Genomic DNA, 115,343 nt, shown 5'->3' with positions numbered 1-115,343 from the left:
ATGCTAATACAACTGAAGGGCGTAAAGTTCAGGATAATCTTTCCAGACTCAGCAAAGATGTCTCCGTGTATTTGAAGAACCTTAATTACAATGAGATCATGTCTGTCAACAACTCAGGAGCAAAGATAAAATTTCTTTCTTCTGACGCAAAGGACGGAATGCTGGATGATCTCCTGCTAAGCATTGATGGAGGAAAAGGAGAAAATATCCTGGTCATGCTGGACGGAAAACTTTCTATGGATGATGTGAATAAGATCATTAATTCCAGCGAGACCAAAACCAACCCTGTAACCAATACAAGAAACAGCCTTACCTCTGAAAATAATTCCTCTTATCTTAACGGGGAAGCTAGAAATGTTGGCGAGTTTTCAGGAATTCAGGTAAGCACCGGCGTGAATGTGGTTTTCAAACAGGAAAGCCCAACTAATGTAAAAGTAATCGCTGATTCTGATAAACTTCAGTATGTCATCACAAAAGTGGAAAATGGGGTTTTGAAAGTCTACGTAGATAATAAAGGAACAAAGAATTTAAAGTTTAGAAATCTCAGCGTTAACGTCTCTTCTCCGAGAATGGAGAATATCAAGGCCTCATCAGGAGCTAATTTCAATGTAGTGAATTCTATAAATGAAAATGATCTGGTTATTGATGTGTCATCCGGTGCTAACGTGAAAGGAGATTTTAAAGTTTCAAATAAAGTAGATATAGGTACTTCATCAGGAGCCAGTATCAGAGCCGGAATAACAGCGGGAACCATTATGGTAAAGGCTTCCAGCGGATCCAATACAGCTATTGAAGGGAGAGCAGATTCGGGAATAATAGATATCAGCAGCGGGGCACTTTTTAAAGCAGACGGACTGAAGCTGAATAACCTTGAGGCAGAGGCCACATCCGGAGGAAATCTTTCCGTGAATGTTTCTACCAGACTGAAAGTAAAGGCTTCATCAGGAGGTTTGGTAAAATATAAAGGAAGACCTGAAATAGAATCCAATATCAGCAAAACATCCGGAGGTAATCTGAAACCTATCGATTAAAAAAAACTGATCACCATGAAAACTTTAAAAAACATTTTTTTAGGAACCTTTATATTGCTTATGCTCCAGTCGTGCATTGTTTCGGGAAGCCCCAATATAGCTTTCTTTAAGGAGTCCGGATATGATTTTAAGGGGGCAACATTTGCAAGCTTCAATGTCCCTGTGTTTATGGCAAAACCATTTATTAAAAAAGCTTTAAGGGAAGACGGCGAAAGTGAGGAAGTTATTGCTTTGGTTAAAAAAGTGTCAAAAATAAAAGTCATGACCGTGGATAACGGGAGCAAAGATATGCTGAATGAGTATTCCAGATACTTAAATGACAATAACTTTGAAGAATGGGCCACCATAAAACATAACGGTGAAAATGTCAACGTAAGGGTAAAGCAGAATGGAGAAACCATTAAAAATATGATGATCACTGTCAACTCAGATAAAGAACTGGTCTTTGTGGATGTAAAGGGAAACTTTACGGCAGATGATATTTCAAAAGTGATTAATGCCGCCACAGATAAGTAAACTTATTTATTTTACGCATTCATAAAGGAAAAACAAGTTAGTTTCATACTATATCAATTATTTTGTACAGAAAGACCGTTCTTAATAAGAGCGGTTTTTTCATTTAAGTTATTGATTATTAAATTTTATTTAAACTATTGAAAAGGATTTTCATATCTCGTTAAAATAGCCTAATTTTGCAAAGAAAGTAAAGATGTCTATTCATAACAAAATTGTAGAGACAGCCATCACTTTCGATGACGTTCTTCTAGTCCCTTCTTATTCAGAAGTTTTACCTAATCAGGTATCATTAAAATCAAGACTTACCGACAAAATAACGCTGAATGTTCCGATAGTTTCTGCTGCGATGGACACCGTTACTGAAGGAGATCTGGCTATTGCTTTGGCAAGAGTCGGAGGTTTGGGTTTTATCCACAAAAACATGACGATCGCTGAGCAGGCTGCACAGGTAAACCGTGTAAAACGTTCAGAAAACGGAATGATCTCTGATCCTGTTACCCTTTCAAAAGATCATACATTGGCTGAAGCTAAGGAAACTATGGCCAAATATAAAATTTCCGGCCTTCCTGTAGTAGATGCAGATAATGTACTGATTGGGATCATTACCAACAGAGACGTAAAATATCAGGAAAACCTTGACATGAAGGTTGAAGAGATCATGACCAAAGAAAATCTGATCACTTCTGATAAAAATACCAACCTTGAGAAAGCTAAAGAAATTCTTCTTAAAAGCAGGGTAGAAAAGCTTCCGATCGTAGATAAAGATAACAAGCTGGTAGGATTAATTACGATTAAAGATATTGACAACCAGCTGGAATATCCGAATTCCAATAAAGATCACAAAGGACGTCTTATCGTAGGAGCGGGTGTTGGTGTTGGAGAAGATACGATGGACAGAATTGCAGCACTGGTAAGCGCTGGTGTTGATATCGTAGCTATTGATTCTGCTCACGGACATTCAAAAGGAGTTCTGGATAAAATTTCAGAAATCAGAAAAACATATCCGGATTTAGATATCGTAGGAGGAAACATTGTAACTGCTGAAGCTGCAAAAGACCTTATTGAAGCGGGAGCTAACGTTCTTAAAGTAGGAGTAGGCCCTGGTTCTATCTGTACAACGAGAGTGGTTGCAGGTGTTGGGGTTCCTCAATTATCTGCGATTTATAATGTTTACGAATATGCAGCTTCTAAAAACGTAGCGGTAATCGCCGATGGAGGGATCAAGCTTTCCGGGGATATTGTAAAAGCAATTGCAAGTGGAGCAGGAGCCGTCATGTTGGGTTCCCTTTTAGCAGGAACTGATGAAGCTCCGGGAGAGGAAATTATTTTCCAGGGAAGAAAATTCAAGTCTTACCAGGGAATGGGAAGTCTTTCCGCCATGAAGAGAGGAGGAAAAGAAAGATATTTCCAGAGTGAAGCTAAAAAATTCGTTCCGGAAGGAATTGAAGGAAGAGTGCCACACAAAGGAAAGTTAGAAGATGTGATTTTCCAGCTGACCGGAGGTTTAAGAGCAGGTATGGGATACTGTGGGGCTAAAGATATTGAAGCTTTGCAGAAAGACACGAAAATGGTTATGATCACCGGAAGCGGTTTGAAAGAATCTCATCCGCATGATGTGATTATCACTCAGGAAGCTCCAAACTATTCTTTTTAGAATATCTAAAAATATATTATACAATTGGCTGTACATAGCTTGTACGGCCAATTTTATTTAAAGTCTGCGATTAACCAACAGCTCGAAAAAGGAGTTTATATGGTTCAGATTTCCAACGGAAAAGATACTAAGACCTCTAAACTGATCATTAAATAAATTTTGATTATACAAATATAAATGTCTCCAGCAATGGAGGCATTTTTTATTATGATTCGTTCAGTTGATCTTGACATATTTAAACCTGGGCTTGATAACACTGTTCAGAAATCTGCCTTTTGATTTGGCTTCCCTGAATTTTTCAGATATGGAGATCGGAACCTTAAGATAATCATAAACAGCCCCGGACTGATACACAATTCTTAATATCTCAGTCTCAGGAAAATAAATATAACTGTTGACAACACTTGAAGGCATGGAAAATACCCTGCAAAAAATATTCCCAAAATAGCCCTCAGAAATTCCGAAGGCTATATCAATAATCAAGTAATGCTATAAGACATTATACTTTCTATTTTTTCACGAATTTAAATTCATGAGATTCAAAATTTTTGGTCGTAATTTTTAAAATATATACTCCTGCGGAAAGATGAGAGACCTCTATTTTCCGGTCAAATGGCTCAGATCTTAACAGCTGTCCATCTAGGTTATAGATTTGTGTGGTCTGCCCGGTATCAATTCCCGAAATACGAATAACATCTGAAACTGGGTTCGGGAAAATCTGAATTTTAGATTTTGTGACTTCCGATGTTCCCAGTGAAGAGCTGTGTACATCCCCTGTCATGGTGGAATTGGTGCCGGTAAGGTTTCCTCCGCACTGTCCAGCTGTTGCCGTTTGATTTTCCACCCATGTTCCAAACGTATTGCTTGGTGGTTTCATACTGGCATTATTACCTGTTGAATTGTAATAAATAAGTGAAGGAGCAGTAAAGGTTCCGTTTCCTTCATCAGCGAGAAATTCCCATCTGGTAAGGGTATTATTCCATTGAATTTTAAATTCGCACGTTCCCAGCCCGCCACAAGGCTGACCGTCAACCGGTGTTGTAATATAAATGTTTTTATTGAATGCATCAACTCCGGTTTTCGTAAATATAAAATTCTGGTTGTCAAACAGGTTATGACATCCATTGAAAGTAATGGTCTGTGCGGCCATTATACTTCCAAGAGCTATAGCTAATAAGTATAAAATTTTCATAACTTATTAATTAAAAGTTGGATAAATTCCCTGTAAAGCTATGATACATCTCATCGTAACAAAGGGCGGCCTGTTTTCATGAGGCTGAGATCCTCCGGCTGGATTTACCATCGTAGCTTTCATTGTTGTATTTGCATTGACATCAGAATATTCTTTGTCTAAAAGTTTAGTATCTGCAGGAAGATTTCCTGCAGGAGTGTTTTGGTTTCCTTCAGCTGTTACGGCATTCACGGTGTGGCTATGAACGGGCATCTGTTGCTGTGTCAGCGTAACGGTTTCACTGCCTCCTGTTTCACCTACCATATAATTATGAGAACTGTAAGGTCCCTGCCCTTGAGAAATAAGAACTCTCCCCCTCATGTCGGGGAGTGCGAAATTCGTTGTTCCGTTTCCTCCGTAAATAGTTCCTATTAATGAGAAAAGAGCCTGGTTTTGTGCTATTGGCAATAACTGTCCGTTACAGTCTGCCCATCCGTTTGGTGTTCTGTTGTAGGGTACGAAAGCGATCTGTCCAAGGAGTGGTTCATACTGCGCTTTTAAAGTAGAGATGAATGCACTGCTTATGAAAAGCGTGAATGCTAAAATTGAGTTTTTCATGATGGATTAGTTTAGTAGAGTAAAATTATAAAATATTCGGATAGAATAATCATATATAGAAAAAACCTCTCAGAACTGACTGAAAGGTAAGGTTTTATTAATTTTAATTTCTATTATAATGGATTTTTTCTCTACTGGCCAAGCATTTTATGATACCCTGCAATATGAAGATGCCCTTCTTCTTTGATGCTGACCTCAAGTTGGTGTTTTTTTGCTGTCAGATAGATTTCTTTAGGCAGCATACTTCCTTTTTTGCTGAGTTCAATGCTCATATCTTTCAGAAGGCCTAAATGAAAGAGCAGATCTTCCCTGGTCTTTGCGGCGAGATCCTGCATTAGTTTTTCAATCTTTTTATCCGTAATATCATGCTGCATACGGTGCGGATACTCCTCGAGGTTATATGCTGCCTGATATTCTTCATCAAAACCGTATTTTCTGATGTAATCGGTAGCAAGCATGGTTGCCTGCTCTCTGTCATGGCTTCTTCCTATGCTTGCATTATGTTCTCCAAATATAATTTCTTCGGCAATACCGCCAGCCAGGTAGATTTTAATTCTGCCAAGAAGACTTTCCTTAGTATCGTGGATCTGGTGCGGAAAGGTAAATCCTGCAGCATAGCTGCTGGCTACTTTACTTTTCAGCTGCAACGGGGCAAAACCTGTATAAAGCATATAGGAAACGGCGTGGCCACATTCATGAACACTGATGTTGGCAACTGCATCCTGTTGGTTGGATTGCCGTATACTGTCGATTCTTCCGGTGTAAGGAATTTCAACAATACGTTTTCCTACTTTCCCGGTGATTGTTTTTTGCTTTACCAGATAATCAATTTCAATGGTTTTGTCATCTTTGGTGATGGCTTCAAATAGAAATTTGCTGAGGTTGGTATCCAGGATATCAACTACACTGCTGAAGACCGGACGAACGCCCTGTACCGGGAAGACCCCGTTTCTATAAATCAGCTCATTGATGCTTTTGCTGATTTTTAAGCTGATGCCAAATTTTGATTTCGTTTTGGTTTTAAGATTATTTATTTCCCTTTGAATAAGTTGTTGAAAATCTTCTGTCTTTAATGAAAAATAAATCAAGTGGATATTTCCAAATCTGGCTACCTGCTCCGGACGGAATTTCCTTGACAGGGCATTTTTGATATCAACAACGGTTATTTTCTTTGTGAATGCATGGTATATATTCGCATCTATATCTGCTTCGCTGGTTTCACGGGACATCTGAAAAGCTTCATCCAGATTTCCGCTGATGATGATCAGCATTTTGCTGTAATCTACCGGCTCATAGATCTTTTTCTCTTTCTGCTTCTTCAGAATCAGCTTGATCATATCTTCTTCTTTCATATCGATGATGCTCATCACATCATCTTCCATGCTGAGGTACTTTTTCAGTTCCTTGGCGTCCCAAAGATTCAGATAAGGATTTTCATCCATTTCCGTTTCACCGTTCATCTTTCGCCGGTCATTTTCTTTTTTACGTAAAAGGTAGGAAAACAGATAATGTTCAAGATCGTCCCGTTCTCTTTTGCTTAGCCTTCCGTCACTTAAAAGCTCCCAAAAATCGGTGAATTTTGTCTGTGGTACCGGTGTGCCGTCGGGATCGATTGTGTTAAAGCGCTGGATCTCATCAAAAAGAACGATGCTCGGCTTTTCATCACTGAGGCGGTTACTCTGGAAAATATCCGATACACTTTTGCTCCATGAAGTTTCATCGCTGTTGCTGAGTTCTATCTCTACGAAACGGTTTTGAAACTCCAGGAACCGGACTGTTTTTCGTACAAGATCCGTCTTTCCTACACCGGTCATTCCCCAGAGATTAATCACTACGGGACGGGTTAAGATTTCAGGCATCAGATACCAAATCTGGATGTATTCCATTAAATCATCAATAATCTTATCAATTCCGATGAATTCTTTTTTCAAGAATGCTTTACAGTTGTCCAGCTTTTTCTTTTTCTTCTGGATCTCTTCTTTATCAATAATCATGCGTGAAAAATACGCTATTTTTTTAAATTATCCTTAAAATCATCAATTCTGTAATCAGTCAGAGCATTTCCTTTCTCAATTTTTTCCTTAGAATAAAGCCTGAAATCATTCTCTGTCTTTTCTAACAGATAATCATAGGGGCCGACATGGGAAATCAATTTTACAAGGACCGGAGAAATCTCAAGGCAGATAAAAAGCCCCATGATAAAAGCTGCTGCCAGTCCAATAATTGCCGAGTTTTTGCCTAATTCATCCAAAGCCTGCAGTCTTGCGGCAAAACCATTAAACTTATCCTCAAAGGTTTCCGAGGATTTTCTTTCTGTTTCCAGGTTTGTATAAACTTTGGAGATTTCTTTATCTAAATATTCAACTCTGGGTGCGTTTTGCTTCTGGAAATTTTCAAGATCCAGGCGACGCTGTTCTTTCAGTTCCTGCTTACGTTTTGCGTTGGGGCCATAGCCTTCTTTTCCACTTGTAAGTCCGGACTGTTTTCCAAGAATTTCCTTTTCAAGCTCTACAGCTGCTGAATCGTAAGCTTTCTGATACTGGATAGTTTTCTCAGCGATCTGTTTTTTTTCAGTTTCAAAAGGCCCGCTCTGCTTCAGGATTCTGCCGCTCATTTCGCCCTCAAGCTGTTTTTTATTTCGCTGAATAATAGTGTTGAGTTGCTTGTTGACTTCTTTTTCAAAAATTTTAAGCTCCAGAGGTTTGGAAATGATAATCCCTAAAAAGGTTGCTAAAACCAGACGCGGAATAGCCATTAAAATCTGATTACCCCATGTTCCTGTTTTTTTGATTGATGAAACAATATAACGGTCCAGATTAAAGATCATGAGCCCCCACAGAATTCCGAAACCTACTGAAGTCCATACATTATCAAATACAGTATACATGGCATAGCCTGCCGATAGAGTGGCAAACACTGCGGTGAATAATACAATTCCTCCAATTCCCGAAAACTTATTCCATTCACTCGGAGTCTTTCTTAAAATATGAATATTTCCTCCGGAGCACACCATCAGAAACTTCTGGAACCAGTTTATTTTATGATTCGCTTGATTTATAGTTTGTTGGTTTGTTTTCATTAGTGAAAATTTATACAAATGTAGCACTAAAAATCATACCAATGTAAAAGATAGTATTATGTTTTGCCAAGTAATTGAATGTTTTGATTTAATTGATTGATTTACTTTAAGTTATTGTTCGCATAAGATAATTGTTTTTTGATAAATAAAAACACGACATGTTCTGTCGCTTTACAGGAGTAAATTTGTATTAATCAAAGTAAAATAGATAATAAAACAGTTTCCAGTAAAAAAAAACTCTTATTAAATCACATTAACATGACTTGAGTGTGTTAAAAAAAAGTTAATTTTACATTTTGAATTATAAAAACTAAATACACAAGCAGATGAAGAAATTCTACTCTGGTGCATGTATTCTATGCACGGTTCTAGGGCTTTCTGCCCAGGAAGTATTATGGCAGAAAGATATCAAATCCTCTACACAGGATTTCTTAAGCCAAGTGACCACAACAATAGATCAGTAGTATCTGATTACAGTAAAAACTCTGCTAAAAGATGCCGCAAATGTTTTAAGTCATAATGGTTTAACTGCAGATATTTACTGTATCAGTGATGGGCAGTTGGCTTCGTAAAAATGTTAAATATTCCCTTCAATTCAATTAAAAAAAATATAAAACCGAAAATAAGTTTAATTATATGTTTAGTAATTGTGCTGATTTTTTTTTCTTTTCACAAACCGCATAGACCATCAAAGTAATGCAAAGAGACTTGCAGAGGAAGAATGTATTTTAGTTGTAGAAATTCCTCCTTCGTCATATACTTCTAATACATTTAAAACGAAAGGTTTTGACCCTCTAACTAAGAAGTCTTGTGAGTGTAATCACTATAATAGGTGGTGGAGTTCATATAAAGATGAAATAGAAGCTGGTGATACTATTATGAAGAAGAAAGGTGAACTAATATTCAGTATCCACAAAAAAGATAGTATTATTAATCATAGATATAGATCATAATCTTATACTTGTAAAAGCTCATATTTATAAGTAACTCATATTTTACTTCACCCTCCCCGGATTCTGCTTCAAAAAGCTATCCCATCCGCTGTAAGATTTTGTATCTGCAATAGTCCCGGAATTGAAATGATGGCATACTGCAACGGCCAAGCCATCTGAGGCATCCAAATATTTGGTGGGAAATTCTTTCAATTTTAAAAGGTTCTGAAGCATTCCGGCTACCTGCTCCTTGCTGGCATTTCCGTTTCCGGTGATGGCCATTTTGATCTTTTTAGGGGAATATTCCGTGATGGGAATATTTCGGTACAGGCTTGCGGCCATGGCAACGCCTTGTGCACGGCCCAGTTTAAGCATACTCTGCACGTTTTTTCCGTAAAACGGAGCTTCCAGGGCTACTTCATCAGGGTGATATTCGTCGATCAGAGCTAATGTTTTATCAAAGATGTATTTCAGTTTGGTTTCGTGGTTCGGATATTTTTTCAGGATTAGTTCGTGGATGGAGATCATTTCCATTTTACTTTTCGTCACGGAAATAATGCCGAAACCCATAATCGCTGTTCCGGGGTCAATCCCTAAAATTATCTTCTCTGAAATCATGGCTCAAAGATAGCGTTTATAAATCTTTTTTGTCGAATTGTAATAAAGTTTGATTGAGCCTTATTTTAATTGTTTTTCAGCAATAGGAATCCATCTTCCGTCATGGCGGAGGAGGAGAATTTTATCGACTAAAAATTTAGTTTTGTATTCTTTGTCCTTGTAAATCTTCCAAGCTTTCAGATAGTTATCAAAACTAAGGTTTCTGTAGCCAACGGTCATGTGAGGCGTGAAATATTTCTTACCGAAACTAAACTGCTGTATTACCCTTTGATGAAGTAAATTTAAATTTTCATTGGCTTCAGGATGGACAAAAATGACCGGATTTTTTGGATTGGGAAAGCTTCCGAAGCCATTCAGTAGTATTTCAAAAGGGGGAATATCCGTATCTATTTTCTGGAAAGCAGTGTGAATATCGCTTTCCAGCTCCAGTTCTCTTTCAAAAGGTGATAATAAAGTAATGTGGGCATCATTTGTTAATGCTTTTGAATTATCATAATTCACAGCAAGATCCTGTTTAAACACCTTTACTTCATCAATGATGTCCTGTGGAGGGTAAATGGCGATGAAATACATTTTTTTCATACTGTAAAAATTAGTGTTTTACTTTAAGCTGCAACAAAGTACTCTCAAGATTATCTGTAATCTTTTTAACCTCCACATGAGGCCTGAATGTTGAACTTTTTCCTTTTTCTTCATCCGCAATATTGGATAAAATAATAACAGATGTTTTGGTTTGTGGATAATAGATATTCAGAGAAGGGGAGCCCTTTACGTAACCGCTGTGAAAATAACTTTCAGGGCTTCCGATATTGACCATAATACCATAGCCATAGCCCATTTTCCCTAAAATGGCATGATGCCTTTCCGAGCTTTTAGAAACCAACTGCTTTAAAGTTTCAGCTTTGAGGATTTTTCCGCTATACATAACATTATTCCAGATGTGGAGATCCTCTACAGTTGAAAGAATGCCGCCTGCCGGAGTTCCTATATCTTTTCCTCCCAGTCTTTTAGGCATATTCGGGACGGCTGTAAACTTGGCAGCATTTCCCAAATAGGCACTTGCAAAATCCTTATCTTCAAAGATATTTCCTGTGGAAGAATTTTTCATTCCCGCTTTTTTGAACAGCTCCATGACATTTTCATCGTAGGATTTTGCTGAAACAGCTTCTATAATTTGGCCCAGAGCATTAAAACCGTCATTGGAATAGAAAAAGTCCGAACCGCTTTTGAACATCAGCTTTCCCCCAAAAGTATTTAATCCTGAAGTATGATTTAAAAGCTGATGAATAGTGATGTTTTCATAGTCTTTGGTCTGAAATGTTTTCAGGTATCTGGATGCTTTGTCACTAACATTCAGCTTTCCCTGTTCCATCTGAAGAAGGATAAGAGCCGCAGTAAACTGTTTGCTTACAGATCCAATGGCAAAAACCGTATTGCTGTCGATTTTTACTTTATTCTTGAAATCGGAATAGCCGTTTTCTTTCCTGTACAGTTGCAGTGAATCTTTAAAGACGGCAATACTTCCGTTTAATTTATATTTTTTAAATACAGAATCAATCTGCTGCTCCAAAAGAGTTTTTTGAAAGGCAGTGATGGTGGAATCAATAATTACATTTTTGTCAACCGGTTTTTGGGGAGTTTCTGTTTTGCAAGAAAACAAGAAGCAGAAAAGTAAAAGGAGAATGAAATTTTTTATCACAGGTGTTTTTAATTTAGAAGTTACTGATGTGGGATAATACCTATTAAATATAAGGAAATCCTTTGAAGTCTCAAAGAGAAGCAAAATTTGTGCTAAGTCAAGGTAGAATCTTACAAGTATTTAATATTTTTGAATAAATTATTTTACAATACCATCTACCATAATGAAAGAATATTTGAAAAAGGATTCAGAGCAAATAGATCATATACTTGAAATCATAAAGCAGCAAGGAACTGAATACCTGAATACCCTGGCAGAAAGGCCTACTTCAATAAATAATAATCGGGTACCCGAAAACCTAAGCTTGCCGGAGTCCGGTTTTGGAACCGAAGAGACTTTAAAAATATTCAATGAAAGATTTGAACCTATCATAGTAGGAGCATCAGGGCCGCGATACCTTGGATTTGTAACCGGAGGCACTACGCCGGCTTCCATTGCGGGAGACTGGCTGGCAACAGTCTACGATCAGAATACGCAATCTACAACAGGTCAGGGAGACATCTCGGGCAATGTAGAGATGGAAACCATAAAGATGCTGCTGGATCTACTTAGCCTGCCGAAAAATTTTCTGGGAGGTTTTGTCACCGGAGCCACGATGTCTAATTTCACATGTCTGGCGGTTGCAAGGCAATGGCTGGGAAAAGAGCAGGGAAGAGATATTGCTAAAGAAGGAATTTCAGGAACTGTTAAAATACTGACGGCTATGCCCCATTCATCATCCATAAAATCACTGTCACTTTTAGGGATAGGAAGCAATAATATGATAAAGATAAAAACTGTTGCAGAAGATCGTGAAGCGATGAATATACAGGATCTTGAAGATCATATCATACAGCTTAATGGAGAGCCGTTCATCTTAATTTCCAGCGGAGGAACTGTCAATACGGTTGATTTTGATGATTTTACAGAGATCAGAAAGCTGAAAGAAAAGTATAAATTCTGGTGGCATATAGATGCGGCATTCGGAGGTTTTGCAGCCTGTTCAGATACTGATAAGCATCTTGTGAACGGCTGGGAACACGCAGACAGCATTACAGTAGACTGTCATAAATGGTTAAATGTTCCCTATGAAAGTGCGGTATTTTTTGTGAAGGAACAATACAAAATTTTACAGATGGAAACCTTTCAGAATTCCAATGCTCCTTATCTGGGAGATCCGCTGGAGAATTTTAACTATTTAAATTTTCTTCCTGAGAATTCAAGAAGATTAAAGGCACTTCCTGCATGGTTTTCTGTCATGGCATATGGCAGAGAAGGATATCAGGATATTATAGAAAGCAATATAAAACTATCTAAACAGCTTGCACAGCTGATTGAAGACAGTAAGGATTTCAAATTACTGGCTCCCGTAAGGTTAAATACAGTATGTTTTACTTTAAAAGAGGAAGCAAAACAGGATCAGGTGAACAGATTTCTGGAAGCACTGAATGACACAGGAAAAGTCTTCATGACTCCAACTTTTTATAATAGGCATAAAGGAATCAGAGCTGCTTTTGTTAACTGGCAAACCACCGAAAAGGATGTCGAGCTGATATTTAATGTGATGAAAAAAATAATAACAACGCTGGACTAATCTATTCATTCAGTAATGTAATATTCTTTCCTGTGTATTGCTTACAATAAGTGAAACGGCTTTGTTTATCTTAAAAATCAATTAAATACTTTTGTAAATTCTTGTTTATCATTACATTAATTTTAATCTCGAATTCAAATTACGGGATAAAGAAATATTTGAAAATAATTGTATTCTTATCACAAAGACAAACAAAGCTGATTCTCTGATAGGTTAATAAGGAAAACATGGACATTTATTCAGTAAAGTAATTCAATAATATACTTCCCTGCGTATTGCTTACCAATAAGTGAAGCGGCTTTGTTTATCTTAAAATCAATTAAATGCTTTTGTAAAGCCTTGTTTATCATTGTGTTTAATTTTAATCCCGAATTCAGATTAAATTAAAAGTACTAATAACTAATAGAATCTTATTTCAAAATAAGGTCGCAAAACCAGAAAACATACTCACCGTCTTCATCTTCAGAATTTACTTTCGGTTTTGGATAGGTCTTTTTTACCGTTTCTCCTATTCCAAAATGAACAGGATTTCTAAAGATAGGCCCATCAAAAGTAAATGTGTGGAATTCCCCGTTTTCTCCACATGGATCAACATTGTCAGGAAGATCCTTGATAAAATCCGGGTCAATAATTCTTCCTGCAAAACTTTTGTCCAGATAAGTTTCATTCACACACGTCACAATAGTTTTGAAGCCAAGATCCAGAAATTCGTGGATGAGGTCGGTTGTGTTTTGCTTCCAAAGTGGAAATACGGCTTCCATTCCTATTGAATTCAGCTGGTCCTCACGGTATTTCCGGAGGTCTTCAAGAAAAATATCTCCAAAAACGGATTGCGTAATGCCCATAGCCTGAATATCCGACATCGTTTTACCCATAATATCATGGTATTCTTCCATAGACGGCTCTTTGGGAAGCTCCATTTTAATCAAAGGTAATCCTATGCTTTCGGCTTGTTTTTCCAAAAGCGAGACATGAACACCATGCATCGAGATCCTCTGAAACTCTTTATTGATGCTGGTCAGTAAAGCTGTAACTTCCGTCTGATTTTTCTGCTGGATTTTATAAAAGGCAAGTGCGGAATCTTTTCCGCTGCTCCAGTTGAATACGGCTTTAGGTTTCATTAATTCATTCTGCATTTTATTTTGCTGCATCATTCATTTCTGCTTCAAATTGTGCTAATCCGGCTTTGGTGCTTCCTCTATCAGTTGCTGTTTGCCATTCTTTTGTAGCTTTGGTTTTATCACCCAGGCTATAATAATAGCTTCCCAAAACGGTATGGCCTTCGACCTCGCCCATGCTGATGATTTTTTGCCCTAACCTGATGATTTCAGGGTTCTGTTTAGGCTTTTTCAGTTTATTTTTTAAGACAGCTTCCATTCCGCCCACATCGTTCATGACCATTAAGCCAAATTTCTCCATGCATGCCTTTGCAAGACCTCTGGTACACAAATCATCAATGTTTTTTGTGTAATTTGCCATTGCATTTTTATCAAATAATTTGTTGAGATCATTGGATTTAGCTCTTGTTTTACGGTAATATTCATAAAGAAGCTGTGCGTTTTTCTTAGCCAGCGCATCATCTTTTCTGTTGTTTGTGGCAATGCTGTCTTTGTTTAGGTCCCACTTGGTGTTCTTAACCCACGTTGAATTACCGGCCAAACGGTTTTTAGACATTTTAAAAATAAAAATATCCTTATCCGGAAAAACTACCACAGAATCATTTTTTACAAAATAATCCCCTTTTCCATATCCTGCAATATCAACCTTTCCATTGCCGTCAAAGGCAAAATAGGGGTATAGCGTTTCTTTAGAACTGGTCATAAAATAACCCTGGAGATTGTTGTCGGCTTCCTGAGCGTTGAAGTAGCCACTGAAAATAATTCCTGTCAGGAATAAAATATATTTCATTAATTAAATATTTTATGTAGGGTAAAAGTACAAAAAACCTCAAAGAAATTTCCTTGAGGTTTGTATCTGTAAAAGTTTTACAATTACTATTTAATAATTGTCTGTCCGACACGGACTACATATTTCTTCTGTACTTACCGCCCACTTCAAATAAAGCATTGGTAATCTGCCCAAGAGAACAGTATTTTACAGCATCCATCATCACTGCAAATAAATTCTGCTGGTTGATGGCTGCATACTGCAACTGCTTTAAAGCTTCTGCAGACCTGTCTTCATTAGATTTCTGGAAATTATGTAAAGTTTCAATCTGAACCTGCTTTTCCTCCTCAGTGGAACGGATAACCTCTCCCGGACGAACCGTTGGAGAACCGTCTTTTCCAAGGAATGTATTGACCCCGATAATTGGGTATTCCCCGGTATGCTTCAACCACTCGTAATGCATAGATTCTTCCTGGATCTTAGAACGCTGATACATGGTTTCCATAGCACCAAGAACACCGCCTCTTTCCGTAATTCTGTCGAATTCCGCATAAACTGCTTCTTCCACAAGATCCGTCAGTTCTTCAATTATAAATGAGCCTTGAAGCGGATTTTCATTTTTAGCTAATCCTAATTCTTTATTAATGATCAGCTGAATCGCCATTGCTCTTCTTACAGACTGCTCAGTCGGTGTTGTAATGGCCTCGTCGTAAGCATTGGTGTGAAGAGAATTACAGTTATCATAGATCGCATAAAGAGCCTGAAGGGTTGTTCTGATATCATTGAAATCAATTTCCTGAGCGTGAAGCGAACGGCCTGAAGTCTGGATGTGGTATTTCAGCATCTGGCTTCTTTCGTCTGCCCCGTACTTCAGCTTCATTGCTTTTGCCCAGATTCTTCTTGCTACACGGCCGATCACTGAATATTCAGGATCAATACCGTTAGAGAAGAAGAATGATAAATTCGGTGCAAAATCATTGATATCCATTCCTCTTGACAAATAATATTCCACATACGTGAAACCGTTTGCCAGTGTAAATGCCAGCTGAGAAACAGGATTCGCACCCGCTTCTGCAATGTGATATCCTGAAATAGAAACGGAGTAGAAGTTCCTTACTTTTTCTGTGATAAAATATTCCTGCACGTCACCCATCAAACGGAGGGCGAATTCAGTGGAGAAAATACAGGTGTTCTGAGCTTGGTCTTCTTTTAAAATATCTGCCTGAACCGTTCCGCGAACTGTCGCGATCGTTTTAGCCTTAATTTCAGCATAGGCATCTGCCGGAATCACTTCATCTCCTGTAATTCCCAATAATTTTAAACCTAAACCATTGTTGGAAGGAGGAAGTTCTCCGTTATATTTTGGTCTTTCTAAACCTCTGTCATCAAACTTTGCTTTTAAAGCCTTTTCAACATTTGCTTGCAGATTATGCTCTGCGATATATTTTTCAACATTCTGATCAATGGCTGCATTCATAAAGAAAGCCAGCAGCATTGGGGCAGGACCGTTAATTGTCATTGAAACGGAGGTCATTGCATTCACCAGATCAAATCCGGAATACAATTTTTTTGCATCATCCAATGTTGCGATAGAAACTCCGGCATTTCCAATTTTACCGTAAATATCTGGTGGTAAAGCTGGGTCTTGTCCATATAAAGTCACAGAGTCAAACGCTGTTGAAAGGCGTTTTGCATCCATTTCTGCAGAAACATAATGGAACCTTCTGTTCGTCCTTTCGGGACCTCCTTCTCCTGCAAACATCCTTGTAGGGTCTTCTCCTGTTCTTTTAAAAGGATAGATTCCTGCGGTGTAAGGGAATCCTCCTGGAAGATTTTCCTGTCCTTTCCACTTGATCAGGTCACCCCAGTCCGTATATTTTGGTAAAGCAATTTTTGGAATTCTTAAGTGGGATAAAGATTCCGTTGAGGTTTCCACTTTAATTTCCTTTCCTCTTACGAAATAAGAATAAAACTCTTCGTGGAATGCCTTTTTTGTATCATCCCAGGTTCTTAAGAAGTCGATATTTTCCTGTTGAAGATCTTTTTCCGCTTTTTGATATTCAGTGTCTAAAGTTTCATTAGAAAGGAAATTTTTTACCCCTTCAATATGATACATTTTTCTGGCAAGCTCAGCCTGTTTTTCAACGTTGGCATCATATTGTCTGTTGTTTTCAACGATTTCAGAAAGGTAACGGACTCTTTTTGGAGGAATAATGGTTACTTCGTCTGTAATTTCCTGTTCAGCAAAAGTTTTTAAATCTAAACCTGAAAACTTATCGTTTACTTTTGAAATTAATCTGTTGTATAGTTCTGTAGTTCCGTGGTCGTTGAACTGAGATGCTTTTGTTGCATATACCGGCATTTCATCCAGCTGCTGTTCCCATAACAGATGGTTTCTCTGAAACTGCTTTCTGACGGCCTGAAGTGCATCAAGAGCGCCACGTTTGTCAGATTTATTTAAAGCCACTAAATCTGCATAATCTAACATGTCAATCTTCTCCAGCTGAGTGGAAGCTCCATATTCAGGAGTCATCACATACATGGAAACATCTGCAAAATCAGATACTTCCGAGCCGGACTGCCCGATACCCGAGGTTTCCAGAATGATAACGTCAGGATGAGCCAGTTTCAGAACATTCAAGGCTGAATGAATGAATGGGGAAACGGAAACATTGTTTTCTCTTGTCGCCATTGAACGCATATAAACTCTCGGATCATTGATAGCGTTCATACGGATTCTGTCTCCCAACAATGCGCCTCCTGTTTTCTTTTTAGAAGGGTCTATGGAAATAATAGCAATTTTTTTATCAGGATTTGCACGGATAAAACGTCTTACCAGTTCATCCGTTAAAGAAGATTTTCCTGCTCCACCGGTTCCTGTGATACCGATGATCGGAATATTTAAGTCTTTTGATTTTTCGTCAATAGCTTGTACCAGGTCCGGTTTTTCTTCTGAGAAGTTTTCAACAGCAGAAATAACTTTAGCAATGCTCGTGGAATTTTCAAAACTAATTGAATCCAGATCAGCAGCAGTTATATCTTTGCCTGTTGCGAAATCTGATCTTTTAACCAAATCATCTATCATTCCCTGTAAACCCAGTTCGCGGCCGTCATCAGGAGAATAAATTCTATCGATTCCGTAAGACATGATATCCTCAATTTCTTCCGGCAGGATTACCCCGCCTCCGCCTCCGAAAATCTTGATCTGCGGGGAGTTTTTTTCTCTTAAAAGGTCGTAGATATATTTAAAATATTCATTGTGGCCGCCTTGATATGAGGTTAGTGCAATGGCATTGGCATCTTCCTGGATAGCTGTGTTAACAACTTCCTCAGCTGATTTGTCGTGGCCAAGGTGGATCACTTCACATCCTGTTCCCTGGATCACGCGGCGCATGATATTGATCGCAGCATCGTGGCCGTCAAATAATGACGCCGCTGTTACGATTCTCACTTTGTTGGTTGGAGTATATTTTTGGGTTTCCATAAAAAATCTAGAAAATTTCTGAATTTCCAAATATAATAATAAAAAAAGAACCGGCTGTTTTTGTTTAATTAATTGATTTTGATATTGTTAGGCATTGTTTGGAAGTTGGTTTTTCCCCGCCTTAGCAAGTATTCATTTAAAAATGACAAGTAAATTATCTATTTTTGCAGGATAATATATATAGTATGAAAAAGGCTTGGATGTATTTTGCTTTAGGAACCGTTCTTAGTTTCCTTATCAATTATTTTTTTTACAGTTCTGATAATATCGGTCTTGATATATATTATGCCCTGTCTTTTGGGATAGCATGGGGAATAGCTTATTATCTGGATACGCCCAATTTTACGTTGCCGCAAAAATTAGGTATTTCATTTGTTGCAATGGGTATTTTAGTCCTAATTGGAACGTTTATATTCAATCTTGAACTTGCCATTCCGTCTATCCTGAAGTTTTCTACAGTTTTTGTAGCCTACTACTTAATTGCCAGTTTCAGGGCAAACAAATCTCTTCGCAGTTAATGCATCAGTAAAAAACTAACGATTCCCAAGCCCATTAATAAGAAGGTAAATAAAACGGTGTTGATAAAGAATAAAACAGCACCTACTAAAATTGTCAGGGCGGGATGCGTGCGGTAGGTCCTGTAATGGGCAACAAAAAAATAGCATCCTGCATAAACAGTAGCCCCTGTAGTCACCAGTCCTTTCATAATAATGGCAAAGCTGCTTGTTTCACCAAAATAGCTAAACACCTTATTCAGTACAAAAAGAAGAAGGGTAAGCAGTAATAGGAAAGAAAAGTAATGGAGGGTAAAAACACCATGATCAAAATACCACCACTTTTTTTTACTGTGAAATATCCATAGCAGAAAAGCAAACAAAGGAAGGTATATGAACAGAGCTTTCGGTAGATTGTGAACAGAACTTTTAATAAACATATTGATAATCTCACTTGGAGAATGGCCTTTTTCTTCCAGTTCAAAGATCTTGGCCACAAAAGGGCGGAAAATCTGATACTTGTTCCCGTTCTTTTGATTTTTCTTGTCAAAATCCTCCATAGACTGGAGTCCTAAGGATTTTGTAATGCTCTTATCTTCTTTAAAAATGTTTTCAACATCAACACTGTCTTGAGCTGTATTTTTAACCTGGCTTGAATCTATTGCACGGGCCAGCATTCCACCGGTAAGAGAATCTGCCTTTAGTACTTCCGGAGATTGTAAGGCTTCATTTACTGCTTTATTTTTCGCAGCTTCTCTTTGAATCTCTTTATTGATATCTTCTGCCTGGCGGAAATTTTCCTTTCCGAAATTTAAATCTGTTATTTGGAATGAAATAAACAGAAAAGTGACAAAACTTATAAAAATGTAAAGCTTTACCGGAGGAACAAACTGCTGCCTTTTCCCTTCCAGATAAACCTTTGTAAGTCTTCCCGGATTAAAAAGCAGATTTTTCATAGTTCCCCAGAACTGACCGTCATAATGAGTGAAATCCTCAAAAAAATGAGTGAACAGATAGTAAAAAGGATGGCGGCTTTCTATATTTTGCTGTCCGCAGTGCGGGCAGAATCTTTCTTCAACCTGGCGCCCGCAGTTCAGGCAGGTTTTATCTTCTCTTATTTTTCCGTGGCTCATGGATAGTTAGAACTATGATTTGGACACAAATATAAATATTTCGCGAAATAAATAATCATATTAATAAGTTTTAAGGAAAATCTTTAAAGTAAAGTTAATAAAGAACGAATAAATGTCAGACTCTTTGCGTTTTTAGAATTTTTTGAGACATTGTTTCATTAGCCATTATTTACAAATCATAGGTTAATGTGAATTGTTGATAATCAGTTAAAAGGAATTAAAACCCGGAAGTAGGTCAGATTAAATAAAATATGTTTTTGGGTTACGAAAATAATTTGTACCTTTGCACACCCTTTTAGGGGAAAATTATGTTTAATCTTTAACTAAAACGTGTGAATACATTAAGTTACAAAACTGTTTCAGCGAACAAAGCTACTGCTAATAAAGAATGGGTTGTGGTAGACGCTGAAGGACAGCCGTTAGGAAGACTAGCTTCTACGGTTGCAAAGATTTTGAGAGGTAAGCACAAAACGAACTTTACACCTCACGTAGATTGTGGTGATAACGTGATCGTTTTGAATGCTGGGAAAATTACGCTTTCCGGAAATAAGTGGGCTGATAAGACTTACATCTGGCATACAGGTTACCCTGGTGGACAGAAGTCTATGACTGCGGCTGAACTTCAGAAGAAAGATTCTTTAAAAGTATTGGAGAAATCTGTAAAAGGTATGTTACCAAAGAACAGATTAGGATCTGCTTTATTGAAGAACCTTTATCTATATGAAGGAACTGAGCACAAACATGAAGCTCAACAGCCTAAAACAATTAATGTTAACGAATTTAAATAATTAATTATGTCTATAGTTCACAAAATCGGAAGAAGAAAAACTTCTGTAGCGAGAGTTTATGTAAGACCAGGTTCTGGTGTTATTACAGTAAACGGTAAAGATGCTGCAACTTATTTCTCTACAGACGTGATGGTTTACAAGCTGAACCAACCGTTTATCCTTTCTGAAACTGTTGGTCAGTATGACGTTACCGTAAATGTTTTCGGTGGTGGTAATACAGGTCAGGCAGAAGCTATCAGATTAGGTATTTCAAGAGCTTTATGTGAAATCAATGCTGAATTCAGATTAGCTTTGAAGCCAGCTGGTTTACTTACAAGAGACGCAAGAATGGTGGAAAGAAAGAAGCCAGGTCAGAAAAAAGCAAGAAAGAGATTCCAATTCTCAAAACGTTAATTTTCAGACTTCAGATGCAGGATTTCAGATTTCAGAATTTATTCGGTTTGTGGTCTTGTATCTAATATCTATTTATCAAAACAAAAAAATTGCCCGTTACGTTTAGCATCCAAACACTTCTCCCATCTAAAGAAGTTGTTGATTGTTTAAAAGACGGAAAGTAAACTAACAAAAACAGAAAACATGGCAAAAGCAAATGTAAAAGACCTTTTAGAGGCTGGCGTACACTTCGGTCACATGACCAGAAAGTGGAATCCAAATATGGCTCCATACATTTTTATGGAGAAAAACGGTATTCACATTGTAGACTTACATAAAACAGCAGTTAAATTGGACGAAGCTTGTAGTGCTTTAGAAAAATTAACTTCTGCAGGTAAAAAAGTTCTTTTCGTAGCTACTAAGAAGCAAGCGAAAGAAGTGGTTGCAAAACATGCTTCTGAACTTAATATGCCTTATATTACAGAAAGATGGCCTGGTGGTATGCTAACGAACTTCGTTACAATCAGAAAGGCTGTAAAGAAAATGAACCATATCGACAAAATGAAAAAAGACGGTACGTTCGAAACTTTATCTAAAAAAGAAAGATTACAGGTAGACAGACAAAGAGCTAACCTAGAGAAAAACTTAGGTTCTATCTCTGACATGGTTCGTCTTCCTTCTGCAATCTTCGTTGTAGATATCATGAGAGAACATATCGCTGTAACTGAAGCTAAGAAATTAGGTATTCCAGTTTTCGGTATTGTTGATACAAACTCTGATCCTAGAAAAGTAGACTTCGTTATCCCAGGAAACGATGATGCTTCTAAATCTATCGATATGATCTTAAACATTGTTTCTGATTCTATCAAAGAAGGACAGTCTCAAAGAAAAGCTGATAAAGAAAAATCTAAAGAAGAAGGAGAAAAAGTGTCTGCTGAAACGGATACTGATTTCGATGCTGAATAATTAAAGATTTTCTTTAATATAGAAAAAACGCTGGATTTTGTCCGGCGTTTTTTTTGTTTCATATCCTGGTATGGCTTGAATCTTGGAGAAGACTAAAAATAAGAGCAATAATAAGTATTTTAAGCAACATGAATATTTTGTATCCCATTGCTGAATGAAATACTTTTGTCTTTCTTATTTATTCATCCCGGAAAATATACTTTGTTTGCCTTTGCGATAAAAGATAAAACCCACTCAATGAGAGGGTTTTTTATTTTAATTACTGATCTTTATAGCGTAAGATGTTGTAATGTACTTTGTAGAGTCATAAGAGGAGTTACAGAGCATTCCGGAGAGTCTGTAATTCCGGTTTTTGGGGACCATTGTATAGCCAACCTTTCCGGAACCTATCGGGATCTTTTTAAAGAAGCCCGTGCTGCTCACAGTAAGCACCATATTGCAGGGAGATTTATTTTCCACCGAAATAGAAGTTCTGGGATTGCCGGGAGAATCCTCATTAAGAAGATCATTTAATACATCTGCTGTTTCAGGCTTATAAGTCTTGATCAGCTCTGCATATTCCCTCTCCGCGCTCATGACAGTACTCCCCGGATACGAACCTGATGTTGAAGGAATTCTTGTAGGGTAGCTGTTATAGTTGGCATTACAGCTCATAAGGATAAGTGAAATTCCGGAGAAAGCGAATAGCTTTTTCATACAGTTATTTTTTTGATCTTTTCTTTTTTGAAGGTTTTACCGGTGTTGCTTCCTTTTGATCTTTTGCTGCATCTTTATGTACATCAGATCTGGGTGTGCCGGGATTTTCAATGACTACAAATATACTTTTTTTTATGTCTTTCTGAGAGGCATATTTTACATCACAGACATTACTGTTCAGGGTATAAGAACCTTTATTGAGAATGATGAAATTCTCACCATGTGCAGGAACGGCCAGGTTGTAAAAGTCTTTTCCTTCAATCCTGAGGATGATATTGCAGTCCGAATTATTTCTAAACAGTAGCACTGCCTCTTTACTGGTAATATCCTCATCAAACATAGCATTCAGGAGCTTTACTGTTTTTTCCTTGTGCTGATCTGAGGTTTCGGCGATGAGTCTTTTAAACTCTTCCGCGTCATTAGAGTTTGAATTTCTCAAAAACCTGTTCGGGATTTCAGTCATTATTGGTCTGGCTTCCATTGGCTTTGCGGTTTTGGCACCTTTTGTCCAGTTGGAATTCTTTAAAGCAATGAGCTTGGGTTTTAGCACAGCTCTTTTAGGGTCATCAGGGTGTGCATTCTTAAGGTAGTCCTCAATTTCCTTTGTATTGGTGCTTTTCAGGATATCCTTGTGTTTTTTCTGCGCCGAAGCAGAACCCGAAATCAGGAAAAAGAAGAGGAGGGTCGTTAAAATTTTTTTCATCAATTTGTTGTGTTATTCCATTAGCTTATCCGGAATTTTATGTAGGTTATTGTTTTTCCTTTGGCTGAGAAAAGCTCTTCATAATAGGTTTTTATATCTCTGAGATGTTCCGTATTAGGATCATACTCAGGGGCCCCGTAAATATCATGATGGGCTGTAATGATTTCATAGCCGGCACCCTGCAAATAGCCCAGTGTGTAGCCATGCAGAAATTCCGAATCCGTTTTCAGATGGATGATTCCACCAGGTTTCAGGAATTTTTTGTACCGTTCTAAAAAGTCAGGATGAGTAAGTCTGTGCTTGGTACGTTTGTATTTGATCTGAGGATCAGGGAACGTGATCCATATTTCGTCCACTTCATTTTCTGCAAAAAAATGATCTACAAGCTCGATCTGTGTTCTGAGAAATGCCACATTAGTCATTCCGCTATCCACGGCTTCCTTGGCTCCGAACCAGAATCTGGCTCCTTTAATATCTATTCCAATGAAGTTTTTTTCAGGGAAAGTTTTAGCGAGTCCTACAGAATATTCTCCTTTTCCACAACCCAGCTCAAGTACAATTGGATTTTCGTTCTTAAAGAAATCCTTTCTCCAGTTTCCCTTAAGCGGAAAACCGTTTAATGCATCCTCTCTTGTGGGTTGGATAACATTTGGTAAAATCTTGTTTTCAGCGAATCTTGCTAATTTATTTTTGCCCATCGAGTCATTTATAAAATCCTGCAAAAATAGCAATTTTTACATAGATTACCTTGCCTTTTAAGTATAAAAGACAAGATCTGAGTGTATTTGCAGAGGGCTTACTATGTTCCGGAAGTTCCCAGTGCTACCATGATGGCTTTTTCGATGGTTTTTTGGGATGCATACTGTGCGCCGCAAACAAGACTTGTGAAAAGATACTGTCCTTTGGTGATAACAATTGTACTCTCATCATGGGCAGGAACAGCAAGTCTGTATTTGGTGTTTCCCACTCCTTCCATTCTTACAATGATATTACAGTCCGAGTTATTCTTGATAAGAACAATGCTTTCCTTGCTGTTCGGGTCATTGTCGAATAGGGAGTTTAGTATTTTTACCGTTTTATTTTTGTGCTCCACAGGATTTACAGCCATCAGCATATTAAACTCTTCAGCTTCAGCGTTCGGAACAGCGGCATTGGCGGTTGTATTGACAACAAAAGCATTTTGAGTGGTACTTGGCGTATAGACTACTGTAGACTGTTTGGCGGCAAGCTCTGCCTTATATTTGGCGATCTGTTTCTGCTTGATAATGGCATTCATTTCATCAAAACTGATCTTTGTAGACGGTCTTCTTTTCAGCAGGGCAAGCATTTCCTGCATGTCTTTCACTTTCTGGTCTGCAGGATGAGCGTCTTTAATGTATTGCGTCATCATTTCCATCACCCTGGGTTTCAGTACAGATCTCCGGGGATCATCAGGATGTGCATCTCTGAGAAAAGCATTGATCTCATAGATATTTTTACTTTTTAAAATATTGCTGTAGTCTTTCCCTCTTTTCTGGGCAGACAGATTAAAAAATAGAACAGAAACAAATAGTAAAAGTAATTTTTTCATTAACAAATATTAAGTTAAAAGCTGGTGTTCTTTCTTAATTTGTGTTTTTGGTCCATTAGTTTTTATTACAATAACGAAATACTTTTGTTTTTATTTTAGCCCCGAAATTGTGAGATAAAATTAAACATATTTTTAAATAAAAAAGAAATGTATACTATAAATTATTAATTTGTATACATTCCTTAAGATGTCAATAGCCTATTTAATTACTTCCTGAAGATTAGAAGTTTTAAGTCTTTTCTGATAAATCGGCAGATACTTTTCAATAGGGATCTTTATCGCCTCAAAATTACCGGACAGGACATAAGCTTCAATATTTTCTGAAGTATAAACAAACTGAAGGAAATTATCAATAAGATTGTCAGGGATTTTGAACTTGGCAAAATAGTCTTTCCCAAGATAATTTTTAATCTGGGCCACAGAATTATTCATCCTTTCATAAGCCATATAACGCTGTTTTTTCTTTCTGTCACCTGAAAGAATGTCGTAGATGCTTTCCAGGCTGAAAGTGAGTCCACCGTCCCTTAATCCGGCAACCGGAAGTTCAGGAGATGTTCCGTCACCCTTAGGCTCAGGGAGTCCGATTACCTTTTTGATCGCCAGTCCTTTATCTTCTTTTCTGATAGAATTTACATCATATCTAAGATTTCCGGTAGGTTTGAATCTGCTTAACACAATTTCCTGAATCTCGTAATACGCGATCTTTAATTCTATGATGTTTTTCTGCTGTATCATCTGTGGAGTAAGCTTTACATCCTTTCGTTCTGTGACGATAGAGGTAAAACGGATCACATCTCCGGGAACAGCAGGGATATTATAAGTACCATTGTAATCGGTAAGTACCGTTTTCTGAGTATTCAGATTGGTTACGTAAACCTGGTTGAGATACAAAATCGAATTGTCTCTTAAAAATACCTCTCCGGAATAGGTCTGTGCATTGATTTTTGCCAGAAAAATCAGCAGCAAAAGGGTAATTAGCTTCTTCATATAATTGGGGCAAAATTACGTAGAAATACAGCAATTTATACCTATTAAGATAGTGATTACAGGTTAAAGTTATATTAAACTTTAATACTTAACTGTTAATGAATGTTATAAATGTTGATGAATAGAATGATGTCATGAAATTTAAACCAAAATTATTTCATTATTTACGTTTTACCAGCAGCCAGCTCGTGTATTTTACAGGAATAGAAGTACCGAATTCCGTCCAGGTGATAAAATACCAGTAAGTAGCTGTGGGTACAGGTCTTCCACCCATTCTTCCGTCCCAGGTATATCGGTTGCTTGGGCTTCCTCTGAAGACTTCGGCTCCATAACGGTCGAATATCCTGAATTCCAGATTCGTGTTACTCATCAAAGCGGAATAGTTTATTTCATCATTGTGGCCGTCATCGTTAGGAGTGATGGTATTGATGAGATTGATGATGGCAAATGCTTTTTCTACCTCACCACACAGCTTAGAGTCTCTTACAAAGACCTTATGGGCTCCTCTCGGTACATTGTTGAAAACATTTGAGTTCTGCCAGCTTATCCCGTCCAGTGAATATTGATACGGAGGTACTCCGCCGCTTACACCAACGGTTACTGTAGATCCGTTGATCTCAATGGAGGTGATCACCGGAAGAGGTGATTCTGTAACGTTAACATATTGCTTGTAAACACAACCATTGAATGTAAGCTCTACCCAGTAGCTTCCCACAGAAACATTGGAAATAGAAGGAGAAGTAGCTCCCGTACTCCAAAGGTATTTTTCAAAACCGGGACCTGCATCTAATGTAGTAGTCGCTTTCAGACAGATAATCTTGTCTTTTAAGAGATCAGATTTCTTAGGGGCTTTAACGGTGATTTTGACGGATCCAACCTCAGGACAGACACCATTTTTCTCAAATCTGATGTAAAAGTTCTGAGTGCCTGTGATATTAACGGTTGCTGATATAGGATTACTATCATTCTGAGCATCAGCTAAACTCCCATGGAAAGTATAGGTCACACTGGGGTCTGCTGTAAACTGAGGGATAAACTGCGCAAGATCAACCGCTTTTATCCCATCAAGATCATCATCACAAATACTCGTTACGGCTGAAGGTGTTAATAAAGGAATACGGGCTCCGATGCTGAACTGTAAAGGTTTTACAACAACAGCACAGCCGTCCGGAGATTCAACTCTGATATAAATGGTTGTTGCAGCTGTATAGCTCCAGTTGTTGGGAAGAGTATTGTTGTTCCCTGCATTAGCATCAGCAAGGGATGCGTAATATCTTACGTTGGTAAAGTAACCTGGATTATTCAGCACAATACCTGTTATACTGGATAACGCGACGGTGACTGTTCCGTCCATATTGTCATCACAGAAAATACCGTTATAATTGTTCGTTACAATAGCCAGATTATATAAAGAAAGGGTAATCTGGGCAATACTTTTACAGCCCAGGTTATTTTTTACTACAGCATATACAATGGTGCCGTCCGGGGCGGTATAGGCATTCGCGGAGGTGATAAGTGCTCCGGGGTTTTCCGTCTGGGCATCTGCTAAGGTAGGGTAGTAAGTAATGGTTACCGGTGAGTTATTGGTTACATTGGCGGAAGTAAGATTAAAAGTTCCCTGTCCGTTAATATTACAGGCATATAACGTAACATTTGTTACGATGAGAGAAAGAACATTAACGGTGACGGTTACTGTTTCACAGTCAGTAAAAATAGGATCATCCCCACAGAAAGTATAGGTAAAAGTATCTGTCCCGACTGTTCCGGGAGTATTGACAGTATACGTAATAATACCGGTAACAGGATCAATCACAGCCGTTCCCAATGTAGGAGCATTAATAATAGCTACGGTAGAAGGTACAGGAGTCTGTGCAGAACTGGTGAATGCCGGTGTGATGGTTTTTGTGCTGCAGACATTATAGGTTGATGTACTCAGCTTTGTACAATTCAGGACTTTAAACTGTTCTGTCACCAAAGGTGCACATTTTCCCATTGTCACAGAACAGGTATAAAATCCAGACTGTGTAGGGCTAATGGATGATCCCGTAGCTCCGGGAATAAGAGTTCCGTTTAGATACCACTGATAGGTATCATAAATTATAGGATCCACTGTAAGCACAATGCCGGGAGCACAGGTTCCTCCTGAGCTTAAAATAACAGGCTGTGTAGGAAAACCGGCGAAAAAACCTCCATATCCTACAGCATTACTTCCTGCATTAATTCCCGCAGTAATCGCTTTGTTGGAAACTATAGTGATCGTTCCGGTAACATTGGGAATACCGTAGGTTACCCAGTTGGCTGTACCTGTCATATCGAACGGACCTGTTGTTGCCGGCGGAACCACCCCGTTTACCGTGACGTTGGCTCCTTTTTCTGTAATAAGATTCAGCTTGGTCGGAATAGTAAGGATTCCAGAAGGGTTGGCAGTGGAATGAACGAAGTTCTCATCAATAAATCCCAATTCATTAATCTGCTTGGGAAGATAGCAGTTCAGTGCCGGAATAAAATTGAACCCTCCGGTTGCTACCTCACTTCCTGAAACGGAATCTCCGGCAAGAATCTGATAGACATAGGCATTCTTGGATGTTTTAAGGTAGAGGTTATAATGAACTCCTGCCTGTAGTTTATATTTTGAATCAGGAATAACAAAATACTGTCCTGCATTCAGAGTGGTAAGGGGAGGAATTTCATCGTTGACAAAGATCTGCGTATTGTCCTCAGTGGCAATCACAATGGCTCCTTCCATATTGGACCCGATTCTGCCGTTCCCTTTTACTAAAGCAAACTCGGTTCCGAGTCTTTCAACAGGAACAGCCTGGTCCATTAAAATATCTGAGCTTGAAGGATAGTTTCCGGCATACTGGCCGTTGAAATTTCCATTGGTGATATTCACCGGCTTATTTGCGGTTATCTTGGCACCAATGAAACCATCAGTATTCGCTGTACCTGTACCCTCTATAATGTATGATTGGCCCTTATTGAGGGTAAAAGTCATGGTAGGGTTGGTAGCGCCCGTGGTTCCGTTTGAAAACTGTACCGTTGGCTGATATCCGGAGACTGTAATTGTTGTATTATCCTCAGTTGCAAGAACGCTGGTCATAAAGTTTAAGATGGCATTACTGACCGTAATGGGAGCATTTGCAGCATAGAAGTTTTTTCCTGTAGAGGGTATTCCTTTCGAAGTAATAATCTCCGCATGGTTGAATACGGAAAACCTGAGGTTGGCATAGAAGGGAAATTCTGCTTTTAGATATAATCCTTTTGTAGTTGGGGTAAACAGGTCTGCCTGGCTGGTGGTAATGATGTAGTTTCTTAAAACGTCAAATTTCTGGGGATTGTTTTTGCTGATATTTACCGTTCCGATAAGAACATTATTGTTATATATACTGACAGGGAAAGGGGTTGTTCTGTTGGTAGACAAGTATAATTTTTGATAACGATTGGGGTTTAAACTCCTATCCATCATCGGGGCAAACCAGTGTTCCCTATCCAGTTGGGCGAAGGTAAAGGTGAAAAAAGAAAGTATAAATAAAAAAGATAAAATTTTTTTCATTCAGCAGAGGGAGTTTAACACAAATTTAATAATAAAATGGATTCATACCCCGAAAAAGTAATAAAAAAACCGCGATGTTAAAATCGCGGTTTGAAGAGTAATATTTTTCAGTATTTATTCCCTGCTTTTTACGAGAATCCAGCCTGTATATTTTACAGCAGTCTGTTTACCAGCAGGTTCATTCCAATGGATCTCAAACCAGTAATTTCCGGTAGGAACTCTTTTGCTGCCGCCCAAAGTACCATTCCATTTATAACCGTTTGATTTATCTCCCTGGAATATTTTACTTCCATATCTGTCAAAAATAGTGAATTCCAAATCTTTTTTGCCTGATAATAATGAATAGTCGAGGACATCATTTACCCCGTCTTCATTAGGGGTAATGGCATTGATCAGATTAGGAATGGTAATTTCTACTTTTATGGGGTCGCAGTTGTAACTGTCTTTTACGTATACGGCAGATATTCCTCTTGCGATATCTGTGAATATATTGGAATCCTGCCATTGGATATTATCCATTGAATATTGATATGGAGGGGTTCCGCCTATGGCATACACGGTAACTGTGGTGCTCGAAATATCGATATTGGAAATCACCGGCTGTTCAGAAGCATATACTTTCACCGTCTGAAGCGTAATACAGTCGCCGGTTTTCAACTTCACCCAATAGGTTCCTACACCGACATTTTGGATGGCTTGTGTTGTAGCACCTGTGCTCCATTCGTAACCATTGAAATCAGGACCGGCATCAAGCGTTGTCTTGTCTTCCATACAAATGATCTTATCAACAAGAACAGTAGATTTTACAGGAGGAAGAACAGTAAGCGAAACTTCTGCAATCCTGTAGCATCCGTTGGCATTGATTACTTTTACGTAGGCAACTCCGGTAGGGGCGATATAAGTCGCCGGATTTAGGATTTCATTCGTACTGTTGTCAGCATCCGTTGGAGAAGGATAATATTTTTTGATAACTCCCGGCTGTACGGTTACTGAAGCGTTAGTAAGGTTAAATAGTCCTGTAGCCGGATTCGCTTCCAGATAACATGTTCTTAAAGAGGCATTGGTAACAATAGGACTCTCAGAAACTGTTAAATTCAATGTTACTTCTTCACAGTCTGTAAAGTCAGGATTATTTCCACAAAATTTGTAAACAAAAGAATCAGGACCTACATAATTGTAAGCTGGAGCATAGCTGATAACCCCTGTGGCAGGATCAACTACCGCATTCCCGTTAACAGGTGGTGTCACAATGATTACGCTGCCCGGAACGACAGATTGTGTAGAGTTTGTAAATGTTGGAACAATCAGCTTAACACCGTCGCACACCGTTTCGTTCAATGTAGTTTCCGTAAGGCATGTGAATACCTTATACACCGGAGTGGTTATAGGAGGACATGAGCCTACCGTGATTTTTACAGTATAATTACCTGACTGTGTAGGAATGTAAGAGTTAGCTACCGCTCCGGTAATAGGAGTGCCGTTTCTGTACCACTGATAAGAATCAAAACTGTCATCTACTTCCAGTACAATTCCAGGAATACAGTCGCCGGTTTGTTTGGCAATGACCGGAATGGAAGAAAATCCTGCAAAATATCCACCATAGCCAACCACACCGCTTCCTCCGGAGATTCCTGCCGTTACAGCTTTTGAAGAGGTGATGGTTACATTTCCTGTTACGTTCGGTACGGAATAAGATACCCATGATGAAGTTCCTAATACAGGATAAGGTCCCTGAGCAGCAGGAGGGGTAGCCCCGTTGACCGTAACTGCGGCTCCTGTTTCTGTCAGGATATTTAATTTAACATTGTTGGTTGTAGGGGGAAGAATATTAATGTTTCCTATTTCATCGATTCTTCTTGGAAGGTAACAGTTCAAAGGTGGGATATAATTGAACCCGATAGTAGCATTGCTTGTTGCAACACCTGCCAATAGCTGGTACACGTAAACATTTTTTGTTGTTTTAATGTACATATTATAGTGGTTATTCCCCTGATTGATATAATTGGTGTTGGATAACTTATTCACTCTGTAGCTATCTCCTTCATTCAGTGTGACCACCGGTGTTGCCCCATTGTTAATAAATACCTGTGTACCACCTTCAGTAGCTACAATCAGGGCATCTTCCATTCTTTCACTGATATCTCCGTTTCCTTTTACAAGAACGAATTCATTGCCCAATCTGTCTGTAGGAACGGATTGGTCCATGACGATGTCTGCCCCATCAAAAAAACCACCCGGCGGAATAATAGCAAACTGGCCGTTGAAATTTCCGTTGGTCACGGAAATAGGTTTGTCAGCTTCTATTTTAGCACCGATAAAGCCTTCTTTGTTTCCTGCTTTATCACCAACTCCTTCAATAATATAGGACTGGCCCTTATTGAGGGTAAATGTCAAAGAAGGATTGGTCACGCCAGTCCATCCGTTGGTAAATATAACGTCGGGAGAATAGTCTGAAACAGTAACGACAGTATTATCCTCTGTAGCCATCACACCGGTTGTGAAATTCAGCGCAACTATAGGGTTTTCTATGGGTGAAACTACCGCATAAAACTTTTTGCCGATCCCTGCTTTTCCTTTAGATGTCAGAATTTCTCCGTGACTGCTTACAGAAAATCTCAAGGTTGCAAAATAAGGCTTTGTTCCTTTTGTATATATTCCTTTGTTTACCGGAACAAACAGTTCAGAAGTACTGCCGGTAATAACGCTTCCCAGCGGAATGGTAAATGTCTGTGGAGCCCCTTTGGCGACGGTCACTGTTCCCAACAGGGTATTATTACTGTAAATTTCTACAGGAAAAGGAGTAGTGGAGTCTGTAGAGAAATACAGTGCCTGTTGTGGATTTGTAAGATTTGTATTTCGGGCTGCCATAGGAGCAAACCAATGCTCCGTATCTCTCTGCCCAAAAAGGGAGTTAGCTGTTGTGAACAGCAAAAGAAAAGTGAGTAAAAAATATTTCATTTATTAGGAATTTAGGATTGTCGCAAAAATAAGAGAATATTTAATGTGGAATTGTAAAATGTTTAAAAAAAATGATTTTGTGTTAAGAAAAAACCGCGATTTTAAGTCGCGGTTAATTATTTGTTGCCAGGAATGGACTTATTCAATGTTTTTAACTAAAATCCATCCCGTATAATGGATAGGAGTTTTTTCCTTGTTGGTTTCATTCCAGTTGATATGATACCAATAAGTTCCTGTTACCAGCTTTTTGTCATAATGTTTTCCATCCCACTTGTAATTATTGAATTTATTTCCGGTAAATATCATATTTCCGTATCTGTCATAAATTACAAAAGAAAGGTTTTCTTTATAAGCTAATTCGCTATAGTCAATAAAGTCATTTTTATTATCACCGTTAGGAGTAATGGCATTTAATAAATTAGGAATCGTTACTTCCACGGATGTAGGATCACAATTGTAAGTGTCTTTTACATAGAAAGTATGCTGACCTCTTGTAAGTCCTGTGAATACATTAGAATCCTGCCAGTTAGATGGGGAGTCTACCGCATATTTGTATGGAGCTTTTCCTCCGTTTACGACTACTGTGGCTGTCGTGTTAGAAATTTCGATCTTGGTAATTACCGGATCTTCAGCTTTTCTTACTCTTACAATCTGTGGCAGCAAACATCCGTTTTTGCCCAGAATTACAGAATATTCTCCAATACCTACATTTTGAATATAAGATGTGGTAGCTCCGGTATTCCATAGATATGAATCATAACCGGGGCCTGCATCCAGATCTGTGGTGGCGTCCGCACAGATAACCTGATCAACAAGAATTGGTGATTTTTTTATAGGAAGAGCAATCAGCTGAATTTTTGCATTCGCTGTACAGCCTTCGTTAGTTGTAACCTTTACATACACAAATCCTCCGGTAGACGGATAATTCTGCGGAGTTGTAATTTCATTAGTTCCTGCAGTAAGATCGGCCATTGTAGGATAATATTTTTTAACTACTGCATTATAGTCAGTAACGCTGGCTTTAGTAAGATCAAAATAAGCATACGGATCTACATCATACTGACACGCTGACATTATTGCATCTCTTACTACAAATGGTACAACAGTAAGATTTAAAGTAACCTGTTCGCAGTCTATAAATTCAGTGGCATTACCACAGAATTTATATACGATCTTATCCGGTCCATAGTAATTAGTGGTAGGAGTGTAGGTAATCGTTCCGTTTGAATTTATTACAGCTGTACCATTTGTTGGTGGAGTAATAATCACCAGTGTACCGGGTACAGGAGTCTGTGTTGAAGATGTGAATGCCGGTGTAATTACCTTCGTAGAACATGCATTCAGTGTTTGGGTAGTCAGCTTTAAACAGGTAAATACCTTATAAATTGGGGTAGTAACAGGTGGACATGTACCCATTGTTACTCTTACTGTATAGTTTCCGGAAGTCGTAGGTGAGAATGTACTGGCTGTTGCCCCTGCGATAGCTGTCCCGTTTAAGAACCACTGGTAGCCTTCATAACTGTCATCCACTTCAAGAACAATGCCTGGAGCACATTCTCCGGAACGTTTTGCAATCACCGGAATTGATGAGAATCCTGCAAAATACCCACCGTATCCTACTGCCCCACTTCCTGCAGAAATTCCTGCAGTAACCGCTTTTGTAGAAATAACAGTAATATTTCCTGTAATATTAGGAACAGAATAAGATACCCATGCTGTAGTTCCTGTTACAGTAAAAGGCCCCTGTGTAGCTGGAAGTGGAGTCCCATTTACGGTAACCGTTGCTCCTGTTTCAGTAAGGATATTTAATTTTATATTTTTTGTACCACTTGAAAAAGTCTCAGGAAGCTGATTGATTAATCCTATTTCATCAATCTTTCTCGGTAGGAAACAGTTTAAAGGGGGGATGTAATTGAATCCTTCTGTTGCTGTACTGTTCGGAAGACCAGCCAGAAGCTGATATACATATGCGTTTTTAGAGGTTTTGATATGCATATTGAAATGAGAATTCCCCTGATCAATGTATGGGAATACATAGGTATTGTTTGGCCCCTGACCTACTCTTACCCATTCTCCCTCGTTCAGAGTTTGGATAGGAGTGGTAGATCCATTGAGGAATACTTCTGTGTTGTCTTCAGTTGCGATGATCAGTGCGTCTTCATCACCGTCATTGTTGTCACCGTTTCCTTTTACAAGGACGAATTCATTTCCTAGTCTGTCTACCGGAACGGATTGGTCCATGATAATGTCAGTACCGCCGGATCCTGCACTTGGAGGAAGTGCAAACTGGCCGTTAAAGTTACCGTTAGTAACCGATATAGGTTTATTAGACTCTATTTTGGCACCAATGAAGCCGAAGGCATTGGTGCCGTTATTTTCTCTGCCTTCTATAATATATGCCTTCCCTTTATTAAGGGTAAATGTAAGTGTAGGTGCTGTAGTTCCTGTACTGCCGTTAGAGAACTGTACTCCTGAATCATATCCGGAAACAGTAACCGTTGTATTATCTTCTGTAGCCAAAACACCAGTTGTAAAGTTCAAAAGGGTTGTATTTTGGCCTGTCATTGGAGAAGCTGCAGCATAGAATTTTTTTCCAATACCTGCTTTACCTTTGGATGTTAATATTTCCCCGTGACTGGTAACACTAAACCTGAAGTTAACATAATATGGTTTTGTTCCTTTAGTATAAATTCCTTTCCCAACGGACGTGAACATTTCAGACAGAGCAGAAGTGATCATTTTATCCGTTGAAAGTTCAAATGTCTTAGGATCGCCCTTCATGATAGTCACTGTCCCAAGCAAGATACCGTCACTGTATATTTCTACAGGAAACGGTGTGGTAGAGTCCGTGGAAAAAAATAAAGCCTGTTTAGGACTGTTGAGAACATTAGTTTTAGCTGCCATAGGAGCAAACCAGTGTTCCGTATCCCTTTGTGCAAAGAGAGTGTTAATTGATAAAAGAACTAATACTAAGCTGAGTAGAAATCTTTTCATGTGTGTGGAATTAGGATTTCTACAAATTTAAAATAATATTTGAAATAGTGTTAAATAAATATAACAAAAGTTAAAAATTAATCATGCTTTTAATTAAAGGTCATCAGGGATATGAAACTGGTAATCTCGTATAAAGCTGTGCATAGGAGATTATCTACTGATATAAAGATTTTTTCCCGGTTCATATATAGTTATTACCAGCTTGATCTGCCATAGCACCTAAATAAAAAAATCCCGGTGAATTTCACCGGGATCAGTATTTTCTTTGAAAGATAATTAAGTGAGACTTACTCTTACAAATCCTGTTACTTTAAGGTCTCCGTTGACAGATTTTACATAGTCAGCAACAGAAATACTTCCGTCTTTAATGAAAGACTGGTGTACCAATGTGTTGTCTTTGTAGAATTTCTGCATTTTACCTTTAAGGATATTGTCGATAATGTTCTCAGGCTTACCTTCTTTTATAAGAAGTTCTCTTTCGATTTCTAATTCTTTATCGATAGTCTCTTGAGAAACTCTGGTTTCATCCAAAGCGATAGGGTTCATCGCAGCAACCTGCATAGAAACAGATTTAGCAGCTTCGTCAGCTCCGTCTACTTTAGCAGAAAGCGCAGTGATCGCAGCAATTTTGTTTCCAGCGTGGATGTAAGCTCCTAAGAATGGTCCTTCGATTCTTTCGAAAGCTCCGATCTCGATCTTCTCACCGATAACACCTGTCTGCTCAATTAATTTCTCAGCAACAGTCATTCCGTGGAAATCTGTAGCTAAAAGCTCTTCTTTAGTAGCTGCGAAGATCGCCATTTCAGCAAATTCGTAAGCCAGCTCAATGAAAGCTTCATTTTTTGCAACGAAGTCAGTTTCGCAGTTTAGAGAGATTACCACACCTAAAGTGTTGTCCTCGTTTACTCTAGCGATTACCGCACCTTCAGAAGATTCTCTGTCAGCTCTGTTTGCAGCTACTTTCTGTCCTTTTTTTCTAAGGATATCTACTGCTTTTTCGAAGTCTCCTTCTGCTTCAACTAGAGCTTTCTTGCAGTCCATCATACCTGCACCTGTTTGGTTTCTTAATTTCGCTACGTCTGCAGCAACTGGTGTATAAGACATAATATCTATTATTTTTTTATTTAAGATTAGTATTAATTTTTAGCTTAATTTTAAAGCAGTGCAAAGATAATGATTTTAATGATAAACTAAAAAATGACTTTTCACGTTATTGATATATTTAATATTATTTTTAAGACTTAATTAATGAAAAAAATCTTTCTACTTATATTTCTATGCATTTTTACCTTAGGTTTCTCCCAAAAAAAGAAGAAATCGAAATCCAAAGCTGTTGTAGAAAAAGAAACGGTAATCATCTATACAGAGCAGGATGCTGAAGCTTCAAAAGAGGCCAGAGTGATCGCCGGTTTTCTGAAACAGAATCCAGGACATGCCAAAACAGATTATTTTAAAAGAAAACTTATTGATATGATTATGGCTGATAATTCCCCTGAAGCCAAACCTACCATTAAACCGATCAGTAAGGAAAAAATTGAGAAAATTGTTCAAAACAATGAACTGAACAGTGGTAAAGTGATCTCCACCAATAAAGCATCTGTTGAAAATAATACCAAAAAAACAGATAAAGTGAATGATGCTATCAATGCTTTGAAGGAAGAAAGACTGGCAAGTTATGCTTCCGCAAGTTCAGCCAAAACAGCGGGTGTTGCCAAATCAGGACCCAGTGAATCCAATAAAAAAACGGCAGCAATGCTTACTCATCTTTTCAATAATGATATGAATAAAAATGAAGCTTATATTAACATCAAGAACAGGTCAACCTGCAACTTGATCGTAAAAATAAGCGGAAAAAAATATTATAACTTGACTGTTCCGGCAAAAGGTCAGAACTTTATTCTGATAGATAAAGGCGAATATGTACTGACTACCATGGTGTGCGATGCCAAATATTCTTCGATCAAGAAGGTTACTCAGGATATTGAAATTGCCCTTAATGTAGCAGATTAGATAAGTAAGAAAAAACTAAACTATAAAAAAACGGTTAAGAAATTTCTTAACCGTTTTTTATTTTTATCCTTTAAACTGTCCCATTGCAATGAATTTCTCCTGCCTTTGGGTTTCAAGTTCCTGTCCTGAGAATTTCGAAAAAGCTTTGATATTCTGTAAAATCGAATGTTTCAGATTCAGATAAGCTGTTTCCGGATCATATTGAGCTCCACCAAGCGGTTCTTCAATAATACCGTCAATGAATTTTTCTCTTAAAGCATCTTTTGGGGTAAGATTTAATGCGTTGGCCGCATCTTCTTTGTGATCCCAGTTTCTCCATAAAATAGAAGAACAGCTTTCCGGTGCAATTACAGTGTACCATGTATTTTCAAGCATGTATACCTTGCTTCCCACACCTATTCCTAAAGCTCCGCCACTAGCTCCTTCACCGATAATATAGGTGAAAATTGGAGTTTTAAGCTGAACCATCTCAAAAATATTTCTGGCAATGGCTTCACCCTGTCCTCTTTCTTCAGCTTCCAACCCAGGATAAGCTCCCGGTGTATCTACTAAAGTGACTACAGGGATTTTGAACTTTTCCGCAAGCTTCATCAGTCGTAAAGCTTTTCTGTATCCTTCAGGATTAGGCATTCCGAATCTTCTGTACTGTCTTTCTTTGGTCGTTCTCCCTTTCTGGGTTCCTATAATCATTATTTTCTGGCCGTCCAATGTGGCCAGACCGCCGATCATTGCAGGGTCGTCTGCAAAATTTCTGTCTCCGTGAAGTTCCAGAAAACTTCCTTTATCAACCATTCCGTTGATATAGTCAATTGTATAAGGACGATCAGGATGACGGGATAGTTGTACTCTCTGCCAAGGGGTAAGATTTTCGTAGATTTCTTTTTTCTTTTCTAAAATCTTATCCTCAATCTGGCTGCATGCTAATTTTACATCAACACCACTTTCTTCTCCTACTAAAGAACAAGTCTGAAGTTGATCCATCAGATCTTTTATAGGAAGTTCGAAACTTAAATATTCCATTTCTTGAAGTAAATTAAATCTTTCAAATTTATGAAAAATTATGAAAAACTATTTAAAATTATTGATAGCATTGTTTATTCGGGAGATACTTTCCTCTTTTCCAATCAGTTCCATGATATCCGGAACATCCGGGCCTTTCAGTTCTCCTACTAAAGATAAACGCAGCGGCATCATCACTTTTCCCATTCCCAGGCCTTTGTTTTCCGCGAAATCGTGGACTGCCTGCTTCAGGATTTCTGAGGTAAATTCAGTAGCTGCAAGATTTTCGGCCAATTCCCCTAAAATAGCTGATGTTTCTTCGTTCCAGGCTTTTTTAGACGCTTTTTCATCATAAGAAACCGGAGCTTCGAAGAAAAACTTCCCGTTTTCGTAAATATCTTTAGGAAAGGTAGCTCTTTCTTTCATCAAACCGATGATCTTTATTAATTTTTCATCAGAAACACTGGAAAGATTAAGATCTGTATCTTTTAACATCTGAAGAAGCTCATCATCAGACTCCATCTGAATGTACTGATGATTAAACCATTCGGATTTCTCTTTGCTGAATCTGGCACCTGCCTTATGTACTTTATGAAGATCGAATTCTTTGCCCATTTCTTCCAGTGACAGAATTTCTTTATCATCTGAGGGAGTCCAGCCTAACAGAGCGACCATATTGATGAATGCGCCAGGAAGATATCCGTTTTCTCTGTATCCTTTGGAAACAGCTCCCGTGGAAGGATCCTTGAAATCCAGTGGGAATACAGGGAATCCAAACTTGTCACCATCTCTTTTGCTCAGTTTTCCGGAAAGCCCTTTCTTTAAATACTGCTTTACAGAAGCTGTTAATGAATTATCTTTATCGTTTTCGCCCAGCATTGATTTAAATCTCGGGCTTTTTACTTCTGCAAAGAATGATTTGATAAGTGCCGCTGATTCCTCAAAAGAAAACTGGCTGTTTTTCAAGACGAATTCTTCTGCAAAAGATTTTGTGATGCTGTCAATATTATCTTTATTAATTAAAGTTGATACATCAGGCTTCAGAATTAAAGACAGGTGGGCAAACTGAGGAGCTTCCCAGCCCATCGCTTCGTATAATAAAGTGTGAAGTCCTAAAGACGGCAGCCATTCTTCGCCACGGATTACGTGGGAAATTTCCATTTCATGGTCATCAATGATATTGGCAAAATGGTAGGTCGGCATTCCGTCGTTTTTTACCAAAACTTTATCGTCCAGTGTATTCGTATTTACAGAAGAATTTCCGCGAATGATATCCTGAAGATTTAATGTTCTGTCAACCGGCATTTTGAATCTTACCACATACGGCGTTTTTTCATCCAGTAATTTCTGAACTTCCTCTTCAGAAAGGGCAATACTGTTTCTCAGTCGGTTTCTGGTTTTGTTGTCATAAGAGAAAACATTTCCTTCCGCTTCAAATTCAGCACGGATGGCATCCAGCTCTTCAGGCGTGTCAAAAGCGATGTAGGCATAGTCTGTTTTCAGGATCAGCTCCGTATATCTGTCGTAGATCTCCCTTCTTTCAGACTGTCTGTAAGGTGCAAATTTCCCTCCTTTCTTAGGACTTTCATCAGGAATGATTCCGCACCATTCTAAAGCTTCTTCGATATAGTCTTCAGCTCCTTCTACATATCTTGCCGTATCCGTATCTTCAATTCGAAGTACAAATTCACCTCCCTGGTTTTTGGCAAAAAGATAATCATATAATGCGGTTCTTACGCCTCCCAAATGCAAAGGTCCGGTAGGACTTGGAGCAAAACGAACTCTTACTTTCTCCATTTCAATAAAAATTTTGGTGCAAATTTACTTAAAATTATACGTTTTAAGGATTATTTAGACTCCCGTTGTTGGTTTTTTTGATTCTTGACAGTAAAAAGGATGGAGCGAAAATTCACTCCATCCTTTTTTATTTATTTTTAAGCATCAGCAGTTTGAAGAATAAAACAGGATTTTTATACTTAATTCTGTACTTTTCTTTTTTCCATTCCGTTTGCAGTCTGTTTTTCTCAGATTCGGAATCTGTTTCTGATAAAAGGATTTCGTACTTGAAATGAATAAGTTTAAGCCTGTATCTTTTATAAAGCTCCTGATCTGCTTTTATATAGTCAATGTATTTATGGGTCACTTTTTCATAGGAATCTTTCATTAGCTTCCAGTTTCTGGAAAGGCTGGTGGAAAGTATCCTGTAATAGAATAGTTTCTTATCGATGAATCCAATTTTATAGCCTTTGGAAGTCAGTCTCAGATTCATATCCCAGTCTTCAGTATTGATGTTTTCATCAAACGGATAATCCACAAGAAGTTCTCTTTTTACAAATGTTCCTACATTGGCGGTTTTGTTTTCAGAAACGTTTTCATGGAAAAAGTTATTAAGGCTATCCATGATCTGCTTTTTCTCTTTCGGAGTATAGGCATCTGTCATTTTCTCTTCAGACTGATAATATTTGTAACCGTCTGAAAGAATGAAGTCTACAGGGTTTTCTTTAATATATGATACTTTTTCTGAAAGGTGATCTTCCGTAAACCAGTCATCTCCTGAAAGTATGGAGATGTATTCTCCTGAAGTATTGGAAACTGCAATGTTAATATTTTTTGCTACGCCGAAGCTTTCAGTATTCCTGATCATCTTATAATGCTGACCAAATTGGGAAAGCACGCGCTCTGCATTTTCAAAAGTCTTATCCTTTGAAGCATTATCCAGCAGAATGATTTCATAATTAGGGTAGGTCTGCGAAATAGCGGACAAGCATGCCTGTTCAATGAACTTTTCATGATTCATGGTGATGATGATGAGGCTTACAAGTGGCGGATTGTTCATTTTTTTAACTTTAGGTAGGAAAGTATGTTGCTGTAAATATTAATGATGTAATTTATATAAAAAATAATAATATCCAGGAGTAAATTCTTTTACCAAAACAGGCTGTTTTGTATGAAGCGAAAATTGTTTAAATATCTTTTCTTCAAAATCAAGTTTTGGGTTAAAAGAATGATCATCTTTCGAAATAAGAATGATATAATCAGGATCTGTTTTTTTTAGATAAGTAAGATAGGCATTCCAGTCTTTTTTCTTTTTAGTGAGTAATAAAGTAGCATTATTCAAACCCCATGTATCATATAAATAACAGTCCGAGAAAAAAGCTATTGCTCCTGCATCAGAGTTTACTACTTTAAACTTCCTATGCTCATTTGAAGATATTTTCTTCAGGTATTTTCCTATATATAACGGCCCATTCTTCATCGCATTCGAATAGGAGTCTACGTAAAAAGATCTGTGAGAATCCAGATACTTGCAGTAATTAAAAATTCCGGCAATACTTAAAACCAGTAAGGCAATATTTAGTTTTTTATTTCTAAAAACTTCTAAGGTTTCATACCTTAAGAAATAAATATAATAGACAAACAATGGAAATCTATAACGATCAAAAAAGTTCATAACCTCATCTATGAAGAAGGAATAATAGATGATAAAGAAAAATAATGGAGCATAAAAAACCAATTTGGTTTTATAATTTTTTAAAGCAAAGATGATGATGGGAGAAAATATGGCTACAATAGTGATGAAATTCATAAGCTTGACATATGAAAATTCTCTAATGTTTTTTAGTAAGAAAGGGAGAGGAATTAATATATCGTAATAATAAACAGTATATAAAAGATAGAATAACAAGGAAGCCAGAACACATACGGCTCTTTGATAAAAAATCTTACTAAAAAGTTTAGTGTCAATTACAAAAAATAGTGTGAATACAATAGATTCGGGCCTGATAAATGGGAGCATAAATGCTAAAATGAAAGCAATATTCTGATTCCTGTATTTCAGAAAAAGAAATAAAATGACAGCAAAAAGAATTGTTTCTAAGCCGTGAGAAATGTTGAAAGCCATCCAAATACTAAAAAAAATAGAAAACGCCCATATACATATCTTAATTAAAAGAGAATTCTGATTCTTAAAACTGCGGAACAGCGGCCAGAGCAATACCAAAGAAAAGATTAATCCAATGCTTTTATTTATGTAAACAGGGTTGAGGTGTTCAAAATTGAAAAACAGACTTTGAATAAGCATCCATAATATACTGGTCTGGCCATTTCCCTGAACCGTGTCTATTATATTGTACCACGGTTTCCCTACTTGAAAAAAATGTTTCGAATAGGTAAGTGTAATATATGAATCATCCAGAAAAGTATCTCTTAAAGTGTATGAGAGATAAATTAAGGGGAAGATAATTGAAATTAAGAATAACGAGTTGAAAAGAATATTCTTTCTATTTTTTTTTATCATAATGACGTTTCATTTTCCAGCAATCATACCGTTTTACTGGTTCTTCTATGATATCTATATCAAACATAAAACGGGCTTTCTGCAAGGCATTACCAGAGCAAAGATAAGTTAAAATCCCTTCCTTGAAAAGAGGACAGATTACTTCTGATCTGTACAATTTCGACCGGCCTTTTTCCATAGAAGTGACTTGCTTTCCGGTTGTAGAATCACAAATGTTTCTTTCATGAATTCAGCTTAAATACAGTGTTCACCCAATAGTCGAGAGTATACTTATCATAAACTTCTTTCGGCAGCTTTTCGTATGGTGTAGTGAAAAAATCTTTTTTCAGATTACGGAAACTCTTATCCAGTACCAGAATATTATGAGGATTGTAAAAATCATACGTTTTGATGGTTGGGTTATCCGTAATGATTTTCTTTTCCAGCGCCATAGCTTCAAATATCCTGAAGCTGAGTCCGGTCTGGTCAGCACGCATCAGGTCAAGAATGACTTTGGTGTTCTTATAATAGGCAGGCAGTATGTGATGAGGTATTTTTTTTCTTCCGAACTTTAAAATATCAATATTCTTCTTATCAATAATTTGGTTCAGTTTATTTTTCCAGCCTTTTTTACCGACCATATAAACCTCGAATTTTATTTTCATAGGATGTATACGGTTGATTAGCAGATTCAGCGCAGAGAGTCTTTTTTGATCATAAGAGGTGATGTAGAACAGGTCCAGCTTCGGACGCTGCTTTTCCGCAGGAATATAGTCGAGGTAATTGTAATTGGTGATCTTTTCGAATCCGAAGTTCTTCACATCTTCATCATCAAAAGAAAATACCGTGTCAAAATAATGAAGAAGATGGGTGGCCGGGTTCCGGGCCATGCTGTCATACAGGTAGGCAATGTTCCGGTCTGTGTATTCTCTGATCTTCTTATGGATACTTTCGTCGATAGCCTCAGGATTGATGACCAGAATCTGGTCCTGTCGTCCTATCTTTTCCAGAGATTCCAGTATGAAACTTTGTCTTTTGTGATATTTCGGGTTTTTGCCCAGAAAAATCTTACTGAACGTGTTTTTTATACGTTCTCCAGTGTTTTTGTGGGTAAAGGCTCCGATGTTGATATGGCATGCTTCAATGCCTTTATCACTCAGTTTCTCCACTATGTGTTCATCATAATGCCAGAAATCGAAGCTGATTAAACAAATTTTCATACTGCAAAAATAAAAAATTCAGTATCAAACTAATTATAAAACGACATGATTGATACTATGAACAATCTAGATACAAGTATGTTTTAGAGTTATCTTGATAATAAAGCTAAGCCAAATAATCAATGAAGCGATTTAATAAAATATCATTAGATTTTTCAGGCAGTTATATAATTTGCTTTTTTGCCGGATTGCCCAACCATGTTTCTCCGGCAGGGACATCTTTTGTCACAACACTTCCTGCTCCTACCACTGCATTCTCATGAATGGTAATTCCTGGCAGTATCGTTGCATTGGCTCCAATAGAGGCTCCTTTTTTGACAATGGTTTTTAATAAGGTAAAATTTTTATTTTTTGATACAGGGTGTTTGTCATTGGTGAAAGTAGCATTGGGCCCTATAAAAACATCATCCTCAATAGAAATTCCATCCCATATCTGTACTCCCGGTTTTATAGTGACATTATTCCCAATATAAACATCATTTTCTATGAAAACATTATAGTTGATATTACAATTTTCCCCTATTACGGCATCGGCAAGCACAACGCAGTATTGCCATATCATTGTATTTTCACCAATAGATTTGCTCAGGACTTCTGCAGTAGGGTGTATTTTTATCATAAGTTTAGCATTTGTTTTAATTCATTTGAGAAAATTTCAGGATCCAATTTATAATCTTCATGAAAATCCTTACTGGTCTGAGGGTAAATATAAAAGTATAAATCGAGCCCTATTTCTTTTGCTAATGTAGAGAAAATAGCAAAATCCCCCCAAACGGAACTAAGCCAAATTAATCCTTTGGCTCCCGGATTGGTAAAAAGAATATTCGTCCATGCTGCTCCTGTTGGTCCTATGATATAATCAGCCTTGTTAACCAGGTAGATCTGCTCGTGGATATTAAGGTCTTCAAAGAAAACTTCTTCAAACCCATATTTTTTTGCTGTGTCAAAAATTTCCTGATCATTATATTTCCTGTACTGGGACCTTCTTGAAATAAATACTTTTTTAATAGGCTCGATGCGGACCTTGCTCATGTCTAGATTATCAAAGGCTGTTTTTCTAAGATACTGCAGAGAAGATTCCGATAATTTTGCAAATCCAGCTTCATATTTTTCACCAGGCATAATATTCGGGATGGCATAATTAACACTGCTGATATGCCACAATTTTTTGAACTGATAATAGTTTTTATTGTTGCTGAGAAATACAATTTTATAATCCTTCAGAAAAAACATCAGAAGGTCTTTCAGATTGTCAACTTTCTGTACTTCTTCATCTATGATAATCAGTTTATTCTTAGCGTCGGGGATATACTTAAAAAACTCAACTTTAGAAAGAATATCAACCAGAAAATGATAATAATTGAAAGTAAAAGTTCCCCCCAGAAAAATAGCTTCATCATCATAATACACATTCTTATAATTCTTTACTTTTGCAAGAGTCATGGAATGTTGGATTAAATTGGTGGTATTGTATACATAAGTAATCCTGTCATCATCATGCCATTTTTCGTAAAAGATTTTATCCTTTTTCAGATTTAAAAAATACGTGGAATTAGGAATACAGAGTACATTTTGAAGTGCAAAAATCTCTACAGCATTTTTAGGTGTTTTTACAGAAATTTGAGGCGCATAAAAAGTTTTGGGAAGAAAAATTTCTGCCTCTTGTTTTTCACTGATCTTAATTCTTTCCGTACAGTATTCAGACGGAATAGAATCCAGCGGCAAAAAATCTGTTACGAGCCTTTTTGCTTTTCTGAAAAAAGACTTGATATAATATTTTTTTCTAAGTGCTTTAAGCTGTTCTTCTAAATTTTCAATTTGTTCTTGCGCATTCATATTCTAAAACTTAAGATGAACTAAGAATTTCGGTCGTTATTTCTCTTGAAATTATAGATGTCTTTCTGTAATTTCAGTATAATAACTTATGGTTTCATCCACCATCATATCAATGCCGAATTTAGATTCTATTAATTTTCGTGCATTGACTGATATCCTGTTTCTTAGATCATTGTCTTTAAAAATAAGACTTATCTTTTCGTGGAAGTTTTCTTCCTCAGCAATCAGGCCGTTCACGGGTTCCTCTATAATTTCTTTAAAGGAATCTATGGCAGAACATACAACAGGCTTCCGCATGGCCATTACCTCAAGCAAAGATAAGCTAAAATTTTCACCCCTGGAGGGGAAGCAGACCACCTCCGCTTTCCCGATGAGCTCTACAATTTCTGTACCCGGTTTATTGCCATAAAAATGAACCGAATTCCGGATCTCTATATCGTGAATGTTCTCAGTGATATAGTCCGGATAATGATTAGGTTTTCCTATAAAATGGAGTGATGCCTGCGGATGATTTTTCTTAAGTTTGATAAAAGCACTGATCAAGGTTTCTGCGCCTTTTTCAAAAGAAACATTTCCTAAAAAAAATACAGATTCAGGAATAATTTCTGCATTTTCTGCAGGTTTATAGAATGTTTCATCAATGCCGTTATAAATGAGTTTCGGATCTTTGATGCCGAACAGACTTTTATTAATCGTCTCATTGTACCGGGATATCGTAATGAAGTTTTCTGAGTTTTTAAAAGCTTCCTTTTCACAGAAAACTCTTCCCTTATGAACTTTTTTGTAGCCGAAATATTTTTCCAGAACAGACCAGGAACCGTGGCATCTGATCACATAGGGGATTTCTTTAGGGATAGAAAGTGCCAGCCCGTCGAAATCGTGGGTTTCTGCAATATCAAAATGTAGGCTGTTCTTCCTGATCCAGGCAGTGATCTGATCAGAGATGTTTTTTTTCTCGGATAAATAGGTTTTAAAATGAATCTGCTCAAGGATTTTCAGTTTTCCTGTAAAAGATCTTACCAGTTCAAGAAGAGGATTAGCCTTGAAAATATCTTTAATTGAATGAATTTTTACACCGTCTTCATCTATATCAAATACATATTTTGAGATCAGGAAAACATGTACTGAGATCCCTCTCTTTACAAGCTCTGTACATAGATTTTTATAAAAAACTCCTGTACCGCCTACTTTAGGAGTGCGGGAAGATTGATATTCCCTGGTTACAATAAGTACATTTTTTATTTCTTTCATGAATTCAGTTTAAATACAGTGTTCACCCAATAGTCGAGAGTATACTTATCATAAACTTCTTTCGGCAGCTTTTCGTATGGTGTAGTGAAAAAATCTTTTTTCAGATTACGGAAATTCTTATCCAGTACCAGAATATTATGAGGATTGTAAAAATCATAGTTTTTGATCGTAGGATTATCCGTGATAATTTTCTTTTCCAGCGCCATGGCTTCAAATATCCTGAAGCTGAGTCCGGTCTGGTCAGCACGCATCAGATCAAGAATGACTTTGGTGTTCTTATAATAGGCAGGCAGTATGTGATGAGGTATTTTTTTTCTTCCGAACTTTAAAATATTAATATTCTTCTTATCAATAATTTGGTTCAGTTTATTTTTCCAGCCTTTTTTACCGACCATATAAACCTCGAATTTTATTTTCATAGGATGTATACGGTTGATTAGCAGATTCAGCGCAGAGAGTCTTTTTTGATCATAAGATGTGATGTAGAACAGGTCCAGCTTCGGACGCTGCTTTTCCGCAGGAATATAGTCGAGGTAATTATAATTGGTGATCTTTTCGAATCCGAAGTTCTTCACATCTTCATCATCAAAAGAAAATACCGTGTCAAAATAATGAAGAAGATGGGTGGCCGGGTTCCTGGCCATGCTGTCATACAGGTAGGCAATGTTCCGGTCTGTATATTCTCTGATCTTCTGGTGGATACTTTCGTCAATAGCCTCAGGATTGATGACCAGAATCTGATCCTGTCGTCCTATTTTTTCCAGAGACTCCAGTATGAAACTTTGTCTTTTGTGATATTTCGGGTTTTTGCCCAGAAAAATCTTACTGAACGTGTTTTTTATACGCTCTCCAGTGTTTTTGTGGGTAAAGGCTCCGATGTTGATATGGCATGCTTCAATGCCTTTATCACTCAGTTTCTCCACTATGTGTTCATCATAATGCCAGAAATCGAAGCTGATTAAACAAATTTTCATACTGCAAAAATAAAAAATTCATATTTAAATTTATATTTTTGATGAAAAGCCTGAGCGGAATGCAGAAAAAAATCCTTATTGATGCCGAAAGATTAAAGTACCCGAAGTCGGGAATTGCCAACGTATGTATTTCATTGATAAGGGGTCTGGACGAAAGAACCTCTGATTTTGAGTATACTTTTTACGGGCCTAAAAAAAATATTCCGCAGACGAAAAAAAACTTTAATATTATTGACTGGAAGTTCTGGCAGAAGAAATTTCCAATAAATACTCAATCTTTTTCCCTGATCCATACAGCTCATCAGCTTTCAAAATATTTTCATACCGTAAAAGAGGAACAGAAAAAAGTAGTAACACTTCATGATCTTAATTTTCTTCACGATGGAAGCACAGAACAAAAAGTGAAAAAATATACAAAACTGGTTCAGAAAAATCTAGGTAATGCAGATGCCATCGTTTGTATCTCAGAATTCGTAAAAGAAGATTTTCTTAAGAACAGGAAACTTTTCACTTTAAAAAACGATGTTAAAGTAAAAGTGATCTACAACGGACTTATTTTTCCTGAAACTACAGAATTCGCTTCTGAGCACAGTTACGGTTTTATCGGGAAGAAATATATTTTAAATATTGGGGTGCTTTTCCCCAAAAAAAATCAGGAAGTACTGCTGGATCTTATATCAAAAAATGACAGAGACCTTGTTCTGGTAACTTCATCTGCAAAATCTGCCTATAAAGAGAAGTTTTTAGAGAAAATAAAAAAACTGGGATTGGAAAGCAGGGTACACATTCTGGAAAATATAGATAATAGCGAAAAATATTTTCTTCTTCAGCATTGCGAATCGTATTGTCATCCTTCATTGGCAGAAGGTTTTGGAATTCCTCCCGTGGAAGCTATGTATTTTGGGAAACCTGTTTTTTTAAGTAAATTAACAAGTCTCCCTGAAATTGGAGGAGATCTGGCTTTTTATTTTGATAACTTTTCAGCGGAGCATATGCAGCAGGTTTATGCATCCGGAATGCAGATTTACGGTTCCAGAGCCGATGAATATGCTTCACAATTAAAGCAGAAAGCCATGAAGTTCGGGTATCTTGAAATGGCCGGAGCTTACGAAAAACTTTACAGTGAGCTGCTGAATTAAAGTTTAATCTTTCCGAGCCTTAATTTCCACTTAAATACATCGAAACTGTCGCCACCCCTGATGTCAATCCTTTTGATCTCAAATTTATTTCTCCAGGGATAATAGGCGATATTGTTGCCGATGCGTACTGCAGAAATAATTCCTGCCTTTTCGAGTATAGAAAAAAACTCTTTTTTTTGTTCTCCTTTTTTAGGAAATTTACCGTAGGGGTAGGCGAGTACCTTGGTAAAAGGAATTGCTTTTTCCTCCAGGGTACGGATATTTTTATGAATATCGTCTGCTATTTCCTGTAGTGAAATCTGTGAATAGTTCTTATGGGAGTGGCTGTGAAGTGCAATTTCAACGACTTCAGGATTAAGTGACCTGATCTCATCAAATGTCATCAGCTGGCGGTTTTCATCCGTTTCACTTTTCTGGATAAGTTCGGTTGGAATGAAGATGGTGGCTTTCAAACAATATTTTTCCAATAATGGAACCAGGTACTGAAGATTGTTGAGGTAGCCATCATCAAAGGTAAGAATGAGTTTCTGTTTCAGCTGGCTGTTGGTCTTCAGATCATTAAAAAATAAAGTGTTATAATTATTTTTAATGTATTTAAACTGCTGTTCCAGATCTTCTGCTGAAACCGTCAGAAAATCTTTGCAGGGGATTTTTTTCTCCGGCAGAACTTTATGATACATGAGAATACGGACACTTTTTGTTCCTGAAAATCCGAGTGTTCTTTTAACAAATCTGAGCATGGCTATCTGAATATAAACCGTATTTTATGGAATAATGTCTATAAAATTATTTTACGGGCTATAATTCTATTGTTTATTACTGACTAAATGATTCCTGAATAATGTATGAGTCTATAAAAAAAGACATCTGTTACAAGATTCAAAATTAATTAAATACTGAATGCATTAGCTTAAAAATACATTAAAATAATCTGAGGTCAAAATACAGATTAAAGCTAAGTACAATGATAAATAAAGGCTTTGTAAGCATTCAGTTGATTTTTTAAATTAAACAAGGCCATTTTATTTATAAATAAGCAATACACGGTAAATATTTTGGATTTCTTACTGAATGGAATCCCATGGTTTTCTTTCGATAAAATTGGTTTTAAGCATTTTTTCTGATTCCGGAATCAGGTCAAAATAAGATAAAATGCGAAGAGAATTGTTTGTAAATTAAATAAATGTATATAATAATTACTCGTATAGAGAATGATAAGAAACAGAACAGCCGGCTTCAATACATTGAGCCGGCTGTTTATTTTAATCCGAAATATTATTTAAATTTATGGATCTCGTTAATTTTTATATACTTCAGAAAGGTGTAAAATGCTCCGGTAATCGAGATATAAAAACCGGCAACACCATCCAGAAAGCCCAGCTTAAAGAAATAGGTTCTCATAAAATCATAGAACGGGGAAAAAATGATCTTAAAAAGAGATACTGATTTTCCGTTCAGGACTTTTTTTTCTGCCATCAGCTGTGTATAAGTATTGATTTTTTCAATATGATGGGCAATACTTTTATATGTGTAGTGATCGATGTTTCCGGGAAGCTTTCCTTTTTTATCCTGTGTAATGAAGCATTCATGCACCAGATCATCAGAGTATTTTCCGTGGCCTTTTCTGAAGAATCTTTCTCTCCACACATTACCCCAGCCACCATATTTGATGGTTGTCTTCAGCAGGATATTGTTGAAGTGAATTTCGTATACATTATAGGCAGGACTGGAACTCGTTAAAATTTCTTTAATAGCTTTTACAGCTCTTTTATCAGGAACTTCATCGGAATCCAAAAAAAGGATCCACTCTCCGGAAGCTTCAGACAGGGTATAGTTTTTCTGACAGCCGAAGCCGTGAAATTTTTTTCTGAAAAATTTTACCTTTGGAAACCCTGTACAGATTTCCTCAGTTTTGTCTGTGGAAAAAGAATCAACGACTATAATCTCATCAGCGATCTCGTAGACGCTGCTGATACTTTTTTCAATGACTCTTTCTCCATTTAAAACAATATAACAGACTGATAACTTCATTAACGAAATTCTGTAATAGTTTTTTCAATGATTCTGACGCAGTCTAAAAGCTGCTCTTCTGTAATAACCAAAGGTGGTGCCAATCTGATGATATTTCCGTGGGTAGGTTTTGCAAGAAGACCATTTTCCTTTAACTGCAGACAAAGGTTCCATGCTGTAGAGCTGTCTGGAGTATCATTAATTAAAATAGCATTCAAAAGACCTTTTCCTCTTACTTTGGTAATAAGACTGTTTCTTTCAATGATTTTTTCTATTTCGGCTCTGAAAAGCTGGCCCAGCTGTTCTGCTCTTTCGGACAGTTTTTCATCGGCCACCACATCCAATGCTGCTACAGCTACGGCACATGCGATAGGATTTCCTCCGAATGTAGAACCGTGCTGTCCCGGTTTAATCACGTTCATAATGCTGTCATTGGCCAACACTGCAGAAACAGGATACATTCCTCCGGAAAGGGCTTTTCCTAAAATAAGAATATCAGGCTGTACATTTTCATGATGGCAGGCAATCAGCTGTCCAGTTCTTGCGATACCGGTCTGCACTTCATCAGCGATGAATAGTACATTATGTTCTTTACATAATTCAGAAGCGTTTTTCAGGAAACCTTCGTCCGGAACATACACACCGGCTTCACCCTGGATAGGCTCTACTAAAAATGCAGCGATATTTCCTGCTTCTTTGTTCAGTATATCTTCTAATGCTGCAATATCATTGTAAGGAATCTTGATGAATCCTGGAGTGAAAGGTCCATAGTTCTGGTTAGCATCGGGATCATTGGAGAAAGAAACAATGGTAGTTGTTCTTCCGTGGAAATTATTTTCGCATACGATGATCTTAGCTGCATTTTCTGAAATTCCCTTTACTTCATAGCTCCATTTTCTGGCTAATTTTACGGCTGTTTCTACCGCTTCAGCCCCGGAATTCATAGGAAGTACCTTATCAAATCCAAAAAGGGAAGTGATTTTTTGCTCGTACTCACCTAATTTTGAATTGTAAAATGCTCTTGAGGTCAGGGCCAGCTTTTGAGCCTGATCTACTAAAGCTGCTACAATTTTCGGGTGGGAATGCCCTTGGTTCACAGCAGAATATGCTGAAAGAAAATCATAATATTTCTTGCCTTCCACGTCCCATACAAAAACGCCTTCACCTCGGTCGAGAACCACTGGAAGAGGGTGATAGTTATGGGCTCCATGTTTGTCTTCAAGGTCAATAAAATACTGTGAGTTTTTTGCTGTTGCTGCTGTTGACATATGTTTCGGTTTTCGACAAATTTAAGCATTATTAATGAGATGCATGAACAAAAACATAATACAGTACACCTTGGGATTTGAAGTATATTTTAAGGCTATGGGATGCTGTTTTAGAAAATATTTCTTTTCCTGATCCGGCAATGTAGGTTTTCTATCTTTCCGGATGGTTTGTATTATTTTTAGAATGGTGCTTTTATCATATGGGTCCATATACACCGCGATCTTTTTTACTAAGGATATTTATGAATAACAAATCTGTTTTTAAGTCACCTGATCCACTCTTGTACAAAAAATAGAAACGGTGAAGAGTAAGCATGGAATTTTTTGAATAATATCTGTAGGAACTCGTTAAAAGAAATATTTGTGATCATTATTCATATTTATAATAAAAGTATAATCATTTTGGTTATACTTTTGGGGTAGAATAAAGATATTCAGTTTATCCAAAAAAGACAGAATAGCCTCCCTCACTTCGGGTTTACCATTCTGTCTGCTGTTTTTTGATGTTGAAATTACATTCTTAAGATGTAGGCCATTCCGCTCTGTAAGAAGAGTTACCCAAATCAATAAGTTCTGCACTTACTACGAAGCTGATGTACATACTGTTTTCATCAACTGCGTCAAAATCTACTTCGTGCTGGATTACATATCCGTTTTCCCATTTCAAAGTAGTCAGTGTTCCTTCTTCGTGAGACTTGTTGAATGTAACCTCTCCGGTTGTAGGCTTGTATTTTCCGTTAAGAAGACTTTCCAGGATATCTGATTTTTCCGTAGCTTCTACTGTAATTTTAATAAGTGCATTAGAAGGATCTGATGCTACTCTTCCTGATACGTCTGTAGAACGGGATACACTGTAGTTAAGTTTTAATAACTTCTGTCCTTCACCGCCGTTGAATTTTAGAATTCCTCTTGAATTTCTTTCTGCCATGATTAGTAAATTTTAAATGTTAATATTGTGTGATTTGATATCTTATGTCACCAAATTTAGAAGTAATTATATTATCATGAAAAAGTTTTTGAGAAAAAATTAAAAAGTGTCGTAATTCTTCGACTAACAAGTGTTAGGTAAATTGATTGTTGGTAATCAGTTATTTATATGTTTTTATTGTAAGGTTTGATGGACTCCCGATAGACAGGATGATTGAAGAGATTTTTTAAAATGCGGATCAATATTTTTCAATTCAGAATCAGGCATAAAAAAACTGCCTCGTTTCTGAGGCAGTTTAAATTTATCTATCAATAATCTTAGTGATTATCATATTTTCTGTCCATTACAAAATCTTCCATGAATTTTGTCGTATAATTTCCGGCCAGATAATCTTCATTATCCATCAGCTGTCTGTGGAAAGGAATAGTTGTTTTTACCCCTTCAATATAGAATTCTTCCAGTGCACGCTTCATTTTAGCGATAGCCTCTTCACGGGTTTGAGCCGTAGTAATAAGCTTAGCGATCATTGAATCATAGTTGGAAGGAATACTATATCCTGAATATACATGGGTATCTACTCTGATTCCATGTCCGCCAGGGATATTTAAACCTGTAATTTTCCCCGGAGACGGTCTGAAGTCTGCATAAGGGTCTTCAGCATTGATTCTGCACTCAATTGAGTGTAGTTTAGGGTAGTAGTTGATTCCTGAAATAGGAGTTCCTGCAGCAAGAAGAATCTGTTCTCTGATCAGGTCATAATCAATTACCTGCTCAGTAATAGGATGCTCCACCTGAATTCTCGTATTCATCTCCATGAAATAGAAATTTCTGTGCTTGTCTACAAGGAATTCAATAGTTCCCACGCCTTCATATCCAATAAATTCAGCAGCTTTTACAGCAGCCTGACCCATTTTCTCACGAAGTTCATCGGTCATGAACGGAGAAGGAGTTTCTTCAGTCAGCTTCTGGTTTCTTCTCTGTACAGAGCAGTCTCTTTCAGAAAGGTGACACGCTTTACCAAATTGGTCACCTGCAACCTGGATCTCGATATGTCTAGGTTCTTCAATCAGTTTCTCCATGTACATTCCTCCGTTTCCGAAGGCTGCCACAGCTTCCTGAATTGCAGATTCCCAGTGATCTTTAAGGTCTTCAGCTTTCCATACGGCTCTCATTCCTTTTCCACCACCACCAGCAGTAGCCTTAATCATTACAGGATATCCTGTTTCTTCAGCTACTTTTACAGCATGCTCGTAAGATTCAATTAATCCGTCAGAACCGGGTACACATGGTACTCCTGCCGCTTTCATCGTTGCTTTGGCGTTTGCTTTATCACCCATTTTTTCAATCTGTTCAGGAGAAGCACCAATAAACTTGATGTTGTTTTTCTGACAGATTCTGGAGAAATTGGCATTTTCAGACAGGAATCCGTAACCTGGATGAATAGCGTCAGCATTCGTAATTTCTGCTGCCGCAATAATATTAGGAATTTTAAGGTAAGAATCCTTACTCATAGCAGGACCTATACAAACTGCTTCATCAGCAAATCTTACGTGAAGACTGTCTTTGTCTGCAGTAGAGTATACCGCAACGGTTTTTATCCCCATTTCTTTGCAGGTACGTAAAATACGCATTGCAATTTCGCCACGATTGGCTATTAATATTTTTTTGAACATCTTCTTCAATTTGAAAATTAGATAATTTGAAAATTAGATAATGTTATTTTGAATGCAGAATTAAGTCTAACATCTAATGTCTAACATCTAACTTCTAAATTAAGATGGATCTACTAAGAATAAAGGCTGGTCATATTCTACCGGAGTAGCATCATCTACCAAAATCTTCACGATTTTTCCGCTGATCTCAGAATCGATCTGGTTGAATAACTTCATTGCCTCGATTACGCAAACTACTTTTCCTGCAGAAACTTCGTCACCTACATTTACAAAGACATCTTTATCCGGTGAAGGTTTTCTGTAGAAAGTACCGATCATAGGAGATTTGATAGCCACATATTTGCTGTCATCAGACACTGCTTCTGCTTTTTCAGCAGGAGCCGCTGCCTGAGCTGCTACAGGAGCAGGAGCTGCAGACTGAGGAGCTGCATGGTAAACTGCTGGCTGTGCATAAACCGTATCGCTACCGGCTAATGGAGTTTTAATAGTGATTTCGAAATCTTTAGTTTTGTATTTTACTTCTGAAACTTCAGCTTTAGATACAAACTTGATAAGATTTTGTATGTCTTTAATGTCCATAAATTTGATATTTGATTTTGTTCCAAAGATACCAAAAAAACACAAAAAACAACAAAAAACCGCCTAATTTTATCAAAATTGGGCGGTTTTTGTATTAAAATGAGGCTTTTTCAGTGAAAAGCGACTCTTTAGTTTTCTTCTGTAGCTGCTACTTCTTTTTCCAATACTACTTTACCTCTGTAGTAAAGTTTTCCTTCATGCCAGTGAGCTCTGTGGTAAAGGTGAAGTTCACCAGTTGTTGCATCTTTCGCTAATTGAGGAACTACTGCTTTATAATGAGTTCTTCTCTTATCTCTTCTTGTGGACGACTGTCTTCTCTTAGGATGTGCCATTTTGAATAACTTTTTTAATTGATGAGCGATGAGATTCATCATCTCATCATATTTAAATTATTTTATTTAATTATTGTCTTTTAACTTTCTCAGCGCGTCCCATCTGGGATCGCTGTCATTATTTTCCTCTTCAGGCTCTTCAATATCTTTTGGACTGAACCTGTTTAGAATTTCCAGATCTTCTTCGCTTACATTCGGTGAAATTTTTTTCATCGGTATAGAAAGCTGTACGTTTTCGTAGATCAGCTGTGCCACATTGAAGGCGTGATCTGAGGCTGGGATGGTAATGACGTCTTCATTGCTGTCGTCGTATTCTTCACCAAAATTCACCAAAATTCTGATCTCGTTTTCAATAGGATAGTCGAATTCATCATTTGTGATATCACAAATGAGCTCTACTGTTCCGTGTACTTTGATCTCAAATTCTAAAAATGTAGTATGCTTTTCAAGAAAAACATCTGCTGTTATTTTAGGATTTGTAAATTCCTGTTCAGTGTCAAATAATTGAAAGAACGTTTTATCTATCTCAAATTTGAACACGTGCTTTCCGTTTTTAAGTCCGGAAAAGCTTACGTCATAGTTTCTTAACTTGTCCATAAAATGAGTGTGCAAAAATATGCAATTTTTTTATAATAACAAATAAAATCCATAACAAATTAATTTAAAATTTGTTTTAACAATTTATCCTTCGTTTTCGTCCGGAAGATCTTCATCTACTCCATTGTCTACAACCATTTTTCTAGGCTGCATACGATTGCTCATCAGATCGTTATATTCACTTCTGTTCTTGAAAATTTTAATAGCAGTGAAGATCGCTTCTGTAAAACTCTGCTCATCAGCCATGTTTTTTCCGGCAATATCGTAGGCCACTCCGTGGTCCGGAGAAGTTCTGATAAATGGAAGTCCTGCCGTATAATTTACACCCTCTTCATAGGCTAATGTTTTGAATGGGGCAAGGCCCTGATCATGGTACATTGCTAAAACAGCATCAAAACTTTTATATTTATTAGGTTGGAAAAAACTGTCAGCAGGATAGGGGCCAAACGCCAGTATTCCATTATCTGAAAGCTCTTTTATTGCCGGCTCTATGATCTCAATCTCTTCTTTTCCAATCACGCCTCCGTCTCCTGCATGAGGGTTCAGTCCCAATACTGCGATTTTCGGTTTCTGTACACAGAAATCTTCGATCAGCGTTTGGTTTAATGCTCTGATCTGTTTTTTTATTTTTTCTTTAGAAATATTTTCTGCAACATTGGCGATCGGGATATGATGGGTGGAAACAGCTACTTTCAGGCCTTCCGTAACCAGGAACATCAGCCCCTTTTTACTGAACTTTTCCTCAAAATATCCTGTGTGTCCTGCATGTTTGAAACCCATTTTCATCATTTCATCTTTGTTGATAGGCGCTGTAACAAGTACATCAATCTCTCCCTTCATTAAGGCTTCGGTAGCCAGTTCCAGGGAATCAATAGCCATTTTGGTAGATTCTTCTGTAGGAACACCCAATTCTACATTCACATTATCCTTGGTAAGATTTACCATATTGAGTTTTCCTGCCTGAGCCTGTGAGGCTTCATTGATATAATTGAAATTCAGATTCAGCTTGAAAATGTTTTTCTGGAAGGTAAATAACTTTCCCGAGCCAAAAATCACCGGCGTGAAAAAATCCGTGATGGTTTTGTCACTCAGGGACTTCATGATGATCTCCGGACCGATGCCGTTAAAATCACCGATTGAAATTCCTACTCGTACTTTATGGTTTTTTGGGCTCATTTTGATTATCTTTGAAGATTATAATTTACAAATTTAGCAAAAAATAATATGTTCACAGGAATTATTGAAGCAGTTGGCGTTATTGAAAAGATTGAAGAAAAAGGAAGTAACATAGATTTCACATTAACATGCCCTTTTACTGGCGAGCTGAAAATAGATCAAAGCCTTGCTCATAACGGGTGTTGCCTGACAGTTGTTGAGATTAAAGATAATCAATATGTAGTAACGGCGATCAATGAAACACTCGAAAAGACCAATCTTGGAAAATGGGATCTGGGTACCGTGGTAAATCTTGAGCGATGCATGAAAATGGATGGCAGACTGGACGGACATATTGTACAGGGACACGTTGACAAAACAGGTGAAGTTGCAGGAATTGAAAATAAAGACGGAAGCTATTTTATTACCATTAAATATGAAGACGACGGCAGTTTTGTAACGGTTCCACAAGGTTCCATTACGGTAAACGGGATAAGCCTTACGGTAGCCAAAAGTGAAGATACACAGTTTTCTGTAGCAATTATTCCCTATACCTGGGAGTTTACCAATATGCAGCATCTTAAAATCGGAGATAAAGTTAATTTAGAATTTGACATTATTGGTAAGTATATTGCTAGGTTAATTAAAAAGTAGGATGCCAGTAAGTAAATACAGAGGATACAGCTTAAGGAACCGGGTGTTTTTCGGATTCTTACTCGTATGTTTTTTAAGTGTTGTTGCTACATCACTGGTCCCGTATTTTGTTTTAAGAAATAATTCCCTGCAGCAGAGTAATATCGACATGCAGGAGAAGACCAATGCGGTGATGAGATACCTGGATTATGCAGTCAGCCGTACTCTTGTTGAAACCGAGGATCTTCCACAGGTCTTAGGAAATAAGATTTTTGAAATAGCAGATATCAACCAGCACGATATTGTAATCTATGACCTGAGGGGAAGTTACCTTCTCTCCAATAAAGATGAAAGCCTTATTGACCAGAAAACCATCCCGCTCAATATTGTCAATAAAATTCTGGCCACCGATTCCAGAGTTGATATTAAGGGGTATGATAAAACTAAAGATGCAGGCCGTACCTCGTCTTATCTTCTTTTAAAAAATAATGAGCTCGAACCTATAGGAATTGTATATATTCCTTTGTATCATAATGAATCTGCCTATCTTGATGTTCTTCATCAGTATATTAAATATATTTTATTGGTCGATATTTTCCTGATTCTGTTCAGTATCTGGATAAGCTGGGTAACATCTAACAGCCTGGCGAAAAATATCACTAAATTTTCTGATATGATCACCCGTATTACATTGTTTGAAAATGAAATGCGGCCTATCAGGTATTATAAAAATGATGAGCTTAATGCATTGGCAAGAGCTTATAACAGGATGATCCTGCAGATCCAGGACCAGAAAGAGAGACTGCGTTTCAAAGCGTCTGAAGAAGCCTGGCGGGAAATGGCAAAACAGGTAGCCCATGAGGTGAAAAATCCTCTTACTCCAATGAAGCTTACCATTCAGAATTTTGAGAGAAAATTTGATCCTGAAGATCCGAACATCAGAGAAAGGGTAAAACAGATGAGCAAAACCATGGTAGATCAGATTGATCTGATTGCGACTGTTGCTTCAGCTTTCTCAGAATTTGCAAAACTTCCTGAAAAAAATAATGAGGTGATCAATCTTAATACTGAAGTTGAAGATATTCTGCGTGTTTTTAATGATGACGGTATTTTTATGCACTCCAACAAAGGCAATATCATGATCAATATGGATAGAATTTATCTTTCCAGGATCATCACCAATCTGGTCACCAATGCAAAGCAGGCCCAAAGTGATGAACGTAAACTGATCATTAACGTCGATGTGGAGCAGCATCAGAGAAGAGTAATGATTTCCGTGCAGGACAACGGGATCGGGATTTCTGAAAATATGTACGAGAGAATATTTGAACCTAATTTCACTTCTAAAAACAGCGGTATGGGACTTGGGCTTTCTATGGTAAGGAAAATGGTCGAAGATTACAAAGGAGAAATCGCAGTGAAATCAGAAGTAGGGAAGGGGTCTACATTTACTATTACACTACCTACCAACTTATAGTGAAGCCTTTTAAATTTAAATATTTTGAAATTCAGCAGTCAGAAGACGTCTTTCGTGTAGGGACAGACGGTGTTTTGCTGGGTATTCTGGCGGATGTAGAGAATGCTTCGGAAGTTTTAGAGATAGGAACAGGAACCGGTCTTATCTCATTAATGCTTGCTCAGAGAAATTCCCACGCCTCTTTCCTGGGAATTGACATCAATGCTGCTGCTGCATGGCTTACAAAAACCAATTTTGAACATTCGCCTTTTCATTCAAGGCTGAAAAATATCCATCAGGATCTTAAAGCTTTTGAAACAGAAAAGAAATTTGATCTGATTGTTTCAAACCCTCCTTATTTCGAAGAATCCGGATCTGATAAAGATAAAATAGCACGACAGACCATAGAGCTGAATTTTCAGCAGCTTATTTCCGCTTCTGCAAAACTTCTGTCTGATCATGGTGTTTTGTCGGTTATTATTCCTGCTGAAGCCGGAAGAATCTTTGTTGAAACAGCATCAGAAAACCATTTATTCTTAAATCGGAAAGTTAATATTAAAGGAATTGAAAATTCAAAGACTAAAAGATTAGTTCTTGAGTTTTCCTTTGTAAAAGAGGTAATTGAGGAATCTGATTTTATAATAGAAAAAAGTCCGAGACAATACTCGGACCAATATCTTGAACTCACCAAGGAGTTTCATGTCTTTAATAGTAGAGGTTAGAAATTAGAGATTAGAAGTTAGATGGTGACTGCTTAGTCTTTTTATCTAAATCTCTTTTATTCTTACTCAAATAACTCAGCTGTATCCAGTACAGAAACTTTTCCGTCCTCGCATCTGATGGCTTCTCCCGGGAAGTTTTGAATCATATGATAATCGTGTGTTGCCATTACCACAGCAGCTCCGTTTTCAAGGGCTACCTGCTTCAGAAGTGTCATGATTTCGTTGGATGTTTCCGGATCAAGATTTCCTGTAGGCTCATCCGCTAAGATAAGATCAGGATGGTTCAGTAGAGCTCTTGCGATGGCAATACGCTGCTGCTCTCCTCCTGAAAGTTCATGGGGCATCTTGTGCTTTTTACTTTTCATGTTTACGCTTCCCAGAACTTCATTGATGCGGTCCTCCATTTTTATTTTATCGTTCCATCCTGTTGCTTCAAGTACGAATTTCAGGTTTTTCTCAACTGTTCTGTCAGAAAGCAGCTGGAAATCCTGGAATACAATCCCTAGTTTTCTTCTCAGGTTAGGAATATCGGAAGGTCTCAGTTTGGCAAGTTCAAAACCTACCACTGCTCCGTGTCCTGATGCTAAAGGAATGTGTCCGTAAAGTGTTTTCAGAAGCGAACTTTTTCCGGAACCTGTTTTTCCGATAAGGTAGCAGAATCTGCCTTTTTTGATGTTAAGATTAACGTCAGAAAGAACAGTGAAGTTTTTTTGCGCAATTTTTGCGTGCTGTAAGCTTATTATATTATCTCCGGAGATATGTGTATGCGGCATAATTCAATTTTATGGTGCTATTTCTAAAATATTTTTTCAGATCTTAAAAATAGAAAAAAGAAGCTTAAAAACCCTAAACTTTAGGAAATTTTAACAACAAAAAATGCCTGAAAAACTTCTTTTCAAGCATGATCTGTATATGATAATTCGAGATATTATCTCTTAGCGCGGGCTGCACTAACAGTTAAACTCTTTCTGCCTTTAGCTCTTCTTGCTGCCAAAACTCTTCTACCATTTGGCGTAGACATTCTTTCTCTGAAACCGTGTTTGTTTCTTTTCTTTCTTTCTGATGGCTGGAATGTTCTTTTACTCATTACTATATATTTAAATCGTAATTAATCTATTAATTTTCAGGTTGCAAAGATATAGAAATTTTTAAAAGTTACAAATTTTACTCATCTTTTTTTAGAAATTATTTGAAATGTTATTTATCTCAATATGGACAAACTGCGTAAAGAAACAAAATTCTGCGTAAAGAAATAATATATGAGATGATTTATTTAAAAGCTCTATCTTTGAAAACTCAAATTTAAAGAAAAATAAACACACGATGTTTACACCAGCAGAACTTTTAGATATCAATACATTACTTACGCCTGAAAACAAAATAATTATCCTTACCCACTATAATCCGGATGGAGACGCCATAGGTTCCAGCCTGGGATTAAAGCATTATCTTGGGACCAAAGGAATTCCGGCTGAAGTAATCGTTCCCAATGATTTTCCGAAATTTCTGAAATGGATGCCCGAATCTAAAAAGGTGATCATCGGAGAGTATAAAAGAAAATATGCATTTGATCTGATCAGTGGGGCAGATGTTATCTTCTGTCTGGATTTTAATTCTCCTTCAAGAATAGGATTATTAGGGGAATGGCTGATCAATTCCAAAGCTAAGAAAATTCTAATCGACCACCACCAGCAGCCGGAGAATTTCGATTTTGTTTATTCAGATACAGTGATTCCTGCCACTTCGCAGATGATCTATCATTTTATTGAGGCAATGGAAGATGAAAATCTGGTGAATCAGGATATTGCTGAATGCCTTTATACAGGGATCATGACGGATACAGGCGGTTTCCGTTTCCGTTCCACAAGCGCAACAACCCACAGGATTATTGCTAATCTGATAGAAAAGGGAGCTGATCCGTCCATTATAACTTCAAATACATGGGATACCAATACGGTTTCCCGCCTTCATCTTCTTGCTCTCGTGCTGGGAAGGATAGAAGTGGTAAATGATGGCAAAGTAGCTGTACTGTCTCTTACAAGAAACGAGCTGAAAGAATTTGGTTTTCAGAAAGGGGATACGGAAGGTTTTGTCAACTATGGACTGAGCATTGCAGGAGTAAAAATGGCGGCTTTCTTTATGGAGGATCTGTATGATGACTTCATTAAAATCTCTTTCAGAAGTAAGGATGATGTGGATGTAAACCAATTCTCCAGAAAGTATTTCAGCGGCGGCGGACATATTAATGCAGCGGGTGGAAAATCTAATGAATCTCTCCCGGACACCATCGAAACATTTAAGAAAAGACTGGAGCAGGAGGAATTGTAAGAGAAATTATACAGGACTGATCTATGTCAGTTAACTCCTACACTCAATATTTACACCCCGACATCCGAATCTTTAGAATATCCCTTGCTTTCAAGCTCTTCACAGGTATATTCATATACTTCCTGAAACATAATGTCGAGGTTTTTCTTACTGAATAAGCTGAATTTTGTCATTTTGGGTGGATCTAAAAAGATGTCACAGGACTTTGCTTTGGAGTAAACCGATTTTGCAATCGCTAAATGGAGAATACGGTCAAATTCCTTCATCAGGCTCATCTTATTTAATTCATCATAGCTTATTGAATTGACATGTGAGGCAATTAGAAAGTCACATTTGTCGATGATGGGTTCTATGGGAAGATTATCTAAAACACCTCCGTCAACATATATTTTTTCACCCATTCTCACAGGAGGCAAAACAAAAGGAACGCTTGTTGAGGCCAGAAGCGGCCCGAAAAGCTCACCTTCTGAAAAGAAATCCACAATTCCGTGGGTCATTTCTGTAGCAGCAACATAAACGGGGATTTTTAGGATCTTAAAATCATTCTCAGGAAAATGATCATTAAAAAGTTTTAAGATGAAATTGGAGCTGAAAATACCGTTTTTAGAAAGTTTCAGATAAGACCTTGAAAAAAATGTTGTTTGTTTTACAATATCCATCATCTCATCCGGAGATTTTCCGAAGGAATAAAATGCCCCCACAATAGAACCGGCACTGGTTCCAGAAATAATCTGCGGTTTCAGGTTATATTCTTCCAGGGCTTTCAGTACTGCAATATGGGCAATCCCACGCATTCCTCCACCGGAAAGTGTAAGGCCGATGACCGGCGGTTTCTTTTTTTTGAAAGAGAATAAACCCATTGAAAATAATTATTCCTTACTAAGATACATGAAATTTTGAATATAGGAAGGCCAAAGAATTCATTCCCGGTATTACAGAACTAATTTCTTGGGAAGGTTATGAAGGAGTTCAGTATTGATAATTTCAGCGCAGATCCCCGGTTTTTCCCAGTGCCCATTGTGTCCGCAGTCCAGGATATAGGATTTTATATTGGTTCTGTCCGGTAGATGTTTAATCGTTGTATTTGTTTTTACAGCGTTGTCGTGCTTTCCTGCCAATACCAGGATTTTAGCTTCCAGGTTTTCCATGACGTGTTTTTTGTCCGTTCTTTCCACCATGCCTTTTACACAGGCAAGGGCTCCCATATTGTTGGTAGAAAGCGCCGTCTCAAGCGCGGTTTCAATTTTACCTTCCAGAACATCTCTTTCATTGGGATTGAAAAGATTGGGAATTCCGGCCCGTACGTAATGGGGAAATGCATCCTTGATGATCCTGTAGCTTTTGATCCTCTGTTGCTTTTTCTCTTCATCGTCAGGAAAATAGGTGGAAAAGAATAAGGTCAGGCTTTTAAGCGTTTCAGGATATTTTTCTGCAAAAGCCAGCGAAGTATATCCTCCCATGGAATGCCCCAAAAGATGTACTTTATCCAGCTTCTCATGGTCTAAAACTTTTTTTACTTCATCAGCCATCAGTTCCATTGTGTGAACCTCAGCCAGAATATCAGATTGTCCATGGCCCGGAAGATCTATTTTCAACAGTGAAAAATCTCGCGAAAGATGCGGTTCCATATCACTCCAGATAGAAAGGTTTTCCATAAAGCCGTGAAGCAGTACCAGAATCTCTTTTCCATTTCCTTTTCTTTCAAAGTTCAGCATAATCTTGAATTTTATAACAGTTAAAAATATTCGGCAGACGAGGTCAGTTGTATTTTCAAATTTAAATAAAAAAAGAGCACTGTAAAAATGCTCCTTTATATTATTTGGTTAATTCGGTATAAATTTTCTTTTCCCATGGTTTTATATCTGTGATCCCGTATCTTTCTTTTTTAGAGATTGCAATATTATCCAGGATATCCACGAAATTTTTATAATTGGCCTCATCAGTCGGTTTTACAATAATTGTAAATTTCTCCGGCGCTGGTGCATTTTTGTAGGCTTCAGAAATAATCTTGGAGATTTTCACCCCGCTGAAATCAGTTTCTTTCAAATTTCCTGCATTCAGATCGTTCTCATTGCTCTGGTGGTAAAATACCCTGTTGTCTTTTCCTAAAATAAAGGTAACCTGGTTTTTATCCCCGATTACATTTTCGATGATTGGATGCGGATTAGAATCTTTTGCCGGAAGCCCCAGATCCATCACATTGGGTTTTGTGAAATTAGTGGTGAACATAAAGAATGTGATCAGTAAAAATCCCAGATCCACCATTGGAGTCATGTCTACGCGAATTAATTTTTTCTTTTGCTTGCCTCCCTGTTTGTCTTGTGCAATTACTTCAGCCATAATTAATATTTTTAAATGTTAAACGGTTTTTGATAAAAAGCAAAGTGTTGATACTTATTTGAAGGAATCTATACAAAGTTTATACCTAAAATTAATAAATGGCAATAAATTTTTAAATTTATAAAATGTTTGACATAGAAAAGCCTTATGAAGTTTTATATTCGCAAGGCTTTATGATTTTTTAAGGGGATGATTACTATTTGTTTATAGTGTTTTCTCAGGTTGAATCGTTTCTATTTAACCGTTGTGTTTATTAATGAAGTACTTTAAAATTTAAAGATTTAGTAGTACCGTCTATCCGTAAGAATACAAAAAAGCCTTACCAAAATGAATTGATAAGGCTTTTGTTATATTTAAAAGTAAATCTTACTTCGTTGTTTTGTAATAATTCACGCCGCACTCTAAGAATTTCTTAAAATCTTCTTTCGGCATATATCCGGAAACGGGCGTATTGATTACTTTTCCGTCCGGTGTTATCAGAACATAATGCGGCTGGGAATTGTTGTTGAAATTCACCTGCTGGAATAGGCTCCACCGGTCACCGATTGTTTTTACCTTTTTGATTTGTCCGTCCCCAAGATCTATTTTTGTTTTCTGATCCTCAGGAAGCTCTTCCTTGTCATCCACATACAGCGAGGCCAGTACCACATCATTCTGTAAAATTGGAAGGATGTCAGGCTCGCTCCATACGAATTCCTCCATTTTCCGGCAGTTTTCACAGCCATAACCCGTGAAGTCGATCAAAATGGGTTTGTTTTCCTTTTTAGCCAGCTCAACAGCTTTAAAGAAATCATGCTCTGGATGCATCCCCAGAATACCGTCTTTCTCATCGTGAAGATAACTTACATTCAGAGGAGGCAGGATTCCGCTTAAAAGCTGTAGTTTAGGGCGTTCAGCAGGAATTAAGCCCTGGATCAGATAGATCACAAAACCTATTCCCAGAACTCCCAGTATCTTTCTTGTAACAGAAATTTTCGGTTTTTTATCATCGTGCGGAAATCTTATGATTCCGAATAAATAAAGCGCAAGTCCCAATGCAATAACAATCCAGATAGCAATGAAAAGTTCTCTTTTTAATAAGAAAGTCTTTGAAACCAGATCCGCCTTGGATAAGAATTTTAAAGCCAAAGCCAGTTCTACAAAACCAAGAACCACTTTTACCGTATTCATCCATCCTCCGGATTTCGGAAGGCTCTGTAAAGCCTGCGGGAATAAAGCCAGCAATCCAAAAACAATGGCCCATGCCAGCCCGAATCCTGCCAGTGCAAAAGTAAGCAGCATAGGCACGTTGGTAGATCCCGTTACTGCACTTCCCAGGAGGCTTCCTAAAATAGGCCCGGTACATGAAAAAGAAACAATAACCAGTGTCAGTGCCATAAAGAAAATCCCGATAATGCCTCCCGCTTCTTCCGCTTTCGAAGATTTGTTGGCAATAGAGCTCGGTAATGTGATGTCATAATATCCGAAGAAACTTCCTGCAAAGAAGATGAATATAATAAAGAAGGCAATATTCAGCCATACACTGGTGGAAATTTCATTGAAAATATTTCCGGCAATTCCATCAATCAGATGAAAAGGAAGGCTCAGAAGAACAAAGATCAGAAGAATAAAGAATCCATAGATCAGCGCATCTCTTTTACCTTTTGCCTTATTTTTATTCCCTTTCGTAAAAAAAGAAACCGTCAGCGGGATCATAGGAAAAACACAGGGTGTGAGCAGAGCGATCAGTCCGCCTACAAATCCTAAGAATAAATAAGTCCAGTAGTTTTCTCCTACTTCTTCCACAGCTGTTCCACAATCCGTCAAAGGTTTCTGAAAATCAATCGTTGCTATTTTTAACTGTTTTGGATCCAGTGTTGAAGTTTCTGTAACCGTTACTTCTCCTTTTTCAGGAGCTGCAGCCACCGTTTCTATAGCTTTTACCGAATCTTTTGTGGTTTCAGTTTTTTCTTCCACCGCTTCCTCAGCCGCTCCTTTTGGGGTTACTTTCTGATTGAATTCTAACGTATTCGGAGCCAGACAAACCCTGTCATCGCAAGTCTGATACGTAATCTCAGAAATAACGCCTGCAGGTTTTGCAGGATCTTTTAATTTAAATTTCTGTTTGAAACCGGCTGAATTGGAATAAAAAACAATGGTCCCTCCAAAAGCTTCTGAAAATTCCTCGTGCTTTTTGCCTACTTCAGTAAACTTTCCGATCAGTTCGATATTTTTTCCTGAAACCTTATATTCAGTAGGGATTCCCGTGTCTTCAGGAAGATCTTTAGAATAAATATGCCATCCGCTTTCCATCGTAGCATTTAAAACCGCTTCATATTGGTTGTTCCCTAAGTCGTTCACAGTGAACTTAAACTTTACAGGGTTCTTGATCTGTGCATTCATTCCTGCCGCTAAAAACAGCAACACTGCTAAAAACCAGTTTCTAAATTTCATTTTTTCTTTTCATTAAAAATTTTGAGAATACTTTGCGTTTTCTCATCACTTGCATATCGCCTGTCCTGTCTGAGAGGTACAATTCCAAGTACGGAATTGCGGTTGTCACACAGGATCCAAATTTTTGGCCTCGCTAAAATAGATAATTTTTCGTCCCTAAAAAATTTAGAAACTTTCTTTTTCCCTGAAAAACCAGCCGGATAAAACTCGTCGCCATCCTGCTGTTTTCTTAAACGTAATGGAAACTGAAGTTTTGAAGCATCAAAATTCCACTCAAAACTGTTATTGATTCCTTCAATATTTTCAATTGTGTTTTCTAGACTGATAGCCATTTGGATTTCAGAAAAATCAAAATTTTCAACCAGAATAATTTCATCTTTGGTTTCCTGCTTTTGGTTTTTACTGATGAAAATTAATTCATCGCGGCTGATCATAAGCTGATAGTCTTTTGAAAAAAAAGAACTGCCATTTTCCGCTTCAAAAATTTTGGAAATTTCTTCTTGTTTGTCGAATCCGTATTTCTTTAAAATTTCAAACTGTATGAAGGCGCTTTCCTGAACCAGCTTTTCTTTGGATAAGATTTTATGCTCAGGGTTAAATACCGTAAGTTTATTTTCAATTTCCCCGATCTGTTTTTCTACAAAATTTCTGGTTTGATTAAGATAAGAAGAGCTTTTTTTAAAATTGTCTAAAAAATGTTCATTCGTTTCCAAAAGCTTGGGAACGATCTCATTTCTGATTTTGTTTCTTAAATAATCACTTTTCTTGTTGGAAAGATCTTCCCGGAAATCAATTTTATTTTTTTCAGCGTACTCATAAATTTCTTTTTTTGAAAAGTTGAGGAGCGGCCGGATCATATTGTTTTTATTTGCCGGAATTCCACTCAGTCCGCTGATGCCGGAAGCTTTGGAAAGATTAATGATGAAAGTTTCCAGCTGGTCATTCAGATGGTGGGCGGTAACAAGAAATTCAAGGTTTTCCTGCTGCTGAACTTCCCTGAAAAAGCGATAACGGATTTCCCTTGCCCAAAGCTGGATAGAATTTTCCGGTTTATTGTCTTTTTCCGAAACCTCATACAGGTGAAAACGAATATGATTTTTCTCACAAAAATCGTGAACCGTTTTTTGATCTGAATCAGAATCTTCACCCCGGAGTTTATAGTTGACATGAGCTACCTGGAAATTAAGCCCCAAACCCTTAAAAAGAGAGGTCAGAACCATAGAATCGGCACCTCCGCTTACAGCCAGAAGATAGCTGTGAGTTTCCGGATTTCGGACAAGGGTTTCAAGCTGTTTTTTAAAACTAAAATTTTCCAAAAGGTATGTTGAAGATTTCTTTTATGCAAAGATAATCCATAAAATTCAATTCAATTTTCCTAACTTTGATTCGTCTAAAAATGATTACATATGAAGATTATTAAAATTTTAGGAGTATCTGCAATGGCGTTGGCATTGACATCTTGTGTCAGTAAAAAGCAGTATGATGCATTAAGCTCCAACTATAAGCAGTGTATTGAAAATATCGGGGAAAGACAAAGAGAGATCCAGGATTTAAAGTCTCAGAATTCTGCATTGTCAGGTGAGAATAGTCTTTTAAAAAGCCAGCATGATGCTTTAAAATCATCTCTGGATGCATGTCTTTCAAATACAGGGAAAAGCTCAGCTAATATTGATAAACTGGTGGGAGAGATTAATGCTTCCAATTCCTATATCAAACAGCTGATTTCAAACAATGCTAAGAATGACAGTCTGAATATGGCATTGTCTAACAAGCTTAAAAGATCTCTTGATAATGTAGCGGATGATGATGTACAGGTAAAAGTGTTGAAGGGTGTTGTAATGATCTCACTTTCTGACAAAATGCTGTATAAAACAGGAGATTACAATGTACTGCCTGCTGCTCAGGAAGTATTAGGAAAAGTAGCTAAGGTAATTAATGATTATGATAAGTATTCTGTACTGATTGAAGGGAATACAGATAATGCACCTTTAAGCTCACCTAACCTGCCAAGAGATAACTGGGATCTTTCTGCATTGAGAGGTACGGCAATTGCGAAGGTTCTTCAGACACAGTTTGGAGTAGATCCGGCAAGAATTACTGCGGGAGGACGTTCCGAATACAATCCTAAAGCAACCAATATGAGTGTTTCAGGAAGAGCGGAAAACAGAAGAACGGAAATCATCATTATGCCTAAGCTGGATGAATTCATGAAATTAATGGATATTGCTCCTAAGAAGTAATTGAACATACATACCCATAAAAAATCCCGAAGTCATTCGGGATTTTTTTTTAATCAAATTAATTCTTCTTTTTTCAATAATGAAATAATTCGTTGAAAAAATGAGTTGGATATTTCTGTCTTAGTTTTCTTGGACGAAGAATCCGCACTGCCTTTTGGCCTTGCGGTCTTCCGATTCTCAGTGTTAATTAGTTTTCCCCCTGCATTCATTGTTTTTGTCTTAGTGTTTTTACCCCTTGTTCTATGCAAATGTATAACTATCTTCGAGGCAAACATATCCGTATTTTCACGGTATTTTCTACTGTGGTTTTCCCGGAATAATGAATTTTTTTTCCTTTTGTAAGGAAAAAGGCAGCCGGTGATGTTGCGTTTCCATTCAAATAATGTGGGGAATTTATACATTAACAAGAAAAAAGTAAAAATCAGGTAAAGAGCATGAGTTCAATATTCTATTGATCTAAAAAGTGACAGAACGTTTTATTAATTCTATTATTTATTTTAAAAGAATGTTTATATTTAAGTCTCATTAAAGAGAAATAAATATAGAGGTATCCGAAAATCTTAAAGAGTAGGAATTAATACTAAACTAAAAAATATGAAAAATTTAAAAAAACTTTCAAGAGGACAAATGAAAAATGTACGGGGTGCTCTTCAGGATTGTAATCCACAGATAATTTGTCGTGTGACAAAAGACTGCTGTCCGGGTTGGGTATGTGGTACACCAGGTGAGTATTGTATCGCTTTGTAATGGAAAAGTAGATTATATTCAAAAAGAGGAGGGATTCATTTTCCTCCTTTTTTTTGAACTTTAAAATCCAAGTCAGGGTTTAAAGCTTAACATGGATGACTTGCAGTCTCTTTTTCCTTCTGTCAGTCCCATAATCTTAACTTTTTTTGCCCCAAACTCGGGTTATTTAAGTATTTTTGAATAACATAAAAGAATTGCAGTATGAGCTTTTTTGAAGAAAAAAATCCTGAAATGGACAGGTATCTGGAAACACATGCTTCCTCAGAGCCTGAAATTCTGAAAAAACTGAGAAGAGAGACTTACCAGAAGACCACACAGCCGCACATGATATCAGGATATCAGCAGGGAAGGCTTCTAACCATTATTTCCCAAATGATGCAGCCTAAGAATGTGCTGGAAATAGGAACCTTTACAGGATATGCCACACTATGTCTGACTGCAGGACTTGCTGAAGATGGGAGAATTACCACACTGGATGTGAATGAAGATCTTGCTTATCTTCCGAAAAAATATTTTGAAGAAAGTGAATATGCAGGACAGATAGATTTTAAGCTTCAGGATGCCAAAGAATTCTTAAGAGAGACGGATCAGATTTTTGATCTTGTCTTCATAGATGCTGATAAAGAAAATTATGCGGAATATTTCAGACTGATCAAGCCCAGGACAAAAACGGGTTCGGTAGTCATGTTTGATAACGTTTTATGGTACGGAAAAGTACTGGAGGAAAATCCGAAACAGAGATCTACACAGGTTATCCAGGAACTGAATGATTTGATCGCAAAAGACGATGATTTTGAAAATCTTATTTTACCTTTGCGTGACGGAGTGAATTTTCTGAGAAGAAAATAGGTAAAAGATTTAAAAATTAAGGAATTATAAGATTTTACGGAATCTAATTCTTTAATCTTTAAGTCATTGAATCTTTTAATTTAGAATGAATGAATAAAGGAATTTGTAATGTTACGGTAGCACCGGTTCGGGCAGAGAATTCTGACAAAGCGGAAATTGTTACGGAAATACTGTTTGGAGAAAGTGCTGATATTCTGGAAGTGAATAAAAACTGGACCAGAATAAAAATGCACTATGACGGCTATGAAGGATGGATGGATACCAAACAGCTGAAACCTGTAACTGAGGAAGAACTGGCAAAAAGAAAAGTTACCGTAGTGACTGAAGATTTTTCCTCAGTATTAATGAATGACGGAAAGACCCTTCTGTCAATGGGTTCTGAGGTAGAATTTCCGGCTGTAGCCTCAAGAAGAAGCCACGATCTCCGTGAGAGCATAGCTTTAGCTGCCAGGGAATTTCTTAATGTCCCTTATTTATGGGGTGGAAAGAGTTTTTTTGCAGTAGACTGTTCCGGTTTTACCCAGCTTGTATATAAAATTCATGATATTAAATTACCGAGAGATACCTATCAGCAGGCAGAGGTAGGTGAACCTTTGAGTTTTGTGGAAGAGAGCCAGCCCGGTGACTTAGCATTTTTTGAAAACCCTGAAGGTAAAATTATTCATGTAGGAATTATGCTTGAGAATCAGAAGATCATTCATGCCTCAGGAAAAGTGAGAATAGATACCCTGGACTCTACCGGGATTTTCAACAAAGAAATGAATAAGCATACCCATAAGCTGAGAGTGATCAAAAACGTACTCTAGCTTCAAAATATGGTCTGAATGGAGAATATTATTTTTACAATTTTTGATATTTTTAATTTCGGATTAGTAGTTTTTTTCTGGTGGTTTACCCTGAAGCATTACAAAAACCTTCCTGAAAGAATTCCCGTGCATTTTGATTTTAACGGAAAGGCCGATAATTTTGGAAGCAAGAGATATTCTTTTTTAACTCCGATTATTGGGACGGCTTTATTTTGTTTTTTTGCCTATGCATTAAGACATCCGGAAACAGCTAATTTTCCGGTTGAAATTACAGATAAGAACAGGTATGCCCAGTTCCTGATCATGGAAGTTTTTATAAGGTGGCTGTTTGTATTAATCATGTGTATTCTTATGAATGGGCAGGACTATATGTTCAGATATTCTTTTGATGAGAATGTAAAACCAAAAATCCCATTATCTACAGCTATTTTATCAGTAATAGGAAGTTTAATCATCGTTTTTATTTTTGTAGCCATATTCAAATGATATATTCTAAAGATAATTCACCGCATTATATCTGGGGAAACGGCTGCGACAGCTGGGTTCTGAATGATTCCCACAGTCTTTCCGTAAAACAGGAAAAAATGCCCCCCGGAACTGCTGAAAAACTTCATTTTCATAAAGCAGCAGAACAGGTTTTTTACATTTTAAAGGGGGAAGCTGTATTTGATATTAATGATAAAAAATTTTCAGTAAAGGCAGGAGAAAGTATTTCCATTCAACCCCAATCAGAACATTTTATTTCCAACGAATCTCAGGATGAATTGGAGTTCCTGGTTATCTCCAGCCCATCTACAAATAATGACCGAACTGAAATCGAAAAATAAATTAAATGTCTTTTCTATACAACATATTCGTCAGCCTGCTCATTTTTGGAATGAAAGTTTTCTCTTGGTTTAATGATAAAACTAAAAAAGGAGTTGAAGGAAGAAAACAATCTTTAGACAAGGTAAAAACGGTATTTTCACCCTCAGATAAGGTGATCTGGATGCATGCGGCCAGTCTTGGTGAATATGAACAGGGACTTCCTGTTTTAGAAAAGCTTAAAGAGAAATTTCCAGCTCATAAGATTCTCATCACTTTCTTTTCCCCTTCCGGTTATGAAAATGTTATAAAGAAGAAACATATTGCAGATGTAATCTGCTATCTACCCTTCGATAAAAAAAGCACTATAAAGGAATTTATTTCCCGGTTTGATGCGGAATTGTTCTTTACAGTGAAATACGATTACTGGTATCACTTGTTGGCTGAGCTGAAACAGAAAGGCACCAGGATCTATGTGATCTCTGCTTTGTTCTATGAAAGACAGGCATTCTTTACCTCCTACGGAAAGTGGTTTGTAAAGCAGCTTAAAAAAAATGTGGACTGGTTTTTTCATCAAACAGAATTTTCTTTTGCATTAGCCAAAAGCATCGGACTTAATAATTCTTCAGTTACTGGGGATACGAGATTTGACAGGGTAAAACAGCTTAGGGAACGTAATAATCATGTTGATTTTATTGCAGATTTTATAGGTGATCATCAAACCATAGTATTTGGGAGTTCGTGGCAGGCAGAGGAAAAAATAGCAATCACAATTTCCAGAATGAATGCTGACCTGAGATTGATTATTGCTCCTCATGATCTGAAAAGAGTAGCCCATCTCAAACAGTCTTTTCCTGATGCTTTATTATACAGCGAGATCAAAAACTCGCAGCCGGCAAATCTTAATGCTCAGGTACTGATCATCGACAGTATTGGTTTATTGTCAAAACTTTATTCTTATGCAGATGTAACCGTTGTAGGCGGAGGCTTTCATAATGCAGGATTGCATAATATTCTGGAAGCAGCAACATTCGGCGTTCCTGTAATTTTTGGAGATCATTACAGAAAAAACCCTGAGGCAGACGGCCTTATTGCTGCTGAGGGAGGGAAATCTTTTACAGAGGAATATGCAGCGGCAGATTTTGTATTGTTTCTCCTGAATAATGAAGAGGAACTTAAAGAAAGATCTGACAATGCCAAAAAATTTGTAGATGAAAAACCTGATGCTACTAACCTTATTCTCCGGAAAATATTATCTTAGCCTGAATTTGAGTTTTAGAGTTTGAGGGTTGGAATGTTTGGAGTTGTTGCGGGGTCCCAAATCTCATTTCTGAAATCTCATATTTACCCAAAATTCACCATTTACTTGCGTAGCCAAATTGACTATTGACGGTTTCTTAATCTCAATCTTAATCTTAATCTAAGAACAGTCGTGCCTGACGTTCGAATCTTTTTCTCTCACATTATCGTAAAAATCCCTGACTTTTGATATCTTTCATGATCTGATCTATGTCTTCCGGAATTTTTTCGGCTTCAAACCAGTTGAAATCTAAGCCATTATTGATACAAAGTTTTTGCAGATAATTGTTTTCTAAGATCTTGCTTTGTGTTTCTCTCAGAAGTTCATCGATTTCCATCCAGTAATCTTCGTCCAGTTTTTTCGTTAATACCAGCGATTTAAACACTTTATTAATAATATAAATGTAGAGCTTGTACACATTATCAAATCGCTGTCTGCTGAAATCACTGTTGGAATCCAGTATTCTGTTCACCAGTAAAAGATTCAGCGAAACTTCCCCGAATTTATCCGTTGTAATTTTGATATGTTCCGTTATTTCTGCGCTCAGCTTTCGGATAACGGTAAGAAAATATTTGGCGTTTCCAACATATTTTGAGGCCAGAAGAACCTGTTCTGCAACATGCTCTTCCATTGCATTCCTCTTATCATCCGTAGTTTCCTGATCGATCAGTTCGAAATACAGCTTTTTAGACAAAAGCTTATCCTTTTTCAGCAATCTGAAAATAAGCCGGTCTTTTTCTATACTGGAAAAAGCACTTAAGGCCGCTTTAAATTCTTTTGAATATTCCATTAATTGAAAATTTTAGAATATTTCAGAAAACCGTTAATGGCCCAATTAGCTGTATAATACAAAGATTTTACAGTAGAAAACTTCATGAAGTCTTTATAGACCAGGTACTGATCCTTGATGATGTTTTTTTTCTTGCGGGAAACACTGTTCTCACGCATTCTGTATTTTGCCAGGGTTTTGTTGATGGGCATTCCTTCAGGAATTACTTTTAAAAGATTCAGCCACATGACATGATCTTCGCGCTTGCTTTTTATGGGAAATAAAAACTTTCCAACCCTTTTGGTGTCGTACATAGTAGAAACCGGAGCCAGTCTGCAGGTTTTTAATAGATTGGAGAAGGTGACTACCTTGTCTGCCAGAAAGTCTTTTAAAACAGGCTGTAGCTGCTCATTACACCTTGAATAATTGCAGTAGACCAGTTCTGCATTGTTTTCCTGCATATAATCAGTCATTGTTTCCAGATAGTCAGGATACCAGAAGTCATCCGAATCCAGAAACGCAATATATCGTCCTGTAGCCCTTTCCAGGCTGTTGTTCCTTGCATTTCCGGCACCGCCGTTTTTCTCCAGGACCTGTAATTTTATCCTTGGATCATTGTATTTTTTTATAATTTCTACGGTATTATCTTTGGAAAGATCATCAGTGATCAGCCATTCCCAGTTGTCATAGGTCTGGTTTAGAACAGATTGTATCGTTTCTTCGATGAATTCGGCAGAATTATAACAGGGAGTGATGATGGAGACCAGGTCTTTCATTTGCATTTTTACTGGGGTAAAATTATAAAAATTTTTTCTCATAAAGATGCCACGATGCAATTCCTACTCCAATAACAACCAGCATACACACAAAACTCATGAAAAAAGGATTGTAGCTGGCAAAAAGTCCAAGCGTAGCAAATACCCGGATAATAGGAAAGTGGAATATATAAATACCGTAAGTGAAATCTCCGTATTTTCCGAAATTGTTCAGGAATTTGAGCGAATAGGCAATATACAGCACGATAATGCTGATCATAATAGGAGAGAATAACCTGATATTTATGATCAGGTCTATCCAAACTGTTATGATGGCAATAATAAAGAGGATATTTTTATACTTAATGAACTTTTCAAAATGAAAATAAATCAGCATTCCACCGATAAAATAGCACAGTGAACCTGGCAGCTGTCTGGAAATGGCAGCTTTTCCGGTCATTTCAAAATAATTAAGAAATATCAGAGAGAGAAAATACAGAACGATCAGGCTGATATCCCTGTATTTGTTATTTTTTCCGAATAATAAAAAGATCAGTGGAACAGCAGCATAAAAGCACATCTCAATCTTAAGGGTCCAAAGTGCACCGTTGACCGCCTCATTTCCGAATACTCCTGGAAGGGAAGGGGCCATGAAATTCATGAAAATTGAATTCCAGAAAAAATATTTATAAACCTGTACGTTCCCAAAATAATCAGAAAAAGACAGGGTACTTACCAGGCTCAGAAGAACAGTGCATAGAAATACAACCAGTAAATAGGCAGGAACGATCCTGTTGAATCTTTTCTTTGCATAGCTTTTCAGACTGGAAGATCTCTCATAGCTCCTTGCGATAAGGAATCCGCTGACAACAAAAAACGAAAAAACGGCAACTTCTACAGGGCTGTGTGTTAAGAAAGTAAGCTGGCTGGATTCACTTAAAGCCCCCAAATGTCCTACAAAGACAATGAAAGCAAGGAGAACACGGATGAAGTCAAAATTATTTTTCGTTATACTCTGCATTTTTGTTTCTTTCTGCAAAAATAGTTTTTTTAATAGATAGAGGAGAAAACCGGGATTCAATATTTTGTTAAATAATGGCTGTTTTGAGCGTTAATACTCTAAATTTTTCAGAAATATACTTTATCAAAATTATTTTTCACAAAAAATGAGGTTATAAATCAAAAAAATTATAATTTTAGGCCTTGAAAATTTTATATATGAAGAAATTAGCATTACTATTTGCAGGTTTATCATTATTTGTAGCTACAGGATGTAATGATGATGGCGATAATGAGATGGAATATCCTCTTGTAGGTGTATGGCAGCCGTTCAAAGAAGTGGTTACCACTGTAGAGGTGGGCGAAGACCCTGTTTCCGATCTTATTACATATACCGACTGCCAGAAAGAGTCCAGATGGAGATTCAATACTGAGGCATCCGGAAAAAGAACTGATTGGGGAGAAATTGGTACAACTCCACAATGTGCTATTACGTCAGACAAGAATTTCACCTATACGTATGATAGAAGTGCGAAAACTGTAGTGCTCAAATTTCAGGGAATTGTAGAGCCGGTTAATGGGAAAATAGTTACCCTCGATGACACAACCTTAAACCTGGCCCTAAGAGAAGAGACTCAGGATCCTACTGTATATAAAACAAGAACATTTACAATGAAGAGAATTCCTCAGTAAATAAATATACATATTATCCCTAAATACAGATCTCATCTCCGGATGAGATTTTTTATTGAACACATTTGTGATTAATAAAAATTAAAATTTCCATTTCTTTTAAAATCATTATTTTTGTGAACATTAGAATGGGAGTGAAAAATCTAACATCTAATTATTTAACATCTAATATCTATAATAAAGTGTTTTACGATCATCAGCAGATAGAAAAAAAGTGGCAGAAGTACTGGGAGGAAAATCAGACCTACAAAACCTCTAATAACACAGACAAACCTAAATTTTATGTTCTCGATATGTTTCCGTATCCATCCGGGGCAGGGCTTCATGTGGGGCACCCGCTGGGATATATTGCATCAGATATCTATGCGAGATACAAAAGACATCAGGGGTTTAATGTTCTTCATCCGGTAGGGTATGACAGTTTCGGTCTTCCTGCAGAGCAGTATGCAATCCAGACAGGACAGCATCCGGCGGTTACTACTGAGGAGAATATCAACAGATATGAGGAGCAGCTGAAAAAGATCGGTTTTTCATTCGACTGGAGCAGAGAGGTGAGAACTTCAGACGCATCCTATTATAAGTGGACGCAGTGGATCTTTATCGAGCTGTATCATTCATGGTACAATAAAAATACGGATAAAGCAGAATCCATCAATACATTAATTCAGCATTTTGAAGAAAAAGGAACTGAAGGATTAAATGCCAATCAAAACGACGAATTAAACTTTACGGCAGAAGAATGGAAAGATTCTTCAGACCTTGATAAAGAAGATGTTTTACTCAACTACCGTCTGGCTTACAGAGCAGAAACTACCGTAAACTGGTGTCCTGCTTTAGGAACCGTATTGGCAAATGATGAGGTAAAAGACGGAAAATCCGAAAGAGGAGGATTCCCTGTATTCCAAAAGAAAATGATGCAGTGGAGCATGAGAATTTCTGCCTACTCTGAAAGATTATTGCAGGGATTAAATACATTAGACTGGCCGCAGCCTCTTAAAGATGCCCAGGAATACTGGATTGGGAAATCCCAGGGAGCGCAGGTTCAGTTCCAGGTAGAAGGACACAATGAGATTATCGAAGTATTTACAACCAGACCTGACACTATTTTCGGAGCGACATTTATGGTACTGGCTCCCGAAAACCCTTTGGTCAATGCTATTACTACAGAAGCTCAGAAAGCAGAAGTAGATTCTTATATAGAGGAAACTTCCAAAAAAACGGAAAGAGACAGAATGGCTGATGTGAAAAACGTGAGCGGTGCTTTTACGGGAAGTTATGCTGTCAATCCTTTTAGCGGAGAGAAAATGCCTGTCTATATTTCAGATTATGTATTAATGGGCTATGGAACAGGCGCTGTAATGGCCGTTCCTGCACATGACGAACGTGATCACCGATTTGCAAAGAAATTTAATCTGAATATTAAAAAGGTAGTGGATACCGAAGAAGATGTTCAGGAAAAATCTTTCGACTCCAAAGATTCAGTCTGTGTAAACTCTGATTTCTTAAACGGATTAAATTATAATGATGCCAAATCAAAAATAATTGCTGAAATAGAAAGCAGAGGAATTGGCCATGGAACAACTAATTACAGACAGCGTGATGCTATCTTCTCAAGACAGCGTTACTGGGGCGAACCGGTTCCTATATATTATAAGGAAGGAATGCCTTACACGCTTCCGGTTTCTGCTTTGCCGCTGGAACTTCCGGAAGTTGAGAAATATTTACCGACAGAAGACGGAGATCCGCCATTAGGAAACGCCAAAGTATTTGCCTGGGATGAAGCCAGTCAAAAAGTGGTTTCTACAGATCTGATTGATGATAAAACGGTATTCCCGTTAGAATTATCTACCATGCCGGGTTGGGCAGGAAGCTCATGGTATTTCCTTAGGTATATGGATTCCTCCAATGATGAGGTTTTTGCCAATAAAGACCTAAGTGATTATTGGGGACAGGTAGATTTATACATCGGAGGAAGCGAGCACGCAACCGGTCACTTATTATATTCCCGTTTCTGGAACATGTTCTTAAAAGACAGAGGATACATCAATCAGGATGAACCTTTTCAGAAGCTGATCAACCAGGGGATGATTTTAGGAATGAGTGCATTTGTATACAGAATTGACGGAACTAATCAATATGTTTCTAAAAACCTGGCCGGTAATTACCAGACTCAAAAGATTCATGTTGATGTATCCTTATTGAAAGGAACCTCTGATGAATTGGATACTGAAGCTTTCAAAGCCTGGAGACCGGATTATGCCAACGCAGAATTTATTCTGGAAGACGGAAAATACATCACAGACCGTGAAGTAGAAAAAATGTCCAAGTCTAAATATAATGTTGTAAATCCTGATGATATCTGTGAAGAATACGGAGCAGACGGATTAAGGCTGTATGAAATGTTCCTGGGACCATTGGAGCAGTCCAAGCCTTGGAATACACAAGGGTTAAGCGGAGTCTACGGTTTCCTGAAGAAATTCTGGAACCTGTATTTCAACGGAGATACTTTTGAAGTGTCTGATGAAGAGCCAACAAAAGCAGAATATAAAGTTTTGCACACCTTAATAAAGAAGGTGGTTTATGACATTGAGAACTTCTCATTCAATACCTCTGTATCTTCATTTATGATCGCTGTAAACGAACTGCAAAAAATAAAATGCAACAAACGCAATATTTTAGAGCCATTAGCCGTTATCATCTCTCCATACGCACCACACATCTGTGAAGAGCTTTGGAGTCTGCTGGGGAATAAAGAATCTGTTGAGTTTGAAAAATTCCCGGTATTGAACGAAGAATACCTTGTAGAAGATGAAATTGAATATCCGGTAAGTGTAAACGGTAAAATGAAGTTCAAAATTTCACTTTCTGCTCAGTTATCGGCCAAGGAAGTGGAAGATTTGGTGATTTCGGATGAAAGAATGCAGCCGATTTTGGAGGGTAAAACACCTAAAAAAATCATCGTCGTGCATCACCGTATTGTGAATATCGTAATTTAAAAAAAAGTTAACATTGGCAAATTAAAAAAAATGGGGGTCTTATTTTTTTAAATTTCTAACTCAAACGTTAAAATTGAGAAAAATAAATAAAATAATTTAAAATTATTATTATATCGAAATCGTATTAAATTTTCTTTATCAGAAAAATGCAAAATGTTTATTTAAGACTCTTGCATTTTAATTAATTTTGCCTTTAATTTACACCCTGTAAAATTTTAAAACAATATAATTTAGTTAAATATGGAAATGAATGTTTCAAAAAATGATGAGCAAGTAGTTGCTAGAAAAGCAGGAGGTTTAAACCCGGCTGTTATTATTCCTATTTTATTCGTTATAGGAGTTTGTATTTATTTATTTGTTCTTGGGAACCCAGGAAACTTTAAGGACGCAGAAAAGCTAGGTGGCGGATCTGTAGCTTTCTCAAGTGTTGAAGGAAAAGACATTCACCCAGAATCGTTTTTAGGTATTATCTACAAAGGAGGGGTTATCGTACCAATCTTGATTACTTTCATGATCACAGTAATCGTTTTCTCTTTTGAAAGATATTTCGTACTAGGTAAAGCTGCTGGAAAAGGAAACTTAGACAACTTCGTAGTACAGGTAAGAAGCTTATTGAATCAAAACAAAATTGATGAAGCTTTAGAAGAGTGTGACAGACAACAAGGATCTGTAGGTAACGTAGTGAAAGAAGGTCTTACTACTTACAAAGCACTTTCTCATGATACTACATTAAATAAAGAGCAAAAAATGGTAGCTCTTAACAAAGCTATCGAAGAAGCTACTACTCTTGAAATGCCAATGCTTGAAAAGAACATGATGATTCTTTCTACTTTAGGTACTGTAGCTACACTAATCGCACTTTTAGGAACTGTAATCGGGATGATCAAAGCATTCTTCGCATTAGGCTCAGGTGGTGGTACTCCAGATGCTGCTGCACTTTCTACAGGTATCTCTGAAGCCTTGATCAACACGGCATTAGGTATTGGTACTTCAGCTATCGCGATTATCCTTTACAATTACTTTACTTCTAAAATTGACGGATTAACTTATAAGATCGACGAGATCGCTATGAGCATCCAGCAGTCTTTTGCTGAATTCAACTAAGAATTGAATTTATAGCAAGGAATTTGCATTCCAATTAAAAGAAGTTTAATTTAAAATAATTCAAAACAATGGCGAGAGTCAAACCAAAAAGACATGGTGTAGTGACGGATATGACGGCAATGTGTGACGTTGCCTTCCTACTACTTACATTCTTTATATTGACCACTCAGTTTAAAAAACCTGACGTGGAGCAGATTAAACCGCCATCTTCAATATCAGAGAAGTTACTTCCTGATGCAAGTTTGATGACCATCAACGCGACTCCGGACGGAAAATTCTATTTTCAGCCGGTAGAAAATGCATCAGAGAGATTACAGCTTTTAGAAAAAATGGGTCAAAAGTATAATATGACTTTTACCAACCAAGAAAAAGTTGCATTTCAAAAAGTACAAGCGATTGGGGTTCCAATGAACCAACTGAAAGGCTATCTCGATTTGTCAGATGAGGAGCAGAAAAGCTTTAAGAGTCCTACAGGGATTCCTATGGATAGTACAAATAAGCAGTTAATAGAGTGGGTAAAACAAAGTTTGAGCGTAAATCCTGATTACAAATTAGCAATCAAAGGAGATGTTACAACTGAGTATCCTAAAGTTAAAAGCCTATTTGAAGGTTTAAGAGATATTGATTTTCTTAAATTCTGGTTGATTACATCACAAGAAGGTAAACAATAATATCATTTAGAAATGGCAGAAGTACAAGTACAGGAAAAAGGCGGCAAAGGCGGCAAGGTACGTTCCAAGAAGCAGAATACCAGAGTCGATATGACTCCAATGGTGGACTTGGGGTTTCTATTGATAACCTTCTTTATGTTCACAACCACATTCAGTAAACCGAATGTAATGGATTTGGGACTTCCGGCAAAACCTAAAGAGGATCAGCCGAAACCACCTCCAACAGAAATTAAACTCTCTAACTCAATTTCTTTATTATTGGGTAAAGACAATAAGATTTTCTGGCATCAGCAGGATCCTACATCTTTAACTGATCAGAATCTTAACGAGACTACTTACGATAGAGAGGGGATTAGAAAAATAATTGAGAAAGCAAAAGCAGGCGCTGTAGATAAAACAAAATTTACTGTTATTATTAAGCCTACTGACGATGCTGTATATAAGAACTTTGTAGATATTCTTGACGAAATGGCCATTACCAAAAGCGAGCAGTACGGGGTAACCGATGTGAAGCCTTGGGAAAAAGCTATCTATGATAGAAAAGTTGGGAATAATGGAGCTCCGGCTGCACCAGCTACAAAGTAATTTAACCATAAAATTGCATATCTATGGCAGATGAAAATGTATACAATCAGAATCTTACTTTAGATGAGATTGTATTTGAAAATAGAAACAAGGAATATGGTGCCTATGATCTTAGACATCAGTATCCAAGACTTCTGACAAAATCTTTTATTGTCGGAACGGCATTATTCCTGGTTGCGGCTTTGTCTCCTTTTATTTATCTTACAATTAAGAGACTTACTGAACCACCTAAACAAGAAGTGAAGGCAGATTTAGTAAACATTATTGAAGAAGATCCAATTATTGAGCAGCCAAAAGAAGAAGAACCACCTCCACCACCTCCTCCAAAAGAAGAGGAGAAAATTGAGGTTATTCAGAACGTGGTTCCTGAGCCTGTAAAAGCTCCTAAGATTGAAACACCACCGCCACCAATTTCTAAGCAGTTAGAAACGACGACTGGTCTGAATAATCAGGAAGGGGTAAAAGCTCCGGCTTATACGCCACCGCCACCACCGCCATCTACCGGTAATAAAGCCAGTACAGCGGAAGTAAAAACAAACAACCCTAATGAGATCTACAAAGATGTAGACCAGTCTGCAGAATACCCTGGAGGTATGGCAGCGCTGAGAAAATATCTTGGGGAAAATTTTGATACTTCTCTAATGGAAGGAGGTGAAGGTACACTTAAGGCTAAGCTTAAGTTCGTTGTAGAAAGAGACGGAACGGTTTCCGGAGTTACTATTGAAGAGAAATCTCCAAATAGCGACTTTAACAGTGAAGCAATGCGTGTAGTTAAGAAACTTAAAAAATGGACTCCTGCGAAAAGAAACGGAGAAAGTGTAAGATCTTACTATAGCGTACCATTTACTATGAACTTTGAATAAGACTTATTTATTCAACTTATAAATAAAAAGAGAAGCATATGCTTCTCTTTTTTATTTTTTTTGGTATTTTTGTTACATGATGTTCAATTGGTTATCCTTAGTGACAGGATTATTTTATATCGTATTGGGAATTGTAGTTATTATCTACAAATTCTTCTTTACGATTTTGGAGCCTGCCATTGCTTATGCGATGGGTGCAGTGCTTATTCTTTATGGAATATTTAGAATCTATAGAGCAGTGACAAGAATTAAAGATTCAGGAAATGAGGAGTAGTTTGAAAATTGCGTTGCTTTCTATGATGAGCATCATTGCACTAGGCTGCAAAAAAGAAGATAAATCACCTTCTTATCATAAAGGAGATCTTACCATACTTACTGATGAGTCTTTTAAAAGCGTTACCGAAGCACTGGCAGACGGATATATGATCAATTATCCGGAAACCCGCATCAAAATAGTAACCCAAAAAGAAGATTTGGCTTTTCTTGATCTGTTGAAAGATAAAGCAAGAATAACAGTAATGTCCAGAGATCTTACTCCTGAAGAGAAAAAAGCATATGAAGAACAGGTAGACCTCAAATTTCTTCCTGCCAGATTCGCTGCAGATGCGGTTGTATTTGTTGTTCCTAAAGATTCGCCGAAACAGAGTATTTCAATGGATGAAATCAAGAGTGGATTAGCATCAGATGCTAAAAATTTCATTTTTGACGGAACAAATTCAAGTAATCTGAACTTTGTTGCACAGAAACTGAATAAACAGCCAAAAGACCTTAAATTTTCCATTATTCCGGGGAACCAGAATATTGTAGAAGAATTAGGGAAATATCCGGATAAAATAGGAGTTATAGGCCTGAATACATTCAGTAGACCTTACGATAAAGTATCTGAAAAGCTGAGAGATATAGTGAAAGTTCTTCCTATAGAAGATAAAGGAAAGTTATACACTCCGGATAATAACGGTCTTCGTGAAATGAAATACCCATTTACACGTGTTCTCTATTTTTTAACAAATGAAGGAAACTTTAATATAGCTAACGGATTTATCAGATATTCATGCACGCAGCTGGGCCAGATGATTGTAGAAAAAGAAGGTTTGCAGCCCTATAATATATACAAAAGAGAAGTACAGATGCGTTAAAAAATATTAAAAAAATAGAGACCCCTTATAAAAATAGTATTTTGGTCTGAAAATTGTGGAGCATATAACTCGAAATATAGAAAATATAAAATGAAAGATATAATGATTATGAATGTAAAGAAAATTGCTTTTGGTGCAGCCGTAGTATTTTTTTCCGGTTTTGCCACTGCACAGACACTGCAGGATGGTATTAACAGTATAGACAGTGACAAGTATGCACAGGCTAAAACCAATTTTACAGAAATGGTTGCCAAAGCACCTACAGCAGAAAATTACTTCTATTTAGGAAATACTTACCTGAAGCAGGGTGAGCCTGATTATGCTAAAGCTATAGAAAGCTTTAATAAAGGTTTAGCTGCTGATAATAAAAGCTACCTTAACAAAATAGGCTTGGCTACTGTAAAATTAGGTAAAGGTGATAAAAGTGCCATTGCTGAAATTCAGAAAATTGTAGCAGATTCCAGAGAAAAAGATGCTGAAGTATTATTCAGAGCGGCGGAAGCTTTAACTTTATTTGAGAAAAACAATGCTCCGGATCCTGCTATTCAGTTCCTGAATAAGGCTATTGAAAAAGCGGAGAAAAAAGGAGTTCCTGCTCACTACTACTATACTCTTGGAGATGCTTACAGAATAAAAAGAGCACCGGGTGAAGCAATGTCTGCTTATGACAAAGCGCTTCCTTTAGCTAAAAATAAAGCATCAGTTTATACAAGAATGGCTACCTTATGGATGGCAGCACAACAATGGCAGCAAGCTAAACAAAGCATTGACAAAGCAATTGGTGTAGACCCAACCTATGCTCCTGCTTACAAAGCTTTAGCTTCTTATGATATCAGATATCAGGAGAATGCAAAAGCAACACAAGACCTTATCAACTATACAAAATATGCTGATGAAGATCCATATACACAGTTAGAAATTGCTAAGCTATACTTCACAAATGAAGATTATGCAAATTCTAAAAACGTATTGGACAAGATCTTTGATAAAATTGATGATCCTATCAAATTTAAGTTAAGAGCTTACCAGTCTTATGCGGACGGAAACTATGCTGAAGCAAAACAGAATATGGATACATTTGTATCTCAGGCTGAAAAAACAAGAATACAGCCTGCTGACCAGGGGCTTCAGGGACTTATCGCTGCTGGACTGGCAAAAACTGAAACCGATGTTGCTAAAAAGACAGCTTTAACAACAGAAGCACAGCAGAAGATTGCTATTGCTAAAGCTGCTAAAGATGAAACAATGAAGTGGGATATGGAACTTGCCAATATTGCCGGAGGAGGAGCTTCTCAGGCTGAAGCAGAAAAAGGGCCGTCGACGCCGGAAATTGAAGCATTGAAAAAGAAAGTGGCTGCTAACCCACAGGATTCAGACTCTCTGTTTAAGTTGGCAACTGCTTACCAGGATGCCAAGAACTGGAATGGTGCAGTACTGACATGGCAGAAAATGAGTACACTTCTTCCTGATTGGGCTCCGGCTTATTACAGCCAGGGGTATTCCTATCAGCAGGCAGGAAATAATGATGCTGCGAAAATTGCGTACGAAAAATTCATCAGCACAGTAAAACCTGCCGATCAGGAAGCTAACAAGCAGACTTTAGCCTATGCTTACTTTGCAGTAGCGTATATGAATAAAGATACTGATCTTGCAAAAGCTAAAGATTATGTTGCTAAATCTTTACAGCTTGATCCTACTTACCAGGATGCTGTAAAATTAAATGCAGAAATCAATAAGTAATTTAAAATTTAAATTATAGATATTAAAACTTCCCATTCTCACTGTTTGGGAAGTTTTTATTTTTAGTCTTATCTTTGAAAATATGAAACGCCCCGGGTTAAAATTCGAAAATACAGGAAAAGTTATTGGCGTTCCATTTGACAAATTAAAATAGAAAGAACAGATGAAAACAGATATACTTGCTTTCGGAGCCCATCCTGATGATGTAGAGCTGGGATGTGGCGGAACTATTGCCAAAATGATTTCGGAAGGTAAAATATGCGCTATTGTAGATCTTACAAGAGGAGAACTCGGAACCCGTGGAACAGATGAAACCAGGAAAGTAGAAGCAGGAGAATCTGCCAGAATTCTTGGAGTTTCTGCCAGAGAAAACTTAGGTATGAAGGATGGGTTTCTAGTGAATTCTGAAGAATATCAGATGGCGATCGTAAAAATGATCCGCAAATACCGTCCTGAAATCGTTTTAGCCAATGCAATTGATGATAGGCATCCGGACCATGCAAAAGGAGCGAAATTAGTATCGGATGCGTGCTTTTTATCCGGACTTAGAAAAATTGAAACCGTTTTAGAAGGAGAAAACCAGGCAGTGTGGAGGCCGAAGCATATTTTTCATTATATCCAGTGGAAAGATATTAAGCCGGAGTTTGTTATTGACATATCAGAACACCTTGATAAAAAAATTGAAGCATGTATGGCCTTCAAAACCCAGTTCTATGATCCATCTTCCAATGAGCCGGTTACCCCTATTGCAACAAAGGATTTTTTTGAAAGTCTGACTTATCGTGCTCAGGATTTAGGACGATTATCGGGAGTGGCTTATGCTGAGGGATTTACGTCTGAGAAGCTCATTGCGATGAAAAATTTTGACGGAATTGTTTGGTAATTAAAAAATCTTCCCTATATTTGCACTCACAAAACGGTGATTGTAGCTCAGTTGGTTAGAGCGTCGGATTGTGGTTCCGAAGGTCGGGGGTTCGAGACCCCTCATTCACCCTAAATTAACACATTTTCTTTTGAAAATGTGTTTTTTATTTTATACCTGATACTGTAAAATCAGATTGGGATTACAACTTCTCTGTGAGGCATTTTTTATATAACGTCTTAAAAAAACACTATTGTGAATATCTTAAAGACAAAAAAAGCATCTTTTTCAGATGCTTGTGTTTTTAGAAATATTCTTTTTTTAAACTTCGTCGTCAGAATCAATTGTGAATGATTTGCTTTTGAAGTCTTTGTCATGTTTTTCTGATATTACATCCTCACCCTTTTCATTAATGATGAAATCTGTGGATTCATTAAACATCTCCTGGAAACTTTTAAAATCCTCTTTGTAAAGATAAATTTTGTGTTTCTCGAATGTAGCTTCACCATTCTCCCCGAAATTCTTTTTACTTTCGGTAATCGTAAGATAATAATCTCCTGCTTTCGTCTCGCGCACATCAAAGAAATAAGTTCTTCTTCCTGCTTTTAACACCTTCGTGAAAATTTCATTTTCATGGCGTTCCTTGTATTCACTCATTGTTAGATATTTTTTAATCTTGTTAAGAACAAATATAAAAGAATTCTTTTAATCACAAAATTTTTTTTATGATTTATTTAACAATTGAGAATGAAACCGCTAAGCGGTTACAGAATTGGTAATTTCAGTGAGGTTGATGATTTTATCTGCTCTCTGGGCGCTAGACTCTCTGTGCGTGATAATTATGGATGTAGCATTGCTGATTTTTTTATCAATATTTTCAAGGATATTTTGCTCGGTTTCCGTATCCAGAGCAGACAGAGAATCATCAAAAATAATGATATTCGGGTCCTTAATTAAGGCTCTGGCGATACATATTCTTTGCTTCTGTCCTCCCGAAAGCATCACACCGCGTTCACCTACAAGTGTTTTATACTGTTCTTTAAATCCAACAATATTTTTATCAACGTCTGCAATTTTTGCATATTCCACCACTTTTTCATGGGATGGATGGTCAATGGCAAAACCTATATTGTTTTCGATAGAATCAGAGAATAAATAACTTTCCTGAGGAATATATCCGATAAAGTTTCTGTAATTGGTAAGATTATGCTCTTTCAGATTTTTGCCGTCAATTAATATTTCACCTTCTGTAGGATCAATAAGCCGGCAAAGCAGAAGGGCTATAGTAGATTTTCCGCTTCCTGTTTTACCCATGATAGCAAGAGATTGCCCGGCTTTAATTTTAAAGCTTAAGTTATCTAATGCTTTAATTCCTGTATTCGGATAGACGTATGAAACATTTTTGAACTCAATATCCCCTTTAATAGGATAGTTTTCAAAGTTGGTATTGATAACTTCAGATTTTTTATCCAGGAATTCATTAATTCTCTGCATCGAAGCTTCAGCTCTCTGGTTAACCGAAGTCACCCAGCCCACCATAGAGAATGGCCAGATCAGAATATTGATATACATAAAGAAATCAGCAATTTTACCGACACTTAATTGCCCTGCAATATATTTCTGTCCGCCGATTAAGATAACAGCTACGTTCAGTAATCCGATAACAAATAAAATAATGGTGAAGAAATAGGCTTCTGTTTTTGCCAAGTCGAGTGCTTTATTCTGATAGTCCGTTACTTTTATACCGTAGTTTTTCTTAATGTAGTTTTCTTTAGCAAAAAACTTTACCACCCGGATCCCTGAAAAGCTGTCCTGAACAAAAGTGGAAATCGCAGACTGGCTTTTCTGCATAATCTTCGATTTCTGATTGATAATTGAGCTTACCTTAAATATAATATAAGATAAAATAGGAAGTGGCAATAACGTCCACAAAGTCATGGAAGCGTCTGTTTTCACCATATAAATGCTGGTGATTAACAGAAGTATTACGAGATTTACCACATACATTACTCCAGGACCAAGATACATTCTCACAGCAACAACATCTTCACTTAACCTGTTCATAAGGTCTCCGATCGTAGTCTGTTTGTAATCCGTAAGTGAAAGGTCCTGATAATGTCTGTAAATCTTATTTTTCAGTTCGTATTCAATCCTTCTTGAGGCAACAATGATCGTCTGGCGCATCATAAAGGTGAAAAATCCTGTTAAAAGCGAGCAGCCTACAATGATGGCAACATATATCAAAACTTGATTATTAAAGCCTAGATTTCCGCTTTTTGTAAGCTCGTCTACAGACTTTCCTACAAACTGGACCTTATAGATATTGAAGAAATTACTGGCAATGATAAATAATAACCCCCAAAACAATAATATTTTGTGCTTCCAAAAGTAAGGGTTTAAGGTTTTTAGCGCTTTCATAAAGTTTTACAAATTTACAAAAATGTAGACAGACTACGAATTTCATCAATTTTAATTTTTGTATCTTTGCACCCATAAAAAGCTCTTTGAATGTTAGGAAGACGACAAATCCGTGAAAAAGTAGTACAAACAGTGTATTCATACTATCAGAATCCTTTAAAATTTGATGTTTTAGAGAAAAACATGTTCTCAGGAATAGAGAAAATCTATAATCTCTATATCTATCAGCTTAATTTTTTGGTGGCTCTGAAAGAATTGGCAGAAACCCAGATCGAAATCGGGAAGAATAAATATCTTAAAACTGATGCTGAAATTAACCCTAACCAAAAATTTATCAATAATCAGGTACTGATCAAACTGGAAGAAAATCCTGAGAGATTATTTTTCACAGGTCAGCACAAACAGTTGAAATGGGATATGCATGATGATATATTGGTAAAAACTTTTCAGAGAATAACAGCAGGAAAACGTTACCAGGATTTCATGAAAGAAGAAGGGTACTCTTTTGAAGAGGATCAGAAGTTTATCGGAAAACTGTTTTTAAGATATATCGCTGAGAATGATGATTTCCAGGAATATCTTAGTGATAAGGAACTTTCATGGTATGATGATATCCATATCGCCAACTCAATGGTACAGAAAACGATAGGTTTCCTGAAAGAAGATGAAGAAAGCAGAACTTTAATTAAAATGATTAAAGATGAAGAGGATAAAACTTTCGCCGGAAAACTTCTCAGAGACACCCTGAATAACTGGGAGGCCAATGAGAAAAAACTAAGCGAAAGATTGGAAAACTGGGACCTGGAAAGAGTTTCTCTAATGGATAAAGTCATTTTGTCAACTGCTATTTCAGAGCTGGATAATTTTCCTTTTACGCCTTCAAGAGTTATTATCAATGAATATATTGAAATTGCAAAAGTATTTGCAACAGACCGTTCCAATATCTTCATTAACGGAATTTTGGATAAATATTGTAAAGATCAAAATAGAATTTAACATGAAAAAGACGTTATCAATTATCGCCTTGTCTATTATAGGCCTTGGTTTAGTTTCTTGTAAAAAAGAAAATCAGCAAGCTGCTGCCGGTGCAGAAGCTGCTAATATTACAGATTCTACAGCAGGTGCAACCAACTTAGCTCCTACCGACTCAGCGGCAGCTCCGGCAGCCAATACAGCCGAAGCAGCTCCGGTTTCTAACCAGCCGTTAACATCAGTTGCCCTGTCTGAAAACAACTTCGATTTTGGAAAAATCAAAAAAGGAGATAAAGTAGAGCACGTTTACGAAATTACCAATACAGGAAAAAATCCTTTGGTGATCTCTGAAGTAAAACCTGGATGCGGATGTACAGCTCCTGACTTTACAAAAGATCCTATTCTTCCCGGTAAAAAAGGAAAAATTACTCTGCATTTTGATTCTTCAAGCTTCGACGGAAACGTTCAGAAGTATGCAGATGTATTTGCAAACGTAGATAAGGCTCCTATCAAATTAACGTTCACAGCGAACATTCAACCGTAATTTAAAAATATGTTGACAATCTTTTTACAGGCACAGCCACAAGGATCTTCATCAATGATGCTGATCATGATGGGGGTGATGTTTGTGGGGTTTTATTTTTTAATGATAAGACCACAGATGAGAAAGCAGAAGCAGGAGAAAACCTTTCAGGAAACCTTAAAAGTTGGAACAAGAGTCGTTCTTACTTCAGGTCTTCATGGAAGAATTGCTCAGGTTCAGGATGACGGATTCGTTATTGAAACCCTATCCGGAAAACTGAAATTCGAAAAAGCTGCTGTTTCCAGAGAATTTACTGAAGCACGTTTTGGGGACAAAGCGAAAGCCACTGCTGATAAAACAGCGGAGAAAAAAGAAATTGATACTGAAAAGAAATAATTTTTTAGTTTGAAAATAACGCTCGGCGCGGTGAACGAAGTTCACCGCGCCGAGTTTTTATATATAGTTATCAACACAGTAAACATTCGCTTATTCAGTGGCGGAGCCACATTTCTTTGCCCACTCAAACTATTACGCATTATCTTAAAGCTTTGCGTTAGAAATCTCGCACAGATCACATTGATTATGCAGATTTTTGCACATTATATTTTTCAGTTCTAAGCTAACTTTGGATGAAATAGCCAAAGCCATTCAAATTAGTGTTATCTGTGAACACATTCGTGAAATTTAAAAGTATTTCCAATCAAAATTCATCATCATAAGATCAAATAAATATCTTTGCACCATGAATCAAAATACAGGCAAAACCGTTCTCATTTTAGGGGCCAATTCAGATGTGGCCAAGCAGTGTATCAGGCAGTACATGGAAAAAGGATTTTCGGTATTGGCAGCTTCACGGGATACTGCCTCGCTGGAAAAATTTGTGGCAGATCATCATTTAGATCCCTCGAAGATTACCATTCTTTATTTTGATGCTGTAGATTTTGATTCCCATGAGAAATTTTATAATGAACTTGCAGTTAAACCTCATATCGCGGTGTATGCAGCAGGCTTTTTGGTGGATAATGAAAAAGCACTGAGAGACTTTAAAGGAACACAGCAGATGATGCAGGTGAATTATATGGGGGCTGTTTCCATTCTGAATATTATTGCGATGGACGAGAGCAATACTTATCTGGAAAGAATTATCGGATTATCTTCACTTTCCGGAGTTAGAGGCCGAAAAAGCAACTTCGTTTATGGAAGTACAAAAGCTGCTTTTACCCAATATTTAGCGGGGTTACGACAGGAATTAGCCTCAAGGAAGGTTATTGTTAATGCCCTGGTGATCGGTTATATCAGAACTAAGATCAATGAAGGTCTTCAGCTCAATGAATCTCTGATTATGGAGCCGGATTATGTGGCGAAACATATTGTCAATGCTGGGAATTCTTTTACCATTGTCCCGGATTTTAAATGGAAGATGATTTATATGATTTTGAAACTATTACCGGAAAGTTTAGTTGCTAAACTGCCTTAATTATTTTTTAATTTAGATTTATCCTTTAAAAATATCAGAATATTTTGATATTGTTCTGTTTCCTCCTCACTAATTAAATAGGTAAATGGAGTTCCTAAGTCAAAATTAATGATAAGGATTTTATCTGAAATGTTATAAGAAATTTTTTTCCAAACGCTTCTGATATCATATTGCTCATTTTTAATATACAAACTCTTTTCATCAAAATATAACTCTGTAACCGGATGGTAATTTTTTAGTTCTGTAATAAATTTGTCTGTTTTAATTGAATAATTTGCTTTACTATAAAAGAAAAAGATAATTTGTATTAAACAATATATACCAAACAGAATACCAGAAAATTTTAAGAAATCAATTCTGCTTTTATTACCAAATAAGCTGTCTAATATAAAAATTAACAATAAAGTAAATAAAAAGTATTTAATAAGATTAGGAATTTTTTTCTTCCAAGAATAGTAATAATATTTTTGAAGTTGATTTCGTGTTATATTTTCATCAAAGTTAATTAAAACTTGCAGTGAGTTTGCCATTTATGTTTTTTCGTAAAAATAGAATTTTATTCAATATTCTGCAACAATTCCAACGCCTTCATCATATCAATTCCTTTTCCCAAAACAGGTTTAAATAAATCGCCTTTTTCCTTAATTCTATCCAAAGCATTATCAATAGTAAAATCCGTTGGTTTCATACCGGGCTTCACTTCATCCCAATCCAAAGGCATCGACACAGATGCTCCTTCTTTGGGACGTAAGCTGTAAGCACTTGCTAAAGTCTGCCCAGTCCTGTTTTGCAGATAATCCAGATATATTTTCCTGTCATCCCTTTTCTGTAAGCTCCTTTCTAATGTCGTGATTTCCGGAAGCTGTTCATGAACCTGTTTCATCAGAATATGAGCAAAATCTTTTACCTGGTCGAAATCATATTTCCCACCCATCGGGATATAGACATGAATCCCTGTGCTTCCAGAAGTTTTGCAATAGCCTTTTATTTTAACTGAATTTAAAACCTCATTTACCTGAAGGGCTGTTTCAATGACATCATCAAATGTATTTTTCTTTGAAGGATCCAGATCCAGAACCAGATAATCAGGATGCTCCAGATCGGGGAGAGCACTGTTCCATGGATTTAAATCAATACAGCCTAAATTATTCAGATAAGCTAACGTAGCTTTATCATTACAGTATACGTAATCAATATACTTATCGTTGGATTCCGAATAGACCTTTGTTGTTTTGATCCAGTCAGGCATATGGTCTCCGGCATCTTTCTGGTAAAAACCCTGCTCTTCAATGCCGTTTGGAAAACGGTTCAGAGATAATGGACGGTTTTTCAGATAAGGAAGGATATATTCAGCAACTGATTGATAATATTCTATCACATCACCTTTCGTAATACCATCTTTCGGAAAATAAATTTTATCCTGATTGGTCAGTTTTACGGTATGTCTGTTTAAAGTAATCTCCTTTTCTTTTTCATCGGGTTGGGTACTTTTCTTAGGGGCATCTTTAGCTTTCATCTCTTTAGGATTTTCATTAATTTGACTTATTTTATTAATCGAATCACTGATTTCTTCAGGATTTTTATCTTCACGGAGGGTAACAAAAACAGGATGCCGGTAAATGCCGTCTTTGGTAATTTCAGAGAATTTTATTTCACATACCAGTTCGGGTTTTGTCCATGTTACGGGCATATTTGTTTTAGGCTTTTTTTCAAAAGGGGAAGTTTTTACAATCAGTTTTTTTAGCCTTTCGTGCATTTGGTTTAAAGATTCTTTATTAAAACCTGTTCCCGTATGTCCGCAATACACCAGATTTCCATCAATATATTTTCCAAGGATCAATGCTCCGAAACTTTTCCTGGATCCTCTGGGTTCCGTAAATCCACAAATAATAGCCTCTTCTGTATTGGTGAATTTTATTTTAAGCCAGTCAGTTGTTCTGTGATTTTCAGTATATAAACTGTTGGCTTTCTTTGCAATCATTCCTTCTAACTGCATTTTCTTCATTTGGTTGAAAAAATCAATGCCCTTTTCGGGGATATGATCACAATATTTGATAACGTCAGTCTCAACTAAAGCCTCCTTTAAAAGTTCTTTCCGCTGCAGAAGCGGAAGTTCTTCTGTAGAATGGCCGTTCAGCCATAGGAGGTCAAATACTTGGTAGGTTAAAGCAAGATCTGGATTGTCACCAATCTGCTGTAAAAGCTGAAAACTGGGCTTTCCATGTTCATCATAGGCTACAATTTCTCCGTCCAGGATCATTTTATATTTCTGGTACTCAAAATCTTGTGTAACTTTTTCAAACTTTGATAAAAAAGAAATTCCGTTCCGGGAATAGAATAACGGATTCTTATGGCTAAGATCGGCCACAGCTCTGTAGCCGTCCCATTTTATTTCAAAAACCCAATCTTCATCATCAAAGGCCGTTTCAAAAGATTTAGCCAGCATAGGCTTGATGAAGTTTTCTAATTTTTTTTCATCAACTAAAGAGTTGAACCTTTGAAATCTGGGTTTTGTTTCAGAAACTATGACTTCTTTTTGCTGTTTTTTAGGCTTTTTTTTTCCTCTAAAAACTTCGTTACTGCAGAATTTTTAGAAGTATTCTCTTCTGCATCATAATTTTCTTCAGCAAATTCGTCTTTATGTTTAATTAAAAGCCAGGCATTGTTTTCAGCATTTTTCATTTTAACCAAAGCGAATTCACCTTTCAGTTTTTTGCCATGTAAAACGAACTTTATTGAACCGGCTTTTAATTCTTTCAACAATTCTTTTTCATCGGAAAGTTTGCTGGTATCATCCAACGGTTCATACGTTCCGCTGTCCCAGACTTCAACCTGGCCTGCTCCGTAATTTCCTTCCGGAATATTTCCTTCAAAATCTTTATAATCGTAAGGATGATCCTCAACTTCCATAGCCAGACGTTTGTCTTTTGGGTCTAAAGACGGGCCTTTAGGAACCGCCCAGCTTTTCAGCACGCCCTCCATTTCCAGGCGGAAATCATAATGCAGACGGGAAGCAGCATGCCTTTGAACCACAAAAATAAGCTTGTCTTTACTCTTTTTTGTTTTTCCTTTAGGTTCGCTTGTTTCATCGAATCTCCGTTTTTCGTTATAATCTTTAAGAGCCATTACGATGCATTTTTAGATTTGGAGTTTTGTAAACTGGCTTTTAACTGAGCCATAAGATCAATTACCTTACCTTGTTTTGCAGGTTCTGCTTTTTTGGCTTTTACTCCTTTACCTTTAGCTTTTTGCTTAATGATCTTCAGTAAAGATTCAGAATAAGTATCCTCATACATTCCGGGATCAAATTCTTGTGAAAGCTGTTCGATAAGGCTTACTGCCATTTTTAGTTCGGCAGGTTTCGGAGCTTTTTTGGCTGGGATTTTTAAATCTTTATAATCTCTGATCTCCTGGGCGAACCGTAAGCGGTTTAGAACCAAAACCTCATCATTGTAAGGCCGGATCATTCCGATTGCTTCACTTTCACGAAGAACGAAAGTTCCGACACCCACCATTTTTGTTTGTGACAAAGCTTTTAACAGGAGCCTGTAAGCATTTTCTCCGTTCTTTTGTGGTTCGAGAAAATAAGGATTCTCAAAATAAACACTGTCAACTTCAACTTCTTTTACAAACTGATCAATAGAAAGTATTTTGCTCTTTTCAGGGCTTGCCGCTTCATAATCTTCATCTTCGAGAATGATGTATTGATCGTCCAGAAGATAACCCTTTACAATGTTTTCCCACTTGACTTCCTTGCCTGTTTTTTCGTTGACTCTTTTGAATTTGATATTCGAAAAATCAGTTTTATCGAGCATATCCAAATCCAGTTTACTGGTTTCTGTGGCGGAGTAGATTTTAACTGGAATATTGACTAAACCGAATCCAATGGCGCCGTTCCAAATTGCTTTCATTGTCTTACGTTTTTAAAAATCAATCAATTAACATGCCGTGCAAAGCTGATGTGGTATATTTTATAGGGTTTGTTGTCAAATGTCAATAGGTTTTAAATGCTGTTTCTGTACCTTTATATTTCTGTAATACTGAACTAAAATGATATATGGACGAACTTTTTAATTACATAAGAAAATTCGGTATACTGAATACATCGGAAGAACTGTTGATCGCTGAAGGACTGCAGGAAATCAGCATAGAGAAAGGAGAATCCTTCATAGAAGCAGGAAAGGTGAGCCGAAGGATTGCTTTTGTAAAAGAAGGAGTTTTCCGGTCTTTATACTATAATAAACAAGGGGATGATTTTACGCGGTATTTCATTTATGAAGGACGGTTTATCGGAGATTTTCATGGCTTTACAGACCAGACACCTTCCCTTGAATATATTGAAGCTGTAACTGATGGGAAGCTTTTAGCAATTGATCTGGATCATTTTAAAAAGCTGGAAAAGGAAATTATCATCTGGCCTGTATTATTTGCTAAACTTCATGCTTTTGTAGCCGAAAACAAACTTAAGGTAGCGAGTACTATGCTTAATCTTGATGCCAGATCCCGCTATATTCATTTTTTAAATCATTATCCGGGGCTTGCCAATAGGGTACCGCAATCTATGCTGGCTTCCTATCTGGGGATCACTCCATCTTCATTGAGCCGGATCAGAAGAAATATTGTATAACTGTTTTTTGCCAAATGACAATGGCTCCTCTTTCTGGCTGTTATAGCTTTGCATTATAAAAATGTAAAGTATGAATATGGACATCGTATTAGGCCTGCAGTGGGGTGATGAAGGGAAAGGTAAATTTATTGATCTTATCAGTGAAAGTTATGATATTACAGCCCGCTTTAACGGAGGAGCAAATGCAGGACACAGTATAGAACGTAACAGGAAAAGAATTACCCTGAAATCTCTTCCATCAGGAATTTTCATGAAGAATGTTCAAAATGTCATCGGAACGGGAACGGTTCTGGACCCGGTAAGTTTTAGAAAAGAAATTTTAAACCTGCAACTGTTTGACGAAACTGTTCAGCCGGAAAAGAATCTCGTCATTTCAAAAAAAGCACATCTCGTTCTTCCAACGCATCGACTTTTGGATATCTTTATGGAAGACCATCCGGACTACACTACCATTGGTACTACAAGAAATGGTATCGCACAGGCTTATTCCAATAAAATTTTAAGACAGAATCTAAGAGTGTGCGATATAGAATCGGTGGATTTTAAAAGCAGGGTACAGCAAATTTTACAAAGAGATTACAGGCTGCTAGCCAATGGCGATATGGTACTTCCTTCCCTTGAAGAAATCAGCAGTGAATTTTTTGAAGCAGTAGAGTTCTTGAAGAAATTTACCCGTACAGAAACAGAAATATTTTTGAATACAGCTTTATCTGAAGGGAAAAAAATTCTGGCAGAAGGATCTCAGGCTGCTATGCTGGATATTGATCACGGGACGTATCCTTATGTAACTTCTTCTTCTACAACAGCTGCGGGAGCGAGCAGCGGATTGGGCGTTTCCCCTAAAAAAGTCGGTGAAATATTCGGAATTGCAAAAGCATATTGTACAAGAGTAGGAAATGGAATGTTTCCGACAGAAATCTTTGACTATTTAGGTGAGGAAATAAGAAAGAAAGGCAATGAATTCGGTTCTAATACCGGCCGCCCAAGGAGAATAGGATGGCTGGATCTTCCGGCTTTAAGATATGCCATTATGATCAATGGTGTGACTCAGGTTATCCTGACCAAAGCAGATGTTTTAAGCGGAATGAAATCTATAGAAGTCTGCACTCATTATGAGCTGGAAAACGGAAAAATAGTAAGTGTTTCCGGGACTCTTCCGGAAAATGCCCGCCCGGTTCTGAAATCGATGGAAGGCTGGGGAGGAGACATTTCATCAATTGAAGATGCCTCTGATCTGCCTGATGAACTCAAAGAATTTCTTTCTTTTTTGAACAGTGAGCTGGGCATTCCTGTTACTTATCTTTCTATCGGCCCGGGAAGAAATCAGATATTAAAAATTAAAGAACTAGAGTTAGTGAAATAAAAAAGCGGAGAATTTTCTCCACTTTTATAAGATATTATTGCAGATAAATTTTTTCTACCTGTCCATTATCAGTATTTAAAATGAGGATTCCTTCATCCTCGCTAGTGAGCTGCCCGAGTAAACTTCCGTCAGTACTCCAGACAGAAGACTTTCCGGCACATTGATATCCTCCTGATTCTCCTGAAAAATTCGCCATTAAAACATTCATATGATATTTTGCTGCGATATCAGAAAGTTTAACGAGATCATCATCAATTCCATTGACAGAATTGAGAACACTTGCAGTATAGATATTTGAGCCCATCCGGAAGGCTTCCAGGGAATTCATGGGATCAGATAGGTCATAACATATGGCTAATGCAATTTTATTCTGTAATATTTCCAGCTGACAGAAAGAGCTTCCTTTTGAAAAAATCCCGGTTTCTGTTGGAAAAAGATTCTGTTTTGAATAAACTTCTCTCTCTTTTTCCGGTTGGAATATAATGCTGCTGATCAATAACTGGTTATTAAATTTTGTGGGCATTCCAACAGTGATGTTTATCTTATTTTCATCTGCCGTTTTTTGAAAAACGTCTAAAATGGGATCTTTATAATCAATAGAGAGCTGTTCTGCCAATTCAGGTTCATATCCGGTAATTGAAAGCTCCGGGAAGATAATTAAATCAACATTTTTATTAACAGCGGCTTCGATTAATAAGATGTGATTTTCAATGTTTTTAAGAATATCTCCTTTTACAGGTTGGATTTGTGCGGCTGATATTTTCATGTTTTGGTCATTAAAAAAGCGGGGTTGATTTCCCCGCTTTTAATTTATGCTTTTAAATTCAATTGTATTTCAAGTTCATCCAGCTGTGCGTCTGCGATGGATGCCGGTGCATCGATCATCACGTCGCGCCCTGAATTATTCTTAGGGAATGCAATATAATCCCTGATGACTTCATTTCCGTCAAGAATAGCCACCAAACGGTCAAATCCGAAAGCCAAACCACCATGAGGCGGAGCTCCGTATTTAAAGGCATTCATCAGGAACCCAAACTGAGCTTCTGCTTCCTCTTTTGTAAACCCTAAAAGATCAAACATTTTTGACTGTAAATCTCTATCAAAAATTCTGATAGAACCGCCGCCGATTTCGTTTCCGTTCAGCACCATATCATAAGCATTCGCTCTTGCTTTGCCCGGATCTGTTTCCAGTAAGTGAATATCTTCAGGTTTAGGAGATGTGAAAGGGTGGTGCATTGCGTGGTAGCGTCCACTTTCTTCGTCAAATTCCAATAATGGGAAATCTACAACCCAAAGTGGTGCAAAAACGTTTCCTTTTCTTAATCCCAAACGGTTTCCAAGTTCCATTCTCAAAGCAGAAAGCTGAGCTCTTACCTTATTTTCGTTTCCGGATAAGATCAGCATTAAGTCGCCTTCTTTAGCTCCGAATTTTTCGATGATCTTTGCCAGATCTTCCTCGTTGTAAAATTTATTTACCGAAGAAGTCTTCACACCATCGTTCTGGAATTTGGCCCAAACCATTCCGGATGCTCCGATCTGCGGACGTTTTACCCAGTCAACAAGCTCATCAATCTGCTTTCTTGTATAGTCAGCACATCCTTCAACATTAATTCCGACAACCAGTTCAGCGTCATCAAATATTTTAAAATCTTTTCCTTTTACAAGCTCGTTAAGTTCTACGAACTCCATTCCGAAACGGATATCCGGTTTGTCGTTTCCGTATTTTCTCATCGCATCAGCAAAAGTTATTCTCGGGAAATCTCCGAATTCCTGTCCTGTAATATCTTTAAGTAATGTTTTCGTCATACCCTCAAAAACATTCATAATATCTTCCTGCTCTACGAAGGCCATCTCACAGTCGATTTGTGTAAATTCCGGCTGTCTGTCCGCTCTTAAATCTTCATCACGGAAACATTTTACGATCTGGAAATACTTATCCATTCCGCCTACCATCAGAAGCTGCTTGAACGTCTGCGGCGATTGTGGAAGGGCATAAAACTGTCCCGGATTCATTCTGCTGGGAACCACGAAGTCTCTCGCACCTTCCGGAGTAGATTTGATTAAAACCGGAGTTTCCACTTCAATAAATCCTTCGTCTGAAAGATAGTTTCTTACCTTCTGCGCCATCTTATGACGGAAGATCAGTTTATCTCTTACCGGAGCTCTTCTGATATCCAGATAACGGTATTTCATCCTTAATTCTTCACCGCCGTCTGTTTCATCTTCAATAGTGAAAGGCGGAAGCTGGGACTCATTAAGAACCGTTACTTTTTCAACTAAAATTTCAATTTCTCCTGTTGGAATATTGGGGTTTTTACTTACCCTTTCGATTACTTTTCCTGTAACCTGGATCACGAATTCACGGCCCAGTTTTTTTGCATTTTCCATCAATTCCGCTGTAGAACGGTCCTGATCGAAAACCAGTTGGGTAATTCCGTAACGATCTCGAAGATCTATCCAAATCATAAATCCTTTGTCACGGATAGTCTGTACCCATCCGGAAAGTGTAACTTCTTCATTAAGATTTTTCAGAGATAATTCTCCGTTCGTGTGTGATCGAAACATAATTATTTGTTTAAGGTTCAATGTTTAAGATGTATGGTTTAGCTTTCTGATCATAAAGTTTTTCACCATTATTTCCGGATGCAAAGATAAGATTTTTGCAGGTTCTTTAAACAAAAAAACTTCCTTTCGGAAGTCTTGTATATTATTTGAGGGCTTTTTAATTAATTATTAGCAGCGCCTTTCTGTATCAACAGTTGTACGGTTTGTTCTTTGTTTCCTAATTTAGCTAAAGCAAGAGGTGTTTTTCCGTTACATTCTTTATTGATATCTGCCTGATTGTCCAAAAGAAATTTAACAATATTATTTCTACCGTAAAGCGAGCTGAAACCCAATGCGCTGAAAGTCTCATCTTTAAGTGGAAAGCATTTATTGTAATCTGATTTTGAGAAATTCTTTTTAAATGAAGCAATGTTGTCAGACTGAATAGCCTGCATCTGTTTTTTACTAAGCGTTTGAGCAGACAGCATACTCGCAGATCCTGAAATTACAAGCAAAAAGGCAGTAGAGATTATTTTTTTCATAAGATTTCATTAACAATATACAAATCTAAATTATTTTTTTGATATGGGTAACTAAATTTTTATAAGAATTGAATTCGTATTTTTGGAAATCAGATAATTATTGATTAGAAAATGACAAAATATATAGACTTTTTGAAAAAGGCTTTGAGCGGTAAAGAAGTTGATTACACGAAAATAACGATAAGAAGTGCTGTACTTTTACTGGCAATTCCTATGATGCTGGAAATGGCCATGGAATCAGTTTTTGCCTTGGTTGATCTGTACTTTGTGGGCCATCTGAAAGAAAGTGGTTACGCGATTCAGAGTGTAGGTTTAACTGAATCTGTACTTTCAATCATGTATTCTATTGCCATAGGAATGAGCATGGCCGCAACCGCTTTGGTCGCACGTAGAATAGGGGAGAAGAATCCGGAGCAGGCTTCGAGAAGTGCGGCGCAGGTTTTATTGGTTTCACTTATTGTTACTGCAATTCTCAGTTTGTTCGGAGTAATTTATGCTGAGGAAATTTTGATTCTGATGGGCTCAAAACCTGAAGCTGCAGCTTATGGAAAAGATTTCACCCGGATTATGATGGGAAGCAGTGTGATTATTATGCTTTTGTTTTTGATCAACGGGATTTTCAGGGGAGCAGGAAATGCAGCCATTGCCATGAAATCGCTGTGGATCGCCAATATCGTCAACATTATTCTCTGCCCCGTTCTGATCAAAGGTTTTGGGCCTGTTCCTGCAATGGGGCTCACCGGAGCGGCTTTGGCAACTACCATAGGCAGAAGCATCGGGGTGGTTTACCAGCTGTATCATCTTTTGGTTGCTGATACTCAGATCCGGATTGCATTATCTTATTTTATCCCTGATTTCAAGCAGATAAAATCTATTGTAAAAATTGCGACTCCCGGAATTTTCCAGTTTGTGATTGCTTCTTGCAGCTGGATCTTTCTTGCCCAGCTTGTTGCCACTACGGGAGGGGAAAATGCTTCTGCGGGATATCAGACGGCTCTGAGGCTGATGATGTTTTTTATGCTTCCCGCCTGGGGACTGAGTAATGCAGCTTCGACGCTGGTCGGGCAGAATATGGGAGCTAATGAAATGCTGAGAGCTGAACAGTCTGTAATGAAAACAGTAAAATATAATGTAATTTTTATGCTCGCTGTAAGTCTGATATTTTTCCTGCTTGGAGACTTTCTTGTAGGATTTTTTACTCAGGAAACAGAGATTAAAGCTTTTGCCAAAAACGCATTACACATTATGAGTGTCGGGTTTGTTTTCTATGGAATCGGAATGGTTCTTATAAATGCCTTTAACGGAGCCGGCGATACCTGGACACCTACCTGGGTGAACTTTTTTGGATTCTGGCTGTTTCAGATTCCGTTAGCCTATTTCCTATCCAAGCATTTCGGGATGGGCCCGAAAGGGGTTTTTATATCTATTCCTGTAGCAGAAACTTTAATTACTATTGTTGCTTTTATTTTGTTTAAAAAGGGGAAGTGGAAGACGGTGAAAGTATAAAATTGTGGAATTTTAATAGCTTTTCCAGCCCTTAGCTATGTTAGATTTATAAAAATTTTAACAGCCTTAATTTTTTTGATGTATACCATATTGCTTAATTTAGTACTTAACCAATAAATATTTATCACTATGGGAAAAGGAGACAAAAAATCAAGAAGAGGGAAGATCAATGCAGGGAGTTATGGTAAAAGAAGACCCAGAAAGGCTTCTAAGTCAGTTGGTTCTTCCGAAGCTAAAGCGAAGAGCTAAAAATAAAAAGGCTGAAGATCAATCTTCAGCCTTTTTCAATATACAAAATTAAATTATTTTCCTCCTAAAAGGTTGCCAAGGATACTTCCTAATCCACCTCCCTGTTGTTGCTGTTGCTGTCCGCCACCACCAAGTACACTTCCTAAGATGTCATTAAGTGGGTTTCCTCCGGACTGAGCCTGGCCACTTCCTAAAACGCTTCCCAAAATATCATTTAAAGGACTGGATTGTTGTTCTTGAGCCTGGTTGGATGCATTTCCAAGAATTCCGCCTAAAAGATCTCCCAATCCTCCGGCTCCTACATTATTCTGCTGTTTCTCTTTACCAATATATCCCATAATTACCGGAGCAAGCATTGCTAAAATAGGACCTATTTTATCAATTGAGATTCCTGTATTTTGAGAAAGCTGATTTTCAACAGTGCTTTTTTGCCCTCCAAAAACATGATCAAGGATAGATCCTCCTTCAGCCTGTCTGGCTTCAGCTTGTGAAGCGTCATCAAGAATACTTCCGTCGTGATCTTTATCTAATGCGTTATTTAAAGCTTCTGCTTCATTAGCGTCCTGAGACTTGTTTCTAAGGTAAGAAATAACCAAAGGTGCAGCTACTGCCAACAGAGCGATAATCTGGTTTCTGCTGATTCCGAATTTGTTTTCTGCCTGTTCAGCAACCTGATTGCTGGTGTTACCTGTAAGTAGGTCGATTAAACTCATGCTTGTGTTTATTTTAAATATTAAGTAAATCAAAGATATCAAAAAATGTGATTCACGAATTTTTTTACCTCACAATTATTGTTAAAGTTTTTTGATCTCCTCTTCTGTATATCCTTTGCTTTTTAGCAGTTTTATATATTCCATGGCGCTCAAAGTCATCCAGTTAATAGGTTCCGGAGCCGTCTTTTTATCAATAGTAAATTCCAGAATACCGGCATTGTTATTCATCCATGGAAGCATATAATAATCCAGGCCGCCTTTATACTTTTTGAAATTGTGGAATGTCTTTCCTTTTTCTGTCAGGAAAACGGTTTTATAGGTAAGCAGATATCCTAAGGGAATAAGCAGGCAGACCCATGATACTTTTTTAAGAACAGCATATTTCGGATGTGACAGTCCGTATCCCACAGACAGTGCAAAAATAATATTGAAAGGAAGAAAGAAAACATAATTATCCGAAACTGCATAAAAGGTTGAGAAGCCATACACGCACAAAGATCCTGCAAGAAAAACAAAGAACATTTTTCTGTTAGATTTGTATAGAAATACAGCACCCATTATTCCAAAAAAAGTAAATACATTGAAATTGTAAATGAGGTAAGCGAAAGACTGGAGAAAATCTTTAACATATTGTAAAAAGGTCTTCCTGAAAGATTCTTCTACCCAGTGTTCCTGATCCGAACTATAGGATGACTTGAAAGAAAGCCCCTGGGATATATTCAGAATAAATAATGAGGCAAACAGCATTGCAAACACCAACAGGGAAGGATAAAAATATTTTTTTTCACTTTTAAAATAAAAAAGAAAAAGTAAAAAAGCAGGAATCAGTAAAATATTCTGGATATGTACCCACAGACTGATGCCTAGAAATATACCTGCCCATACAATATATTGTTTTTTGTTTTCTATAAAAGTCTTAATCATTGAAAGGAAAAAAAGACTTATCCATAGGGTATTGTAGGTATATACTTCTACAATCTCTGCATTTCGCCAGAATGAGAAGCTGAAACCAAAAACAAAAGCTGCTGCGAGAGAAACCCATTCTGTTTTCGTGATACTTTTAACGGTAAGATAGATTACGGAAACGGTTGCAGCTCCTGAAAAAATGACCAGTAAACGGTTTGCCTCTACCCCATTAAGCCCGGTAATATTTTTAATTAAAATGACTGTATTAATATATAAAAAATGAGTAGTTGCTGTAGCCGTTGTCATGAATTTACCTTTCTCAGCATCCAGTACAAAACCAACACAGTCTGCAAACGGAATTTTTGTAAAACTTCCGGAGTAGTAAATTACAAGAAAAATAAAGAATAAAAATAAGGCGGATAAAGAGTTCCTCATATTAATTCTTTACAATAGGAACATTAGAGCAGGCTTCACCAAACATTAATGATTTTACTAAAGGTTTCAGTTGTTCAACCAGTTCTATGTATGCATTTTCAGGAATTTCTTTGTCAGAGCAGCCCTTTACAAGAACTCTTTTACCTCTCATATCTTCAAAATCGTAAGTCTGAATAGCATTGTGCATCAGGATTACTTCCAGATCTTCACGATCTCCGAAAACAATCTTTTTAGCAACATCTGTAAGCTTGGCAGTTAATACAAAATAAGCCCACAGCGGAACAATAGTATCCACAGAATTGTAAATATATATATAAGCGTCTTGATACTCTTCAGTATTGATGGCGTCTACCTTTTCCCTGAAATCTTTTTCCTTTAGAATAAGTTCCTGAAAAAGGAAATCTTTAAGGTCAATACCTTTTCTTATTCCTTTAGGAACCAGAGTGGATAGGTCGAAATTTATAAGGCCGCTTTCAGCAACTTTATTTCGGATTTCAAATTCTTCTGACATTTTTTATCATTATCTTTGGACAAATTTACAAATTAAGATCAAGTAAACCTTAATTTGTTCTCTATCCTTACTATAGAAATGAAGTATTATATTATTGCAGGAGAGGCTTCCGGTGATCTGCATGGAAGCAACTTAATGAAAGCCCTTAAACAGAAAGATCCGCAGGCGGAAATAAGATTCTGGGGTGGCGATCTTATGAAAACACAGGGAGGAACACTGGTAAAACATTACCGTGATCTGGCATTTATGGGTTTTCTGGAAGTTGCTATGAATTTAAGAACCATCCTCAATAATATCAAATTCTGTAAGGAAGATATCAGAAAAAACAAACCTGATATTCTTATTCTGGTTGATTATCCCGGATTTAATTTAAGGATTGCCAAGTTTGCAAAAGAGCTAGGGATAAAAGTGGTCTATTATATTTCCCCACAGCTATGGGCATGGAAAGAAGGAAGAGTAGAAATCATTAAAAAATATGTAGACGAAATGATGGTTATTCTTCCCTTTGAAGAGGATTTTTATAAAGGACATGGCGTTCATTCCCATTTCGTAGGACATCCGCTTCTTGATGCGATAGCCGGGCTGAATAATATCAGTGTTGAAGAATTTAAAAAAGAACACGGCCTTAATGAAAAAGAAATCATTGCACTTCTTCCTGGTTCCAGAAAACAGGAAGTGGAAAAAATGCTTGAAATTATGCTATCCGTGAGACCGAATTTTAAAAATTACCAGTTTGTCATTGCTGGTGCGCCAAGTCTTCCAAAAGAATTCTATCAGAAATATGTGGATGATAACGTTCATTTCGTTTCCAACAGGACCTATGATCTGCTGAGATGCTCGAAAGCTGCTTTAGTCACTTCGGGAACAGCAACCCTGGAAACTGCTTTGCTTAATGTTCCGGAAGTGGTATGCTACCGTGGAAGTAAAATTTCTTATGCCATTGCAAAAAGACTCGTAAAAAATATTAAATATATTTCTCTCGTGAATCTGATCATGGACAGAGAAGTGGTAAAAGAGCTGATCCAAAACGACCTGAATACCAAAAACCTTGTAGAAGAACTCAATAAAATTATAGAGGGCGAAAAAAGGAATCAGGTTTTGGAAGATTACAGCCTTTTGAGGGAAAAACTTGGCGGAAAAGGAGCCAGTGAAAAAGCTGCTGAGGTAATTTTAAGTATTTAATTACTCTTTCTGAATGATCTACTGAATGATTTTACAGATTTAAATTTTTATCAATGAATTTTTTTAAAAGCTTTCTTGTATTAATTTTATTGACCTTCATTTCACCGAAAAATTTTGCTCAGAACAGCAAATCCCGGGATAAGGTTCAGATCTTCTATTATGGATGGTACAGAAACCCCGAGGTGGACGGAAAATATGATCATTGGAATCATGATATTTTGCCTCACTGGAACAATCCGAAATGGAACAACTTAGGAAATTACAAAGGAGGTGACGATATTGGAGCCAATTTCTATCCGGCTTTGGGAAATTACAGTTCCAATGATCCTGCAGTCATTAAAAAGCACATGAAAATGATCCGGGAATCCGGTGTTGGAGTGGTTGTTTTAAGCTGGCTGGGAAAAGATTCATTTGTTGATCAAAGTATTGCCCAATATCTGGATATAGCTGACCAATTTAACTTAAAGGTTGCTTTTCACATAGAACCGTTTTACAAAAATATAACCGAGCTTAGAGAACAGCTTTCTTATCTGGTGAAAACCTATTCCCAGCATCATGCCTTTTACAAAAAAGATGGAAAGCCACTGTACTATGTGTACGACAGTTATAAAATTTCACCGTCAGAATGGTCAGAACTTCTTTCTGAAAACGGAAGAAAAACAGTTCGGAAAACAGAATTAGACGGACTTTACATAGGATTATGGGTTGAAAAAGAACATTCTGATTTTTTTGAGAAATCCGGTTTTGATGGTTTTTATACCTATTTTGCCAGCGAAGGTTTTGTTTTCGGAAGTACAACTTCCAATTGGAGCTATCTTTCCCAGTATGCAAAAGACCGGAATCTTATTTTTATTCCGTGCGTGGGCCCGGGATATTCAGATACCAGAATAAGACCCTGGAATGAAGCCAATTTCAAAAGCAGGGAAAATGGAAAATATTATGAAAGAATGTTTGATGCTGCCATCAAAGTAAATCCTGATTTTATAGGGATCACTTCTTTCAATGAATGGCATGAAGGAACACAGATAGAACCTGCAATTCCTAAAAAGTCAGGAAATTTCAAATACGGAGACTACGGAAAAGATTCCTGGTTCTATATAAAAGAGACCAAACGCTTGACAGACCGATTTTTAAGCGGCAAATAATCCAGAGAATTACCTTTTACAAGACTATTCGACTGCAAAGCTATCTTTTACAGATATCTTTTATTTTTTATTTGAAACCTGATTTCATAGTAAATAATCAAGTTGCATATTATTCATTTAATTGGGAGTAATACCTGAACTCTGCAAAATCTGTGTTATTCAATAACCAAATAAATGAATTATTTTTTTTGATTGTAAATATCGCACAATTGAACAAACAGCCGCTTCTCATTTTATCCGTATGTTTTATCCTCGGGATTCTCCTTAAGGATAGATTTTTACTGGATAAAACTATGATTTATATAGTTTTTGCAAGCTGTTTATCAATTTTCGTTTTATATTTTTTGAATTCTTATTTTCTGCATAAAACAAAAGCAATACTGCTGGGATTGATGTTTTTCGGAGCCGGGATAATCCTTCATTTTTTTAATACTTTTCCGTCCGGTAACCTGTCTGTTCCTCAAAACGGAACGGTGTTTTTTAAGATTTCAAAAAAACTGAATTCTACAGAAAAAAACAAAAAATATGAAGCCGTTATCCGTGCAGGAAAAGAAAATTTCAATGCCGTTCTCTATATTCCTAAAACAAATAAAGAACTTGATTTTGAGCATTATTATAAAGCCGATGCTTACCTGTCAAAAACAAAATTTCCGCAGTACAGCTTTCAGTTTGATTATGCAAGGTATTTAAAAAGGAAAAATATTGAATATCAGTGTTATATATCCAAAAGTATTTCCTCTGCAGAGAGAGAAGGTTTAAGCCTGAATGAGCGGATCCGGCAACATAGATTAGAAATATTACAAAAAATTAATCAGGTTGATATGTCCCCGAAAAGCCGGGAATTTTTGAAAGGAATTATTTTGGCAGACAGAACAGAAATGGATTCTGAAACGGTAGAGGATTTCAACAGGTCCGGAATGGTTCATTTATTAGCTATTTCAGGAACACATATTGTCGTTATTTTTGGAATGTTCTACTTTTTACTGACACGGTTCAGCCCTCTCCGGTTTAGAAAATATGCAGTTATTTCCAGTATTGTTTTTATCTGGCTGTTTGCTGTATTCATTGGTTTTGGAAATTCTGTGATACGTTCCTGCATTATGTTGACGGTATATTTTGTTTATGTACTTCTCCAGAGAAAACCGGATCTGCTTCATTCCCTTTCATTATCGGCAATGATTATTTTAGTTGTTGATACACAGCAGCTTTTCGATGTTGGTTTTCAACTCAGCTTTATTGCTGTGTTGGGGATTTTTTGGTTAAACCAGCCGTTTTTGAAATATTTCCCAAAGCAGAATAATTATTTTAAAAAAATAATCTGCAATACCATAACCATTTCTCTTTCTGCACAACTGGCGACACTTCCGCTGGTTCTTTATTACTTTCACCAGTTTTCGCTGGTTTCTGTACCTGCTAACATTCTGATTGTACCATTTTCAGAAATATTGATCGTATTTTCTTTTTTAATGACGGTTCTCATCGGTTTGAAGATCGATTTTACGTGGATCAATTTTTTATATGACGGATCTATCCAGGTTTTATTGAGCCTTATTCACTGGTTTTCAGGGAGGGAGATGCTGTTTTATTCAAATATAGCGATGAATATTGCTGAAGTAACATCTTTGTCTGTTGTCATTTATATGCTGAGATCATTGCTTTTAAAAATCAATTTTAAAAATTTAACCAGGGTGGCGGCGATGGTTTTAGTGTTTTTTATAATCAGAACAGGGTTTACTATTTTTGAAAATCAGAAAGAAGAGATACTGCTTCATGATTTTAATAAAACTAAAGTATTATCAGTGAAGATAGGAAGTAAGGCATGTTTCTGGATAGCGGAAAATTCTGATGAAAAGAAAATTTTAAAATTTATAACCGGTCCATACTGCTCTTCAAGACGCATTCAGATCATGGAAATAAAAACCTTTCCCCAAACAGCAGAAAAGGTAGTGTATAATGGCAGAATTTATGATTTGAAAAAATAAACAGTACATTTCTTCTTTTCCTTTAAATAATGCGATAGATTCTTATTTAGAAAGATTACAAACTGTCTAATTGTGAGATTTCTCACTTTTTGATATAGTTAACATTTCTTAATTTTGTGGAAAATCAAATGTAAACTTATATGGCAGGTTTAACGAGTTCTACGATAGGTAGAAAATATGCTATGGCATTGTCGGCTATGTTTTTGCTGATATTTCTTGTGATGCACCTTTCTGTAAACCTTTTGTCGGTTTTTGGTGAGGATGCGTACAACAATGCTTCGCAATTCATGGGGTACAATCCTCTTATTCAATTTGTAATGCAGCCAATTTTGATATTTGCTGTCGTTTTCCATTTTGTAATGGGGTTTGTTTTGGAAATTAAAAACCAAAAAGCACGCCCTGTGAAATACAATTCAAACAATCCTTCTCACAATTCTACGTGGATGTCAAGAAATATGATTATTTCCGGTGCTGTGATTTTGGCTTTTGTTTTTCTTCATTTGTATGATTTCTGGCTTCACGAAATGAACTACAAATATATTGACGGACTGCCGATTGAAGAAACACGTTTCTGGGGAGACCTGCACGCAAAGTTTGCAGATCTTTGGAGAGTGGTTTTATATGTAGTTTCTTTTGTTTTGCTGGGACTGCATTTAGCCCACGGTTTCCAATCTTCGTTCCAGTCTATTGGGGCAAGACATCCGAAATATACTCCGGTAATCAAAGCTTTTGGAAAATGGTACTCAATCCTTATTCCTGCAGGTTTTATTTTTATTGCAATTTATCACTTCGTAACTCAATAATATCAGTATACCAATTATGAGTAAATTAGATTCAAAAATTCCGGCTGGTCCTTTAAAGGATAAATGGAAGCATCATAAAGACCATATGAACCTTGTTGCACCAAACAACAGAGATAAGATTGATATTATTGTTGTAGGTACAGGTTTGGCAGGAGGTTCTGCAGCAGCTACTTTAGCTGAGCAGGGATATAACGTAAAAGCGTTCTGCTACCAGGATTCTCCAAGAAGAGCACACTCAATTGCTGCACAGGGAGGTATCAATGCTGCTAAAAACTATCAGGGTGATGGTGACTCTACCTACAGATTATTCTATGACACCATCAAAGGTGGTGACTATAGAGCAAGAGAGGCCAACGTTTACAGATTAGCTGAGGTTTCTGCCAATATTATTGACCAGTGCGTTTCGCAGGGTGTTCCTTTCGGAAGAGATTACGGCGGTCAGTTAGATAACCGTTCATTTGGTGGAGTTCAGGTAAAAAGAACATTCTATGCAAAAGGACAGACCGGACAGCAGTTATTGCTAGGAGCCTATTCTGCAATGAGCCGTCAGATTGGTAAAGGAAGAATTAAAATGTACAACCGTCATGAAATGATGGAATTGGTAATTGTAGACGGAAAAGCAAGAGGAATTATCGCAAGAAACCTGGTAACAGGTGAAATCGAAAGACACTCTGCTCACGCTGTGGTTATTGCTTCAGGAGGCTATGGAAACGTATATTTCCTTTCTACAAACGCAATGGGATCCAACGTTTCAGCGGCTTGGAAAATCCATAAAAAAGGAGCGTATTTTGCCAACCCTTGTTATGTACAGATTCACCCGACTTGTATTCCGGTTCATGGAACACAGCAGTCTAAACTGACTTTGATGTCAGAATCATTAAGAAACTCAGGAAGAATCTGGGTTCCCAAGAAAATTGAAGATTCTGTAGCGATCAGAGAAGGAAAGCTTAGACCTGAAAATATTAAAGAAGAAGATAGAGATTATTATTTAGAAAGAAGATATCCTGCATTCGGAAACTTAGTGCCTAGAGACGTTGCGTCGAGAGCTGGTAAAGAAAGATGTGATGCTGGTTACGGAATCGAAAATAATGATACTAAAGAAGGTGTTTACTTAGATTTCTCTACAGAGATTATTAAAAAGGGTAAGGAAGCCGCTATCGAAAAACATATTCATAATCCTACAGATCAGCAGATCTATGATTTAGGAAAAGCCTGGATTGAGGAAAAATACGGTAACTTATTCGTGATGTACGAAAAAATTACGGCTGATGATCCTTATAAAACTCCAATGAAGATCTATCCTGCCGTTCACTACACAATGGGTGGTGTTTGGGTAGATTATAACCTTCAGTCTACCATTCCTGGGTGTTTCGTAATCGGTGAAGCAAATTTCTCAGATCACGGAGCTAACAGATTGGGAGCTTCTGCTTTGATGCAGGGGTTGGCAGACGGATATTTCGTACTTCCTTATACAATTGCAGATTATCTTTCTGCAGATATCAGAACAGGAACAATTCCTACAACTTCCGGCGAATTCGATCAGGCTGAAAAAGAAATTAAAGACAAAGTAAATTTCTTCTTAAATAATAAAGGAACTCACTCAGTAGATCATTTCCACAAAAAATTAGGACACATTATGTGGAATAAAGTAGGAATGGGAAGAACTCCTGAAGGTTTGAGAGAAGCTATTGCTGAAATTGCTCAGGTGAAAAAAGAATTCTGGAGCGATGTGAAAGTTCCTGGTGATGCAGATGGAATGAACACTGAGCTTGAAAAAGCTTTCAGAGTGGCAGATTTCATCGAATTAGGACAATTAATGGCAATCGATGCATTACACAGAAACGAATCTTGTGGAGGACATTTCAGAGAAGACCATGCTACTCCTGAAGGTGAAGCTGAAAGAGACGATGTTAACTTCAAATATGTAGCAGCTTGGGAATATCAAACAGATGATATCACAACGGAAGTGCTGCATAAAGAAGATCTGATCTATGAAAACATTGAAGTTAAAGCAAGAAGTTACAAATAATCTCCAACCTATAAATAAATAATTATGAGTGCAAAAAAAGGCCTTCATCTTACCCTAAAAATTTGGAGACAAAAAAATAGCAAAACTAAAGGTCAGTTTGAGACCTACAAGATATCAGATGTTTCTACAGATTCTTCATTCTTAGAAATGTTGGACATCCTGAATGAAAATATTATTAACGAAGGAAAAGAACCTATCGCTTTTGACCACGATTGCCGTGAAGGAATCTGCGGGATGTGTTCCCTTTATATCAACGGTAGAGCACATGGTCCGGATACAGGGATTACGACTTGCCAGCTTCACATGAGAATGTTCAAAGACGGTGAAACTATCGTTATTGAACCTTGGAGAAGCGCAGCGTTCCCGGTTATCAAAGACTTAATGGTAGACAGAAGCGCATTCGACAGGGTAATGGCTGCCGGAGGATTTATTTCTGTGAATACTTCAGGTAATACATTAGATGCCAATGCTATTCCGGTTCCTAAAGAAGATGCAGACAAAGCAATGGATGCAGCAGCATGTATCGGATGTGGGGCGTGTGTAGCTACTTGTAAAAACGGATCTGCAATGCTATTCGTAGGAGCTAAGGTTTCTCAGTTTGCTTTACTTCCTCAGGGTAGGGTAGAAGCCAAAAGAAGAGTTCTGAACATGGTGAAAGCCATGGATGAAGAAGGATTCGGAAACTGTTCAAATACCGGAGCATGTGAAGTGGAATGTCCGAAAGGAATTTCTCTTGAAAACATTGCCAGAATGAACAGAGAATATATGGCTGCTATGGTAGATCAGGGATAGAAACTATTCAAAATATATAAAAAATCGTCTTCATTATGGAGACGATTTTTTTATACATATGCTTTAGCTGTTAAAATTTGTTAAGGTGTTGATCAGATAAGATATTCTTTGATTTAATAAGTCTATATTTGGTGAGCACTTGAATGTGTGAGAAAAGGATTGTCATTTTTTGAGATTCCTTTTCTGGTGAGAGATTTTAAAGAAAAGAAGGCCCTTAAAGTCCCATTTTTACAGGTTCTCATAAAATTTTCAAAAAAAATAAATAGTGTTAATCAGCAAACCGTAAAAAACGTATTTTTGCGTAATATTAAAATTGAAATGAAAAAATATCTTTTATTGTTTATCATCACAGCTTTTGTGATGTCTTGTTCAAAAAAAGTTGAAGTTAAAGGAAAAATTACCGGAAGTTCACCACTCGAAAGAATTGAATTTGTTGAAGCTTCTGGTGTAGCAACCCTTCCGCTTGTTAATATTGGTTTAGATAAAAATGGAAACTTTACAGGAAGCTTTGAAGCTCCTAAAGATGGAATGTACGTCATCAACTATGCAGGAAGACAAAACCTGATTTATCTTGAAGGCGGTCAGAACCTGAATATTTCCGGAAATGCAATGACTTTCCCAAATGAATTTGTAGTAACGGGAGATGCTAAGAAGAATAATGATTTCCTTCAGGCCAGCCAAAAGTTCTTAGGAGAATATGGAAGTAAAATCAACATCCAGCAGTTAATGTCAGGAGATGAAAAAACCTTCCTGAAAGGAGCTCAGAAAATTGAAGCCGACATCAATAAAAACGTAGAAGATGTTGCGCAAAAAAATAATCCAAGCAAAGGAATCTTAGAATGGAAAAAGAATGATGTGAAAGTAACGATCCTTAACCTTCTTGCCAACTATGAAATGTCACAGCGCCAGATGTCAGGGAATCCATCATTTAAAGTATCAAAAGCTTTCCAGGATTACGAAACAAAACTGGAAGGGAATAAAGATGTCATGGTGAAAACCATTCCGTTATACAGACAGTATCTTCTTGTAAAAATGAGCCCTGATTTTCAAAAATATGCTGAGGCAAAAAC

The 115,343-nt window shown here is 37.2% G+C and carries 109 protein-coding genes and 1 tRNA gene (2 of these 110 cut by a window edge); 49 read left to right on the top strand and 61 right to left on the bottom strand.

The genetic code is table 11. From position 1 onward, the window contains the following. The 4 genes from J4Q03_RS02435 to J4Q03_RS02420 form a co-directional block, all read left to right on the top strand. A protein-coding gene (locus tag J4Q03_RS02435; protein WP_426046624.1) for a DUF4252 domain-containing protein crosses the window boundary here: on the top strand, positions 1–1,031 show its 3' portion. Its footprint begins 250 nt before the window's first position; the window shows 1,031 of its 1,281 coding nt (coding positions 251–1,281); its start codon lies off the left edge, out of view; the stop codon is at positions 1,029–1,031. 15 nt (positions 1,032–1,046) lie between these two features. After that, positions 1,047–1,547, top strand: a complete 501-nt coding sequence (locus tag J4Q03_RS02430) for a DUF4252 domain-containing protein (RefSeq protein ID WP_426046623.1) — start codon at positions 1,047–1,049, stop codon at positions 1,545–1,547. A gap of 193 nt (positions 1,548–1,740) precedes the next feature. Beyond that, positions 1,741–3,201, top strand: coding sequence for an IMP dehydrogenase (gene guaB / locus J4Q03_RS02425; RefSeq protein WP_426046622.1), 1,461 nt, complete (start codon positions 1,741–1,743; stop codon positions 3,199–3,201). Positions 3,202–3,225: 24 nt separating this feature from the next. Then, positions 3,226–3,357, top strand: a complete 132-nt coding sequence (locus tag J4Q03_RS02420) for a T9SS type A sorting domain-containing protein (protein ID WP_426046621.1) — start codon at positions 3,226–3,228, stop codon at positions 3,355–3,357. Between the two features lie 60 nt (positions 3,358–3,417). Here the strand turns inward: J4Q03_RS02420 and J4Q03_RS02415 are convergent, their stop codons facing one another. The 5 genes from J4Q03_RS02415 to J4Q03_RS02395 all read right to left on the bottom strand — a co-directional run bounded on the left by J4Q03_RS02415 (position 3,418) and on the right by J4Q03_RS02395 (position 8,069). Continuing rightward, positions 3,418–3,615 carry a KTSC domain-containing protein gene (locus J4Q03_RS02415; protein ID WP_426046652.1) on the bottom strand — a complete coding sequence of 66 codons (198 nt, stop codon included), beginning with the start codon at positions 3,613–3,615 and terminating at the stop codon, positions 3,418–3,420. A 94-nt stretch (positions 3,616–3,709) separates the two neighbouring features. After that, positions 3,710–4,393 carry a T9SS type A sorting domain-containing protein gene (locus tag J4Q03_RS02410; RefSeq protein WP_426046620.1) on the bottom strand — a complete coding sequence of 228 codons (684 nt, stop codon included), beginning with the start codon at positions 4,391–4,393 and terminating at the stop codon, positions 3,710–3,712. 6 nt (positions 4,394–4,399) lie between these two features. Next, the gene (locus tag J4Q03_RS02405) at positions 4,400–4,990 is read right to left on the bottom strand and encodes a phage tail protein (protein WP_426046619.1); all 591 of its coding nucleotides are present in this window, start codon (positions 4,988–4,990) and stop codon (positions 4,400–4,402) included. Positions 4,991–5,121: 131 nt separating this feature from the next. Beyond that, positions 5,122–6,984, bottom strand: coding sequence for an AAA family ATPase (locus J4Q03_RS02400; RefSeq protein ID WP_426046618.1), 1,863 nt, complete (start codon positions 6,982–6,984; stop codon positions 5,122–5,124). Between the two features lie 14 nt (positions 6,985–6,998). Next, positions 6,999–8,069, bottom strand: coding sequence for a DUF4407 domain-containing protein (locus J4Q03_RS02395; RefSeq protein WP_426046617.1), 1,071 nt, complete (start codon positions 8,067–8,069; stop codon positions 6,999–7,001). Between the two features lie 326 nt (positions 8,070–8,395). Between J4Q03_RS02395 and J4Q03_RS02390 the strand changes: the two genes are divergently transcribed. Beyond that, a complete protein-coding gene (locus J4Q03_RS02390) occupies positions 8,396–8,533 on the top strand; it encodes a hypothetical protein (protein ID WP_426046616.1) in 138 nt (45 codons plus the stop codon). Positions 8,534–9,064: 531 nt separating this feature from the next. Here the strand turns inward: J4Q03_RS02390 and ruvC are convergent. The 3 genes from ruvC to J4Q03_RS02375 are packed head-to-tail and all read right to left on the bottom strand — an operon-like array spanning position 9,065 to position 11,189. Next, a complete protein-coding gene (ruvC, locus tag J4Q03_RS02385; RefSeq protein ID WP_040997663.1) occupies positions 9,065–9,619 on the bottom strand; it encodes a crossover junction endodeoxyribonuclease RuvC in 555 nt (184 codons plus the stop codon). A 60-nt stretch (positions 9,620–9,679) separates the two neighbouring features. Continuing rightward, the gene (locus tag J4Q03_RS02380) at positions 9,680–10,201 is read right to left on the bottom strand and encodes a 2'-5' RNA ligase family protein (protein ID WP_426046615.1); all 522 of its coding nucleotides are present in this window, start codon (positions 10,199–10,201) and stop codon (positions 9,680–9,682) included. 10 nt (positions 10,202–10,211) lie between these two features. Next, on the bottom strand, positions 10,212–11,189 hold the full coding sequence (locus tag J4Q03_RS02375; RefSeq protein ID WP_426046614.1) for a serine hydrolase domain-containing protein: 978 nt from the start codon (positions 11,187–11,189) through the stop codon (positions 10,212–10,214). A gap of 292 nt (positions 11,190–11,481) precedes the next feature. Here J4Q03_RS02375 and J4Q03_RS02370 point away from each other — a divergent pair, with 292 nt between their 5' ends. Continuing rightward, on the top strand, positions 11,482–12,891 hold the full coding sequence (locus tag J4Q03_RS02370; RefSeq protein ID WP_426046613.1) for a pyridoxal phosphate-dependent decarboxylase family protein: 1,410 nt from the start codon (positions 11,482–11,484) through the stop codon (positions 12,889–12,891). Positions 12,892–13,301: 410 nt separating this feature from the next. On the opposite strand, the gene J4Q03_RS02365 is transcribed toward J4Q03_RS02370, so the two are convergent. From J4Q03_RS02365 to J4Q03_RS02355, 3 genes are all read right to left on the bottom strand, one after another. Further along, the gene (locus J4Q03_RS02365) at positions 13,302–14,012 is read right to left on the bottom strand and encodes a diphthine--ammonia ligase (RefSeq protein ID WP_426046651.1); all 711 of its coding nucleotides are present in this window, start codon (positions 14,010–14,012) and stop codon (positions 13,302–13,304) included. A 16-nt stretch (positions 14,013–14,028) separates the two neighbouring features. Further along, positions 14,029–14,799 (bottom strand): hypothetical protein, encoded by a 771-nt coding sequence (locus J4Q03_RS02360; RefSeq protein WP_426046612.1) that lies wholly within the window; start codon positions 14,797–14,799, stop codon positions 14,029–14,031. 115 nt (positions 14,800–14,914) lie between these two features. Further along, positions 14,915–18,262: a methylmalonyl-CoA mutase family protein gene (locus J4Q03_RS02355; protein ID WP_426046611.1), complete on the bottom strand. Its 3,348-nt coding sequence runs from the start codon at positions 18,260–18,262 to the stop codon at positions 14,915–14,917. 185 nt (positions 18,263–18,447) lie between these two features. Between J4Q03_RS02355 and J4Q03_RS02350 the strand changes: the two genes are divergently transcribed. Beyond that, entirely contained in the window at positions 18,448–18,780 is a 333-nt protein-coding gene (locus tag J4Q03_RS02350; protein WP_426046610.1) for a hypothetical protein, read from the top strand. On the opposite strand, the gene J4Q03_RS02345 is transcribed toward J4Q03_RS02350, so the two are convergent. Then, on the bottom strand, positions 18,777–19,889 hold the full coding sequence (locus J4Q03_RS02345) for a DUF3667 domain-containing protein (protein WP_426046609.1): 1,113 nt from the start codon (positions 19,887–19,889) through the stop codon (positions 18,777–18,779). The two genes, J4Q03_RS02350 and J4Q03_RS02345, sit on opposite strands and share 4 nt — an antisense overlap. A gap of 332 nt (positions 19,890–20,221) precedes the next feature. Here J4Q03_RS02345 and rplM point away from each other — a divergent pair, with 332 nt between their 5' ends. The 3 genes from rplM to rpsB all read left to right on the top strand — a co-directional run bounded on the left by rplM (position 20,222) and on the right by rpsB (position 22,015). After that, entirely contained in the window at positions 20,222–20,677 is a 456-nt protein-coding gene (rplM, locus tag J4Q03_RS02340; protein ID WP_034706094.1) for a 50S ribosomal protein L13, read from the top strand. Positions 20,678–20,683: 6 nt separating this feature from the next. Further along, a complete protein-coding gene (gene rpsI / locus J4Q03_RS02335; protein ID WP_045501218.1) occupies positions 20,684–21,070 on the top strand; it encodes a 30S ribosomal protein S9 in 387 nt (128 codons plus the stop codon). Between the two features lie 183 nt (positions 21,071–21,253). After that, positions 21,254–22,015, top strand: coding sequence for a 30S ribosomal protein S2 (gene rpsB / locus J4Q03_RS02330; RefSeq protein ID WP_111955604.1), 762 nt, complete (start codon positions 21,254–21,256; stop codon positions 22,013–22,015). A 255-nt stretch (positions 22,016–22,270) separates the two neighbouring features. On the opposite strand, the gene J4Q03_RS02325 is transcribed toward rpsB, so the two are convergent. The 9 genes from J4Q03_RS02325 to tsf all read right to left on the bottom strand — a co-directional run bounded on the left by J4Q03_RS02325 (position 22,271) and on the right by tsf (position 36,580). Then, on the bottom strand, positions 22,271–22,711 hold the full coding sequence (locus tag J4Q03_RS02325) for a DUF6759 domain-containing protein (protein WP_426046608.1): 441 nt from the start codon (positions 22,709–22,711) through the stop codon (positions 22,271–22,273). 4 nt (positions 22,712–22,715) lie between these two features. After that, positions 22,716–23,414, bottom strand: coding sequence for a DUF6759 domain-containing protein (locus tag J4Q03_RS02320; RefSeq protein WP_426046607.1), 699 nt, complete (start codon positions 23,412–23,414; stop codon positions 22,716–22,718). 20 nt (positions 23,415–23,434) lie between these two features. Next, the gene (trmB, locus tag J4Q03_RS02315) at positions 23,435–24,112 is read right to left on the bottom strand and encodes a tRNA (guanosine(46)-N7)-methyltransferase TrmB (protein WP_426046606.1); all 678 of its coding nucleotides are present in this window, start codon (positions 24,110–24,112) and stop codon (positions 23,435–23,437) included. Between the two features lie 101 nt (positions 24,113–24,213). Further along, the gene (locus tag J4Q03_RS02310; RefSeq protein ID WP_426046605.1) at positions 24,214–24,984 is read right to left on the bottom strand and encodes a DUF6759 domain-containing protein; all 771 of its coding nucleotides are present in this window, start codon (positions 24,982–24,984) and stop codon (positions 24,214–24,216) included. Between the two features lie 198 nt (positions 24,985–25,182). Further along, positions 25,183–25,971, bottom strand: a complete 789-nt coding sequence (locus J4Q03_RS02305) for a hypothetical protein (protein WP_426046604.1) — start codon at positions 25,969–25,971, stop codon at positions 25,183–25,185. A 160-nt stretch (positions 25,972–26,131) separates the two neighbouring features. Beyond that, positions 26,132–29,524 (bottom strand): T9SS type B sorting domain-containing protein, encoded by a 3,393-nt coding sequence (locus J4Q03_RS02300; protein WP_426046603.1) that lies wholly within the window; start codon positions 29,522–29,524, stop codon positions 26,132–26,134. A 114-nt stretch (positions 29,525–29,638) separates the two neighbouring features. Next, entirely contained in the window at positions 29,639–32,482 is a 2,844-nt protein-coding gene (locus J4Q03_RS02295; protein ID WP_426046602.1) for a T9SS type B sorting domain-containing protein, read from the bottom strand. A 138-nt stretch (positions 32,483–32,620) separates the two neighbouring features. Further along, positions 32,621–35,476 carry a T9SS type B sorting domain-containing protein gene (locus J4Q03_RS02290; RefSeq protein WP_426046601.1) on the bottom strand — a complete coding sequence of 952 codons (2,856 nt, stop codon included), beginning with the start codon at positions 35,474–35,476 and terminating at the stop codon, positions 32,621–32,623. 276 nt (positions 35,477–35,752) lie between these two features. Further along, positions 35,753–36,580, bottom strand: a complete 828-nt coding sequence (gene tsf / locus J4Q03_RS02285) for a translation elongation factor Ts (protein WP_426046600.1) — start codon at positions 36,578–36,580, stop codon at positions 35,753–35,755. 144 nt (positions 36,581–36,724) lie between these two features. Between tsf and J4Q03_RS02280 the strand changes: the two genes are divergently transcribed. Next, positions 36,725–37,486 carry a DUF6759 domain-containing protein gene (locus tag J4Q03_RS02280; RefSeq protein WP_426046599.1) on the top strand — a complete coding sequence of 254 codons (762 nt, stop codon included), beginning with the start codon at positions 36,725–36,727 and terminating at the stop codon, positions 37,484–37,486. A 63-nt stretch (positions 37,487–37,549) separates the two neighbouring features. Here J4Q03_RS02280 and J4Q03_RS02275 read toward each other — a convergent pair whose 3' ends face one another. From J4Q03_RS02275 to J4Q03_RS02235, 9 genes are all read right to left on the bottom strand, one after another. Then, on the bottom strand, positions 37,550–38,506 hold the full coding sequence (locus J4Q03_RS02275) for an acetyl-CoA carboxylase carboxyltransferase subunit alpha (protein ID WP_426046598.1): 957 nt from the start codon (positions 38,504–38,506) through the stop codon (positions 37,550–37,552). A gap of 48 nt (positions 38,507–38,554) precedes the next feature. Then, positions 38,555–40,282 (bottom strand): glutamate--tRNA ligase, encoded by a 1,728-nt coding sequence (gene gltX, locus J4Q03_RS02270; protein ID WP_426046597.1) that lies wholly within the window; start codon positions 40,280–40,282, stop codon positions 38,555–38,557. Between the two features lie 127 nt (positions 40,283–40,409). Beyond that, on the bottom strand, positions 40,410–41,321 hold the full coding sequence (locus J4Q03_RS02265) for a glycosyltransferase family 2 protein (RefSeq protein WP_426046596.1): 912 nt from the start codon (positions 41,319–41,321) through the stop codon (positions 40,410–40,412). 39 nt (positions 41,322–41,360) lie between these two features. Next, the gene (locus J4Q03_RS02260) at positions 41,361–42,071 is read right to left on the bottom strand and encodes a hypothetical protein (protein WP_426046595.1); all 711 of its coding nucleotides are present in this window, start codon (positions 42,069–42,071) and stop codon (positions 41,361–41,363) included. A gap of 932 nt (positions 42,072–43,003) precedes the next feature. Then, positions 43,004–43,981: a glycosyltransferase family protein gene (locus tag J4Q03_RS02255; RefSeq protein ID WP_426046594.1), complete on the bottom strand. Its 978-nt coding sequence runs from the start codon at positions 43,979–43,981 to the stop codon at positions 43,004–43,006. Between the two features lie 163 nt (positions 43,982–44,144). Beyond that, the gene (locus J4Q03_RS02250) at positions 44,145–44,600 is read right to left on the bottom strand and encodes a DapH/DapD/GlmU-related protein (protein ID WP_426046593.1); all 456 of its coding nucleotides are present in this window, start codon (positions 44,598–44,600) and stop codon (positions 44,145–44,147) included. Next, the gene (locus J4Q03_RS02245) at positions 44,597–45,817 is read right to left on the bottom strand and encodes a glycosyltransferase family 61 protein (RefSeq protein ID WP_426046592.1); all 1,221 of its coding nucleotides are present in this window, start codon (positions 45,815–45,817) and stop codon (positions 44,597–44,599) included. The genes J4Q03_RS02250 and J4Q03_RS02245 overlap by 4 nt, the downstream gene beginning before the upstream one ends. 51 nt (positions 45,818–45,868) lie before the next feature. Continuing rightward, positions 45,869–47,068, bottom strand: a complete 1,200-nt coding sequence (locus tag J4Q03_RS02240; RefSeq protein WP_426046591.1) for a glycosyltransferase family 4 protein — start codon at positions 47,066–47,068, stop codon at positions 45,869–45,871. Then, entirely contained in the window at positions 47,065–48,042 is a 978-nt protein-coding gene (locus tag J4Q03_RS02235) for a hypothetical protein (RefSeq protein WP_426046590.1), read from the bottom strand. Before J4Q03_RS02235 ends, J4Q03_RS02240 begins: the two co-directional genes overlap by 4 nt. A gap of 41 nt (positions 48,043–48,083) precedes the next feature. Between J4Q03_RS02235 and J4Q03_RS02230 the strand changes: the two genes are divergently transcribed. Then, positions 48,084–49,181 (top strand): glycosyltransferase family 4 protein, encoded by a 1,098-nt coding sequence (locus J4Q03_RS02230; RefSeq protein WP_426046589.1) that lies wholly within the window; start codon positions 48,084–48,086, stop codon positions 49,179–49,181. Here the strand turns inward: J4Q03_RS02230 and J4Q03_RS02225 are convergent. From J4Q03_RS02225 to pdxA, 9 genes are all read right to left on the bottom strand, one after another. Beyond that, positions 49,178–49,921 (bottom strand): polysaccharide deacetylase family protein, encoded by a 744-nt coding sequence (locus tag J4Q03_RS02225; RefSeq protein WP_426046588.1) that lies wholly within the window; start codon positions 49,919–49,921, stop codon positions 49,178–49,180. The genes J4Q03_RS02230 and J4Q03_RS02225 overlap by 4 nt on opposite strands. Before the next feature lie 535 nt (positions 49,922–50,456). Then, on the bottom strand, positions 50,457–51,212 hold the full coding sequence (locus J4Q03_RS02220; RefSeq protein ID WP_426046587.1) for a glycosyltransferase family 2 protein: 756 nt from the start codon (positions 51,210–51,212) through the stop codon (positions 50,457–50,459). Beyond that, complete coding sequence (rocD, locus tag J4Q03_RS02215) at positions 51,212–52,459, bottom strand: ornithine--oxo-acid transaminase (protein WP_426046586.1); 1,248 nt, start codon at positions 52,457–52,459, stop codon at positions 51,212–51,214. The genes J4Q03_RS02220 and rocD overlap by 1 nt, the downstream gene beginning before the upstream one ends. A 520-nt stretch (positions 52,460–52,979) precedes the next feature. Beyond that, positions 52,980–53,387, bottom strand: coding sequence for a type VI secretion system tube protein TssD (gene tssD / locus J4Q03_RS02210; protein WP_116014198.1), 408 nt, complete (start codon positions 53,385–53,387; stop codon positions 52,980–52,982). A gap of 317 nt (positions 53,388–53,704) precedes the next feature. Next, positions 53,705–55,060, bottom strand: coding sequence for an acetyl-CoA carboxylase biotin carboxylase subunit (accC, locus tag J4Q03_RS02205; RefSeq protein ID WP_426046585.1), 1,356 nt, complete (start codon positions 55,058–55,060; stop codon positions 53,705–53,707). Between the two features lie 99 nt (positions 55,061–55,159). Then, entirely contained in the window at positions 55,160–55,639 is a 480-nt protein-coding gene (accB, locus tag J4Q03_RS02200) for an acetyl-CoA carboxylase biotin carboxyl carrier protein (protein WP_426046584.1), read from the bottom strand. Positions 55,640–55,767: 128 nt separating this feature from the next. Beyond that, positions 55,768–55,971 (bottom strand): 50S ribosomal protein L32, encoded by a 204-nt coding sequence (rpmF, locus tag J4Q03_RS02195; RefSeq protein ID WP_002976251.1) that lies wholly within the window; start codon positions 55,969–55,971, stop codon positions 55,768–55,770. 66 nt (positions 55,972–56,037) lie between these two features. After that, positions 56,038–56,568, bottom strand: a complete 531-nt coding sequence (locus J4Q03_RS02190; RefSeq protein ID WP_426046583.1) for a YceD family protein — start codon at positions 56,566–56,568, stop codon at positions 56,038–56,040. Positions 56,569–56,652: 84 nt separating this feature from the next. Further along, complete coding sequence (pdxA, locus tag J4Q03_RS02185) at positions 56,653–57,744, bottom strand: 4-hydroxythreonine-4-phosphate dehydrogenase PdxA (protein WP_426046582.1); 1,092 nt, start codon at positions 57,742–57,744, stop codon at positions 56,653–56,655. Between the two features lie 48 nt (positions 57,745–57,792). On the opposite strand from pdxA, the gene J4Q03_RS02180 reads away from it, so the two are divergent. Genes J4Q03_RS02180 through J4Q03_RS02170 form a run of 3 tightly spaced genes read left to right on the top strand, consistent with a single transcriptional unit; the run spans position 57,793 to position 60,534 of the window. After that, a complete protein-coding gene (locus J4Q03_RS02180) occupies positions 57,793–58,377 on the top strand; it encodes a riboflavin synthase (RefSeq protein ID WP_426046581.1) in 585 nt (194 codons plus the stop codon). 1 nt (position 58,378) lies between these two features. Further along, on the top strand, positions 58,379–59,833 hold the full coding sequence (locus J4Q03_RS02175) for an ATP-binding protein (protein ID WP_426046580.1): 1,455 nt from the start codon (positions 58,379–58,381) through the stop codon (positions 59,831–59,833). After that, positions 59,833–60,534, top strand: a complete 702-nt coding sequence (locus tag J4Q03_RS02170) for a tRNA1(Val) (adenine(37)-N6)-methyltransferase (RefSeq protein ID WP_426046579.1) — start codon at positions 59,833–59,835, stop codon at positions 60,532–60,534. The genes J4Q03_RS02175 and J4Q03_RS02170 overlap by 1 nt, the downstream gene beginning before the upstream one ends. A 62-nt stretch (positions 60,535–60,596) precedes the next feature. Here the strand turns inward: J4Q03_RS02170 and J4Q03_RS02165 are convergent, their stop codons facing one another. After that, positions 60,597–61,307: a cell division ATP-binding protein FtsE gene (locus J4Q03_RS02165; protein ID WP_116014220.1), complete on the bottom strand. Its 711-nt coding sequence runs from the start codon at positions 61,305–61,307 to the stop codon at positions 60,597–60,599. A gap of 155 nt (positions 61,308–61,462) precedes the next feature. Further along, positions 61,463–61,621 (bottom strand): 50S ribosomal protein L34, encoded by a 159-nt coding sequence (gene rpmH, locus J4Q03_RS02160; protein WP_034701860.1) that lies wholly within the window; start codon positions 61,619–61,621, stop codon positions 61,463–61,465. A 236-nt stretch (positions 61,622–61,857) separates the two neighbouring features. On the opposite strand from rpmH, the gene J4Q03_RS02155 reads away from it, so the two are divergent. Then, positions 61,858–62,862 carry a DHH family phosphoesterase gene (locus tag J4Q03_RS02155; protein WP_426046578.1) on the top strand — a complete coding sequence of 335 codons (1,005 nt, stop codon included), beginning with the start codon at positions 61,858–61,860 and terminating at the stop codon, positions 62,860–62,862. 50 nt (positions 62,863–62,912) lie between these two features. Here J4Q03_RS02155 and J4Q03_RS02150 read toward each other — a convergent pair whose 3' ends face one another. The 5 genes from J4Q03_RS02150 to tilS form a co-directional block, all read right to left on the bottom strand. Then, positions 62,913–63,722 (bottom strand): patatin-like phospholipase family protein, encoded by an 810-nt coding sequence (locus J4Q03_RS02150; protein ID WP_426046577.1) that lies wholly within the window; start codon positions 63,720–63,722, stop codon positions 62,913–62,915. Between the two features lie 72 nt (positions 63,723–63,794). Then, positions 63,795–64,577 (bottom strand): alpha/beta fold hydrolase, encoded by a 783-nt coding sequence (locus tag J4Q03_RS02145; RefSeq protein ID WP_426046576.1) that lies wholly within the window; start codon positions 64,575–64,577, stop codon positions 63,795–63,797. Between the two features lie 100 nt (positions 64,578–64,677). Then, positions 64,678–65,202, bottom strand: coding sequence for a biopolymer transporter ExbD (locus J4Q03_RS02140; RefSeq protein ID WP_426046575.1), 525 nt, complete (start codon positions 65,200–65,202; stop codon positions 64,678–64,680). A gap of 366 nt (positions 65,203–65,568) precedes the next feature. Next, positions 65,569–67,635, bottom strand: coding sequence for a cytochrome c biogenesis protein CcdA (locus J4Q03_RS02135; protein ID WP_426046574.1), 2,067 nt, complete (start codon positions 67,633–67,635; stop codon positions 65,569–65,571). Next, the gene (gene tilS, locus J4Q03_RS02130; RefSeq protein ID WP_426046573.1) at positions 67,632–68,951 is read right to left on the bottom strand and encodes a tRNA lysidine(34) synthetase TilS; all 1,320 of its coding nucleotides are present in this window, start codon (positions 68,949–68,951) and stop codon (positions 67,632–67,634) included. The genes J4Q03_RS02135 and tilS overlap by 4 nt, the downstream gene beginning before the upstream one ends. A gap of 90 nt (positions 68,952–69,041) precedes the next feature. Between tilS and J4Q03_RS02125 the strand changes: the two genes are divergently transcribed. The 7 genes from J4Q03_RS02125 to J4Q03_RS02095 all read left to right on the top strand — a co-directional run bounded on the left by J4Q03_RS02125 (position 69,042) and on the right by J4Q03_RS02095 (position 74,342). After that, positions 69,042–69,875 (top strand): OmpA family protein, encoded by an 834-nt coding sequence (locus J4Q03_RS02125; protein ID WP_426046572.1) that lies wholly within the window; start codon positions 69,042–69,044, stop codon positions 69,873–69,875. A 594-nt stretch (positions 69,876–70,469) separates the two neighbouring features. After that, entirely contained in the window at positions 70,470–70,622 is a 153-nt protein-coding gene (locus J4Q03_RS02120) for a CCPGW family putative bacteriocin (protein ID WP_426046571.1), read from the top strand. Between the two features lie 201 nt (positions 70,623–70,823). Continuing rightward, positions 70,824–71,471, top strand: a complete 648-nt coding sequence (locus tag J4Q03_RS02115; protein WP_426046570.1) for an O-methyltransferase — start codon at positions 70,824–70,826, stop codon at positions 71,469–71,471. 89 nt (positions 71,472–71,560) lie between these two features. Then, positions 71,561–72,277, top strand: a complete 717-nt coding sequence (locus J4Q03_RS02110) for an NlpC/P60 family protein (RefSeq protein ID WP_426046569.1) — start codon at positions 71,561–71,563, stop codon at positions 72,275–72,277. A gap of 18 nt (positions 72,278–72,295) precedes the next feature. Continuing rightward, positions 72,296–72,763, top strand: coding sequence for a DUF1648 domain-containing protein (locus J4Q03_RS02105; RefSeq protein WP_426046568.1), 468 nt, complete (start codon positions 72,296–72,298; stop codon positions 72,761–72,763). Further along, positions 72,760–73,104 (top strand): cupin domain-containing protein, encoded by a 345-nt coding sequence (locus tag J4Q03_RS02100; RefSeq protein ID WP_426046567.1) that lies wholly within the window; start codon positions 72,760–72,762, stop codon positions 73,102–73,104. The genes J4Q03_RS02105 and J4Q03_RS02100 overlap by 4 nt, the downstream gene beginning before the upstream one ends. A gap of 5 nt (positions 73,105–73,109) precedes the next feature. Beyond that, a complete protein-coding gene (locus J4Q03_RS02095; protein WP_426046566.1) occupies positions 73,110–74,342 on the top strand; it encodes a 3-deoxy-D-manno-octulosonic acid transferase in 1,233 nt (410 codons plus the stop codon). 202 nt (positions 74,343–74,544) lie between these two features. Here the strand turns inward: J4Q03_RS02095 and J4Q03_RS02090 are convergent, their stop codons facing one another. The 3 genes from J4Q03_RS02090 to J4Q03_RS02080 are packed head-to-tail and all read right to left on the bottom strand — an operon-like array spanning position 74,545 to position 76,926. After that, positions 74,545–75,171: a deoxyuridine 5'-triphosphate nucleotidohydrolase gene (locus J4Q03_RS02090; protein WP_426046565.1), complete on the bottom strand. Its 627-nt coding sequence runs from the start codon at positions 75,169–75,171 to the stop codon at positions 74,545–74,547. Further along, positions 75,171–75,926: a glycosyltransferase family 2 protein gene (locus J4Q03_RS02085; protein ID WP_426046564.1), complete on the bottom strand. Its 756-nt coding sequence runs from the start codon at positions 75,924–75,926 to the stop codon at positions 75,171–75,173. Before J4Q03_RS02085 ends, J4Q03_RS02090 begins: the two co-directional genes overlap by 1 nt. Before the next feature lie 22 nt (positions 75,927–75,948). Continuing rightward, complete coding sequence (locus J4Q03_RS02080) at positions 75,949–76,926, bottom strand: acyltransferase family protein (RefSeq protein WP_426046563.1); 978 nt, start codon at positions 76,924–76,926, stop codon at positions 75,949–75,951. Positions 76,927–77,123: 197 nt separating this feature from the next. On the opposite strand from J4Q03_RS02080, the gene J4Q03_RS02075 reads away from it, so the two are divergent. The 11 genes from J4Q03_RS02075 (at position 77,124) to J4Q03_RS02025 (ending at position 87,686) form a co-directional block, all read left to right on the top strand. Next, positions 77,124–77,597 carry a lipocalin family protein gene (locus J4Q03_RS02075; protein ID WP_426046562.1) on the top strand — a complete coding sequence of 158 codons (474 nt, stop codon included), beginning with the start codon at positions 77,124–77,126 and terminating at the stop codon, positions 77,595–77,597. Positions 77,598–77,779: 182 nt separating this feature from the next. Further along, on the top strand, positions 77,780–80,593 hold the full coding sequence (leuS, locus tag J4Q03_RS02070) for a leucine--tRNA ligase (RefSeq protein WP_426046650.1): 2,814 nt from the start codon (positions 77,780–77,782) through the stop codon (positions 80,591–80,593). A 240-nt stretch (positions 80,594–80,833) separates the two neighbouring features. Continuing rightward, positions 80,834–81,697, top strand: coding sequence for a MotA/TolQ/ExbB proton channel family protein (locus J4Q03_RS02065; RefSeq protein ID WP_426046561.1), 864 nt, complete (start codon positions 80,834–80,836; stop codon positions 81,695–81,697). A 68-nt stretch (positions 81,698–81,765) separates the two neighbouring features. Next, a complete protein-coding gene (locus tag J4Q03_RS02060; protein WP_426046560.1) occupies positions 81,766–82,368 on the top strand; it encodes an ExbD/TolR family protein in 603 nt (200 codons plus the stop codon). Positions 82,369–82,380: 12 nt separating this feature from the next. Then, complete coding sequence (locus J4Q03_RS02055) at positions 82,381–82,953, top strand: ExbD/TolR family protein (RefSeq protein ID WP_426046559.1); 573 nt, start codon at positions 82,381–82,383, stop codon at positions 82,951–82,953. A gap of 23 nt (positions 82,954–82,976) precedes the next feature. After that, positions 82,977–83,816, top strand: a complete 840-nt coding sequence (locus tag J4Q03_RS02050; protein WP_426046558.1) for an energy transducer TonB — start codon at positions 82,977–82,979, stop codon at positions 83,814–83,816. 76 nt (positions 83,817–83,892) lie between these two features. Further along, positions 83,893–84,090 carry a DUF308 domain-containing protein gene (locus J4Q03_RS02045; RefSeq protein WP_111955508.1) on the top strand — a complete coding sequence of 66 codons (198 nt, stop codon included), beginning with the start codon at positions 83,893–83,895 and terminating at the stop codon, positions 84,088–84,090. Beyond that, a complete protein-coding gene (locus tag J4Q03_RS02040; protein WP_426046557.1) occupies positions 84,080–84,952 on the top strand; it encodes a PstS family phosphate ABC transporter substrate-binding protein in 873 nt (290 codons plus the stop codon). Before J4Q03_RS02045 ends, J4Q03_RS02040 begins: the two co-directional genes overlap by 11 nt. A 90-nt stretch (positions 84,953–85,042) precedes the next feature. Beyond that, positions 85,043–86,692, top strand: a complete 1,650-nt coding sequence (locus J4Q03_RS02035) for a tetratricopeptide repeat protein (protein WP_426046556.1) — start codon at positions 85,043–85,045, stop codon at positions 86,690–86,692. A gap of 163 nt (positions 86,693–86,855) precedes the next feature. Beyond that, positions 86,856–87,575: a bacillithiol biosynthesis deacetylase BshB1 gene (gene bshB1 / locus J4Q03_RS02030; RefSeq protein WP_426046555.1), complete on the top strand. Its 720-nt coding sequence runs from the start codon at positions 86,856–86,858 to the stop codon at positions 87,573–87,575. A 35-nt stretch (positions 87,576–87,610) separates the two neighbouring features. After that, positions 87,611–87,686 (top strand) — tRNA-His (locus J4Q03_RS02025). 189 nt (positions 87,687–87,875) lie between these two features. Here J4Q03_RS02025 and J4Q03_RS02020 read toward each other — a convergent pair. Together J4Q03_RS02020 and J4Q03_RS02015 are read right to left on the bottom strand one after the other, a co-directional pair. After that, positions 87,876–88,211 carry a DUF3276 family protein gene (locus J4Q03_RS02020; RefSeq protein ID WP_034701927.1) on the bottom strand — a complete coding sequence of 112 codons (336 nt, stop codon included), beginning with the start codon at positions 88,209–88,211 and terminating at the stop codon, positions 87,876–87,878. 99 nt (positions 88,212–88,310) lie between these two features. Further along, positions 88,311–89,972, bottom strand: coding sequence for an ABC transporter ATP-binding protein (locus J4Q03_RS02015; RefSeq protein ID WP_426046554.1), 1,662 nt, complete (start codon positions 89,970–89,972; stop codon positions 88,311–88,313). A gap of 90 nt (positions 89,973–90,062) precedes the next feature. Between J4Q03_RS02015 and J4Q03_RS02010 the strand changes: the two genes are divergently transcribed. The 4 genes from J4Q03_RS02010 (at position 90,063) to J4Q03_RS01995 (ending at position 92,944) form a co-directional block, all read left to right on the top strand. Next, a complete protein-coding gene (locus J4Q03_RS02010) occupies positions 90,063–90,968 on the top strand; it encodes a transcription antitermination protein NusB (RefSeq protein ID WP_426046553.1) in 906 nt (301 codons plus the stop codon). Between the two features lies 1 nt (position 90,969). Beyond that, positions 90,970–91,488 (top strand): DUF1573 domain-containing protein, encoded by a 519-nt coding sequence (locus J4Q03_RS02005; RefSeq protein ID WP_426046552.1) that lies wholly within the window; start codon positions 90,970–90,972, stop codon positions 91,486–91,488. Positions 91,489–91,497: 9 nt separating this feature from the next. Beyond that, a complete protein-coding gene (yajC, locus tag J4Q03_RS02000) occupies positions 91,498–91,863 on the top strand; it encodes a preprotein translocase subunit YajC (protein WP_426046551.1) in 366 nt (121 codons plus the stop codon). A gap of 346 nt (positions 91,864–92,209) precedes the next feature. Beyond that, positions 92,210–92,944, top strand: coding sequence for an SDR family NAD(P)-dependent oxidoreductase (locus J4Q03_RS01995; protein ID WP_426046550.1), 735 nt, complete (start codon positions 92,210–92,212; stop codon positions 92,942–92,944). Here J4Q03_RS01995 and J4Q03_RS01990 read toward each other — a convergent pair. From J4Q03_RS01990 to J4Q03_RS01975, 4 genes are all read right to left on the bottom strand, one after another. Further along, positions 92,941–93,474, bottom strand: coding sequence for a hypothetical protein (locus J4Q03_RS01990; RefSeq protein WP_426046549.1), 534 nt, complete (start codon positions 93,472–93,474; stop codon positions 92,941–92,943). The genes J4Q03_RS01995 and J4Q03_RS01990 overlap by 4 nt on opposite strands. Positions 93,475–93,500: 26 nt before the next feature. After that, a complete protein-coding gene (ligD, locus tag J4Q03_RS01985) occupies positions 93,501–95,390 on the bottom strand; it encodes a DNA ligase D (RefSeq protein WP_426046548.1) in 1,890 nt (629 codons plus the stop codon). A 77-nt stretch (positions 95,391–95,467) separates the two neighbouring features. Continuing rightward, positions 95,468–96,070: a DNA polymerase ligase N-terminal domain-containing protein gene (locus J4Q03_RS01980; protein ID WP_426046547.1), complete on the bottom strand. Its 603-nt coding sequence runs from the start codon at positions 96,068–96,070 to the stop codon at positions 95,468–95,470. Then, entirely contained in the window at positions 96,070–96,855 is a 786-nt protein-coding gene (locus J4Q03_RS01975; RefSeq protein ID WP_426046546.1) for a Ku protein, read from the bottom strand. Before J4Q03_RS01975 ends, J4Q03_RS01980 begins: the two co-directional genes overlap by 1 nt. A gap of 146 nt (positions 96,856–97,001) precedes the next feature. Here J4Q03_RS01975 and J4Q03_RS01970 point away from each other — a divergent pair, with 146 nt between their 5' ends. Both J4Q03_RS01970 and J4Q03_RS01965 read left to right on the top strand, forming a co-directional pair. After that, positions 97,002–97,571: a Crp/Fnr family transcriptional regulator gene (locus J4Q03_RS01970; RefSeq protein ID WP_426046545.1), complete on the top strand. Its 570-nt coding sequence runs from the start codon at positions 97,002–97,004 to the stop codon at positions 97,569–97,571. Between the two features lie 70 nt (positions 97,572–97,641). Next, entirely contained in the window at positions 97,642–98,934 is a 1,293-nt protein-coding gene (locus J4Q03_RS01965) for an adenylosuccinate synthase (RefSeq protein WP_426046544.1), read from the top strand. A 34-nt stretch (positions 98,935–98,968) separates the two neighbouring features. Here J4Q03_RS01965 and J4Q03_RS01960 read toward each other — a convergent pair whose 3' ends face one another. From J4Q03_RS01960 to J4Q03_RS01950, 3 genes are all read right to left on the bottom strand, one after another. Beyond that, positions 98,969–99,700, bottom strand: coding sequence for a carbon-nitrogen hydrolase family protein (locus tag J4Q03_RS01960; RefSeq protein WP_426046543.1), 732 nt, complete (start codon positions 99,698–99,700; stop codon positions 98,969–98,971). A gap of 44 nt (positions 99,701–99,744) precedes the next feature. Further along, complete coding sequence (gene aspS, locus J4Q03_RS01955) at positions 99,745–101,499, bottom strand: aspartate--tRNA ligase (RefSeq protein ID WP_426046542.1); 1,755 nt, start codon at positions 101,497–101,499, stop codon at positions 99,745–99,747. Between the two features lie 161 nt (positions 101,500–101,660). Then, on the bottom strand, positions 101,661–102,020 hold the full coding sequence (locus J4Q03_RS01950) for an ankyrin repeat domain-containing protein (RefSeq protein ID WP_426046541.1): 360 nt from the start codon (positions 102,018–102,020) through the stop codon (positions 101,661–101,663). Between the two features lie 111 nt (positions 102,021–102,131). On the opposite strand from J4Q03_RS01950, the gene J4Q03_RS01945 reads away from it, so the two are divergent. Both J4Q03_RS01945 and J4Q03_RS01940 read left to right on the top strand, forming a co-directional pair. Beyond that, positions 102,132–103,526, top strand: a complete 1,395-nt coding sequence (locus tag J4Q03_RS01945) for an MATE family efflux transporter (RefSeq protein WP_426046540.1) — start codon at positions 102,132–102,134, stop codon at positions 103,524–103,526. 129 nt (positions 103,527–103,655) lie between these two features. Then, positions 103,656–103,775: a 30S ribosomal protein THX gene (locus J4Q03_RS01940; protein WP_426046539.1), complete on the top strand. Its 120-nt coding sequence runs from the start codon at positions 103,656–103,658 to the stop codon at positions 103,773–103,775. Positions 103,776–103,828: 53 nt separating this feature from the next. Here the strand turns inward: J4Q03_RS01940 and J4Q03_RS01935 are convergent, their stop codons facing one another. The 3 genes from J4Q03_RS01935 to J4Q03_RS01925 form a co-directional block, all read right to left on the bottom strand. After that, positions 103,829–104,488 carry a DUF937 domain-containing protein gene (locus J4Q03_RS01935; RefSeq protein ID WP_426046538.1) on the bottom strand — a complete coding sequence of 220 codons (660 nt, stop codon included), beginning with the start codon at positions 104,486–104,488 and terminating at the stop codon, positions 103,829–103,831. An 81-nt stretch (positions 104,489–104,569) separates the two neighbouring features. Beyond that, complete coding sequence (locus J4Q03_RS01930) at positions 104,570–105,829, bottom strand: protein O-mannosyl-transferase family (RefSeq protein ID WP_426046537.1); 1,260 nt, start codon at positions 105,827–105,829, stop codon at positions 104,570–104,572. Position 105,830: 1 nt separating this feature from the next. Next, complete coding sequence (locus J4Q03_RS01925; RefSeq protein WP_426046536.1) at positions 105,831–106,340, bottom strand: DUF2480 family protein; 510 nt, start codon at positions 106,338–106,340, stop codon at positions 105,831–105,833. Positions 106,341–106,418: 78 nt separating this feature from the next. Between J4Q03_RS01925 and lpxB the strand changes: the two genes are divergently transcribed. From lpxB to J4Q03_RS01890, 7 genes are all read left to right on the top strand, one after another. Continuing rightward, the gene (gene lpxB / locus J4Q03_RS01920) at positions 106,419–107,522 is read left to right on the top strand and encodes a lipid-A-disaccharide synthase (protein WP_426046535.1); all 1,104 of its coding nucleotides are present in this window, start codon (positions 106,419–106,421) and stop codon (positions 107,520–107,522) included. A 53-nt stretch (positions 107,523–107,575) separates the two neighbouring features. Beyond that, a complete protein-coding gene (locus J4Q03_RS01915; protein ID WP_426046534.1) occupies positions 107,576–108,667 on the top strand; it encodes a glycoside hydrolase family 99 protein in 1,092 nt (363 codons plus the stop codon). Between the two features lie 293 nt (positions 108,668–108,960). Continuing rightward, complete coding sequence (locus J4Q03_RS01910) at positions 108,961–110,649, top strand: ComEC/Rec2 family competence protein (RefSeq protein ID WP_426046533.1); 1,689 nt, start codon at positions 108,961–108,963, stop codon at positions 110,647–110,649. 140 nt (positions 110,650–110,789) lie between these two features. After that, positions 110,790–111,452, top strand: a complete 663-nt coding sequence (locus J4Q03_RS01905; RefSeq protein WP_116012267.1) for a succinate dehydrogenase cytochrome b subunit — start codon at positions 110,790–110,792, stop codon at positions 111,450–111,452. A 16-nt stretch (positions 111,453–111,468) separates the two neighbouring features. After that, positions 111,469–113,481: a fumarate reductase/succinate dehydrogenase flavoprotein subunit gene (locus J4Q03_RS01900; RefSeq protein WP_426046532.1), complete on the top strand. Its 2,013-nt coding sequence runs from the start codon at positions 111,469–111,471 to the stop codon at positions 113,479–113,481. Positions 113,482–113,505: 24 nt separating this feature from the next. Continuing rightward, positions 113,506–114,273: a succinate dehydrogenase/fumarate reductase iron-sulfur subunit gene (locus tag J4Q03_RS01895; RefSeq protein WP_034701967.1), complete on the top strand. Its 768-nt coding sequence runs from the start codon at positions 113,506–113,508 to the stop codon at positions 114,271–114,273. 318 nt (positions 114,274–114,591) lie between these two features. Next, positions 114,592–115,343: the 5' end (the start) of a TlpA family protein disulfide reductase gene (locus tag J4Q03_RS01890; RefSeq protein ID WP_426046531.1), read on the top strand. The gene runs 769 nt beyond the window's last position; only the first 752 of its 1,521 coding nucleotides appear in the window; it begins with the start codon at positions 114,592–114,594; its stop codon lies off the right edge, out of view.

Origin of the sequence: Chryseobacterium sp. NFX27 (assembly GCF_049887855.1) — a bacterium.
Classification (GTDB): Bacteria; Bacteroidota; Bacteroidia; order Flavobacteriales; family Weeksellaceae; genus Chryseobacterium.
The sequence above is the reverse complement of the archived record's forward strand: the minus strand, read 5'-3'. Positions and strand labels throughout refer to the sequence as shown.

Excerpts from the sequence above, each read along its gene's own strand:
- J4Q03_RS02155 (WP_426046578.1), top strand. The coding sequence starts at position 61,858 with ATGTTTACACCAGCAGAACTTTTAGATATCAATACATTACTTACGCCT.
- J4Q03_RS02225 (WP_426046588.1), bottom strand. The coding sequence starts at position 49,921 with ATGCTCAGATTTGTTAAAAGAACACTCGGATTTTCAGGAACAAAAAGT.
- tsf (WP_426046600.1), bottom strand. The coding sequence starts at position 36,580 with ATGTCTTATACACCAGTTGCTGCAGACGTAGCGAAATTAAGAAACCAA.
- J4Q03_RS02390 (WP_426046616.1), top strand. The coding sequence starts at position 8,396 with ATGAAGAAATTCTACTCTGGTGCATGTATTCTATGCACGGTTCTAGGG.
- J4Q03_RS02235 (WP_426046590.1), bottom strand. The coding sequence starts at position 48,042 with ATGAAAATTTGTTTAATCAGCTTCGATTTCTGGCATTATGATGAACAC.
- J4Q03_RS02260 (WP_426046595.1), bottom strand. The coding sequence starts at position 42,071 with ATGAATTTCATCACTATTGTAGCCATATTTTCTCCCATCATCATCTTT.
- J4Q03_RS02010 (WP_426046553.1), top strand. The coding sequence starts at position 90,063 with ATGTTAGGAAGACGACAAATCCGTGAAAAAGTAGTACAAACAGTGTAT.
- J4Q03_RS02080 (WP_426046563.1), bottom strand. The coding sequence starts at position 76,926 with ATGCAGAGTATAACGAAAAATAATTTTGACTTCATCCGTGTTCTCCTT.
- guaB (WP_426046622.1), top strand. The coding sequence starts at position 1,741 with ATGTCTATTCATAACAAAATTGTAGAGACAGCCATCACTTTCGATGAC.
- J4Q03_RS02050 (WP_426046558.1), top strand. The coding sequence starts at position 82,977 with ATGGCAGATGAAAATGTATACAATCAGAATCTTACTTTAGATGAGATT.
- J4Q03_RS02085 (WP_426046564.1), bottom strand. The coding sequence starts at position 75,926 with ATGAAAGACCTGGTCTCCATCATCACTCCCTGTTATAATTCTGCCGAA.
- J4Q03_RS02290 (WP_426046601.1), bottom strand. The coding sequence starts at position 35,476 with ATGAAAAGATTTCTACTCAGCTTAGTATTAGTTCTTTTATCAATTAAC.
- J4Q03_RS01930 (WP_426046537.1), bottom strand. The coding sequence starts at position 105,829 with ATGAGGAACTCTTTATCCGCCTTATTTTTATTCTTTATTTTTCTTGTA.
- J4Q03_RS02255 (WP_426046594.1), bottom strand. The coding sequence starts at position 43,981 with ATGAAAATTTGTTTAATCAGCTTCGATTTCTGGCATTATGATGAACAC.
- J4Q03_RS02280 (WP_426046599.1), top strand. The coding sequence starts at position 36,725 with ATGAAAAAAATCTTTCTACTTATATTTCTATGCATTTTTACCTTAGGT.
- J4Q03_RS01980 (WP_426046547.1), bottom strand. The coding sequence starts at position 96,070 with ATGGCTCTTAAAGATTATAACGAAAAACGGAGATTCGATGAAACAAGC.
- J4Q03_RS02110 (WP_426046569.1), top strand. The coding sequence starts at position 71,561 with ATGAATAAAGGAATTTGTAATGTTACGGTAGCACCGGTTCGGGCAGAG.
- J4Q03_RS02400 (WP_426046618.1), bottom strand. The coding sequence starts at position 6,984 with ATGATTATTGATAAAGAAGAGATCCAGAAGAAAAAGAAAAAGCTGGAC.
- trmB (WP_426046606.1), bottom strand. The coding sequence starts at position 24,112 with ATGGGCAAAAATAAATTAGCAAGATTCGCTGAAAACAAGATTTTACCA.
- J4Q03_RS02310 (WP_426046605.1), bottom strand. The coding sequence starts at position 24,984 with ATGAAAAAATTACTTTTACTATTTGTTTCTGTTCTATTTTTTAATCTG.
- J4Q03_RS02345 (WP_426046609.1), bottom strand. The coding sequence starts at position 19,889 with ATGAGCCACGGAAAAATAAGAGAAGATAAAACCTGCCTGAACTGCGGG.
- J4Q03_RS01905 (WP_116012267.1), top strand. The coding sequence starts at position 110,790 with ATGGCAGGTTTAACGAGTTCTACGATAGGTAGAAAATATGCTATGGCA.
- J4Q03_RS02370 (WP_426046613.1), top strand. The coding sequence starts at position 11,482 with ATGAAAGAATATTTGAAAAAGGATTCAGAGCAAATAGATCATATACTT.
- ligD (WP_426046548.1), bottom strand. The coding sequence starts at position 95,390 with ATGCTGGCTAAATCTTTTGAAACGGCCTTTGATGATGAAGATTGGGTT.
- J4Q03_RS02065 (WP_426046561.1), top strand. The coding sequence starts at position 80,834 with ATGGAAATGAATGTTTCAAAAAATGATGAGCAAGTAGTTGCTAGAAAA.
- J4Q03_RS01900 (WP_426046532.1), top strand. The coding sequence starts at position 111,469 with ATGAGTAAATTAGATTCAAAAATTCCGGCTGGTCCTTTAAAGGATAAA.
- J4Q03_RS02165 (WP_116014220.1), bottom strand. The coding sequence starts at position 61,307 with ATGCCGCATACACATATCTCCGGAGATAATATAATAAGCTTACAGCAC.
- gltX (WP_426046597.1), bottom strand. The coding sequence starts at position 40,282 with ATGGAGAAAGTAAGAGTTCGTTTTGCTCCAAGTCCTACCGGACCTTTG.
- J4Q03_RS02060 (WP_426046560.1), top strand. The coding sequence starts at position 81,766 with ATGGCGAGAGTCAAACCAAAAAGACATGGTGTAGTGACGGATATGACG.
- J4Q03_RS02230 (WP_426046589.1), top strand. The coding sequence starts at position 48,084 with ATGAAAAGCCTGAGCGGAATGCAGAAAAAAATCCTTATTGATGCCGAA.
- J4Q03_RS02015 (WP_426046554.1), bottom strand. The coding sequence starts at position 89,972 with ATGAAAGCGCTAAAAACCTTAAACCCTTACTTTTGGAAGCACAAAATA.
- J4Q03_RS02320 (WP_426046607.1), bottom strand. The coding sequence starts at position 23,414 with ATGAAAAAAATTTTAACGACCCTCCTCTTCTTTTTCCTGATTTCGGGT.
- J4Q03_RS02245 (WP_426046592.1), bottom strand. The coding sequence starts at position 45,817 with ATGAATGCGCAAGAACAAATTGAAAATTTAGAAGAACAGCTTAAAGCA.
- J4Q03_RS02240 (WP_426046591.1), bottom strand. The coding sequence starts at position 47,068 with ATGAAAGAAATAAAAAATGTACTTATTGTAACCAGGGAATATCAATCT.
- J4Q03_RS02295 (WP_426046602.1), bottom strand. The coding sequence starts at position 32,482 with ATGAAATATTTTTTACTCACTTTTCTTTTGCTGTTCACAACAGCTAAC.
- J4Q03_RS02055 (WP_426046559.1), top strand. The coding sequence starts at position 82,381 with ATGGCAGAAGTACAAGTACAGGAAAAAGGCGGCAAAGGCGGCAAGGTA.
- J4Q03_RS02005 (WP_426046552.1), top strand. The coding sequence starts at position 90,970 with ATGAAAAAGACGTTATCAATTATCGCCTTGTCTATTATAGGCCTTGGT.
- J4Q03_RS02190 (WP_426046583.1), bottom strand. The coding sequence starts at position 56,568 with ATGGACAAGTTAAGAAACTATGACGTAAGCTTTTCCGGACTTAAAAAC.
- J4Q03_RS02020 (WP_034701927.1), bottom strand. The coding sequence starts at position 88,211 with ATGAGTGAATACAAGGAACGCCATGAAAATGAAATTTTCACGAAGGTG.
- rpsI (WP_045501218.1), top strand. The coding sequence starts at position 20,684 with ATGTCTATAGTTCACAAAATCGGAAGAAGAAAAACTTCTGTAGCGAGA.
- J4Q03_RS01935 (WP_426046538.1), bottom strand. The coding sequence starts at position 104,488 with ATGAGTTTAATCGACCTACTTACAGGTAACACCAGCAATCAGGTTGCT.
- J4Q03_RS02430 (WP_426046623.1), top strand. The coding sequence starts at position 1,047 with ATGAAAACTTTAAAAAACATTTTTTTAGGAACCTTTATATTGCTTATG.
- J4Q03_RS02325 (WP_426046608.1), bottom strand. The coding sequence starts at position 22,711 with ATGAAAAAGCTATTCGCTTTCTCCGGAATTTCACTTATCCTTATGAGC.
- J4Q03_RS02415 (WP_426046652.1), bottom strand. The coding sequence starts at position 3,615 with ATGCCTTCAAGTGTTGTCAACAGTTATATTTATTTTCCTGAGACTGAG.
- J4Q03_RS02095 (WP_426046566.1), top strand. The coding sequence starts at position 73,110 with ATGTCTTTTCTATACAACATATTCGTCAGCCTGCTCATTTTTGGAATG.
- bshB1 (WP_426046555.1), top strand. The coding sequence starts at position 86,856 with ATGAAAACAGATATACTTGCTTTCGGAGCCCATCCTGATGATGTAGAG.
- accB (WP_426046584.1), bottom strand. The coding sequence starts at position 55,639 with ATGGACATTAAAGACATACAAAATCTTATCAAGTTTGTATCTAAAGCT.
- J4Q03_RS02175 (WP_426046580.1), top strand. The coding sequence starts at position 58,379 with ATGCCAGTAAGTAAATACAGAGGATACAGCTTAAGGAACCGGGTGTTT.
- yajC (WP_426046551.1), top strand. The coding sequence starts at position 91,498 with ATGTTGACAATCTTTTTACAGGCACAGCCACAAGGATCTTCATCAATG.
- J4Q03_RS01915 (WP_426046534.1), top strand. The coding sequence starts at position 107,576 with ATGAATTTTTTTAAAAGCTTTCTTGTATTAATTTTATTGACCTTCATT.
- J4Q03_RS02275 (WP_426046598.1), bottom strand. The coding sequence starts at position 38,506 with ATGGAATATTTAAGTTTCGAACTTCCTATAAAAGATCTGATGGATCAA.
- J4Q03_RS02360 (WP_426046612.1), bottom strand. The coding sequence starts at position 14,799 with ATGAAATATATTTTATTCCTGACAGGAATTATTTTCAGTGGCTACTTC.
- J4Q03_RS02395 (WP_426046617.1), bottom strand. The coding sequence starts at position 8,069 with ATGAAAACAAACCAACAAACTATAAATCAAGCGAATCATAAAATAAAC.
- J4Q03_RS02035 (WP_426046556.1), top strand. The coding sequence starts at position 85,043 with ATGAAAGATATAATGATTATGAATGTAAAGAAAATTGCTTTTGGTGCA.
- J4Q03_RS02355 (WP_426046611.1), bottom strand. The coding sequence starts at position 18,262 with ATGGAAACCCAAAAATATACTCCAACCAACAAAGTGAGAATCGTAACA.
- ruvC (WP_040997663.1), bottom strand. The coding sequence starts at position 9,619 with ATGATTTCAGAGAAGATAATTTTAGGGATTGACCCCGGAACAGCGATT.
- J4Q03_RS02045 (WP_111955508.1), top strand. The coding sequence starts at position 83,893 with ATGATGTTCAATTGGTTATCCTTAGTGACAGGATTATTTTATATCGTA.
- J4Q03_RS02265 (WP_426046596.1), bottom strand. The coding sequence starts at position 41,321 with ATGAACAATCCGCCACTTGTAAGCCTCATCATCATCACCATGAATCAT.
- J4Q03_RS02125 (WP_426046572.1), top strand. The coding sequence starts at position 69,042 with ATGAAGATTATTAAAATTTTAGGAGTATCTGCAATGGCGTTGGCATTG.
- aspS (WP_426046542.1), bottom strand. The coding sequence starts at position 101,499 with ATGTTTCGATCACACACGAACGGAGAATTATCTCTGAAAAATCTTAAT.
- J4Q03_RS02135 (WP_426046574.1), bottom strand. The coding sequence starts at position 67,635 with ATGAAATTTAGAAACTGGTTTTTAGCAGTGTTGCTGTTTTTAGCGGCA.
- J4Q03_RS01950 (WP_426046541.1), bottom strand. The coding sequence starts at position 102,020 with ATGAAAAAAATAATCTCTACTGCCTTTTTGCTTGTAATTTCAGGATCT.
- J4Q03_RS02040 (WP_426046557.1), top strand. The coding sequence starts at position 84,080 with ATGAGGAGTAGTTTGAAAATTGCGTTGCTTTCTATGATGAGCATCATT.
- J4Q03_RS01945 (WP_426046540.1), top strand. The coding sequence starts at position 102,132 with ATGACAAAATATATAGACTTTTTGAAAAAGGCTTTGAGCGGTAAAGAA.
- rpsB (WP_111955604.1), top strand. The coding sequence starts at position 21,254 with ATGGCAAAAGCAAATGTAAAAGACCTTTTAGAGGCTGGCGTACACTTC.
- J4Q03_RS01895 (WP_034701967.1), top strand. The coding sequence starts at position 113,506 with ATGAGTGCAAAAAAAGGCCTTCATCTTACCCTAAAAATTTGGAGACAA.
- J4Q03_RS01970 (WP_426046545.1), top strand. The coding sequence starts at position 97,002 with ATGGACGAACTTTTTAATTACATAAGAAAATTCGGTATACTGAATACA.
- accC (WP_426046585.1), bottom strand. The coding sequence starts at position 55,060 with ATGTTCAAAAAAATATTAATAGCCAATCGTGGCGAAATTGCAATGCGT.
- J4Q03_RS02100 (WP_426046567.1), top strand. The coding sequence starts at position 72,760 with ATGATATATTCTAAAGATAATTCACCGCATTATATCTGGGGAAACGGC.
- J4Q03_RS02405 (WP_426046619.1), bottom strand. The coding sequence starts at position 4,990 with ATGAAAAACTCAATTTTAGCATTCACGCTTTTCATAAGCAGTGCATTC.
- J4Q03_RS02115 (WP_426046570.1), top strand. The coding sequence starts at position 70,824 with ATGAGCTTTTTTGAAGAAAAAAATCCTGAAATGGACAGGTATCTGGAA.
- J4Q03_RS02145 (WP_426046576.1), bottom strand. The coding sequence starts at position 64,577 with ATGCTGAACTTTGAAAGAAAAGGAAATGGAAAAGAGATTCTGGTACTG.
- J4Q03_RS02305 (WP_426046604.1), bottom strand. The coding sequence starts at position 25,971 with ATGAAGAAGCTAATTACCCTTTTGCTGCTGATTTTTCTGGCAAAAATC.
- J4Q03_RS02090 (WP_426046565.1), bottom strand. The coding sequence starts at position 75,171 with ATGGAATATTCAAAAGAATTTAAAGCGGCCTTAAGTGCTTTTTCCAGT.
- lpxB (WP_426046535.1), top strand. The coding sequence starts at position 106,419 with ATGAAGTATTATATTATTGCAGGAGAGGCTTCCGGTGATCTGCATGGA.
- rocD (WP_426046586.1), bottom strand. The coding sequence starts at position 52,459 with ATGTCAACAGCAGCAACAGCAAAAAACTCACAGTATTTTATTGACCTT.
- J4Q03_RS02075 (WP_426046562.1), top strand. The coding sequence starts at position 77,124 with ATGAAGAAATTAGCATTACTATTTGCAGGTTTATCATTATTTGTAGCT.
- tssD (WP_116014198.1), bottom strand. The coding sequence starts at position 53,387 with ATGGCAGAAAGAAATTCAAGAGGAATTCTAAAATTCAACGGCGGTGAA.
- J4Q03_RS02250 (WP_426046593.1), bottom strand. The coding sequence starts at position 44,600 with ATGATAAAAATACACCCTACTGCAGAAGTCCTGAGCAAATCTATTGGT.
- J4Q03_RS01990 (WP_426046549.1), bottom strand. The coding sequence starts at position 93,474 with ATGGCAAACTCACTGCAAGTTTTAATTAACTTTGATGAAAATATAACA.
- J4Q03_RS01960 (WP_426046543.1), bottom strand. The coding sequence starts at position 99,700 with ATGAAAATATCAGCCGCACAAATCCAACCTGTAAAAGGAGATATTCTT.
- J4Q03_RS02180 (WP_426046581.1), top strand. The coding sequence starts at position 57,793 with ATGTTCACAGGAATTATTGAAGCAGTTGGCGTTATTGAAAAGATTGAA.
- pdxA (WP_426046582.1), bottom strand. The coding sequence starts at position 57,744 with ATGAGCCCAAAAAACCATAAAGTACGAGTAGGAATTTCAATCGGTGAT.
- rpmF (WP_002976251.1), bottom strand. The coding sequence starts at position 55,971 with ATGGCACATCCTAAGAGAAGACAGTCGTCCACAAGAAGAGATAAGAGA.
- J4Q03_RS02410 (WP_426046620.1), bottom strand. The coding sequence starts at position 4,393 with ATGAAAATTTTATACTTATTAGCTATAGCTCTTGGAAGTATAATGGCC.
- J4Q03_RS02140 (WP_426046575.1), bottom strand. The coding sequence starts at position 65,202 with ATGGCTGAAGTAATTGCACAAGACAAACAGGGAGGCAAGCAAAAGAAA.
- J4Q03_RS02120 (WP_426046571.1), top strand. The coding sequence starts at position 70,470 with ATGAAAAATTTAAAAAAACTTTCAAGAGGACAAATGAAAAATGTACGG.
- J4Q03_RS01995 (WP_426046550.1), top strand. The coding sequence starts at position 92,210 with ATGAATCAAAATACAGGCAAAACCGTTCTCATTTTAGGGGCCAATTCA.
- J4Q03_RS01940 (WP_426046539.1), top strand. The coding sequence starts at position 103,656 with ATGGGAAAAGGAGACAAAAAATCAAGAAGAGGGAAGATCAATGCAGGG.
- J4Q03_RS02220 (WP_426046587.1), bottom strand. The coding sequence starts at position 51,212 with ATGAAGTTATCAGTCTGTTATATTGTTTTAAATGGAGAAAGAGTCATT.
- J4Q03_RS01975 (WP_426046546.1), bottom strand. The coding sequence starts at position 96,855 with ATGAAAGCAATTTGGAACGGCGCCATTGGATTCGGTTTAGTCAATATT.
- rpmH (WP_034701860.1), bottom strand. The coding sequence starts at position 61,621 with ATGAGTAAAAGAACATTCCAGCCATCAGAAAGAAAGAAAAGAAACAAA.
- J4Q03_RS02105 (WP_426046568.1), top strand. The coding sequence starts at position 72,296 with ATGGAGAATATTATTTTTACAATTTTTGATATTTTTAATTTCGGATTA.
- J4Q03_RS02350 (WP_426046610.1), top strand. The coding sequence starts at position 18,448 with ATGAAAAAGGCTTGGATGTATTTTGCTTTAGGAACCGTTCTTAGTTTC.
- J4Q03_RS01910 (WP_426046533.1), top strand. The coding sequence starts at position 108,961 with ATGATTTATATAGTTTTTGCAAGCTGTTTATCAATTTTCGTTTTATAT.
- J4Q03_RS02380 (WP_426046615.1), bottom strand. The coding sequence starts at position 10,201 with ATGAAAAAAATGTATTTCATCGCCATTTACCCTCCACAGGACATCATT.
- J4Q03_RS01925 (WP_426046536.1), bottom strand. The coding sequence starts at position 106,340 with ATGTCAGAAGAATTTGAAATCCGAAATAAAGTTGCTGAAAGCGGCCTT.
- J4Q03_RS02150 (WP_426046577.1), bottom strand. The coding sequence starts at position 63,722 with ATGGGTTTATTCTCTTTCAAAAAAAAGAAACCGCCGGTCATCGGCCTT.
- J4Q03_RS01965 (WP_426046544.1), top strand. The coding sequence starts at position 97,642 with ATGAATATGGACATCGTATTAGGCCTGCAGTGGGGTGATGAAGGGAAA.
- J4Q03_RS02300 (WP_426046603.1), bottom strand. The coding sequence starts at position 29,524 with ATGAAAAAAATTTTATCTTTTTTATTTATACTTTCTTTTTTCACCTTT.
- J4Q03_RS02365 (WP_426046651.1), bottom strand. The coding sequence starts at position 14,012 with ATGAAACCTAAAGCCGTATTCAACTGGAGCAGCGGAAAAGATTCCGCA.